This window comes from Paenibacillus psychroresistens (assembly GCF_009728935.1).
GTDB lineage: Bacteria > Bacillota > Bacilli > Paenibacillales > NBRC-103111 > Paenibacillus_AC > Paenibacillus_AC psychroresistens.
The window spans coordinates 5,281,971-5,397,313 of the sequence record NZ_CP034235.1 but is presented as its reverse complement, the minus strand read 5'-3'; the positions used below and the strand labels follow the sequence as shown (position 1 = coordinate 5,397,313).

Genomic DNA, 115,343 nt, shown 5'->3' with positions numbered 1-115,343 from the left:
AAAAATGTAGAGTATATCAACCTCAAAAGGTAAATAAAGAAGCACAGGCAATAAGATCCAGTCGAATCCGGTTATCCCTCTATTCTGGCGTAGCTTTAAGTAGATGGATATTACAAAAATAAAAGCGACGCTTATGAGAAACGGAAAAGTTTTTGCTAACAGATGATCATATAAATCAACGTGATCCTGGTTTCCTACAATTATAATAAAGAATAAATCAAACAGATAAATCGAGATTAAAGCAGCAGATTGAAAGGGGACTCTAATTTTAGATTCCTGCACAGCATCACCCAGTGTATAAAGCAGAATAACAGGGATAGCATTCCAGAGAAAGTGCCAATCATTTACTTCAACAAGCATGAAAGATTGAATGATAAAGCTTATGCTGAATAGCCATGTTACCAATGAATCCTTACGAATCCAGACATAGGAGCCTAGCCCAATAATCATAATAGCAAACGTCAGATAACTAAAATGATTGAATTCGACAACGCTGTACCACTCAGTAATGGAAACTATGATTAACGTCAAGAGAAATAGATAGCGACTTCGATATAAGTATGTTACAGCAGCACCCGCAATTCCCCAAACAATCCAAGACGAAACATCATAAGCCTGCAAATGAAACATTTGTGCGATTAGAATAATACCTGTGCCAAAGCTTATTAAACCTAACCCAATGCAAGCAATACCCAGCTTCTCTTGATTCTTTCTTAAAAGGGCCTCACCCGTAAAATAAAATCCGCATAATGCGATTAGGATGATAATTAGCCGGAAAAGCTCCGAGATTCCTTGCCAATTTGCAGCGATAAAGCTGATCAAACCAAGTCCAAGCAGAATGCTTCCTAACAGTGGAACCAATCCAATAGCATGGTCACGTTCTGTATAAAGCTTTAAAATTTGTTTATATTGAACGGGTGTAACAATACCTAATTCAACCCAACGTTGGCCTTCTGTTTCAATTAATTTTCGATTCATCACGATCACCTCTTTACAATTCATATCCTTAGTATAGATCGCTTTTTACGACTTAAATAGGATTATCTTTATCTAATACCCTATTTGGTATTGGAATAAACATGGCAAGACAGCATGAATAGTCCGCTTGAGTTTCTCCAAGCAGACTACCTAATAACATAATGTTATTTATTCACTATCGGTTACGAATTGGTGACCACAGCTTGGACAAAATTTCGCATTAAAGGTAATGGTTTTTCCGCAAACACAGGACTTTTCATTTCTGACTTCTTTAATCTTTAATTCAAGCAGTAGAATATCGTGCTGTAGAGTTACAATCTCTTGGCAAACCGTTGTTACTTGCCCCTCTGCGACAGACAAATCATTCTGTTGAAAAGCACTAAAAATTAATTCACCAATGCGGTTATGACTTTTCTCAATCTCTCTTTTTTTTGCTGAGATCTGTGTATTTAAGCGTGTGACTTCAACTGTTTCTTTAGCGAGATCCGCGGCTTTGCCTGCGCCTTCTTTCAGTTTGTTGAAAAATCCCATTGTTGTCCTCCTTCAAATAATAGGTATAAAGAGTTAATCAATGTAATATATGCAGCAGAAATGAGAATATGCATAATTAATTCAAGGGCTGCGGACGTAGGTCTAATCTCTCAATTTTTATTATTAAATAGATTTTTAGATCGATTTATGGTATTATTTATAAAAATATGTCGGCAATGTATTAATGATGAAGGAGGAAATGAATTATGTCAGGTAGTGTAGGCGGAATTCCAGTTCAAGGTGTTATTGTTTCCTCAATTCAAGCAGGTAAAGGTATTGCACAATCCGTAGTTCAAGGTTGGGTAGATGAAGGCAAGAACAACCCAGCTAAATTTCTTAAAGAGCTTCAACAGCCATCAGGACTATCAAGCTTTTTAGATATCAAGATCTAACAACAAGACATACATAGCTTAATCCAATTATATCTTACATTAAGCCGAGTTCCTTTTATTATAGGGATCTCGGCTTTTTATCTTTAGGAGGTCATCATGCAGGTTTCATCATTTCCATGGTTAGCTGATTCGCAAAGCAAGCAAATCATTCTTGGCTCGATGCCTGGAGTAGAATCACTTCGACAGCAGCAATATTATGCTCACCCCCGCAATCAATTTTGGCGTATTTTTTATACTTTGCATGGTTGTGATCCAGGTTTAAGTTATAAGGAAAGAACCGATTTTTTATTATCCAAGCAGACAGCATTATGGGATGTCGTAAGTCATTGTGAGCGAGCAGGCAGCTTGGATTCAGATATAGAAAATCCGGTCATGAATGATTTTGAGCGTTTGTTAACAGAGTTTCCTAATATTCGTACATTCTTCTTTAATGGTGGTAAAGCTTTTGAATTATTTACGAGGTATGTTGCACCAAATCTTACTATCAATGATCATACTTATCATAAATTACCATCTTCAAGCCCTGCATATACATTGTCCTTTGAGAATAAGCTTAAATTATGGGGAATTATCATTCTATAAGGAAATTTTAAGTGAATAAAATCACTAAATATCCAACTGCTATTTTAACGTAAATATGGTACAATTCAACTAGATTATTAAAGATAAATAGAGTAGGAGGGGTACTAATGCGTTATGATATTTGTCAATTAGTAAAAATAGTAGATATGAATGATGAACTAATTCATGAGGTTGAGTTTGATCATGGCGAGGTCGAAACCCCCATTCCCACAATTGGTGCTACCGTAGTCACGTATCCTTTGGGATTGAAGGAATTTACCGTCGTTTATGATAAAAGAACGAATGAAGGCAAGCGTTCAAAAATAGTAGATCTAGAAATTAATTTGTTGGGCGAACGAAGTGTAGTTAAGGTGCTGCTTGAAACGGTCACTTTAATAGTAGGTCAACACGATATAGGAGAATTCTAAGAATATGTTACGAACATTTCTTATGCTTGGAAGTATTAATACTTTTCTAGCAGTTGCACTAGGTGCTTTTGGTGCGCATATACTGAAGGAACGACTAACTTCAGACATGCTGGCTGTCTTTCAAACAGGAGTGCAGTACCAAATGTATCACGGTCTAGCTCTGATTCTAGTAGCTATTTTATCCAAACAATTAACTAATGATCCAACATTAAGACGGTCAGGCTGGTTATTCTTTATTGGCATCATCCTGTTCTCCGGTAGCTTGTATGCACTTAGCCTAAGTGGAGTGAAGATTCTAGGAGCAATTACACCATTAGGGGGATTAGCCTTTCTTATTGGCTGGTTTATGCTATTTTGGAGTGCTTTTAAAAAATCATAGATATTAACTAAACAAATAAGCTCAAAATCTGATGATGGAGCGGATATAGTGAAACCGAACACTCTACTAGGTTTATGGATTGTGGCTTTTTCACTTAAAGCAATTGGGGCTTCATGGGATGCGTCGTTTCACTTTAAATATCTAAGAGAAACGACACAGTCTTCCCATATTGTGAATTCCATCGGATTGGTTTTGGCTTGTTTGCTTTGGATATACATGGCGAGAAGAGCAGAGTATAAACTAACTAAGCCACTGAAAGTCAGTGGTCTTGGTTTTTTAGTGTTTTTTATAGGAATTCCGCTAGATGAAGCGTGGCATCGAATTTTTGGGATTGATTTGACCACTTGGAGTATAACGCATGCTATTCTGTACACAGGGACTGCTTTAATGATAGCAGGGACTATATTGCAAGTAGAAGCGGATTATGCAGAGCGGATTATTACGAAGGCAAAGCGCACGATGTATTTATTGTTTTTGATGGTATTTGTATTTGAATCCTTCTGGTTTCCCCAATTGCAGCAAGAGCAAGGTGTCCTGTCTTTATATTTGTTTGATCAAGGAACGCCGCTGGCTTCTAAAGATATTCTAGATTTACTAAGTAATCCAAAATCCCAAATTTATGGTGGAATTCCGGATTGGCTATATGGCGTTTATGCTTGTTTTGCTTGTATGGTTTTATTTCGGATAATTCGGTATTACAAGCTAGGATCTTTTTCTTGTACAATTGTAGTTTCGATTTATGTGGGTTTTAGAGTACTAACAAATCTAGTTTATGGTTTAGTGGAGTATCCACAATCGACTATTCCCTATTTTTTAATACTTTGTGCTGTAGTGGTTGATCTGTTATATGTATATACCTATAAATTAAAACCGCATCGAATGGGATGGGTGGTAATTACTCTAGGTATAGTATGTTGTATCTACTCGGTTACACTTATTAATCCAAGCTTTCCATTTCATCCGCCAATGCCTGTTATATCTGCATTCGCTGCGTTTTTCTCGACTTTATTTGGTTATGGGGTTGCTTCGTTTTTACTGCATCTGTATGAGAATTACAACTCTCCTAAAGAAATTATCAATCAAAAGCTGCTTACTTAATTTAACCAACAACCAAATCATCAATTTCATTTAAACTATATTGGTATACCTTTTTTTCATCCACATGATAGATGGTTACATATTTGGAAGTATCGTCATAATTAAGCACTCGACAAGGAACACTTAGTTTAACACCTTTTTCCTTTACGATGGATAAACGAATAAGTGTATTGTTCTTTTTGAATTCTTCAATTTGATTAATGATATGTCGGTATCCTGCGTCGTTGATTGGCTTGATTTCTTGCTTTTTGTTCTCGTCTGGCTTTACTTCAGTTGGTTTAGCGGTCTCTTTCTTCTTGGGTTTTTGTTCTTCGATTTGACCTGCTTCTGGTGTATCTGATTCCATTTGTACAAATTTCACTTTATCGGATCTTAATAAAGCTTGTAGAGCTTCCTGTGCCATGGCTTTGTTATAGCCTTCTAGGAGTACATCGACATGGAATAAATATACTTTCTTTTTCATGACCGATTTACTTTTTTCCATGATGTTCACGCCTCGCATGATTTATTTAGTATAAGACTTTATAACCACTTTCTACTTGTCCTATGATAACAAAATAAAATGCAGGTTACAATTCTGAAATTAACCAATTTCAAGTAATCGCATATATTATTGTAATAAAAAGTCGGAGGCGAGCCCAATATGGTAATAATGGTGCCGATTCGTTATGAAGGGGTAGAGGCTATTGGAGTTGAAGTCTCCTTGCCCAAAACTACGTTGATCTCTGTGTCTACTGAAAAAGGCTACATTATGTGCGGTGCTTTGGATGTTTCACTATTAAACGATAGGCTTAAAGATCGCAAGATTATCGCTGGAAGAGCTGTAGGTGTGAAGACAATCGAGCAGCTGATGGAAGCGCCATTGGAATCAGTAACTTTTGAAGCGGAGGCGCTGGGGATAATGCCTGGGATGACAGGTAGAGAAGCTTTAAAGTTAATGATGTAGACTTCCGCAGAGGGAGTCTTTTTTTTGATTAATATTGAATAAAGTTGAATCATTTAGTTAAAGAGTAGTAGGAACAAATTTTCAGTAGAAATGGATATATTATGATATAAGTTTTTAATGGGCAGAGAGGCCTTAGAGGCTTATGATATAAGGGTTTGGACCGTATTAAATAAAGGTTCCCTTGACAAAATATTTTAGAGGCGTACAATTCAATTAAGTCTGGTTTACAGTCCATTTCATATCTCGTTAATCTTGGAATTTTTTTTGAGGTAAATGTTTACCTAGTGCAACACTATTAACCTGATGCACGTAAATTGGAGAAATAAGGTATATACATCCTAAGAGGTGATTAACATGAACAAATCAAATTCAGCAGCAATAGACAATGAAGATGAAGGGTGGAGAAGTCCACAAAAGTCACCATCCTTACCTGAAGTATTCCGTTCCGTCCGTATTCCCCAAAAAGGATCTTGGTTGCGTAAATTCATTGCATTTGCTGGGCCTGGATATATGGTAGCAGTAGGTTACATGGATCCTGGTAATTGGGCTACGGATATTGCAGGGGGTTCAGCTTTCGGGTATACGTTATTATCAGTTATTCTGATTTCCAATTTAATGGCGATTTTACTGCAAGCCTTAGCTGGAAAGCTTGGGATCGTGACAGGGCGAGATTTGGCGCAAGCTTGTAGGGATCATTTTAGTAAACCAGTCGTTTTCTTCTTGTGGGTCATGTGTGAGCTTGCTATTGCGGCATGTGATCTGGCAGAGGTTATAGGTTCCGCTATAGCCTTACAGCTGCTTTTTGGGATCCCACTAGTATATGGAGTCATGATAACTGCTTTGGATGTATTGGTTATATTATTCTTACAGAATAAAGGCTTTCGTTATATTGAATCTTTTGTAATTGTATTGATTGTAACCATCGGTGGTTGCTTTGCGGCTGAAATGTTTTTATCCAAACCGGATATGGGCGGAATTATGAGTGGTTTCGTTCCTCAGGCTTCGATTTTGACTAATCCACTCATGCTCTATATTGCCATTGGTATTCTTGGAGCGACGGTTATGCCTCATAATTTATACCTGCATTCTTCTATAGTACAAACGCGAAATTTTGATCGGAATTCAGCTGGTAAACGTCAAGCTATTCATTTTGCAACATGGGATTCTACGATTGCTTTATTCTTTGCCTTATTCATCAATGCAGCGATACTGATTTTGTCAGCGGCGACATTTCATACGGCTGGTTTAACTGAAGTTAAGGATATCGGCGATGCGTACCATACCCTTACACCATTACTAGGTACAACACTAGGCAGTATCTTATTTGCAGTAGCATTGTTAGCTTCTGGGCAAAATTCAACTTTAACCGGAACTTTAGCTGGTCAGATCGTTATGGAGGGCTTTCTCAATCTCCGGCTGTCACCTGTCCTTAGACGATTAATTACAAGACTTATTGCCATAATCCCGGCGGTTATCGTCACTATTATTGCGGGTGAGAAGGGCACCATGTCACTCTTGATCTTAAGTCAGGTTATTCTATCCTTGCAGTTGTCGTTTGCTGTTGTTCCACTTATTATGTTTACCAGCGATAAAAAGAAAATGGGCGAGTTTAGAAATCCCATGTGGTTGAATATATTAGCTTGGTTTGTTGCAGGTGTTATAATCGTATTAAATGCCTATTTACTATTCCAAACATTCTTTGGTTGACATCAGTGAGTATTGACTTCACAATAAAGAAAAACAAATCCTTGGAGTTGATTCTATTGTACGGTGCACCATTAACCAAGTTTGCCAAAAAAATGATGCTGCTTGGTTCCGGAGAGCTTGGAAAAGAAGTCATAATTGAAGCGCAAAGATTAGGAGTCGAAACCATAGCAGTAGATCGTTATGCGAATGCGCCTGCCATGCAGGTTGCTCACAGATCCTATGTAATTAATATGTTGAACCCGCAAGAACTGCGGTCGTTAATTGAAGCAGAGAAACCGGATTGGATTGTACCCGAGATTGAAGCTATTGCGACATCTGAGCTTGTAATATTGGAGAAGGAAGGCTATAACATCATTCCTACAGCTTTAGCTTCTAAGCTGACCATGGATCGCGAAGGTATACGTAGATTAGCTGCAGAGAATCTAAAGATTCCTACAGCTGCATACGTTTTTGCTGATAGCTTGGAAGAATTAAAGCTTGCTGTGGCTGAAATGGGTACACCTTGTGTGATTAAACCAATTATGAGCTCGTCAGGTAAAGGACAAAGCGTTTGTAAAACACTTGATGATATTGAGGATTCATGGAATACGGCTATTGAAGGCGGTCGAGTAAAAAGTGCACGGGTTATTGTGGAACAGTTTATTTCTTTTGAATCTGAAATAACATTGCTGACCATACGCTCTGTTTCAGGAACGACTTTCTGTGCTCCAATTGGACATGTTCAAAAAGATGGCGATTATATTGAATCCTGGCAGCCGCATGAAATGTCAGCTAAACAGCTTGAAGAAGCCCAGCATATTGCTCGAACAGTAACGGATGCGCTTGGAGGGTATGGAATTTATGGTGTTGAGCTCTTCCTAGGCAAGGACAAGGTATATTTTAGTGAGGTATCTCCACGACCACACGATACGGGACTAGTAACTTTAGTGACCCAGGACTTATCCGAATTTGCTTTGCATGTTCGTGCTATTATGGGATATCCGATCCCTTCGATTCGTTTATTAACACCCGGTGCCACTTATACTTTAAAAGCAACCGAAGAAAGCACACAGTTTACCATTCAAGGAATGGAAGAAGCCTTGCAAGGCAAGCACACACAGCTGCGTATATTTGGTAAGCCTGAGACGAAGGTCGGCCGTAGAATGGCAGTCGCATTATCTTCGGCAGACGATGTGGAAACGGCTCGTAAACAAGCTAAACAAGCAGCAGATTGCTTGAAAATAAACTATTAATTTCTGATTATACAAAAACAGGTCATTCTAGAGGGAGTATCCTCTGAATGACCTGCTTTAATTTAATTTTAATTAAATAGCTTAGGTAAATTTTCTAGATAGGAGGGCCGAACAATGCCCTTTTCGGTAATGATTGCTGTTACATATTCATGTGGAGTAATATCGAATGCCGGATTATAAACCTTGATCCCTTGAGGCGCGGTGCGTTTGCCGAAGCCTTGTGTTATCTCATCCGCATGACGCTCTTCAATGGGAATCTGCTCCCCCGTAGGTGTGTTTAAATCAATTGTCGAGAGTGGACAAGCTACATAGAATGGAATGTTGTGTGCTTTCGCTAGAACGGCAACACTATAAGTCCCAATTTTATTAGCGACATCGCCATTCGCAGCGACACGGTCAGTTCCGACGATGACAGCCTGGATCCAGCCCTTGGCCATCACCATGCCGGCCATATTATCGCAAATTAGCGTCACATCCACTCCAGCCTGCTGCAATTCAAAAGCAGTCAAGCGTGCGCCTTGCAGAATGGGACGTGTTTCATCGGCGAACACCTTCAAATCGATGCCTTTTTCAAGTGCTAGATAAAAGGGAGCTAAAGCTGTGCCATATTTGGCCGTTGCTAGACCACCTGCATTACAATGCGTTAATACACCCATGCCACTTTCGAAGAGAGTAAGCGCATGCTCACCAATCATTCGATTGGTTTCTTCATCTTCAGACTGGATTTGCTGAGCTTCAACTAAAAGCCCAGCTGATAGTTCAGATGGATTTGTAGAACAAAGAGTCTCCGTCCTCCGCTTCATTCGGTCTAATGCCCAGAATAAATTCACTGCAGTGGGTCTGGAAGTCGCCAAGTATTCGGCTTGTTGCTTTACTTCTGCAATAACATCTTGGATAGAAGTAGATGGATTGCTTTCAATGAATCGCTGAGCTGCAAAATGCACCCCATAAGCTGCCGCAATTCCAATTGCTGGAGCTCCACGTACCTTAAGCTGACGAATCGCTTCCCAAACCTCTGCAACCTGAGTTAAGTTCAAATAAAGGATCTCTTCAGGTAAAAGTCTCTGATCTAATAATTCCAAATGATCGGCATTCCAACGCAAGGACACTAGTACTTTATCAATTAATGTGCTCATTCAGTTAACGCTCCTTTTGCAATATCGATTACTTCTTCTATAGAATGAGCGTGGCGATTTAAGAGAATCAAGCTTTCGCCAATACTCAAGGCAATTCTCTCGGACCGTGCTCTAGCTTCTAAATCCAATATGGATTGGATATCTGCTACATGGGCGAGGCCGATTATACGCCGAATCATTTTGCTGCCAGCAAAACCGATGCTATCTTGCAGCAATCGCAGCATATAATCCTCGCGATAGCCGGCAACCTTGGACAAACGATCAACGCCATCTTGAGTCCAATGAGCTTGGAATTGCTCAGCGAATAAAGTCCAAATGTCACGAATCGTTTCTAATAGGTATTCACGGAAGTCATGTCGAGCTTTCTCGTCTGCTATCCATGCCTCTTGTCCCGCATAATTTAATAATAAGTTAGCGATAACAGCACCAATATCAAAGCCCATAGGACCATAAAAGCCGAATTCGGGGTCGATAACTTTAGTGGAGCGTGCTGTAATAAAGACACTGCCTGTATGCAGATCTCCATGAAGCAGTGCTTGTGCATGTGTAAGAAACTTTTCACGTAAGACAGCCACCTCGAATTGCAATTTATCATTCTGCCAGATTTGTTCGACTTCTTTGCGAATAAGTGGATTATAATTATTCGTTTCGGCATTCCAATAGGGGTGATCAAAAATCAGATCTTCAGTTATTTTGCAAAGCTCGGGATTGATGAATTGTTGGACCTTAAGCTTCTTCTCCTGCTGGTTTAAACCTAAGTCGGATGTATAAAACAATGTCTTGGCAAGAAAGTGTGAAATGTGCGCAGCAAATAAAGGATATCGATTGCCTTCAATCAAACCTCGGCGCATGATCGTATGATCACTTAAATCCTCCATTACGGTTAATGCTAGAGCTGGATCATAAGTATAAACATGAGGAACTAACTCAGGGCATAATGAAGCTTCTAATAATAAGACTTCACTTTCAATCCGTGCCCGATCGAGAGTCAGAGGCCAGGATTCGCCTACAACCTTGGCGTATGGCAAAGCTTGTTTAAGGATTAAGCTTTTTCCACTTACTTTATCGGAAATATGGAAGACAAGATTTAAGTTGCCATCACCAATTTCTCGTGATACAAACTCAGCGCCTTCGGGGAAGAAATTAGGAATATTCCTTGCGTACTCAACTGCTTCTTGTTCGCTCAATGCATGATATTGTGACATAAGCTACCTCCAAATAAAAATGTTATCATTGTTAAATTATATATTAACTTATTTCTCTATACATTTACAAAAATAAAAAACAGAAGAATCGATTAATTCGATCCATCTGTTCTAATCCTAATTCTTTAATAAATTCTAAAAACGATTATGATGGCGGTGCTCAACCAAGTCAATGGCTCCAAGAAGAACGTGGGCTAATCCAAAACCCATGACTCCCCAGCCCACAACAGGATGCTTACCTCGTATTGTGGCTCCAGTTGCAGTTACTGCCGTTCCCAAAATAGCCGGTATGATTCCTTCGCGCATAGTGGATCTCCCTTCATTTCATAATAGGTGAGGCTCCTTTAGTATGGAGTTTGGGCAAGCTTTTTATGCTGTGGGGGGTTTGCATTGTTTTCCCTTAGTAAATATAATAAGACAGAGAATGAGTGCAACAGGGGGTCCTTAATTAATGAAGGTAGTCGATACAATTGCTTTGAAGGAATGGGCCGTAGCGATTGATGCACTGGAAGCGGGCGAGCAAATCGTTATTATGCGCAAAGGCGGTATTATTGAAGAAACGCGTGATTTTAAATTGGAAAGCAATGCGTTTTTTCTTTTTCCTACTTATGAGCATCAGAAGATTGAATTGCTGAAGGATGTTTATCAGCTGCGTTTGGAGTCCATAACACAAGCAACTGATGTTCAGAAAGTTACAGTCACACTAACTAGCTACGCGGAAGTGGTAGCCGATCTCGAGGTTAATTCGCAAGAGGAATTGAATCGATTATTCCCTTATCACATCTGGACCGAATATTTTGCCGAGGAACGGTTAAAATGGAAGCGAGCTAAACCACTTCATGTGCTAATCCTGCGCATCTTTAAATTAGAGAGACCGATTGAGCTGCCTATATTAGATGAATATAACGGCTGTAAGTCTTGGATTAGTCTGAAAATAGAGCTTCCAGAGGGCGTAGAAATGAGTCCAGTTCTGTCGGAGACGGAGTTTGAAGCTCAAAATAAGCTAATTTCGGAATTAATATCTCATGGGTAAACGGCTGCCCCACCTTTGAGAAGGAAGACCAAGGGTTAAAATAGCGCTACCAAACTTGTTTTCACAAAAGAGTCAAGTCTTTTTACATATTTTCTGAAAATGGACTTTATTCATCAATCAAGGTGCGCTATAATGAAGTTACAAATGATTATCAATGATTATCATTTAAGAATGATTATAATTAAACTATCGGAGGGTACAAACAAAATGGCAAATTCACCTAAATTTATTATAGACGGATTGAAAGCGTCTGTTGAAGGAAAGGAAATTCTCAAAGGTCTTAATTTAACGATTCAGGGTGGGGAAATCCACGCAATCATGGGGCCAAACGGTACAGGTAAAAGCACCTTGGCTTCTACTCTTATGGGACATCCTAAGTATGAGGTAACTGCAGGCAGTGTGACTTTAGATGGCGAAGATGTTCTTGAGATGGCAGTAGATGTAAGAGCACGGGCTGGACTTTTCTTGGCCATGCAGTACCCTAGTGAAATTTCTGGAGTAACGAATTCTGACTTTCTACGCAGTGCGATCAATGCTAAACGTGGCGAAGGCAATGAAATCTCGTTGATCAAGTTTATCCGTCAAATGGAAAAGAAAATGAAGGAATTGGATATGGCTGCTGAATTTGCTCATCGTTATTTAAACGAAGGCTTCTCAGGCGGAGAAAAGAAACGCAATGAAATCCTGCAAATGATGCTGCTTGAACCTCGAATCTGCATTTTGGATGAAATCGATTCTGGTTTGGATATAGATGCTCTGCGTATTGTAGCTGAAGGTGTTAATTCCTTGAAAAGCGAAGATAGAGGTTTCTTGATTATTACCCATTACCAACGTTTGTTGGATTACATTACACCGGATTTTGTTCATATCATGATGCAAGGGCGCATTGTGAAATCAGGTGGCGCCGAGCTTGCTGAGCAAGTTGAAAAAGATGGATATGACTGGATTAAAGATGAGCTTGGTATTGTTGACGAAACCGTTGGACTTGGCGTTTAAATAAAGGAGAGAATAAGATGAGTATTGAAACTATACTTCCCGTTGATCGCCAATCTGTTTCAGCACAATCCGAGAGCAAGCAAGAGCCGCAATGGATGTCTGAGCTTAGATTAAAGGGCTTGGAGCTAGCAGGAGCATTGGAATTACCTAAACTTGAGAAAACAAGATTAGACCGTTGGAGCTTAGATGGCTATGGCGGTTATAAACATACAGACTTGATAAAGACTTATAATGAGCTGCCGGAAGCGGCAAAAGAGCTTTTAAATGAAGAAAACAGCGCTAACCTATTGGTTCAAATCAATTCAAATGTTGCCTACAGCGACGTCAAGGCTGAATTGGCGGCTCAAGGTGTTTTATTCCTCGAATTAGCATCGGCCCTGCAACAGCATGGTGATTTGATTAAATCTTATTTTATGCAAGCTGTTAAACAAGATGAAAGCCGTATATCTGCTTTACATTCAGCAATTTGGAATGGCGGTATTTTTATTTACGTGCCTAAGAATGTGAAGGTTGAATTACCGCTGCAAGCTTTATTCTTATCGAATGACGCTCAAGCAACGTTTGCTCCGCATATCCTGATAGTAGCAGAAGCGAATAGCTCGGTTTCATTTGTGGATAACTGGATTTCAACTGAAGAAGGACAACGCGTAGCAAATGGAGTAATTGAAGTATTCGTTAAGCAAGGTGCTAAGGTAAGATATGCTTCCGTTCATAGTCTGAGTGAGCAAGTAACCGATCTAACTTATCGCCGTGCGGTTGTTGAGAATGATGGGCGTATGGAATGGATTGTTGGGGAATTAAACAGCGGTAATGTGTTGTCAGACACTACTTCAATTCTTAAAGGCGGCGGTTCTTCATCTGACGCTAAAGTGATATGTGTAGGAACAAATGATCAAAAAATGAATTTGACTACACGTGCTATCCACTTTGGACGCAGTACGAATAGCGATATGATTACTCGTGCAGTTATGCGTGATAAATCTACAGCTATCATTAACGGCGTGACGAAGATTGAAAAAGGCGCTACTGGCGCTAATGGTCAACAAACGGAAAAAGTACTTATGCTAAGTCCGCATGCACGTGGAGATGCTAATCCTATCCTGCTCATCGATGAAGATGATGTTAAATGCGGTCATGCTGCCAGCGTAGGTCAAGTTAATCCCGAGCAAATCCATTACTTAATGTCACGCGGTATTGCTAAATCAGAAGCACAACGTTTGATCATATATGGCTTTTTAGCCCCTGTTGTTGCAGAATTACCAATTGAGAAATTGGCAGCTAAGCTGCAAGAGCTTGTAGAGAGGAAACTCGGCCAATGATTACTTCGCAGATTCGTGAGTTGTTTCCAATTTTGCATCAGGACATTAATGGTCATCCTTTGGTTTATTTGGACAGCGCAGCGACTTCGCAAAAGCCGATTTCTGTAATTGAAGCCGTTAAGCGTTATTATGAATTGGACAATGCAAATGTGCATCGCGGGGTCCATACCTTGGGCTCACGGGCGACAGATGCTTATGAAGGTGCACGCGAGAAAGTAGCACGATTCATCAATGCCAAATCAACCGAAGAAATCATTTTCACTCGTGGTACTACTACAGCAATCAATATCGTTGCAAGCAGCTATGCACGTGCAGTTTGCAAAGAAGGCGACGAAATCGTGCTTACTGCTATGGAGCATCACAGTAATTTAATTCCTTGGCAGCAAGTAGCGAAGGCTACAGGAGCAACTTTAAAATATATTCCTATGCAATCCGATGGAAACGTCCTGATCGAGGATGTTGAGAAAACTATCACAGCTAATACCAAGATAGTAGCCATCACTTATGTCTCTAACGTATTGGGTGTTGTAAATCCAATTAAACAAATTGCAGAGATTGCTCACCGTAACGGCGCTAAGATCTTAGTCGATGGAGCCCAAAGTACCCCCCATATGAAAGTGGATATGCAGGATTTGGATTGTGATTTCTATGCATTCTCTGGGCATAAGATGTGCGGACCTACGGGGATTGGTGTCCTATATGGCAAGAAAGCACTGTTGAACAATATGGAGCCAATCGAATTTGGCGGCGAAATGATTGATCATGTGGATTTGGAGAACTCGACCTGGAAAGAGCTCCCTTGGAAGTTTGAAGGGGGGACCCCTATTATTGCTGGTGCTGTTGGGCTTGGCGCTGCAATTGATTTCCTTCTAGATGTGGGGCTTGATAACATCGAACAGCATGAAAAACAAATCGTATCCTATGCAATGAACAAATTAACGACTATCGAGGATTTATCGGTTTACGGTCCTACAAGCAACCGCTCAGGACTCATCACATTTAATTTAGGCGATGTTCATCCACATGATTTGGCAACAGTATTGGATGCAGAAGGGGTTGCTGTACGTGCAGGACATCATTGCTGCCAGCCTTTAATGCGCTGGCTGAATGTTTCTTCCACGGCTAGAGCGAGCTTCTATTTATACAATACAGAAGAAGATGTGGATCGTTTGGCATTGGCCTTATTAAAAACAAAGGAGTACTTTGGTTATGCAATTAGATGATTTATACCGTAGAGTCATAATGGATCATTATAAAACGCCGCGCAATAAGGGACAATTTGATTCTGATGATGCTGTATCCATTGAATTGAATAATCCGACCTGTGGTGACAAAATTACGCTTCAATTGCAAATTGTTGATGACATCGTACAGAATGCTAAATATACCGGTGACGGATGCTCCATCAGTTTATCATCTGCTTCGATGATGACCGACGCAGTGAAAGGCAAGTCCTTAGAAGAAGCTTTACAGATTGCTGAGGATTTCTCTGCTCTAATGAAAGGGCAGCCTGTGGAGTTTGAATATGAAGATATTGAGGCCTTATCTGGTGTTAATAAATTCCCAGCACGCATTAAATGTGCTACACTAGCATGGAACGCTTTACGTAAAGGCATCGAGAAATCGAAGCACGAACATGAGCAAGCTTAACTAGGATTGACCACATATGCATGAAGTGCTAGACCAAATTGAACCACAGGAGGAATAAAGCCATGGCTAAGAAAATGCCAGAAATGGAAGCATACCAATATGGTTTTCGTGATGAACATGAATCTATATTTAAATCAGGTAAGGGATTAACTAAAGAGCTTGTTATGGAAATTTCCAGAATGAAAAACGAGCCGGAATGGATGCTGGAGTTCCGTTTGAAATCATTAGAGTTATTCTTCAAAATGCCAATGCCTAAATGGGGTGGCAATATGGATGACTTGGATTTCCAAGAAATTCAATACTATGTAAAGCCTTCTGAAAAGCAAGGTAAAACATGGGAGGAAGTCCCTTCAGAAATCAAGGAAACCTTCGACAAACTAGGTATCCCTGAAGCTGAACAGAAATTCCTTGCCGGTGTATCGGCTCAGTACGAATCCGAAGTAGTTTATCATAGCATGCAAAAGGATCTTGAAGATCTGGGTGTTATCTTCACGGATACAGATTCTGCTTTGCGTGATCACCCGGAGCTTTTTCGCAAATATTTTGGTACAATCATCCCTCCAACTGACAACAAGTTCGCAGCTTTGAACAGTGCAGTTTGGTCAGGCGGAAGCTTTATCTATGTACCGAAAGGTGTTAAATGTGAAGTGCCATTACAGGCTTACTTCCGTATTAACTCAGAGAACATGGGACAATTTGAACGTACTTTAATTATTACGGACGAAGAAAGCCTTGTTCATTATGTGGAAGGCTGTACGGCTCCAATTTACAGCACAAACTCCTTGCATAGCGCGGTTGTTGAAATCGTTTGTTTGAAAAACTCACGTGCTCGTTACACAACAATTCAAAACTGGGCACCAAACATTTATAACCTGGTTACTAAACGTGCGGTTGCCGAAGAAGGCGCAACAATGGAATGGGTCGATGGCAACATTGGTTCCAAGCTTACAATGAAGTATCCTGCTGTCGTTCTTAAGGGCCGTGGAGCTAAAGGCATGGTACTTTCCATCGCTGTAGCTGGACGTGGACAGCATCAAGATGCTGGAGCTAAGATGACGCATCTTGCACCTGACACGACTTCAACGATTATCTCCAAATCGATCAGCAAGCATGGCGGTAAAGTAACCTACCGTGGTTTGGCTTCATTTGGCCGTAATTCACAAGGTTCTAAAGCGAACATCAAATGCGATACATTGATTATGGATAAAGAATCCACTTCAGATACTATTCCTTATAATGAAATCATGAATGACAATATCACACTAGAGCATGAAGCAACAGTGTCCAAGGTATCCGAGGATCAATTGTTCTACTTGATGAGTCGCGGAATGACGAATGATGAGGCAACTCAAATGATCGTTATGGGCTTTATCGAACCATTTACGAAGGAACTTCCTATGGAATATGCTGTGGAAATGAATCGTTTGATCAAGTTCGAAATGGAAGGCAGCATCGGGTAAGCTTGCTGTCTCTGAATAGTTACACTTGCGTGTCCGAGTTTTTCGGACACGTTTTTTTGTATATCTAATTACATATAGCCCATTTTTTATTGATATTGAACAATGTATAATAAATCTCCATAAAGTATATAGACAAATGACTATATAATTTGGAGGTTATTCAATGGATCGTCAATTTCCCGCTTTTGGCGGGTTCGGGTATCATCCGTTTTTCCGTCCTTTCTTTAATCCTTTTTTTCCAAGAAGGTACTTATTTCCTTATTTTTCGATTTCCCCGTTCGCTTTTCCATTTTATCGAGATGGCTCAGGCCCTAATGAACTGTGTTTTGCTCAGCATCAAGCTCATGAGGGAGAAACCTTAGAAAATGTGGCTCATGCTTATAATATTCCCCATACTATTCTGGAAGAGGCTAATCCTCACCTTGTAAATCCAAACCAATTAAGAGTAGATGAGGTTGTATATATTCCACGTATATCTAATTTGCATTGTCAAAAAACATATATGGAAAGGGATATGCCAGAAACAGGAATGACTAAACCTATGCACCACGGACAACAAACAATGCCTTACACAGGAAGTAACTATTAAGCTTACCCAGGGCAACATATGTAAAATGATAAAAGCCCTTCACATAGCAGAAGGGCTTATTTTTTATTACGGGAGTGATTAAATTAGGTTTTTAAGGTTCTTTCACCAATTTTAACGCTAACTTTTTGGTTTGTTTCTGGCAGCTTCAGATAAACATTAGGCTCAGCTGGTTCAGAACTGGTTTTTAGTGCGTGTGTTGCGTTATGGATTATATCTCCAACATCATGCAAGGAATCTAGCAGGGGATCAACCGCATCGATTTTATCCCTTACATCTTTAGTGATTTGATTGGCAGTATGGATGGTTTGCTTGGTTTCGATAGTGAGGCTACGAATTGATTTTCGCACTTCAGCTAGGGTTTTGTTGGTTTCATCCAATGTGTCCATACCTTTATGTAGAATACGATTAATGGAGAAAACCAGTGAAACAAACCCTCCTACAGCAACGACAGCTGCAACTTTTTTAATCATCCCTATAACCTCCTTTGGTTCACCCCTCATCTTATGTGGCTGTGCACGATTATATTCATTAGAACTTAATGCTGGATTAGCGATACGATGCTTTAACTTCGGGTAAACGAAATTGGGTAATTTTTTACGCCAAAGACGAACGTGCTTGGAATGGGCACAATGTTGATCGATGAAACAAGCTTTATTTCTCTAATATGACTCAGCAATGTCTGGAGAGAAATCTTTGCTTCAAGACGAGCAAGAGGTGCTCCTAAACAGAAGTGAATGCCATAACCAAAGGACATATGAGGGTTTGGCTTGCGCTCGATTTCAAAGTTATTGGGGTTTGCAAATTTAAGCGGATCCCGATTTGCTGCTCCTATCCAATTTGTAACTTGTTCGCCAGCTTTAATGGTCTGTAAGCCGATCTGAACGTCTTGCTTAGCAATACGTCCAACCGAAATAACGGGCGGGTAATAACGTAGTACTTCTTCCACAAAGCTAGGTATGGAGTCTAGACTCTTGTAAAGCTCAACCTGAATATCAGGTTCCTCCGTCAAAATTCGGATACTATTGGTAATTAGATTAGTTGTAGTCTCGTTTCCTGCTGCCAGTAGAAGAACGCAAAAAATAATAACCTCGTCCTCTGTGAGCTTCTTTCCGTCAATTTCAGCTTTCAACAGCGATGAAATTAAATCTTCCTGCGGATTTTTTCTGCGAATCTCAAGAATATTTTGAAAATAATTCTTTAATTCCAGCGTATTTTGATCTTTTTTTTGGTTGAGTTTCGCTAATGCAGCATCTGTAGAATCTTCTGCGCTTTCTACAAGCACGTCCGACCATCTCTTGAAAAGATGGCGATCCTCAGCAGGAACACCAAGCAGCTCTGCAATTACTATGATTGGCAATGGGGTGGCATAATCTCGAACTATATCCATATCGTCTCCGTGCAGCTGTTGGATCAATTCATCTGAGATCGCCTGAATACGCGGAGCAAGCTCCTGTATGGCTCTTGGTGTAAATACCTTGTTGACTAAATCACGCATTTGGCCATGCCTTGGAGGATCCATCAACAGAATACTTGTTCCAGCACCAGGACCTCTCGTAGATGAAAAAGTTGCTGGATCCTTAAGAACGCGATGAATATCTTCATAATTGAATAGATCCCAACAATCGCGAGAATTATCGTATCGGATAGGGGTAGACTGTCTTAATTCATTCAGCGCTTTAAAAGGGAGCAACCGTTTCTCTATGGAATCAAGCTCAGGCAGACCTACTTCATTGGCATATTTAACAATTTTCATCGATCAAGCATCCTCCTCAAATTATATGACAAATTGGTTATTCGTCCAATCCATTTATAGTCTACCCTCATATACTGCTAATGTAAGGATTTTTGTGGAGGGAGTTGAAGGAAATGGGATTAGAAGCTGGAATCGGTGGTTTCACAAGCGCAGGAGCGATCTTGGTTCTTTTTATACTATTGGTTATCATCAGTCGTGCGTTTGTTATCTAACATCTGATTCTCCCGCAACGAGCATGATGTTTCATATCACAGCCTTTTTCAGCCGCTCTCACCCTATTAAGGGTGGAGGGCTTTTTTATTTTGGGTAATAAATGGGTAGGGTAATATTATGCATATTTCCTTTCGGATGTTCACAACCTATGGACGAGCAAGATCATATCTCGACTATAAGGGGTGGCATAAAGAATGGGATCGAAGTTTATTATTCATCGAAAATGGCAGCAGAAAAGCTTGATTCTAGCTTTGTTTCTATGTCTCATTGTGCAAATGGGATGTACACAAAAAGGGAATGGTTCTGCAACCCAAACAACCAAAGCGAACAATAAGGGAATCGTTTCAAAAATCTTGGAAAAAAATAAGGATCAGATCAAATTGCCGCTTGTTACTCAGAATGGCGTAAAGTATGTCAATGCCAAAAAATTGGTCAATACACTTGGGTTCCAAAGTAAATGGGATGCGAAAAATGGCCGATTATTAATGGGAGATAAAGATCCAAATTTTGTTCTAAAGATGAATTCACGAGAAGCTCAAAAGGATGGAGGGAAAATTAAATTAGCAGCGGCACCTATTATTATTAACCAAAGTGCTTATATACCGCTTTCGGCAATCGGGGATTTATTCCGCCAGGACATGAAGTATGTGGTGAATGACAGTGATTTAATTGTACAAGCTAATCCAGAACATTCCAATATCTCGATTAAAAGCCTGAATGGGAGTCATCTTGATTTTGCAGATGATCCTAATGATCCGAATAAACCAATAAAACCAACATCAGCTACTTCAACAAATGATCGTTCTGTGACCAGAAAAGTAATCGATAAAGACAGTATCTCTGTACTAGCAAACATAAATATTCCGAGTTTGATTAGTAAAGCAAAACAATATATAGGAGTTAGATACGAGTTTGGTGCAGATCCTTATCCGCAATCTGGAACGTTTGATTGTTCTTCATTTACACAGTATATATTTGGACAACAAGGAATATCGCTAAATAGACTCGCTAGAGATCAAGCAGATCAAGGAATTACGATTGGGCGCCAAGATTTGAGAGTAGGGGATTTATTATTCTTCAATATCCCAGGCAGATTTAGATCATCTACCGTACCAACCCATGTCGGTATTTATCTCGGTAATCTAGAAATGATTAATGCAGATACACGTCCAAAACAAGGAGTACAAATTACGGATATCAATAAACAGCTTTGGAAGGATGCCTATCTTTTTGCAAAAAGAGTAGCCGATTAATGGCTACTCTTTGCTTTACATGTATATTTTGTTGATTTCAATTTCACGGTGGTGGGATAAGTCAATAAATTGTTTGCCAATTTGGACCAAGGGCCGGAAAAAATCGGTAGGATTCGTCATAATGATATTGCCTTCTTCTCCGTTGCTTAGTGTTACTTTTTTGCCGATAAAATGCGGAAGCATATTTTTAATAAATACGATACAAATATGAGGATCAATTTCACTAAAGCTGACACGGTGCAACTCTTTTAATACATGCAGCATATCTCGTTCTTTTTGATAGACACGTGAAGAAATCATCGCACTATAAATATCAGCAACCGCTACAATTTTGGAAAGCGCATGCATTTTATCTTCCTTAATAGCCAGTGGATAACCCGTGCCATCGAATCGTTCATGATGTTGAAGAGCAGCCATTGCCAGCTCAGGTTCCTTCATAGATTTACTAATAATTTGATAACCATAAACCGTATGTTTCTTCATTTCGGTATACTCATCTTCGGTTAGCTTCGCAGGTTTATTGAGAATGGCGATGCTGATCTGACTTTTACCAATATCATGAAGATAACCGGCTTTACCTGCTATTAAGGATTCTTCCTCGGATTGCCCCATCCATTTAGAAATATAATAGGAGAGAATCCCAACCTGCACACTATGCTGATATGTATAATCATCTTTAGTACTTAATGTAAGTAGTAGGGAAACAACATCTTTTTCTTGTTTAAAGTTATCGACTAGCGGATTAAAGCTGTTCATAACTTGATCGTCATCTATTTTGCCATCTGTAATCGCTTGCTTGAAAACATTCTTAATTCCATCAACAGCAACAACGTACTTCTTTTGAGTTTGTTCAGGATTACGTTTTGCAGCAGGCTTATGCTCAAGAGATTTATTTTCTCGGTAAGCAATTTCAACATAATCTATTCCATGATTCATCAGTTTCACTATATCTTCTCTATTGAGCAAAGTGCTTTCTGAGAGAATATGAAGTCCGTACGAGTTAAAGGCTGGTTCCATCAATAAATCGCCTTCAATTAGTTCCATTACATTAATTCTCATGTGTAAGCCTCCAAAAGCATGGTCGTACAGAACTTTATTAGGACTATCTTATCAACTAATTAGGCTATTTGCAATACTGTTTATGCACCAATATAGCGACTGTATAGGCTTTTAGCCTCAGTTATATCGGCAGTTCCTTGAATGATGACCCTACCATCGGCAAACAATACCAAAGTAAGTTTAGAATTTATAGTGAATTTCAATAGGAACGGCGATAATTCAATTTTGCCTAATGGATTCCATTTAACTGCCCATGCAGAAAGATCGTAATGCCGTGCTTCAATTGGATGTATCTGTACGGAATTTCTTCCGCATAAAGTTTGGATAGTTTCGCCTTCCAAATCAGCATCTAGATAGTCAAATTGCTTTTTCTGACAGGCAGGGCAATCACTTTTTTTGGCTTTCGTGACATTTATCGCTGAATGCTGATTAAACCACAAATCATAGTGGACCAGATTGAGGTTTAGGTATTTAGTTTCTGCCACTAACAGTTTTAAGGCTTCTGTTGCTTGATGTGAAGCGACTAAATCAACAATCGGTCCAATAACGCCAATAGTATCACAAGTTTCACCTGTGCCTTGCGAGGGAGCTTGACCGAACATGCAGCGAAAACATGGAGTTTGATGAGGCAGAATTGTCATAGTTACCCCTCTAGATCCAACAGCTCCTCCGTAAATCCAAGGGATATTATATTTAAGTGAAACATCATTAATTAAGAATCGGACGGAAAAATTGTCAGTCCCATCTAGTATTAAATCCACATCCCCGAGCAGATCTTGGGCATTGGTGGGGTTTAAATCCGTAACATGGGGCTCAATTTCCACCTCGGAATTGACCTGACGTAAACGATTCGCTGCAGCTAACGCTTTCGGCGCAAATTGCAGGGCATCTTCTTCGTCGTAAAGCATTTGACGTTGTAAATTGCTCCATTCTACAAAATCACGGTCAATAAGCCGAATAAAACCGACACCAGCTCGTACCATATGATTGGCAATTACCGTACCTAATGCACCCATTCCAACAATGGCAATCCGTGATTTGGTTAGTTTAAGCTGACCTTCTGGACCGATGGGCGAAAATAATCTTTGGCGGGAATATCGGGTATCATTTGCGGATATAAGCTCACTCATCTGCAGGACCTGCCTTAATAACGGGGTTAACCGTTGGATCCCAGGTTCCTTGCTGGTGGCCTTTCCATTCGGAGCCATCCTCCCAGATCTCTTTTTTCCATATCGGGACAATTTGTTTAAGTCTTTCGATAGCATAGCGACTGGCATCATAACAATCAGCACGATGGGGGGCTGATACTGCAATAACTACACTTATCTCAGCAATAGCGACTCTTCCCAGTCGATGTGTAATGGCGCATAAAGCTCCCGGCCATTGTGCAGTAATCTCCGTTCCGATTTGCTGCATGGCAGCAATCGCCATAGGTACATAGGCTTCATATTCGAGCAATATCGTTCTTTTGCCAAATGTAAATTCACGAGTTGTCCCAATAAAGGTCAGTGTAGCTCCTTGCAGCGGCGTTATGACGGTTTGGCTTACTTTTTCGACTGAGATTGGCTCATGAGTGATTTGAAACAAGGAATGGGGTACAACTGAATCAGCTTGAACAGATTCAGCTTCACCTCCAGAAACAGGTGGGATTAAGGCTATTTCATTTTCTTCTGATACCAAATCATCCGCCGATGCATAAGCCTGATTGATGGCAATAAAGGAAATAGCTATGGTTTGGGCCGCGTTCGGGTATTCTTGGATCAGCAATTCTTTTAATTGTGCAACAGTTATTTGAGTTTGCTTCACGGTTAAGGTAATGTGAGTATGACCGATGCTCTCGGCTAAGCCCGCAAACAAATGAATAGTAAGTTTCATCGTAGGCACTCCTTAATGGTTAGTGGTAGTTTACTTTAAGCATATCATAAAATATCTATTCCTACTAAAGATAAACTATAAATTTAAGCCGATTATCTTTATAATAAATGAGCAGGGCAAGCGAATAATTACTTAGGATGGGGGTATTTATAATGGAGATTCAATTCATCGAAAAAGAAATCATGCATAAGCTTTCTATAGTGGAATTGTTAGCGATGAGTCCGATAATAGTAAATATTAATGAACGTGTACCTGGGGTCGAAGGTAGAGCTATTGATTTGGTTTCATGGTATGACATCTGGGCAAAAGCACGGGGATTGACGGTAAGTGAATATCCAACACATTTAAGTGTGGAGGCTGCTGATGAGTTCTGTGCTACCATGGCCTGGGCTGAATTGGAACAAGCCGTTTTATTGTATGAGCAAGAGGGGCAGCCGTTGGTAAAAGATGCTCCGCTGCGTTTATATGTTCCAGACGGCAGCAGTGCCTGTTTAAATGTGAAAAGTGTAGTCAAGCTGATTTTTATTCATCAAGAGGACCTAGATTCGAAAGCGACGTATGGTTTTAAAAACAAAATCACACTAGACGATCTTAAGAAAAAATAGATATATACGGTTAACGGGCAACTAGTTGCCCGTTAACAGAACAAGACCGGGCTAGGCTGTTAAGGGGGAATCAAGGTGGCAGAAGCTTTGCGAAAGCTAGTTATTGCGCACACGAACGATATTCATAGTCATTTTGAACAAATGCCGCAGATTGCTACAGTTATCCAAGAAATAAAAAATAGACATGGTTTAGAGCATCTGATTACCGTGGACTGCGGAGATCATATGGATCGAATGCGTATGGAAACAGAAGGTACGAATGGACAGGCAAACATCGGTATTATGAATGCAACTGGCTACGATTTGGTTACTTTAGGCAATAATGAAGGATTAACATTAAGCATGGATGACTTAGCAGAAGCGTATGGCAAGCATGCTGAGTTTCTTGTACTTTGCAGTAATTTATTCGAGGATACAACGAAAAAACATCCCAGTTGGTTGAAGCCCTATCATATTATGGAGAAGGATGGGCTGCAAATCGGGTTTATTGCTGTGACTGCCCCTTATGATGAATTCTACATATTATTAGGCTGGGATGTCCGTGATCCATTTGAGACAACGTCTTATTGGGTCAATCACTTGCGAGAGCAAGTGGATGTATTGATTGTGCTTTCTCATCTTGGATTAACGAATGACCAACGTATGGCTAAGGAAATAGCAGGAATTGATTTGATACTAGGCGGCCATACCCATCATCTCTTAGAAGTCCCTTTGCTGGTAGAGCAAACTTATTTGTGTGCCACTGGTAAATTCGGTCAATATGTCGGTGAGGTTGAACTTACTTATGATCCTGAAAATAAACGTATACATGAAGTGAAGGGGCGTTGTATTCCGGTTAAGGATTATGAGCCGAGTTCGTTCATTACGCAAAAGAATCAATTTTATCAAGAGAAAAGTGCCATTGAATTGAATCAGGTAGTCGTTAAACTTGAGCAACCCGTAGTGATAAATTGGTATGAAGAATCCGATTTTGGCAACTTGCTTGCTGCAGGAATACGCAAATGGGTTAAGGCAGACATCGGCATTGTCAACGCTGGCCAGATTCTTCAAAGCTTGATGCCAGGCGAAGTTACGAAGGAACAACTCTTGCATTTATGCCCTTCACCGATTAATCCATGTCTAATGAGATTAGAAGGAAAGCATATTATAAAGGCGTTAGAGGAATCCTTGCAGATCGCATTTCAGGAAAAAGCGATTCTAGGCTATGGCTTCCGCGGTAAATTATTAGGCACACTTTGTACGGATGGGCTTGAGGTCGAATATGATCCTGAGGGTGCAGACTACAAGCGCATAACAAACATCTGGGTAAAAGGAGATCTTCTCCAATCCGAACAAACTTATCTGGTCGGAACGATAGATATGTTTACATTTGGGATTGGCTATATGTCGCTTAAAGAGGGGAAACAAATTGAGTTTAGCTTACCTGAATTCCTCCGCAATTTATTAGTATTTGAACTCGGAGACCCAACCTCATTGTTGAAAAGTCGGGATCGTCATTGGCATAAGCTATAATACATTGTGCTAATTAGACTATTTTAATAAGAATATAACTCAGGTATACTGTAAAAAAACTCTAGGAGGTCCTTATGCTCGATTTATGGAATGCCATTATTATTGGAATTATAGAAGGATTAACCGAGTTCTTGCCTGTTTCTTCTACGGGACATATGATTTTAACGGAGCATCTACTTGGAATTAGTAATGATAAAGCAGATACTTTTACTGTTGTCATTCAACTAGGGGCTATTCTAGCCATTGTTGTGCTTTACTGGAAACGTGTGCTGCGGCTTTTTGGAATTCGCGAAACTAATACGATTAGCACTAGCGGGCGTACGCTCAATTTGAAGCATATTATTATTGGGATTTTACCCGCTCTTGTGTTTGCATTCTTGTTGCGGGACTATATCAAGGATCTTTTTAATCCAGTAGTCGTAGTGATTGGCCTCGTAGTAGGCGGTATATTTATGATTATTGCCGAAAAGACGCAGAATAAAGTGGTAGCTCCAACTTTGGATGACATTACATACAAGCAAGCGTTTTTTATTGGTGTAACGCAATGCTTATCGCTCTGGCCTGGGTTTTCACGATCTGGAGCTACAATTGCTGCCGGGATGCTTGCAGGGACAAGCCGGTCTGCTGCGGCTGATTTTACTTTTTTAATGGCTGTGCCAATCATGTCAGCGGCAACAGGCTACGAAGTTCTTAAAAGCTATAAAACATTTACATCAGATGATATTGCTTTTTTTGCTATCGGATTTGTTGTTGCCTTTATTGTGGCACTATTGGCTGTAGCCACTTTCATTAAATGGGTTGGGAAGCTTAAATTAACCTATTTCTCCTATTATCGTTTTGCATTAGCCATCCTCGTTATTCTATACATGATGTTTGGCGGACTAGAATAAGAGCTCCAATGAGGAGAAGATTATCGTAATGAGGGAAACGGCAGAGAAAGGTTTTTTCTGGCAGTGGGGAAAAAGCATGTTTCGTTTACGGTGGATGATCGTATCCATTTGGATTGTTTTATTTATTTGTTTGGCTTTTTTTGCACAAAAGGCTCCAGCTCTTCTCAAGGATAATGGATTTACTCCAAAAGGCAGTGATTCCGATCTAGGCTTGATTCAATTGCAACAAAAGCTCGATTATCCGGCATCCACTTTCACCTTAATTTATCAAAGCGAAAATCTTAAATTAAGCGAGCCGGAAGCCTCAGCTCAAATTTTGGACTCACTTAATGATTTGCGTAAGCTGCCCTATGTCATGGATGTCGCATTAGTTCAAGCATCCCGTTTGCCAATAGAACATTTCGAGCACGTAAGCTCTAATCTCAAACAAGAAAATGTACAGGCCGTTAATGTTTTTGTGCAATTGAATGGGGATCAGGCACTGGATCATTACGCGGATATTAAAGCGCTGATTCATGCTCCAACGGGGATGCAAGTGAGCCTTACAGGTGGAACAGCGATTCTATTCGATATGCAGGATGCCAGCAAAAAGGATATTGTTAAATCCGAGGTGATAGGACTTCCTATTGCCGTTGTTGTGTTATTGATTATTTTTGGGACTGTATTAGGTGCTATTTTACCCTTAATTGTTGGTTTAATGAGTGTGACTGTGACATTAGGCATTACTTATTTTATTGCCCAAAGTGTGTCACTTTCCAACTTTTTACCGAATATTGTGACTATGCTGGGATTAGCTGTAGGGATTGACTATGCGCTTTTTTTAGTTAGCCGTTTCCGTGAAGAGCTCAAAACCCAAGCCACTATAGAGGATGCAGTTGCCATGACTAGCCAAACAGCTGGGAAATCAATTTTTTTCTCAGGTGTGGCTGTGTTGATCGGCTTGTTCGGCATGCTTTTTATTGATTTATCGATTTATCGCTCTTTATGCTTGGGTGGTGTAATTGTCGTTTCTGTGTCTGTACTAGTAGCGGAAACACTTCTTCTTGCTTTGTTGAGCTTATTTGGTACAAGAATCAACGCACTACGAGTCATTCCCTCCCGATTTCGCAGAAAAGAAGCTTCGCACTTTTGGGAAAAGATTGCCTACGGTGTGATGAAACGTCCGGTTACGATTATAGTTGTAATGGGGGCTATTTTGTTGTTCTTCACCTACCCTGTAGGTCAAATGAAGCTGGGAATGCCAGATTCAGGAGTACTGCCTCCGAGCTACGAGTCGCGTGCAGGAACGGATTTATTGAATCAAGCGTTTGATGCCCGCGAAATGAATCCGATTCAAATTTATGTTGAAAATGACCAATCAGTGTGGGATGAAGCCACAATTGAACGTATACAAGCTTATATCAATCAGCTCAACCAGTTGACAGGTGTTAAGGCAGTAAAGAGTTATTTAAGTGAATTTAAGGATCTGACATCAGCAGGAATGGCTGCTCAGTTTAAATCCAGTGGGCTTAAAGACCAGATAGTTTCAAGTAGGCTTGCCAAAGAAAACTCAGCTGTAATTATTGTGCAGCCCGAATATGATCCAGAGGACTCGCAAACGGATAGGCTGGTCAAAGATATTCGTGAATTGAATACGGGAGCTTTAAAAACAATGGTTACAGGAGGAACTGCTTACCGAGTAGATATGCTGCAGCGTATTCGGGATGGGATTCCCAAGGTGGTTGGTTTTGTAATGATCGTAACCTATTTGATTTTATTAATGGCTTTTAGGTCGATATTACTGCCTTTGAAAGCAGTTTTGATGAATTTACTAAGCTTAGGTGCCAGCATGGGTATTGTAGTGACGGTATTTCAGAAAGGTTTTCTCGCGGATCTGCTGCATATTACTTCCATTGGTTATGTGAGTGCGACACTGCCTGTCATTATCTTTTGCGTGGTATTTGGGATTTCAATGGATTATGAAGTGTTCTTGATTTCTAGAATTGCGGAAGAATATGAGAAGACTGGGGATAATGAAGTAAGCACGGCAGAAGGCCTTAAGAAAACAGGCAGCTTAATTACAAGTGCAGCTTTTATCTTAATTGTAGTAGTTGGTGCATTTATTTTTACAGATATTGAGATTATTAAGGCTTTAGGGCTTGGTTTAACATTGGCTGTTTTAATTGATGCTACATTAATTAGAATCCTGATTGTTCCCTCGTTAATGAAGCTTTTGGGACGAGCCAATTGGTGGGCTCCTCAGTGGATTAAAGGAAAATCCAAAGTGAAACAAGTGACCAAGTAAGGTACTTTTAGCTAAAAGGTTTATATTTGTTGCATTTTCAGGTAAAATGAACTTTATGGCTACAAACATAAAGCAAAATTATAAGTCAGGTGAGTTCATAAATGAAGGAAAAGCTATTGTTGCAGCCTCAGAAGCCACTTAGTCCGAACAACGATCCATGGGAGCCTATAACTTCTCTACAAAAATATGGAAAACATGTCCTGACTAGCGTGGAGATGACTATAACCAATCTTTGCAATATGCGTTGCGAGCATTGCGCGGTTGGGGATGCTCTAGTACTTACAGAAAAAGCGCCAATTCCATTAGCGGATATGATTCGCAAGCTGGAAGAGGTGGAGCATCTCGAAACAATCAGCATAACCGGAGGGGAGCCATCTTATCGAGAACAAACGGTAAAGGATTATATTATCCCTTTACTGAAATATGCGAAAGAACGTGGTGTGAAGTCACAGATCAACTCCAATGTAACGCTTCCGTTTTCTCGATATGAGCTAATGGCACCTTATCTGGATGTCATGCATATCTCGTTTAATTATTTGGACGAAGATGATTTCTGGCAAGTCGGATTTGCAAATGCAGGTCATCCAGTAGGGCGTGAAACTGCTGTCAAAATGTATGAACGTATGGTAGACAATATTAAAGCCTTAAGTAAAGGCGGTATGTTTGTTTCAGCAGAATCAATGATTAATTATCGGACACATACTAAGCTGCCTGAGATTCATCAGCTGATTAGTGAAATGGGCTGCAGCCGCCATGAGGTACATCCGATGTATCCCAGCGCTTTTGCTGCTAACCTACCTGTTTTATCTTTAGAAGAAATGCGCAGCTCGATCCATCAGCTTTTGGATAAGCGTAACCCCGAGCTTTGGATGTTGTTTGGGACTTTGCCTTTCTATAGCTGTAATGAGACAGCAGCTGATCAAGTGTTGATTAACAGATTACGTAATGAACCGAATGTTACCGTACGGAATGATCCAGATGGCAGAAACCGATTAAATGTTAATTTATTTACAGGAGAGATTTTTGTTACAGATTTTGCTGATTTTCCTGCTTTAGGCAATACAGCCCAAGATCGCTTGGATGATGTTTTTGCCAAATGGGTCCAGCACCCACTTAATCAATCTGTAAGTTGTTTTTGTCCACAAGCCAGCTGCTGTGGTCCAAACTTGCTCGTAGCCAACTCATATTATAAAACAGTCGATTTTACAAAGAGAAAAGCAATCATTTAACCTAAGGAGTAAAACTATTGGACGGATTCGATTTTTGGAGCACATTCTGGAACTTAATGCTTGTGCTCGTGCTTGTATTATTAAATGGATTTTTTGTTGCTGCTGAATTTGCGCTGGTTAAGGTTCGCCAAAGCCGTTTGCAGGAGCTGGTCAACGACGGCAATAAAAGAGCTAAGTACGCTTTAGCTGTAACTAAGAAATTAGATGCCTATTTATCGGCCACACAATTCGGTATCACGTTAGCTTCACTTGGTTTAGGCTGGGTAGGAGAAAAAACAATATCTCATATGGTCATGGAGCCGCTTTTAAAAGCGATTGGCTTTAATGTGACTGGTGCAAGTGAAACAATTTCAGTTATTATTGCTTTTGCAATTATTACTTTCATGCATATCGTGTTAGGGGAGTTAGCTCCTAAATCATTAGCCATTCAAAAATCAGATGCCACTGCATTATGGTTGTCTTTTCCACTTTTAATATTCTATAAAATATTCTATCCTTTGATTGCAATGCTGAATGGAGCTGCGAATGCATTATTGGGTATTTTTGGCGTACACCCTGCAAGCGAACATGAAGCTGCTCATACCGAAGAAGAAATTCGGATTCTGATGAATCAAAGCGTCAAAAGCGGTCATATTAATAAAGAAGAAATGGCATTATTCGATAATATCTTTGAATTCTCTGATCGTTTAGCACGAGAGGTAATGCTGCCCCGCATCGATATGGATTGCTTGTTCCTAAATGCGACTTATGCAGAGAATTTAAGCACCGTTTATAAAACAAAGCATACTCGTTATCCCGTTGCTTTAGAGGATAAAGATGAAATCGTAGGTTTTGTGCATATAACTGACTTGTTGACTGCAGACCCAGATGAAGAGCACGACCTCAAGAGTTTTTTACGGCCGATTCTAAATGTACCTGAATCCATGGAAATCAGTCATGTTCTGAAACTAATGCAGAAAAAACGTTCACAGCTGGCTATTGTCATAGATGAATATGGCGGTACAGCAGGATTACTTACTGCAGAAGAGATTCTTGAGGAAATAGTTGGTGAAATTCAAGATGAGTTTGATGACGATCTTCCTATGATTGAAATAAAAGAAAACTTAATTTCTGTCGATGGTCGAGTTTTAATTGAGGAATTGAGCGAAACGCTGCATCTGGATATTGAGGATGATGAAGTTGATTCCATTGGCGGTTGGCTGTTTAAGAATCTTGAAGGCATTCCTGCAGTAGGCAAGAAGATACAGGTCAATAGCAGAACCTTCGAGGTTGCTGAGGTGGATCGCTTGCGAATTGTGCGGATTCACATCTATAAAACAGAGGTTATTGTGGCGGAAGCTGAAGAAGTAAATAAAGATGAATAATTCGTGTACACTCGACTGCTGTCGGGTGTATTTTTTTAAATTCTAAGTAAGTATAAGTTTTTTTGCTTATACTGATCTTAGAATTCCGGGCAAATGCACAGCTTTTATTAAAAGAAGAGCGGGCGGAGTTGTTTATCCTTGCTAGCAAGTTGTCGAATTTTAGCATATGATAGAGGTAGAACTCAGATTATGCTTACGAAAACTCTTAGGAGGTGTCTACGATGATTTTTATTTTTACTGGGACAAGCGGTTCAGGACGGAAAACAGTAGCCAGAAAAGTTTGCGAGCAGCTGGGCATTAAGAAAATTGTTTCATATACAACCCGTGAGCCGCGTTCTAAAGAAGTAGAAGGCACAGATTATTATTTTATCAGTAGGGCTAAGTTTATAGCAGATGATTTAAAAGGAGAGTTCTTCCAAACAGCGGAAATCGATCATATTTTTTATGGGACAAAGAAAGTCAATGTACAGGCCATTGTAGACGAAAATGAAAGCGCTTATCTAATTGTAAATCGATCTGGAGCGAACCGTATCAAATTTGAGTTTAAAGAACAAGCTGTTCGATTATTCATATATGTACAAAAACAGACAGTTAGAGAACGTCTGGAAGCTAGAGGCGAATCTTTTGAAGTCATTGAACATTACATGCAGCATTATACAGAAGAAGTTACTTATCGCAAAGATTGTGAGCATGTTTATGAGAATATCGACTTAAGCCATACTTTAGAGCTTGTGAAACAAACAATGGAAGAGCATCTGCTTCCTCAGACAACAGAATAAGCAGCTTAAGCATAATTGAAACAGGACCTAGCGTAATTTACGCAAAGGTCCTGTTTTTGTGTACTTCGAGTGCTCGAGCCGAACGGGCTCGAAAGAGACTATAGCGCCATGAAGTGGCTTTATTAGTCTGAGATCGAACTCGGAAGAGGCTATAGCGCCATGAAGTGGCGTTACTCGTCTGGGATCGAGCTCGGAAGAGGGGATAGCGCCATGAAGTGGCGTTATTCGTCTGGGATGGAGCTCGGAAGAGGCTATAGCGCCATGAAGTGGCGTTATTCGCTCAAATGTCTCGGATTTACTTTAACTTTTTTTACTCAGCAATCATCAGCAAAGCTTTTTCTATCCGTGCGGTGCGGGTTTCTGCCTTTTTAGCGCTTATAATCCATTCAATATATTCTTTTTGATGGGAGTAGGCGAGCTCGGAGAAAATGGTTTTTATTTGCACACTCTTAGCAAGTGCAGCCTCTAGATCGAGGGGTATCTCATTTGTCCTCTTATCTTCATCGAACTGCATGGTAACCTCAACTTGATCTCCGTTTGAAGCACCGCAGCTTTCTCGCAAGTCTTTGTTAACGACCATATAATGGCGACCATCCCCATGCGGTAATAGTGAGCCTAAGTAAGGCACACCACTGATCGTACCTTTGACCGGAATCCGAGCCTTACTGGCAAAAACCTCATCCGCTTTAAATGGCACAGTAAGATAAGTCCATGCGCCTACAGTATCTGGTTTAACAAGATGGGCTTTAAATCGTTGTATTTCCATATAAAGCGCCTCAATCCTCTGCGTTTTTTTTCTATTTTAACATAAGAATTTAGAAAATCGGTACAAATGCCTATAACCAAAGGTAGGCACCTGTCATATGTTAAATCAAAGCCTAGGCGATTGCGTAGAATATTGGCATTCTGAATATTAAGGAGGAAATAATAATGAATAGTCCATCTAAGGTTTATGAGACTTTTGTAGGTCCTTTTGATCCTTGTCCACCTATCCGCTGTAAAAGCTATGTTACACCACCGCATTTATATATGAACTATCAGCCCATGTGTTTGCCGCAATTTACTCCTAAGGAAGCTTTGATGAAAGGCACTTTATGGCCTGCCTTATTCAGTTCTTATGAAAGAAGAAATTAGTAAAGGAGCTTAAATGATATGGACAAAGCCACTAATGATGAATATTACAAGCTATTATGTGAACTGCAAGCTCTGGACTTTGTGCTGGTAGAGTTAACGCTTTACCTAGATACACATCCCACGGATATGCCGGCGTTACAGCAATTTAATCAATTTGCCCAAAAAAGACAGCAAGTCGCTGCTGCATATGAGGTGAAATTTGGCCCGTTGCTGCAATTTGGCCACAGTTTTTCACGGTTTCCATGGCAATGGTCTCAGTCACCTTGGCCTTGGCAGGTTTAAGAAAACTCTAAGGAGGATCCCTAATGTGGATTTATGAAAAGAAACTGCAATACCCGGTAAGAGTCAGTAAATGTGATCCTATGATGGCTAAATATTTAGCGGAGCAATATGGGGGGGCAGACGGTGAGTTGGCAGCAGCTTTACGCTACATGAATCAAAGATATACGATACCTGATAAAATTATTGGCTTGCTAACAGATATTTCTACGGAGGAATTTTCTCATCTCGAAATGATCGCGACAATGATTTTCAAGCTGACGAAGGATGCTACAGTGGAGCAATTAAAGGCGGCTGGCTTAGGGGATCATTATGTGGCCCATGATCGAGCGCTTTTCTATAATAACGCGTCGGGTGTTCCCTTTACCGCTGCCTATATTCAGGCCAAGGGAGATCCAATCGCAGATCTCTACGAGGATATTGCGGCAGAAGAAAAAGCCCGCGCAACCTATCAATGGTTAATTGATATGACGGACGATGTTGATCTTCAAGACAGCTTGAAATTCCTGCGTGAGCGGGAAATCATTCATTCCTTGCGTTTCCGTGAAGCCGTTGAGATTCTAAAAGCAGATCAGACGGCTCAGAAGGTATTTTAACGAGGGTTCCGTTATTGCTACTGCTGTTGTTGACCCATTACTACTAGCCATTTCCCATATTTATACACTACTGGAATTGGAAGATTATCCCTTGGGTCTCCGTCTATTTTTGCTGAGAAAATAACCATATAGCTTGTAGCAGTTTGGGGTTCTAATGTCTTAATAGTGATGTCAGTTATCGATTGTTGGAATTTATTTTGTGTGTATGTATCTTTCTGCACCGATTTATCAGGAAAACGGAGATCATCTGAATACTGAACTAGGCTATCAATATCACCTGAATTAAGGGCATTTAAGTAGGCAAGAATGGTCTTTTTAATGGCTTGTTCCGGTGAATGGGCGGCATTGGCTTTTGAATCATGGATCAACGATAGAGCAAGCACAGCACCCATAGCAAGTATGGCAATTACAATTCCTAATTTTTGTTTCATCGAGAGTTCCCCTTTTTGTATGTTGGTCTAGCCTTGTTAACTTGCCTATTATAGCATCTGCTTATGTATCTTCCAAGTGGTATCGACCCAGATTGGTATACCCCCATTCTCCTCACGCAAAATATGTCGTATAATGTACCTAGTATTTTGCGGAAGGGAATGGGGATATATGAAAAAAATTGTACTAGGTATGTTAATTGGGATCGGATTGTCCCTGGGGTTTACTGCTTATGCAGATGATATAATTTCATTGATTGGCAAGAAAGTGGAAGGCAGTTTTCCGTTGCTAATTAACAACGTACGTGCGGATAAAGATGTGTTGGTTATTGATAGTACAAGCTATTTACCGGTCAGATCTGCGGCTGCTTTATTTGGTTATGATGTTAGCTTTAATGCGGATTTAATGGTGATATTAACAAAAAAAAATGATATGGTCATTAAGAACCCTAATGAGGTAGCTGTTGCAACACCTATACCTTCTAATACACCCTCACCATTAAATACACCTATACCTTCTAATACACCCTCACCATTAAATACACCTATTCCTACACCATCACAATCACCAGCTCCTACAACTACACCTACAACAACTCCTGCACCCGTTAGCAACGCTGAGCGTATAGATAAAATAAAAGTGAATATTATTGGAATGAATGCACAAATTGATGTCGTTTTGGGAGAAATTAAGAAAAATGAAACCTTATTAAAAAGCATTCAAAGTGATGTTAATCAAGCGGCTAAAATTCAGTCAACTAAAACAGAGATAACCAGACTCAAAGCTATTTATGCAGATTTCTTAAAGCAACTGGATAAATTAAACAAGTCACTAAATGAGATAAAATAACAAATTAAATAATAATAAGCCTTTTCTCAAGTTAGCTACTTAAGAGAAGGCTTATTTTGTGCCATCTTCATTCAGAATGGTTCTTTTCGTTTAGATATAAGGCATATTCCAATGGGCGACGAATCGCTGACTCGTAAGTATCGATTTCCTTAATCCGTGCAAACACCTCACGCGCTGGTTTAGGATTTACCTCCAATAACCAAACCTGACCCGTAGGTGATACGGCAATATCAAGCGCAAGCTCACATAAACGACCATAATGTTTCTCTAAATGCACCGCAACCAAGTGACTTAGCTGCTCCATTGATTTGCTGATTTCAGTTACTTTCTCGGCTGAATTAAAGCGACTTTGCAGCAGCTTGAGCATTGACATCGCTTTCCCACCGCCATGTAAGTTCGAGGTAACACTACGTAGAGGACCTATTCGTCCAGCACACCCTGTTACTTCCCAGTCACCTTTGCCATTCTTCTGGATTAATAAACGATAATCATGTACACGACCATCAGGCAGGGCTAGCGAAATCCCTTGCTGAATCAAATAATGATCTTTAAAACCCCAGCTTTGAAAGCTTGCAGCAATCTGATCTGCGCGCATTTTTCGTGGTGGAATAATTCGACGTGAAAGGTCTCTGCCTTGAATCAGAAAAAGCTGATTGCCCAGACGGCGAATGCAGAGGATCCCTCTGCCTCCGGTACCATCACTGGGCTTCAGATAAACAAGCGGATATTTTTGCAGAAAAGGGGATAGGTCGCTAGCTTTGTGATACTGAATAGTTTCTGGAAGATAAGCTCGAATACTGCGATCTTTATATAACGATTGATATACGTTCCACTTATGTGCAATGGGGCGATTTAAATAAGTTAGCTGTGGGTAACTGGCGCGAAACTTGCGTAATAATGGGAAACGATAGTTTTTTTGGTAGCGGCAGCGATCATAAATCAAATTAGGAATAGGCTTCCAGCTTCTGGTCCACTTTTTATTAAGCGGATCATATTGCAGGGCAGCAATAGCTTTTTTAGTGGGATGAAGGTCTTCTGGTGTAAACACAATTACATTTAGCTCGAGTTTTTTCCCTTGTATTGTTAGCTTGCGAAAATAATCGATTTCCTCGAGCCTTTTACCATTCAGATATAGCGCCATAATGCCAAGGGTTGGTTGAGGCAAACTATTCACCTACTTTTTCTTTCGGGTGTGAGTCAGATATTCACTAAATTGAATGATGCGTTCTAAAGATTTTTTGCGAATCTCAGGCTCATCGAATTTCATTGGCCGTGAATTAGCTTCGAAAAACCAGATTTGTCCGGTTGTATCGACGCCTAAGTCAAGCGACATCTCACCCATGGTATGCTTAGCTGCCTTCTCGATTTGTTTAGCGATAGCATAAGCGGACAGCTTCACACGATACATGATTCGTTTCCCCATTGCACGGCCAAATGTAATATTCAGCAGCTTTTGGGGTTCATCAATGGACCCGCCACGCGGAACGTGGGTGGTAATGCTGAAGTCGCCGGCAATTCTTGCTCCAACCCCAGTTATACTCCACAACCCTTTAGCATTCTTTTGAACGAGAACACGTAAATCGAACGCTCGATTGTTGTATTTAGCCAGCTGAATGCCTTGTTGAACGATATATTCTTCAGAGCCTATGCGTTGATTAAGCTTGGTACCAAGCTCTGTGATGGTGCGGTATGCCGAAATTCGGCTAGTTTGTTTAAACTGAATGTGCAGGCGGTAAGGCAGATCAGAATGAGTAAGTTCAATTTTCATAATGCCTCGACCGGCTTTGCCGCGAGCAGGTTTTAAATAGACAAGACCATAACGGTTAAGCATGGCTTCCAATTCATCGACTTGAGAAAGCATGCGTGTGGCTGGGATATATTTCTTCGTTTCCTTTGCCTTGCTCAACCATTCGAACAGAGTCCACTTGTTAAAGAAACTGGGATTAAACAAGCGGATTTTGGCATGCTTCATGCAGGCTTGTATCGTTTGCTGCACATCAGGCTGCAGCTCATCCATTCTTGATGGAATGCGATTGTAAATAATGGATGGAAGGGGTGTCATTTTCTGTACCCAGCTTTTGGTGTCGGCATTATAAATAAAGCTTTTAATTTTGGGTTTGCCGATCTTTATATCTCTAGCCGTAACAACACAAACCCTAGCGCCCAGCTCCTTACCTGTACGAATTAAATCTATAAAATTAAAGAGGTTGCCGCGAAACGGGCGATGTTCGTCATGCATGGTTAAGATGGCAATGGAAGTTGGTTTAGCACCATTACGGTAGTTGGAATCCAATTAGCCCTCCCTCCTCGGACGAAAACGGCTTAAATACTGGCAATGTTCAAACAGATTGACCAGAGACGTTCTTCCTTGAGCTTTTAGGGAAGGGAGCTTGAAGATAGATCGGCCTGGTTTAGCATTGGCTTCGAACATCCATACGCGCTCGTTTTGATCAATTCCTAAATCAAAGCCAAGCTCACCTAAGGTATGCGGGTAATTTCGTTCAATGGCTTCTGCAAGCCGAATAGCTACATTCTTGGCATTCTCCAGCACTTGATCACCTCTGCTGCCAAAGACACTTTTCAGCACTTGCTCAGGCATCATCAGCATTCCACCAGACCGTACGTGTGTAGTTACGCTGCCTTTTCCGGCTTTCTTAGCACCAATTCCAGAAGCCACCCATTGATTGCTGCCATTCTTGGTAAGGTGGAAGCGGAAATCAATGGGGCAATTCTCGAGCTCGATTAGACGCACACCTTGCTGTAAGACATAATATTGCAGCTTGAGATTGTGCCGTTGCAGCATTTTGAACAACCCGTCAAAACGCGGAAAGCGGATAAGCACATTAATGCCATTCCGACGAAAGCGAGCGAAATATCCACGATTAGGTGTATAGGTAAGGCGATATATTCCGATTCCCAAGCTGCCTGCATCAGGCTTCAAGTAAACGAAACGGTGTTTCTCCATCATGCGGCGAATTTCATCTGCTTTGGGATTATTGATCGATTCAGGTACATGCTTGGAAGCTTCCTGTTCACCATCCAGTAAACGATAGATGTCATATTTATCAAAAAAGCTCCAGTTGAACAGCGGGATTTTCCGATTGACAAACTTTGTTTTGAAAGCAGACATGGCTGCAGAGTTTTCTGCTCTGCGGCTTGGCAAACGATTATAGACAACATCAGGCAACGGAACCGTCCTGCGGATCCATTTCCCGTTTGCATCTAGGAAGTATCCAGTCACCACTTCACGATTCCAGTCGACATGATTGGCGGCAAAAGCAAAGTAATAGGCTTTATTCGCACCAGCCTGCATGAATTCGCGGATAAACCCTGTGCGTCCGCCAAAAGGCAATACAGCCGAATTACTAGCAGGTCCAGCTAATACTCCGATTAAAGGTCCAAGCTGGATCTCGCGCCCATTGCTGCTTTTGACCATACATTTACCTGAGGCAGGTAAATAGATCGAGGATGAGAGTACATGCGGGATGGACATTACATGGCCTTCTCGATTCCAAAGCTTCACATGTGCACTTACTGATTTATTGCCAAGCTTTAGAATGATGGGGCGAGCCGTATTAATTTGCAAGGCTTTGCTTAAGGAGCGACTGATTGTAATCACTTTTTCTGATTGTTGCGTAATGATGATGGAGCAGGTGGTCAAACTCATCAGGCTACCCTCCCAAGATTGTTCCTAAATTAACAGTTATTGCAGTAAAAAACGTGCGTATTGCAGTGGGTTGCTCATGGCTTCATATCTAGCAGCGGGTTGAGTAAACCATCGAGCAGCCGCTCTGCCGGGCTTAGAATTAACTTCAATAACCCAGATTGACCCAGATTGATCAATACCTATATCCAATCCAAGCTCAGCCAGTCGGCCAAAATGGTGCTCGAGATGAGTGGGGATTAATGACGATAGTTGATTGATGGTATCGATGATTTGGTTAGCACGAACAGAATCAAATTGCTTGACTAGCAAGGGTAGCACCTGAGCACCTTTGCCACCGCCATGTAGATTGGAGGTAATGCTTGTTGGCTGGCCCACTCGAGCAGCCATACCCGTCTGTGCCCACTGGCCGTCTCTACCCTTTTGCATCAAAACGCGAATATCGAATGCATTTCCATCATCTGTTTGAAGTGATAAATACTGCTGAATCAGATAACTTCTTGATCCAATAAAGGCAAGCAGCCATTGCAGCAAAGCAAATGAATTCGTAAAAGATTTAGCAATAGGTCGATTCTGCATGCTTCTCCCACGCAAGCTGTATGAAGCAGTATCAGATTTAGTAATAATCAAGACACCTCTTCCTTGTGAACCAGCCTCCGGTTTTAATACGACGGAAGAATATTCCTTAAGCCATCGGAAAAGAAGCGAAGGCTGCCTAAATAGTTTTGTCAGCGGAATATGTGGTGTTAACTTCGGGTGCTTAAGCAGTACCTTATGCACTCCCCATTTTCCCTGAAGGACACGACCCAGATAAGGGGTTTTTTTAAGTCGCTGTAAGGCACTGACTGCTGATTGATGCCGTAAATAATGAGGATAGCTGGTAAAAAAGGCCCGGTCATAAATGAGATCTGGCAGGGGGAAGGACGCTTTAATCCAACCAGAAGCCTGATATTTATACCCTTGAACTGTCGCTGTTTTATCATCCACGTGGGTTGGGGAGAATACGAAAACGAGAATGCCCCATTTAGTCCCAAGCTCACAAAGGTGGGCAAAAAGGGATTGGCCTGTAAAAGGTGGGCCGATTTGAGATGGGCTTATCATAATCCCGACTATTTTTTGATAAGATTTAGTAAGCATAGATCACCTCAGTCGGACCTTATGAAAACTTGGCTAGAAATTGAGCATAACGCACGACCTTGATGACAGAGGGTCTAATCTTATTTTCAACTAGCGGTGTATTATCTTCTTTAGATGGTTTTGAATTTACCTCAATCAGCCATACTTTTCCATGAGAATCCGCAGCTAAATCAATCCCTAGCTCAGCAAAATGTCCAGGCACCTGAGCTTCAATACCTTTAGCAATCTTCAATGCAGCTATGCCTAGCTTATTATTCAACGTGGATTTATTGGCAGGGTTGAGGTTGGATTTACCGACAATATCTTTGACTTTGCTTAAACTGCCGCCTCGCGCCAAATTGGAAACGAAATTATGCTGGCCAGCCGTTCTAGCTACTATGGAAGTCAAGGACCATTCACCCAACTCATTCCTTTGCACCAACACGCGAAAATCGATAGGTCTTCCGCCAATTTCTATGAGCTTTAATCCCTGTTGAATTTGAAAGCTTTGGTGCTTAAGAACGCCGGAAATGCTGCTATACAAAGAAGTAAGGTTTGAAAAATTTTTAGTCCGCATTCCACTCAACGTATTATTGAACGAGTATTGATAGCTTTTATCTGAGAGTCTAGAAATACGAATGATTCCTTTGCCTAAGCTGCCTGTAATGGGTTTGAGGAAAATCGTTGAATGTCTGGCCATCATCGACTTGAGCATTGCGAAGCTTTTAAAATGATAGGATTCTGGTAAAAGCCCGAGTAATCCTGGCTCTTTTTTCAAGGCTTCGAAAACTTCAGTCTTATTCAAATATTTCTCATTAAAAACCACAGAGCCATAACGGGATTTAGCATCATTCATCAGCTTCTGTACGATCGGTTGATTCTCCAGCTTTCGTGTGGTTAAGCGATTGTAAATGACATTAGGAATAGGGAAAGTTTTTTTATTCCAATGGTTGGAAAAGCTCCAGCCGTTTAAGGTTTGCGAATTTGGAGTGATACCCTTTGGCGTATAGAAATAAATGAATGCACCATATTTGGCACAGGCATCCGTTAATTCCTTGCAGAACGCTGTGTTAGCTCCAAATGGCTTTTCACTGTCTTTAGTGGACACTCGGCTCATCATCACGCCAATTAAAGGACCGATGTAAAGCGTACGTGTGCTCTTTCTGTAGCGAATGCTTAGATTTGCGCCATCATGCAAGCCCAGAAGATTGGCTAATGTTCCTTGTAGACGTAATCCGACCAACCGAGCAATCGAGATAACCTTGACATCTTTTTTATGAGATCCATAAACCAAAGTAACGCTTTGATTCGCCGTTAGCTTCCATTTCTTGAAAAAGGTTTCTCCGAGCATAATGGTCTGATCATCCAAGATAGCACTGTCGCTTTGCACATGGATCGCGATTTTTGTTGTTGCCATAGATGGCCCTCCTTCCAGCACTTCTTCATCATATGAGGGCGTATTTTCCTTGGTGCTTATTTAGCGCCTATCTTCCGCAAAACAGTATCATATCGGTTAGAAGAATTTCATATACTGATTAGACCAGAAGGGAGTGATTATAGATGAAGGGGTTACAAAATTATATTTATTTGATTGTTGCAGCCGGAATGTTGATTGTTGCGGTTCCACAACTGCGATTGGGACAAGGTTTTAGCATGGAGACGATTTTTGCCGTTACCTGGCTTGCATTGGCACTTACTGTTATTGCTGCTCATTCCTATTTTTTATTAAAAGTAGACCAGGAAGTTAGCGTTGAAACAAAAGCTTTGAAGCAAGTGCAGCGCTCAGATAGATAAGTTTTTTCGACAGCATTAAATCAGATGCAGGCAGCTATAACTAGTCGAATAATGGAAAAATCCCTTGAATTATGCTGGGTTAGGGTTTACTATTATATGTTATAGAACAGCAAATGAGTGAATGGATGTCATACAATGAAAAGTTTTTTCTTGCCTAGTGTTAGTTTGATGAATCGACTTAGTTATTTGCAGAAGTTTTCGCTAATTGGACTTTTCTTTCTGTTGCCTATTGGCCTTACCTTATATTTGCTTATTTCCGATCTAAATGCTCAGATCAACGTGATCAAGTTAGAGAAAAAGGGAGTCGCCTATAACGCGGCTATCCGTTATTTTATTGAAGATGTTCAACAGCATCGCGGACGAGAAAATATCCTCTTAAATGGAGATGCTGAATTTAAGGATGCTTTGGTTCAAAAAAACATAAAAATACTTGCAGATATTGAGGTAATCCATAGTGCTGAAGCCACGTTTGATAGTAAATGGCAGGCAAGCAGCACCTGGTTCCAAATTGAGAAACAATGGGATTCCTTGCAAAAGCAACAAAACAAGCTTGCTCCTGTGGAAAGCTTCTCCTTACATACTAAAATAATCAAAGATAGCCTAGTCTTAATAAACCAGATAAGCAGTTATTCGAAGCTGAAGCTGGATTCGGATAATCATACATACATTGAAAGCTTGCTAATTAAGCTTCCAGAAACGCTAGAAACAATTGGACAAGCTAGAGGGTTAAGTGCAGGTGTGGTTGCCAAAAGGTATTTATCAGAATCCGAAGCATATAGACTTATTACCTTATCAGGAACAATTAATCCTCAATTTGATGACATCAAAAAAGGATTGCTTAATTTTAACAATAGTTTGAAGTTTAAGAGCAAGCTGCCGGAGGACATAGATAATTTCGGAGTGAAATATGTTACTTTTCGGTTTGCTGTGGATAAATTAGTGGGTGCTAACCCTGATTTCACAGAAATGAAACCCAACCAATTATTTGATTTGGGAACCGAAGCATTGGATGCGGGATTTAAGCTGTACGACGATGGCTTGCCGCTATTAAATCAGTTATTAAATAAAAAGTCGGATGAACTGCAGCAGAAAAAATACTTTGTAGCCGGATTTACAGGTGCGATTTGGTTAATTTTGGTCTATTTATTCGTTGGGTTTTACCTTTCTGTTCTACGAGCAGTCTATAAATTAATGCGGGCTGCGGCAAGAATGTCTAACGGCGATCTCAGTGAACGCATTTATTTGGATACTAAGGACGAGCTTCAATCTGTGGGAAATGCATATAATAAGATGGCGATATCGCTTGATAATATTCTCAAAGAAAGAGACAGCCAGGAGGAAAAAATTAAATTCCTTGCCTACCATGACGCCTTAACAAGATTACCGAATCGAGTCTTGTTCCAAGATCGTTTGGGACAAGCATTAGCGCTCGCAGCACGCTCCAAAGAGCTTGTTGGTGTGATGTTCTTGGATTTGGACCGCTTTAAGTCGATAAATGATACTTTTGGACATAGTGTAGGAGATATATTGTTGCAAACGGTAGCGGAACGTTTGAAAAGCTGTTTGCGTGCATCGGATACAGTCACACGGATGGGCGGGGATGAGTTTCTGCTAATTCTGACCGGTTTATCAGAAATGGATCAAATCACCATTCTGGCGGAGAAGCTGCTGCTCGTTTTAGCTAAGCCTTTAAAGCTCGAGTCCATCGAACTTACTATTTCAGGTAGTTTAGGCATTAGCGTGTACCCTCAAGATGGGAACGATCAAGAAACCTTGATTCGCAATGCAGACGCTGCTATGTACAATGCCAAATCACAAGGGCGCAACAATTATCAGTTATATGATATTCGGATGAATCTTTTGGCGAAGGAACAGCTTCAAATGGAGGAAGCTTTACGCAAAGCTTTAGTCAGAGATGAGTTTGTACTGCATTACCAACCCAGGCAGCATGTAGCCAGTGGTCAGATTACGGCTGTAGAAGCATTGATTCGTTGGCAGCATCCCAAATTAGGCTTATTATATCCATCCGAATTTATTAGTATGGCTGAAGAAACAGGATTAATCGTTGAAATTGGTGAATGGGTGTTACGAACAGCTTGTTTACAGAATAAAGCTTGGCAGAAAATGGGGATTAACCCTAAGCGAGTATCCGTTAACATCTCAAGTATTCAATTTCAGCGTGATGACTTTTATCAGACTGTACTTAAGGTTATTGAAGAAACGGGGCTTGAGCCTTTTTGGTTAGAGCTGGAATTAACGGAGAGCATGGTTATGCGAAATGCAACTATGACTATCGCGAAGCTGAATCAATTACGCGAACTAGGTGTGAAAATTTCACTTGATGATTTTGGAACAGGATTTTCGTCCTTAAGCTATTTAAAGCTTTTTCCAATCGATATTATCAAGATAGATAGCTCCTTCATTCAGGATGTTTCAGCTGACTCCAAGGATGCAGCGATTACCAAAACGATTATAGCTTTATCACGTCGCCTAAAGCTTAGTGTTGTCGCAGAGGGAGTAGAAACCTACGAGCAGCTTTCGTTCTTGCGTTCGAGAAAATGCAATGAAATTCAAGGCTTTATTATTAGCAAGCCACTTGCGGAAGAGGAAATAACTTTGTTCTTACAAGCCAGATAAGCTTTGAACGAGAATGGAGGCGAGAGCAGAATGGATACGGAAGAAGTTAAACAAACGATTACAAAGCATGAACAAATCATTAGACATATTGAAGCCTTAAAGGTCGGCAGTAAAATATCCGTTCGCCAGATTGCAAAGGCCATGGAGGTTAGTGAAGGCACAGCTTATCGAGCCATTAAAGAAGCGGAAAACCAAGGCTTGGTTAGTACTAAAGAACGAATTGGCACAGTTAGGGTTGAGAAAAAACAACGAGCTAATATCGACAAGCTTACATATGGCGAAGTCGCTAATATTGTCGATGGTGAAGTACTAGGCGGGACAGATGGACTGCCTAAAACCTTGAATAAATTCGTCATTGGTGCCATGCAGCAGGAAGCGATGCTGCGTTATATTGATGCTGGCAACCTATTAATTGTCGGCAATCGGGAGAAAGCGCATATTTGTGCATTGGAGCAAGGAGCAGCTGTGCTGATTACTGGTGGGTTCGTTGCAAGTGAAGAGGTTATCAAGCTAGCTAATACTTTAAGTTTGCCAATCATCTCTAGCAGCTACGATACTTTTACAGTGGCTTCGATGATTAATCGCGCCATTTATGACCGTTTAATTAAGAAAAAAGTCATGTTAGTCGAGGATATTTTGTCTGAAAAAACAGAGGTTTTTGCCTTGAAAAGCCATCATACAGTCAAGGATTGGCAGCTCTTGATTGAAAAAACTGGACATAGCCGGTTTCCGGTAATCGACGAGTGGAACCGTGTAATCGGGATGATTACTTCCAAGGATATGGTTAATACGGATCCCAATCAAACCTTAGATAAACAGATGACACGCAATCCGCTAACCGTGCATTTAAGGACCTCAATTGCTTCGGCAGCGCATTTAATGGTTTGGGAAGGGATTGAATTATTGCCTGTAGTCGATACCAATCGCAAAATGATTGGCGTGATCAGCCGCAAGGATGTTATGAAGGTGATGCAATATATCCAACGGCAGCCGCAAATTGGGGAAACCTTTGAGGATTTAATCTGGTCAGGTTTTGATGCAGTTCGGGACGAGCAAGGGCAGCTTGCTTTTCGTGGTGTGGTTTCTCCACAGATGTCGAATAACTTTGGTTCAGGCTCTGCAGGTATTCTAACTACTTTAATGACACAAGCCGCTTATCAAGTGGTGCATGAGCATAAAAAAGGCGATTTAGTCATTGATAACATGTCGATTTATTTTATTAAACCGGTCCAAATGGATAGCATTATTGATATTCGCCCCAAAATTATCGAAATCAGCCGTAAATTCGGTAAGATCGATGTAGAGATATATCACGATGGCCAGCTTATTTCTAAGGCGCTGCTCACTGCACAAGTATTTGATCATTAAAGATTATTGCTTGCGTGAGCGATAGTGCATGAGGTTGCGCGCACCTGAGAAGAAATTGAATAATCCTAATAAAAGGAAGATGATTCCTAAAACAGTACGCATGTTATTAGCTTCAAACAGAAAAATCTGCAGCAACGCCATAGATACGAGCATGAATCCCATGGAAATATTCATTTTGGAGGATAAAACACCTTTTTTAAAGGCGTCTGTTTGTAAACGAGAACGGTAGCTATAGAAAACTGTCGCCAGCAACGAAAGCAAAATGACCGTAGTAAGGAAAAACGAAAAGTAAGATAACATGGGAAAACTCCTTCAGCCGCGTTTTTCTCCACTCTACTGATAATTCACCATAAAATCAACTTTTAACTATAATAGGAGGCAAATATGAGCATTAGACCTGAAACTGACGAATACCCAGCATTAGCAGAGCAATATGTCCGTTTAGTGCCAGAGGGTAGCTTGAAAATTATTTTGCAGAATCAGCATGATATAACGCGATTATTATTGGGAGGACTAACCGAAGAGCAAGCCGCTTTCAAGTATGCAGAAGGTAAATGGAGTCTCAAAACAGTAGTCGGGCATATTGTTGATGTGGAGCGGCTATGGAATTATCGTATACTGAGAATTGCACGCGGGGATGTACGAGAGTTACCCGGATATGATCGTGATATTTTTGCATTGGAAGCTCCATTTGAAGATTTACCGTTTATCGAGGTGCTTAAGGATTATTCAGCTGTTCGACAATCGTCAATTACGCTTATTAATCATTTATCAGAGTCCATTATGCTTCGTCGTGGAGAATTTCAGAATCATCCATTGTCTGCACGCGCAGCTGCTTTCATCATAGCTGGGCATGAAACACACCATATGAATGTGATTAAAGCTAGATATTTACTGCCTTAATCATATTTGGCATCTTCGATCCTCGTTTTATGCTCAAGGATAAGCTCTGCCTCTGTTTCGAAGTTCAAATATAAGGGTGCTGGAAGTAAGTCCAGAATATGCTCAATCATCGGCAATGTAAGAAATTCGTCTATTGTTTGCGGGTATTGTTCCAAACTATTAAACCATTCACGTACTGCATCAATAAAAATATAAAAGGAAGCTTCGAATTCATTTGCAGAAGATTCTGCTTCCTCAGAATCACTCTTCGACATCGCTTGCCAGTTGCTTAAAGTGACCTCTAATGCTTGTTTAACTTTTGGATGCATGATTTATTACCCCATATTCTTCGTGAGTTATAGGATAGAGTATACCACTTTTCAGCTTATTTTCGAACCACTGCTGCACTTAGCGTAATCGTTAATTCATCGTCAATAATGATAAGGCTCCGCACATAAATGGTATAATCTCGTTCTTGAATGGCGTGATAGGTTTTGCCTTCCAGCAGATTACGATAGAGCAAGGGGTCATCTCTGATTTTACGAATCTCTGAACCGTATAAGAATTGGAGGTCTTGTGTAATCTCTTCACGCAATTTATTTTCACTAACCTCGTCCATTTTATTAGCTTCGGGTTTTCGTTCAAAGGTAACTTTGATGCTATGAATAAGAGCATGCGAGGATTTTTTTTGTTTAAGGCCATTTAGCCGGATATCGTCTTTTAAACTTTTCAATTCAGAGCGCAGCTGTTGATTTTGAATCGATAAAATGCTGAAATTATTCTGATAAATACTCATGAAAAGCGCACAGCCAACAATCAATCCAACGAGAAAAATTCCAGCTCCAGCAAGTGCCTTTTCATAACGCTCAAATGGGGGAACTCTCATGATTTACCTGGGCTTTTGCAAATCCATTGGATTAAGAGGAATCCGAGATGAGCCCCGATAAAAGCACTAATAAAGAATAGAATTTGTTTAATTGCTGGAGATAAGTAACCTTCAAGAAAATTACTCTCTATGACTCTCAAGGGATCGATTGTACCCCCGACTGCGGCTACCATAGCCCATATTTTAATATTCCCTGCAATACGTTCCATCGTAAACGAGGGTGACTCCAGAAAAATGACTGCGCTAATTCCACCCAATAGGCTGCCGCCAAGCACAATCCCAAAAGCGATAAAAAAATCGGATGCCAGCTTTGTAATGAAATGAGCCATTTGTGAAGCTCCCCTTTCGGTCTTGCTTAATGCAGAGGATTGTCCTCTTTTATTTGTATGAATCTTTGTATGAAATAAGTATGGGAATAGAGGTTCGCTTTTTAGGCGTGCTATGGTAAAATAGAAGGAACGCGCAACAGAGAGGGAACGACGACCTATGGATAATTTTGTCCATCTTCATGTACATAGTGAATATAGCTTATTGGATGGTGCTGCACGAATTGATAGCTTAACAGCAAAAGCAGCGGAATTAGGTATGTCTTCGTTAGCTTTAACGGATCATGGTGTCATGTACGGGGCAATCCCTTTTTATAAAGCTTGTTTGAAGCATGGAATTAAACCGATTATTGGCTGTGAAATGTATTTTACAAGTGGTTCTCTACATACTAAAGCAAGCAGGCAAGACCAGCCGATCTATCACCTGCTGTTATTGGCGAAGAATCATATCGGCTACCAGAATTTAATGAAGCTTTGTTCCATTGCTCATTTAGAAGGCTTTCACTATAAACCAAGAATAGACTTGAAGCATCTTGCCTTACATTCCGAAGGAATCATTTGTTTAAGCTCGTGCCTAGGAAGTGAGATTTCGCAGCATCTGCTGCATGATCGTTATGAGGAAGCTAAGCTGGCGGCTGAGAAATATCAGCTTATTTTTGAGGATGATTTCTATTTGGAGCTGCAGGATCACGGAATCTATGAGCAAAAGAAAGTGAATTTGTCGATGATCCGCCTAAGCCAAGAAACGGGGATCCCGCTAGTTGTGACCAATGATGTGCATTATGTATTATCTGAGGATCATGCGATGCAAGACATTCTTCTCTGTATTGGCACAGGGAAAACCGTTGATGATCAGGACAGGATGAAATTCGCTTCGACGCAGCTTTATCTGAAAAGTGGAGCGGAAATGGCTGGATTGTTCGCACATGCACCGGGGGCCATGACGAATACGGCCGAGATTGCTGCAAAATGTGAGCTTAAGCTGGAGTTTGGCCAATCGATTCTGCCTAGATTCGAACCCATTCCCGAGGGATTATCAGCGGGTGAATATTTAAAACAGCTGTGTTTAACAGGGCTGGAACAACGTTATGGCGAAAGCGAAGATTGGTTAAATATAGAACCGCGTGAAGTACTGGATCAACGTCTCAGCTATGAATTAAGTGTCATTCAAACTATGGGGTTTTCCGATTATTTCCTAATCGTTTGGGATTTTATTCGTTATGCACATGAACAGAATATTGCTGTAGGACCAGGACGTGGTTCATCTGCGGGTAGTTTAGTCGCTTACGTTCTGAAGATTACTGACGTCGATCCCATTCGTTATCAATTATTGTTTGAGCGCTTCCTTAATCCAGAACGAATTAGCATGCCGGATATCGATATTGATTTCAGCGATGAGCGGCGAGATGAAGTCATCGATTATGTCGTGGATAAATATGGGGCAGAGCGTGTAGCCCAGATTATTACATTCGGTACCATGGCAGCCAAGGGGGCTATTCGTGATGTCGGCAGGGTATTGAATATGCCTTACCATGAGGTAGATCGCGTAGCTAAGATGATCCCCTTTCAGCTAGGCATTACTCTTGAAGAGGCAATCGCAGGCAGTCCGGAATTGCAAGCTTTAAGCCATAGCCATGCTAAGACAGCCGAGCTCCTGCAAATTGCCATGAAGGTAGAAGGTATGCCGCGTCACGCTTCCACACATGCAGCAGGCGTCGTGATATCGAATGAACCTTTAACTCAATATGTCCCTTTGCAGGAAGGCACGGTGAAGACACCGTTGACTCAATATGCTATGGAGCATCTAGAGAGCATTGGTCTATTAAAAATGGATTTCTTGGGCTTGCGCACGCTTTCGATTATTGAACGAACGCAGGCATCGATTAAAAGCTCGTTTGGCGAGCCCTTGAACTTCAAGAAGATACCGGACAATGATCCCTTAACCTATGAAATGTTAAGTCGTGGTGACGCAACAGGCGTTTTTCAAATGGAGTCTCAAGGTGTTAGACGTGTGCTTAAGGACTTAAAGCCAACGGAATTCGAGGATATTATTTCAGTGTTAGCACTTTATCGTCCTGGGCCAATGGAATTCATTCCTAAATATATTCAAGGCAAGCATAAAGAGATTGAAGTGGATTATCCACATGAATCTCTCATTCCCATTCTGCAGACAACCTATGGGATCATTGTTTATCAGGAACAAATCATGCAAATCGCTTCTAAGATGGCAGGTTTCTCTCTGGGAGAGTCAGATGTGCTTCGCCGTGCGGTCAGCAAGAAAAAGCGTGAGGTGCTGGATCAACAACGGGCGCATTTTGTCGCCGGCAGCTTGCAAGAGGGCTATTCAGATGAGGATGCGCATAAAGTATACGATATGATTGTCCGCTTCGCTGATTATGGCTTTCCGCGAGCTCATGCGACGGCTTATGGCGTGATTGCTTTTCAAACCGCTTATTTACGGGCACATTATCCAGCTCATTTCATGAGCTCCATGCTGACAGCCGTTATGGGGAGCCATCGTAAGGTTGCTGAGTATGTCGATGATTGCCGTCGTTTGCAGATCAAGGTATTGCCACCGGATGTCAACGAAAGCGGGATGATTTTTACGCCGGTGAAGGTGGATGCTGAAGGAACAATGGTCATCCGATTTGGTCTAGCTGCAATTAAGAATGTAGGTACTCAAGCGATTGATTCCATTATGAAGGAACGATTAGAACGGCCATACGATAGCTTGCTTGATTTATGCCGCCGTGTGGATTTGAGAGTTTGCAATAAACGGGTTTTAGAATCCTTGCTGCAAGCAGGTGCCTTTGATTCCTTGGAGGGCCATCGCGCCCAGCTGTTAGCTATCTTGGATGCAACCTTGGAAGCGGCGATCAAGTGGAAAAAGGAGCGGGATGAGCTGCAGCTGTTTTTGTTTGGTTTTGATGAGGAAATCAATTGGACGATTGAATATCCGGAAATTCGCCCATTTACGATCATGCAGCAATTGGAGCTAGAACGAGAATTGCTCGGTATTTTTCTCTCAGGCCATCCATTGGATGCCTATGAAACACTGCTGCAAACCAGCGGTGTTTCCGCAATGATTCATTTGCCAGAGCTCCCAGACCTCAGTGAAGTTATTGTCGCAGGAATGGTCATATCAGTGAAAACTATAGTCACCAAAAAGGGCATGCAAATGGCTTTTATTGAGCTTGAGGATCGAGTGGAGAAAGTCGAAGTGGTCTTATTCCCTGAAACCTGGAAGAGATTTAATAGCTTTATCCAAAAGGGTGAATTAATCTTAGTCAAGGCAAAGCTGCAGCTGCAGGACGAGGACATCAAATTATTGGCAGATCAAGTTGTGGCAATGAATAATCCGGATCAGCAGGATCAGCTGCTTTTGCAGTTTCAACGCACAACTTACTCCAAACAACAATCACGTAATGTGGAACCGAAACCGAGGTCGACTCCCCCAGTGGAAAAGCCCAAGCCTGCAAGCAGTAAGCAGCAGCGTGTTTTTGTGAAAATTAGTGAAGCCTATGAGAATCAAACTATTCTTGCAAGGCTAAAAGCAGCTCTTCAGGATCATAGCGGTTCCTTGCAGGTTGTACTTTTCTACGAGAGGGAACAGAAGATGGTCGCACTCAATAACCAATATAACGTTAAGCCATCTGAGGATTTTATTCGCTCCCTTGAAGCATTGATGGGAAGCGGAGCTATTAAAGTGCAGTAGCCTATCTATCTGGTAATCATTCCATTATCTTTCCATTGTTGCGATAAAAAGTGTTTTTGTGTTATCATTAGTGGTTGTATGGACCTAAGTAGCTTAATTCAGGGGGTAATAATATATGTGGACGGTCATTTATATTGCTCCAACGTCAAAAATAGCCGAGCGCATTAAGTTGAAATTGACAGAAGAAGGTTTTCTTGTAAAGATCCGTGCCATTAATTTAACCAAGAATCAGTTCGAAATATTAGTTCCTGCAGGTGAGCTGGAAGAAGTACAAGAAGTACTTAATTCCATTTTACATAGATAATCGATAGTTTCTTGAAAATAACGCCTGGTGAGGTGTCAAAGTGTCATCATTTATGGATTTATTCCAGAAAAAACGCAAATATGCAACGATCCCTTCGGAAAGCACGAAAAGAGAGATTCCAGAAGGCCTAATGAACAAATGTCCCAAGTGCAGTACAATTCAATTCAGTATGGAACTTGAAAAAACGATGAAGGTTTGCTCATCCTGCGGTTATCATTTCGTGTTAAACGGAGCTGAGCGGATTCAAATGACCTTGGATGAAGGTCAATTAATTGAATATGACGCAGATATGATCTCAGTGAATCCGTTGAATTTTCCAGGCTATGAAGACAAAATCGCTCAAGCGATGGAAAAGACAGGCTTCAATGATGGTGTCATAACTGGGGAAGGTACGATTGGTGGGTTTCCAGTCGTGTTTGGTGCGATGAGCTTTGAGTTTTTTACAGGTACTTTAGGCAGCGTAGTTGGTGAAAAAATAACTCGTGCTATTGAAGCAGCCATGGAAAAGAAGCTGCCATTGATTCTATTCTCTACTTCTGCTGGAGCAAGAATGCAGGAGAGCATATTGTCCCTGATGCAAATGGCCAAAACAAGTGCAGCTTTAGCCAAGTTCCAAGAGCAAGGCGGGCTTTATATCTCGGTGATGACAGATCCAACCTTAGGTGGAGTTAGTGCAAGCTTTGCGATGCTGGGAGATATCATCCTAGCTGAACCTGGTGCAACCATTGGTTTTGCCGGCAGACGTGTTGTTGAACAAACGATTCGCCAGAAGCTGCCTGATAATTTTCAAACAGCTGAATTTAATTTAAAGCATGGACAGCTTGATAAAGTGGTCCATCGCAAGGATATGCGTGCAACTCTGATTAATATTTTGGATATTCATACTGTAAAGGAGGTTAACTCTAATGGCAGCTGAATTGCCTTTTGAACAGCCTCTAGCTGAGCTGCGTGGCAAGATTGAAGAGCTACGTAAATTTGGTACAGATAAGAAGATTGATTTTGCCGATGAGATTAGCCGATTGGAAGAAAGATTCATTAAATTAGAGGATGAGCTTTATGCGAATCTGACTGTAGCTCACAAGATCCAGATAGCGAAATTCCCACAGCGTCCAACTACGTTGGATTATATTCAAGAGATTTTTACGGATTATGTTGAATTTCATGGTGATCGGCTTTATGGCGATGATTTAGCTATAGTTGGCGGCATAGCCAAATTTAATGGTATACCCGTAACGGTTGTTGGGCACCAAAAAGGGAAAGATACCAAGGATAATATTGCCCGTAATTTCGGCATGCCACATCCGGAGGGGTTTCGCAAAGCTTTGCGCTTAATGCAGCAGGCTAATAAATTTAAACGTCCTATTATTACTTTCATAGATGTTAAAGGCGCCTATCCAGGTGCAGCTGCTGAGGAAAGAGGACAAGCGGAAGCCATAGCAAGAAATTTACATGAGATGTCTTCATTCGGGGTCCCTATTATATGTATTGTCATCGGTGAAGGTGGCAGCGGCGGTGCATTAGCACTTGGTGTTGGCAATCGCGTTTTAATGCTGGAGCATTCGATTTATGCGGTTATCTCCCCTGAGGGAGCAGCATCGATTCTTTACAAGGATGCTTCTAAATCACTTTTAGCAGCTGAGAATATGAAAATTACCGCCCAAGATATTTTTGAGCTGGGTGTGATCGATGATATTGTACCTGAGCCTCGTGGTGGTGCACACCGAGATTTAACTCAACAAGCACAGCTAATTCAGCAAGCAATTGGTAAGCATTTAACAGAATTGCAGCAATTAAACGAGTTGGAACTGCGGGAACACCGCTTTCATAAATTTAGAACGATAGGGAAAACAGCCCTATTAGGAGGATGAATCATGCGTAAAGCCAAAATTGTATGTACCATTGGACCAGCAAGCGAATCGTTAGACATGTTGAAAAAAATGATTAATGCCGGAATGAACGTGGCAAGGCTTAATTTTTCTCACGGTGATTTTGAAGAGCATGGCAATCGAATTATTAACATTCGTCAAGCCTGCAAAGAGCTCGGAAAAACAGTTGCCATACTCTTGGATACCAAAGGTCCAGAAATACGCACAGGTAAGCTAAAAGAAGAGCCAATTGATTTGGTTCAGGATGAGCATATTGTTCTAACTACGGAAGAAATATTAGGCGATAAGCATCGTATTTCAATTACGTATCAGGATCTGCCGAATGATGTTCATATCGGTTCAACTATATTAATTGATGATGGCTTGATCGGACTTAGAGTAGTCGGAGTTCAAGGTACAGAAATAGATTGCGTTATCGTTAATGGCGGGCAAATCAAAAGCAAAAAAGGTGTTAATGTACCAGGGGTGAAAATTTCATTACCGGGAATTACTGAAAAAGATGCCAATGATATCGTGTTTGGAATTCAACAAGGCGTTGATTTCATTGCTGCTTCTTTTGTAAGAAAAGCAAGTGATGTCTTGGAAATTCGCCAATTGCTTGAGAAACACAATGCCTCGCATATCCAGATCATTTCGAAAATCGAGAATCAAGAAGGCGTCGATAATTTAAACGAAATCCTTGAAGTTTCCGATGGCTTAATGGTTGCTCGTGGAGATCTTGGGGTTGAAATTCCAGCTGAGGAAGTTCCATTGGTACAGAAATCAATGATTCGCAAATGTAATCACGTTGGTAAACCGGTTATTACAGCAACTCAAATGCTGGATTCCATGCAACGTAATCCTCGTCCAACACGTGCGGAAGCGAGTGACGTAGCAAATGCTATCTTTGATGGCACAGATGCTATTATGCTCTCAGGAGAAACGGCTGCTGGCAAATACCCAATTGAATCCTTACAAACTATGTCGCGCATTGCAGAGCGTGCAGAATCAGCGCTCGATTATCGCGAAATTCTTAATAGACAAAGCCAAGCTCAACAAATTTCCGTTACCGAATCAATCAGTCAATCTGTAGCTAATTGTGCTTTGGATCTTCAAGCAAAGGCGATTATCACTTCTACCGAAAGCGGCTATACAGCACGTATGGTTTCTAAATATCGCCCTAAAGCACCGATCTTCGCTGTAACTCCGAACGAAGGCTCGATGCGTCGACTTGCTCTGATTTGGGGAGTAATTCCTATTTTAGGTGAAAAAGCACGCACCACAGATGAAATGTTCGAGCTTGCTGTAGACAGTGTTATGCAAGCTGGTTATATACGTTTAGGTGATATTGTTGTGATTACAGCAGGCGTTCCAGTAGGTCGTTCAGGAACAACAAACTTAATCAAGGTCCATCATGTAGGCGAAATGCTAGCTAAAGGCCAAGGAATTGGCACAACAACGGCTAATGGACAAGTTGTTACAGCTCGTTCTCCAGAAGAAGCTATCCGCAAAATGACAGATGGAGCCATATTAGTTACGATCTCTACAGATAAAGAGTACATCCCTGCCTTCCAACGTGCTTCGGCCGTAATTACAGAAACAGGCGGAATTACTTCTCATGCTGCTGTAGTTGGTTTAAGCCTAGGTATCCCTGTTATTGTTGGTGTAGACAATGTTTTTGACCTTCTTACCGATGGTTTGGAAGTTTCGATCTATCCAGAGGTTGGCGTTATCTACTCAGGTAAATCAAAAGTAATGTAATTCTCAATAAGACTTAGTTTCATAATATATCTTAACGAAGCGGAGCAGATCGCAAGTCTGCTTCGCTTTTTTGAACTAAACTGTTAACGGGCAACAATTAAGGATTCCATTCCCGTTAACACTATAAAAGGAGTGAACTGAATGCCTCAGAATTGGTCAAGCCACCCATTACGGGTGAGATATCAAGAAACCGATCAAATGGGTGTAGTTTATCATGCAAACTATTTGAATTGGTTTGAAATCGGTCGAACGGAATGGATACGCACTAGAGGAATGACTTATGAAGACTTGGAAAAGCGAGGATTGTTACTGCCGCTAACGGACGCAGAGATTAAGTTCAGGCTGCCAGCTCGCTATGATGATCAAATAACGATCTATACTAAAATGATTGAATATTCCAATATACGTGTAAGATTTTCTAGTGAGATTCGCCGGAATTCAAATAAAGAAACAGGCGCCTCACCGCTAGAAGCGGACCAGAGCCTGTTCATTGAGCCTACGGGAGAGTTATTGGTTAGCGGTGAAACTAGACACGTTTGGGTTAATCGGGACTGGAAAGCGGCCCGTATTGATAAACAAGCGCCTGATTTGTTTAAGCTTCTTATAGGAGACCAAGCAGGATCGAGTGATTAAATTCTCCTATTGTTCAATAATTGGCGATTTGCCTTTCACGTAATCCCTAATATCTTTGAACACATTCGCATTATGAAAAGCAGTAAGAACAATCAAGGACACAGGTCCAATGATAAGTCCTAGAACACCAAAGAGTTTAAGTCCAATAAACATGGAAACTAATGTAGCTAATGCATTAAGTCCGACACTGGTCGCCAGTACTTTAGGTTCAATGATTTGACGGACCACCAATACGATTCCATAAATTACACTGACTCCGATACCGTAATAAATATTTCCTTGAATGAATAGGAAAATGATCCAAGGTACCATAAATGCACCTACACCCAGATAAGGCATTAAATCGCAAAGGCCAATTAGTAAGCTGATGGTGATGGCATATTTAACATCGAGGATGACTAAACCGATAAGGACAAAGGTAGCGGTCGTTGTGATTAGGATCAATTGTGCCCGCACGTAGCCGAACAATGCTCTTTGCAAATCGCCCCAAATGGCATGGGAGGATTCACGTATTTTATCAGGGAAATATCCTCCGAAGCGTTTAATTAACTTATACCAGTCCTTGCTTATGAAGAAAGCGGCAAGTAAGCCGATGATCGCAAAGGTTGCATAACTCGGTAGTGAGGTAATAAAGTTCACAATGAAATTAAAAACAAGATTGACGATGGATGAGCTCAGACCAGCAATGATTTTAGTCGAATTGGTTAGAGCGTTGTTAATGGGATCTTGAAGCTGCTCATTATCTTGATAAAATACATTGATTTGTGTAACAATATTCTGAATATAGTCTGAGTTGATATAAACGATTATTTCATCTTTCCAGGTATTGATGTTATTCTGAATAGTGTCAGCCAAGGAACTAATCTCAATGACTATATTGATGGTTAAGGCTGTTAGAATCCCCAATGTGACTGCACAGAATATCAGTAAAGAAATAAGGGTAGCAAGCATTCGCGGTAATTTTACTTTAGTATGTAGTAGATTAACCAACGGGTTGAGAATTAGGGCTACGACCCAGCCAAATAGAAACGGATAAACCAACGGAAGAACGTAATAGAAGGCCAAAACAATCGCTAACAAAATTATGAGTACATATAGGCCACGGAAAATTTGTTTCTGAAGTAGTTTATCCAAGCTTTTCATCCTTCCAAAATTAAACTTTATAAAAGCATTGTATCATGAGATGAGTAAGACTGAAATATCATGTGATAATGTACGAGTAAAAATTAAATTTACAATACCTTTACAAAACAGTAACACTCTAAAAACATTGTCGATTCATACTAAGATGAGTCATTCTAATGGAGGCGCGCTATGAGCACATCGAATTATTTAAACCGAGATTTAAGCTGGATTGAATTTAATTGGCGTGTTCTCGAGGAAGCTCAGGATACTGCGACACCATTGTTAGAGAGGGTTAAATTTCTTTCGATTGTTTCTACAAACCTGGATGAGTTTATGAGCGTAAGATTTGCTGGAATCATGGATCAATTAAAAGCAGGCTATTTGAAGAAAGATTTTACAGGCTACATACCTTCAGGTTTAATCAAAAGAATCACAAAACGGACGACACGCATGGTAACAGAGCAATACAAAACCTTTCGTGATATCAGCAGACAGCTTGCTAAAGAAGGGATTATTTTTGCATCTTACGATGAATTATCAGTCAATCAACAAAAGTTAATGGATACTTATTTTCATGACATTATATTCCCAGTTTTAACACCAATGGCAGTTGATCAAAGCCGTCCTTTCCCGCTTGTGCATAACCAGAGTTTATATCTTGCGACCTTGCTATTGAAAGAAGGGGATGACCCTGAAGATGAGCCTTATATTGCTATTGTGCAGGTTCCCTCTAATCTCTCCCGGTTAGTACGTGTTCCAATAAGGACGAATAGCAAGAAGCAAGAGTTTATCCTGCTGGAGGATTTGATCCAACGTCACATTAAAACGCTGTTCAGCGGTTATATTCCACTCTCCGTGCATGGCTTTCGTGTAACGCGTAATGCAGATCTAACCCTTAACGAAGAAGGGGCAGAGGATCTGCTTGAAGAGATCGAAAAAGAGCTGCGCCGTCGACGTTGGGGTTCACCTATCCGCTTGGAAGTGCAGAAAGGAATGCATCCTTACGCGCTTGCGTTGTTGAAGGAAGAGTTTGAGATCGAAGAAAATGTGATGGAGATCGATGGTCCGATTGATATCAGTTACTTAATGAAGCTTTCGAATGTAGTCCTTGGCCATGACAATTTGCGTTTTGCGGATATCGAGCCGGCTTATCCAAAAGAATTTGATGTGATCGATGATTTTTTCCAGGTGCTACGTCAAAAGGACGTTTTAATATATCATCCTTATGAAACGTTTGAAGTCGTTAGTGATTTTATTGCTCAGGCTGCTGAGGATCCTCAAGTCCTAGCAATCAAAATGACATTATATCGGGTAAGTGGTCAATCTAATCTCATACAATCCCTAGCGAGAGCCGCTGAATCTGGGAAACAGGTTACCGTTCTTGTCGAACTAAAAGCACGTTTTGATGAGGAACGCAATATTGCATGGGCACGTAAGCTGGAAAAATCAGGATGCCATGTTGTCTATGGATTAGTAGGGTTGAAAACCCATGCTAAGATTACCTTGGTCGTTCGCCAAGAGCATGACGTTTTACGCAGATATGTACATGTAGGTACTGGAAATTATAATGACATTACATCCCGTTATTACACCGATATTGGACTATTCACAAGCCATCCGACGATTGGTGAAGATGCATCTGCTTTGTTCAATGAAATCACAGGATACTCGGCTCCTCAGCATTTGCAGGCTTTTGGGGTAGCTCCAACGGATATGAAGCAGAAGCTATTCGAGATTATTCGGAACGAAGCTAAGAATGCAACGGAAGGCAAGCCAGCGCATATCATTGCTAAGATGAATTCACTTTCCAATCAAGAAATGATTGATGAGCTTTATTCAGCTTCACAAGCAGGTGTAAAGATTGATTTAATCGTCCGTGGGGTATGCTGCTTGAGACCAGGTGTTGTCGGCTTAAGTGAGAATATAACGGTGAGAAGCATTGTGGATCGATTCTTGGAGCATTCGCGGATATTTTATTTTGAGAATGATGGAGATCCCTCGATTTGGTTATCTAGTGCAGATTGGATGACACGTAATTTAACGAGGCGAATTGAATTAATGTGCCCTGTTTTTGATAAAGAGATAAAAAACAACCTCATTCGTATCCTGCAAATTACCTTAAGCGATAATGTTAAGGCAAGACATTTGCAAACGAATGGGCTGTATGTAACGGTTCCAAATCCAGAAAATCCAAGACGCAGTCAGTTTGAAGCGATGAATATTAAAGCGTGGAAGTCAATATAAGCTGCAGTCCCCACGTCTTTTTGAATTCTTTTTGGAGATTTTGAATTTCACGCAGTTCAATAATGGGTGGATGGCTGCAATTCAAATGTAATCCAAGCTCTTTTTTATTAACGAATACAGACAAAGCTTGGATAGGTTGAGTCTCGCTTCGGTCTAGTGCGATAGCTAGCTGCAAGAGCATGCCTAATTTCTCAATGTAATTAAAATCGGATTCTGTCAAAATGTCTTTGTACTCTAAGCACATTTTCTTAGTCCGATTTTTATTTTTGTAAGAGGCAATAAATGCACAAATCAAGATTTCACGATGACTTAAACCATCGATCCGCGAATGGGCCATTAAGTAAAAGGTATGCTTGGCGTATTCATAATAGAGCACAGTTACTCCAATTCGGTAAAGTAAGGAAGCCGTGTCCAAATAATCACGGCTCCGTACACCAAGTTCATGCGAAATATTCATTTCATCGAACAGCTTTAAGGCTAGCTGATTGATATGCTCGACATGTACGACAGGTACAGAAGGATGTAAAGCAAGTAAATTACGCACACTATATTTTAAAACAGATGTGATCTTAGGCTGCTCCGGAAACACGGTCTCATAGTATAAACCGTCCCTTAAGCCAGATCCGCTAATTTTGTAATAGCTGGAGCCAATATAGCGGAAGATCGTTTGCAGGATAATTAAACCAGGCACAATAATATCAGCACGATCCTTGGACATGCCTTCTACCTTTTTGCGGTTTTCCACAGTAAGTATAGAAAGGTCTTGGACTAAATGATCCATGGATTGGCTATCCATATCATAATTGTGTGTAAGAGGAAGTGAATATCTTTTCTGGCGCTGGTCCAGCTTGCAGATGCTGCGAATGGTGCCGCCTAAGCCGACTAGAGGAAGGCCTTTACGATTAAGCAACCAGGATTTTTGTTTATCTAATGCAGATATAACCATAGACTGAATGCGTCCAATATCATCTGCGTTCATATCACCATTCCGACTATAGCGCTTAGTGGTATTGACAGATCCGAATGGAAATGAGACGCTTCTTATAAGGCTGCGGTTTAGAAAAAGACTGATTTCAGTACTGCCGCCACCAATGTCTACAAGAAAACCATCTTCAAGATCTATTGCATTGATCATGCCTAGGAAACCTAGACGGGCTTCTTCCTCGCCACTCAAGAGCTCTATAGTTAAACCAGTTTCTTGTTCAATGTAGCTAAGTATAGCTGCTGAATTGGTTGCATTTCGAATGGCTGCTGTTGCCACGGCGCGAATTACAGCTGTGCGGTTGGCTTCACACATTTTTCTGAAATAATTAAGAATTTGTGCAATAACTTTCTGGTCTTCCTGCTTGAGGATCCCATCATTGCCAATACGCTCACTAAGTCGAGCAGAATCCTTGCTTTCATCAATTACATGATGTGCCCCGTGTTCGGTTTCTTCAGTAATTACTAAACGTATGGAATTGGATCCGATATCGATAATACCTACTCTTTTGAAGTTAATCATGTAAGCCTCCTGTTGCAAGGTGATAATGCAGTAAGTTAGAATTCATTTTACCATTATTCCTGTAATGTACAAAACACTGCTTAACAAAATTAGTTTATGATTGTGATAATGAAGTTTTATGTCGTGATTTATTCCCATCGTTCCCAAAATAGATTATTATTAGAAGTAGGAAGTTGATAAACTTTACTTATTGAGTGTTGCCATTTGCATTCATATAGAAATTTACAAAACAAAGGAGAGATTCAAAATGACGACAACCAAAGGTTTAGAAGGCATTGTCGCTACGACATCTTCAATCAGCTCGATCATCGACGGAATTCTTACATACCGCGGAATTGACATCGATGAACTTGCAGAGAAGGCAACGTTTGAAGAAGTTGCTTATTTGTTATGGTATGGCAAATTGCCCAATCAATCCGAATTGGACCAGCTGCTGTCAGACTTGAGTGCTAATTCAGCAATTCCGACTGCTGTAATTGATCAGATGAGACTTTATCCTAAAGATACCAACTCCATGGCGGCTTTACGTACAGCCGTTTCAAGCTTGTCTCTATATGATTTAAGTGCTAATGACATGAGCAGAGATGCCAATGTGTTGAAAGCAATCAAGCTTCAAGCTCAGATTCCTACAGTCATTGCTGCTTTTGCACGTATTCGTGAAGGCAAAGAAGTGATTAGCCCTAAGTCAGGCGTTTCGATAGCAGAGAATTTCTTATATATGCTAACAGGCGATAAACCAGATAAGGTTGCCATCGAAGCCTTAGATAAAGCTTTGGTTTTACATGCAGATCATGAGTTGAATGCATCTACTTTTGCAGCTCGCGTAACGGTTGCTACATTATCTGATATCTATTCAGGCGTAACCTCTGCGATTGGTGCCTTAAAAGGACCTTTGCATGGTGGTGCTAATGAAGCGGTAATGGCTATGTTAGACGAAATCGGTTCTTTGGACAATGTAGAATCTTATGTAAACAAGAAGTTGGAAAACAAAGAAAAGCTTATGGGCTTTGGACACCGTGTTTATAAAAATGGAGATCCACGTGCGAAGCATTTAGAAAAAATGTCACGCGCATTGGGCGAAATTACCGGTAATATGAAGTGGTATGACATGTCGATTAAAATCGAAGAAATCGTAACTGGGAAAAAAGGACTTAGACCAAACGTGGATTTCTACTCCGCATCGTGTTATACCTATTTAAAGATCCCACGCGATTTGTTCACACCGATCTTTGCTATAAGCCGGGCTTCTGGGTGGACAGCTCATATCTTAGAGCAATATGACAACAATCGTTTAATCCGTCCACGTGCTGAATATACAGGACCTGTTAATCAATCATATGTACCAATAGATCAACGCTCATAAAATAAAACACATACTCTAGGAGGAAATTATTCATGGCAGCTTTTGAAAATTACGCATTACCAACAGAAGGACAAAAAATCACAATCGATAACGGGACTTTGGTAGTTCCTAATAATCCAATTATTCCTTTCATCGAGGGAGATGGCACGGGTGCTGATATCTGGGCAGCTGCACAACGCGTATTGGACGCAGCAGTAGAAAAAGCTTACAACGGTGAGAAGAAAATTGCTTGGTACGAAGTTTATGCTGGAGAGAAAGCATTTAACAAATATAACAGCTGGTTGCCTGCAGACACTTTAACAGCAATTCGTGAATATATCGTTGCGATTAAAGGACCTTTGACTACGCCAATCGGCGGGGGAATTCGTTCACTTAACGTAGCTTTGCGCCAAGAGCTTGACCTGTATGTATGTCTTCGTCCTGTTCGTTATTTTGCAGGTGTTCCTTCACCCGTGAAACGTCCAGAGCTTGTTGACATGGTCATTTTCCGTGAGAATACAGAAGACATTTATGCTGGGATTGAGTATCAAGAAGGTACGGATGCAGTTAAGAAGGTTATTGATTTCTTACAGAATGAAATGGGCGTTAAAAACATTCGTTTCCCATTAACATCCGGTATTGGTATCAAGCCAGTTTCGAAAGATGGTTCCGAGCGTTTGGTTCGTGCAGCTATTCTTTATGCAATTGAGCATGGCCGTAAGAGTGTTACCTTGGTACACAAAGGCAACATCATGAAGTTCACTGAAGGAGCCTTCAAAAACTGGGGCTACGAGCTTGCTGAAAGAGAATTTGGCGATCAAGTATTCACTTGGGAGCAATTTGACCGCATTAAAGCCGATAAAGGCGCAGATGCAGCAAACCAAGCTCAAAAAGAAGCAGAAGCAGCTGGCAAAATCATCATAAAAGATGCGATTGCAGATATTGCTTTACAACAAGTTTTAACTCGTCCTACAGATTTTGATGTAATTGCTACTTTAAACTTGAACGGAGATTATCTGTCCGATGCATTAGCAGCACAAGTTGGAGGCATTGGTATTGCACCTGGAGCTAACATCAACTATTTAACAGGTCATGCAATCTTTGAAGCTACACATGGTACTGCACCTAAGTATGCTGGTCTTGATGTAGTAAACCCAGGTTCCGTAATTCTATCCGGTGTTATGATGCTTGAGCATTTGGGCTGGTTGGAAGCAGTGGAATTGATCTATAAAGGTATGGAAACTTCGATTAACAATAAAACGGTAACTTATGATTTCGCTCGTTTGATGGAAGGCGCAACAGAAGTTAAATGCTCCGAATTCGCAAACCAAATTATTAAAAATATGTAGGAGGCGAACGATTCCATGGCAATTCAACGGAAAAAAATCACTGTTGTCGGCGCAGGCTTCACCGGTGCAACTACGGCTTACATGCTAGCGCAGAAAGAATTAGCAGATGTTGTTTTATTGGATATTCCGCAATTGGAGAATCCAACTAAGGGTAAGGCGTTGGACATGCTAGAAGCTAGTCCAGTGCAAGGCTTTGACAGCAACATTGTGGGTACTTCTAACTATGAAGATGCAGCAGGTTCGGACATTGTCATTATTACTGCTGGTATCGCTCGCAAGCCAGGGATGAGTCGGGATGATTTAGTTAATACGAATGCGGGAATTATGAAAACTGTTTGTGAGAATATCAAACAACATTGTCCGGATTCAATCGTAATTATTCTAAGTAATCCAGTAGATGCAATGACTTATGTGGCATACCAAACTCTTGGTTTTCCTAAGAATCGTGTAATCGGCCAATCCGGTGTGTTGGATACAGCACGTTATTGCACATTTATTGCACAAGAGCTTAATGTTTCCGTTGAAGATGTTCGTGGTTTTGTACTTGGTGGACATGGCGATGACATGGTTCCATTGGTTCGCTACTCTAATGTTGGCGGTATTCCAATCGAGAAGCTAATTGCATCCGATCGCATTGAAGCCATTGTACAACGTACACGTACAGGTGGAGGCGAGATCGTTAACTTGCTTGGTAATGGCAGCGCGTATTACGCTCCAGCAGCTTCTTTGGTGCAAATGTCCGAAGCTATTATTAAAGATAAGAAACGCATTATTCCTTGTATTGCTTTGCTAGAAGGCGAATATGGCTATGATAACCTGTTCATGGGTGTTCCAACCATTCTTGGCGGCGACGGAATTGAAAAGATTTTTGAACTGGATTTAACTTCTGATGAAAAAGCAGCATTAGATAAATCAGCTCAATCTGTACGTAATGTAATCCAAATTATAAATATCTAAATATTTGACACAAAAAGAGCCTGTTCCTAGGCTCTTTTGTTGTATAATAAAGCTTGTGGAATTCAATAATACCAAGGAAAGGAAGAGTGAATGATGGAATTTATCGTATTTTTGCATGTTCTAGGAGCAGTAGGAATGGGTTTTTACTTGGTATTTCCGGTATTGGCTACTCGAATCAGTTCTTTAAACAAACAAGCACAAGAGGGATATGTACAAGCATTAGTTACAGCCAATCGCTTCGGTCAATTTTTGTTGATTGTTCAATTTTTGACAGGCGGTTATTTGGTTGGTAAAGAGAAGGATTCATTAACCACAGCCTGGATGATCACAGCAATTGTTTTACTAGTGCTTGCAGGCGCTTTCTCCGGCATGCTAGGTGGACCTTTGAAACGCATTGCAAAAGGCACACAAACTGGAGCGGGTACGGATAAAGATGTAACTAAAATTAAAATGTTTAGTAGTTTATTAACTGTAGTATTGATTGTTATTGTTGTATTGATGGTTTATAGGGATATAATTTAAGCTGTAATGATCGCAAACTAGGCACTGTTACATTGGATATTCATTATCCTAAAGTAACAGTGCCTTTTTGAATTCTTCTTAACGCCAGAATACAAATAAATCTGATAGTTTCAAATGAAGGATTTTATAAAAAAAGGAAGAATTAATTTATTATGAGGGTTGAACCTGCGCATACATTTTTATGAACAGGAAAAATAAATAATCGAGGTGAAAATCGTGCAAATATTATTAATTCGCCATGGCGAATCTGAAGAAGATTCGATAAACGTACAAGAACCTTTAACGAGTAAAGGTGTAGAGCAAGGTGAAAAAATGTCTTTGCGTGTATCTAATGAGTTTCCTCCAGAATTTATATGGTCAAGCACATTACAGCGTGCAAGTAAAACAGCTGAAATCTTAGGGAATATTATAGGTTGTCCAGTGAAATACCTGGATGAGCTGCGAGAGCAAAACGATGATGAAAATAACTTAGAATTTAGGATGAGAGCTGAACATATTTTGACTTTCATAAAAGAGAACAGTAAACAATACAAGAGAATCGCCATTATTACTCATGGAGGAGTGATCACAAGGCTCATTGAAAGCTTCCTTGAATTACCTACAGATAAGAATGTATGGTTCCATTCGGATAATACAGGTATTCATTTCTTGGAGTATCATCCTAAGGCTCATATTGTGAGATTTACAAACTGTACATCTCACTTGGAGTAAATAATAGTTAAGATACTTACCGCAGCAGAGGTCGCAATACGGTAGCTCAACAAACTAAACCCAGTCTAACACTTGATTTTCGTGTATGGACTGGGTTTTTGTTATTTTCCCTGGACACATGAATCCATTACTTAACTACCTTTATCGTAATATCCCCAGATCTCGTGCTGCCCTCTACTTTAAAACCATTGCTTCCAAGGACACCGCTTTGCTGTTTTTCACTATCTGGTGAATCTTTAAACAATAAATTAGGCAGCTTTTGCTCGATTTCACCGCTCTTTGTTGTTAAATTTGTTTCTATGGCCAGAGGTGCCTGTAACAAGTTAAGTTTAAAAGTACCGCTGCCTGTCTTAAAACTAAGATCCTGCTCTAATTTATTGAGATCCACTCGGATATCGCCACTTCCAGTTACTAGCTTCAATTGACCTGTAATGTTTTGGGTTTTAATGTTGCCTGAGCTATTTTCTAATTGAATTACTTCACTTTGAATATCACTTATTGTGATATCTCCGCTTGAAGATTTAATGCTGATCCGTTTGAAAAGCTTTTTAGGAACAGAAATCTCTAAGTGGATATTGGAAATGGCAACTCCAAATTGGAGCTTCCAATTCTCAGGTAGAGTAAATTTTAATGTATCCCGGTCTGTTGTTAACTTATACTCGAACTCGGAAGTCTTGGGGGAATGGCTGACTTTACCAAGGATCCGGAAATGAAATTGATCATCAAGGCTTGGCTTGACAATCATATTATCAATGGAAGAATTAACCTCAAGATTCTGGATTGTTCCAGCTTCTGCAGTATAGGATTGATCGACAACTGTGAGATTAAAGGGAGAAATACCTTGCAGATAAAGCACGCCATTACCAAGTATACCTATGATAAGACCTATAAGTGCAAGATTTTTGATTCGTCTTATTGTTGCTGAGCTCATCGGTTATTCCTCCTGACTACTTGCAAATTAAATTGCAAATAACGAATGAAGAGCTTATATAACCATTTAATTAGATAAAATAATCCAATACTCAACAAAACTCCAATGCTGATACTCATTAGAATTAAAAAGCTATTTTGGAGCAATTCCTTAGAGAAACCCAAGCTGTAGATCATTCCAATCGGGGCTGCAATAATCAAAACAAGAGCCACTACAACCAAAGCCACTAATACCGCGATGAAGCCAATTAAAGGTCCTAATACAATCACCAGATTGAGAAACCCTAGACTAATAATGGCGAAGGTCGCATTAGCTACATTCACTAAAGAAAAACGCTTATTAATACGCTGCATATTGAAATCAGCTATGATTTCTTTGGCAATAGTCTTAGGGTTTCCCAAAGCTTCAATTATTTCTGATTCTTGTTTGCCTGCTTCTAAAGCAGAGGTGAAGTGCTCACTATAATCAGCTAGTAATTCATTACGATCTTGCAGAGGAATTGCTTTAAGCAGCTGGCCTAATTCTTTTAAATATTCATTTTTTGACATGGTTTAAACCCTCCTCAATAATCTGATTCACACCTTCTGAAAAAGTGCTCCAGTCGCTTACTAATTGATCCATATAGGCTTGCCCTTGCTGAGATAGCTTGTAATATTTACGTGGCGGTCCTTCTGTAGACTCCACTAGATAAGTAGTGAAATAACCTTCTAACGTAAGCCTGCGCAGCAATGGATAGACGGTACCTTCAGCAATTGCAAATTTCTCAGAGATGCTCTGAACTAGCTCATATCCGTAGCGGTCCTTGCTGGCAGTTAACACTAAGACACATAATTCCAGCACGCCTTTTTTAAACTGCACATTCATCTGCTCACCCTTTTCTAGTACTATACATTACAAGGTACTGGTTTATGACATGTATATGACTATAGCACATAGGAGATTATTTGTATATATATGGTTAATGGTTTTTTTGGAGTGAAATGTAGGTTAGTCTCCGTTTGTTTTAAGGGTTGGTCTCGGTATCTTTTTAAGGTATAATTTATTAAGGTGTTGAAGGTTTTTTAGAGGTAGTGGATGAATTCTTACGAGGTAAATAGGTCCAAATCCTTGTAAGTACAATAGCTATCAGTCCAAATACTCCTCCCAAATAGAAGCCACTTACTAAGCCAAACGACTCATTCAGCCAGCCAGCTAAGAATGGACCCGCGAACATACCGATGGAGTAGACGGACTGATAAAAGCCCATCGCAGTAGCACGTTTGGAGATCTCAATGCTTTGGATAGATAAGCCGAGCAGCAGGGGTAAGTGCATCCCTTGAGCAAACCCATTAAAAATCTGGGAGAATGCAAGCCAACCAAATGATGGCGCTAAGGCAAGCGCTACTGTACAAATAGAGCTGACCGCAAAGCCGATAAGAACGGAATTCCATGCGCCAATTTTAGGGACAATCCAACGGCTGGTTACGAATGCTGCAGCAGCATGTGGGATCATAAAAGCAAAGACGAGTAGGCTCAGCTCAGTTTTGGACGCTCCAAGACTTACTGCTAGAGACGGCGTAAAGCCAAACATCGTGATAAACAAAATACAATGAGCTAGAATCGATAATGTAGATACCTTGAGCAAGGTTGGCATACGCATGACTTTAACTAAGTCTTTAACTTCGATGGGGATACGAGAGACACCCTCTTCAGGCTCTTTAATAGCAAACGTAACAATAAGCCCAACTAAGCCAATCACAGCACCAGTCCAGAACGCAGAGTTCCAGCCCCAATGATCCGCCAGTAAACCGCTTAAGCCCATCCCTATAAGCTGTCCGCAAACAGTTAATGTACTAATGCGTCCCATGGCTAGGGTGGCGTCATTTTTATGATAGTAGCTCGCATATAGGACTGTAAAAGCTACCCAGCATGATGCAGATACACCAGAAACGGCTCTTGCGGCCAATGTCCAGCCCCATTGATCACTAATGGCAAATAATAAGCAGCTCAGCGCTCCTGTAGCGAGACCAATTGCGAGAAATGGACGGCGTACCCGCAGCTTGTCGGAGATTATACCCAGAGGTAAACGAACAAAGATCTGGACGAAACCATAGCTGCCAAGGATGACTCCTACTAGTAAGTAGCTTAAGCCGCGACTTTCCAGATAGGGAGATAGAATAGGAACGTAAATGTATAGAGTAGTCCAATAGATTAAGGTAACGATGATAAAAATGATATGATGAATTCGGCTAATAGTAATAGGAGCACCAACTTTAATTTTTTAGGAGATGAATGTATGGACAGCTATAATTTCCCGGCTTTTCTTTACCGAATGAAGAATATTTACAGATGGTCGCTGATGCGTAATACGGACCATGAATCCGTTGCGCTGCATTCTTATTATGTATCGATTTGGACGCATCTGTTATGCTCGGTGGCGAATGAAATCTACAAAAAGGATGTGCCAACCGATAAAATTGTTTCTATGGCGTTATTCCACGATGCAACTGAAGTTTTTGTAGGTGATATAGCGCAGCCGGTTAAACATAGCAGCCCAGAAATTCTCGAGCATTTTCGCGAAATCGAACGTTCAGCTGCCGTAACATTAATGAATATGCTGCCAGCTGAGCTTCAATCGGTGTATCGGCCGTTAATTCTGGAGCATGATCCTGAGCTGTATAAGTTTGTGAAAGGCGGAGATTTACTAGATGCCTATCTAAAATGTGTTTCAGAGCTAAATGCAGGAAACTCAGAGTTTTCTTATGCCAAGAAACAAATCCTTGAATCATTGCGTAAGCTGGAAATGCCCGAAGTGAATTACTTTCTTACCCATATGGCGCCTGCTTTTGAGATGACTATTGATGAGCTGACGTGATCATTATTTAATGGGGATAATGCTTCGCAGAATTGATTTCTCTAGTATTGCTGGTGTGATATCTGGACTTCCGGCGTTAATCCGCGGTATACGAAGATGATCGGCTTGACGAGTTGTCATTTTGGTCAGGATCGTAAAAGCGTACTTAATGCCTGCTTCTTGAATGTCGTCAACGGCTTCGTGGTTATAAATGCCGTAAGGATATGCCAATGTATCGACTGGTGCTGGGTTTAGCGGATTTAGCTTTGATATGCAAGATTGTGTATCGCTAACGATTCGATGTTTATATTGCTCGTCCGTTTCAGGCTTGCCGTCTGCGGAAAGATGCCCGACAAGCATTGCTTTTCCTAATGGGTTTTTAAAGTGCAAAGAATCCGTATGGCATTGGACCTCAATTAATGAGGAATCACTTAACATAGCTTTGATTTGCTCACGTGACATTTTCTTCGGGATATCCTGTTGGGGATGCTCTAGTGATCCAGTTATGATAAAATTAACAGCAGGAATCGACATTTCTTTGAGAATGGGATAGGCATTATTATAAAAGCTTTCATAGCCGTCATCGAAGGTGACCAGCACAGCTTTTTTAGGAATTGGCGCACCATCCAGGAACTCTTTCATTTGCTGTAAAGATATAAATTGGTAGCCTTTATTTTTAAGTAAAGTAAGCTGATCGCGAAAGAGCTTGGTTGTAATCGTGCTGGAGCTGATGTCTTGATCATAGATATGATGGTACATGAGAACAGCGATCTGGTCCTTATACACAATATTAGTCTTGAAGAGATTTAATGAAAAAAGCAAAAGGGATATGCCAATGATTACAATCATCCCCGTTTTTATCAATGTTTGCATGGTATAGATTCTCCTTAAGGTTTGCCCAAAGATTATATTTTTTCGTGCTTTACTGTGCGGTTAAGTTAATCTTATAATCTAATGTAACATAGTTTGAATTACGAGAGGAGTTTTAAGTGGTATGCAGCAATTTCAAGAAAGCATTTATCAGCTTATTGTCGAAACTTCGACAAACCTGCCTGGAGATGTAAGAAAGGTGATTAATCAAGCGCGTGTGTTAGAGGATCAAGGCACTCGTGCAGCACTTTCTTTATCGACCATAGCAGATAACATAATTATGGCAGAGCATAATGTCTCTCCAATTTGTCAGGATACCGGCATGCTAACCTTCATTATACATGTACCTGTTGGAGCTAACCAAATTATCATGAAGAAACAGATTATCGAAGCCGTTAAACAAGCAACCAAAGAAGGCAAGCTGCGTGAAAATTCCGTAGATTCCTTAACTGGTGCAAACAGCGGCGACAATGTGGGGCCAGGCACGCCTGTCATCCATTTTGAGCAGTGGGAGAAGGACACTATTGATGCTCGACTTATTCTGAAAGGCGGCGGCTGTGAGAATAAGAACATTCAATACAGTCTTCCAGCAGAGCTTGAAGGAGTAGGTAAAGCAGGGCGTGATTTGGATGGCATCCGCAAATGTATCATGCATGCTGTCTATCAAGCACAAGGTCAAGGCTGCGGCGCAGGGTTTATTGGCGTAGGAGTCGGTGGAGATCGGACAACGGGCTATGAGTTAGCTAAGCATCAATTGTTCCGTCATGTCGAGGACATTAATCCGAATGTTGAACTAAGCAATCTAGAAGATTATATCATGGAGAATGCTAATAAATTAGGAATTGGCACAATGGGCTTTGGCGGCCAAGTGACACTACTAGGCTGCAAAATTGGCGTGATTAATCGCTTGCCTGCCAGCTATTTTGTTTCTGTTGCATACAACTGCTGGGCTTACCGTCGCCAAGGCGTTGTATTAGATGCCGAGAGTGGAAGTATTCAGGAGTGGATCTATCAAGGCGGTTCAGAGGTTTCAATGGAAGAGGCAGGAGCTTCAGGAGTAGAAGCGATTGTTGCAGAAGCAGCACCTGTTACAGGGCGCGAGGTAATCCTGCAAACACCTATTACAGAAGCGCAGATTCGTGAGTTGCGCGTTGGGGATGTTGTTGTGATTAATGGCATGATGCACACCGGACGTGATGCCTTTCATAAATATATGATGGATCATGATTGCCCTGTTGATTTGAATGGTTCCGTTATTTATCACTGTGGTCCCGTCATGATGAAGGATGATCAGGGAGAATGGCATGTCAAGGCAGCAGGTCCAACGACTAGTATTCGTGAAGAGCCTTACCAAGGCGAGATAATGAAAAAGTTCGGAATCCGTGCAGTTATCGGAAAAGGCGGTATGGGTGCAAAAACCTTAGCAGCGCTTCAGGAGCATGGTGGCGTATATCTGAATGCGATTGGCGGGGCAGCCCAATATTATGCCAAATGTCTGAAAAAAGTGGAAGGCGTAGACTTTATGGAATGGGGAATTCCCGAAGCTATGTGGCATTTGCAAACGGAAGGTTTTGCAGCTATTGTAACTATGGATTCACATGGGAACAGCTTGCATGCTGAGGTAGAGAAAAGCTCGCTTGAAAAGCTAAAAGGCTTTAAAGAGCCTGTATTTAAATAAATAATAGTACCAGCAGCCATTTATCGTTCATTAAGGAAGTGCTCCGAGTCAGATGAAAGCAACATTAAATAAAAGCTGGGGCTTGCGATTTGGAGCAAAGCTTGATCAATATCTGTTCATTCTAATCCTAGTATCATTGGTACTTGGATTTGTTTTTTCTTGGTTGCTTTATCGCTTTAACGGGGCGATTCCGTATCTGTTCGCCTATGTTACTTTTATTATGGCGCTTGGCTGCAGCTGGACACAAATTAAACAAGCGCTGCAAATGCGTTATGCAATGCTGCTGGTACTGATCGCTTCTCATGTGGTAGCCCCATTAATTGCCTATGGTATGGGCATATTAATATTCGGTGCAGAGTCTCCCTATCTTATTGGACTTGTGTTATTTGCAATAATACCTTTAGGTGTTTCCTCAGTCCTCTGGGTAGGACTATCCAATGGCAATGTAACGTTCGCTCTTGCTGTGATTATTCTGGATTCTGCGCTTAGTCCATTTGTAGTTCCAGGTGAGATCTCGTTGTTTTTTGGTGCCCATATCCAGTTTGACCACCTAAAAATGATGCTAGATCTGGTAATCATAATTGTGATACCTACACTTGTCGGGATTGGAATTAATGTGATGAGTCGAGCTAAAGCGAAGCCTTGGTCTGAGCCGATTTCAGCTCCAACTTCCAAGCTAGCTTTTCTTGGTGTCATTCTGCTCAACGCAGCAACTATTCGACCGATTGCGATGCAGGTGAAGCAGGATATGCTATATATTTTTCCGGCGGTGCTTGTGTTAGTTGGGGTATGCTATGGATTAGGAATGCTGATAGCGAGGCTGCAGTCGAATAATTCGCTGCCCATTACAATGGTATATACAACAGGGATGCGTAATAATTCATTGGGTATTGTATTGGCACTGAGTTTTTTTGAAGCACGGGCAGCTGTTCCAGTCCTGCTCTCAATTCTGATACAACAGCCCTTCGCGTCCTTAGTACAGTGGATTATTAAGAAAAAGTAAATATAGATTTTCACAGCGGGGCGGGTTACTATAGGGGCATTGGACTGACTATGAATTTACTAATGCAGTAATAAGGACTTACAAGATAAGGAGTGGCAAATTGGCTAAAGAATATGATTTCATAGCAGCGGGACATCCCAATATATATACAGGCGAATCTCGAGAATTTAAAATTTATTTTTCAGAGCCCGAAGCTGGGGTAAATGAGAACACGGGCATGTTGCTCTTAATTGCTGGATATGGTGGACATGCTGAATCAAAGGTTTATAAAAAAATGCGGAGAAAGTTTGCGGATGAATACAATCTAGTTTGTGTTCAATGTGATTATTTTGGATTTGAATTTATGCAGCTTGAAGTTTTAGGGGAGACTACTCAGAATTTTAACGATATGTCGGTTATGCAAGCTTTAGATAATCTTACAGCTTTACTAATGGTAGCAGCTATATTAAAAGATAATAATCTGAGCTTTAATACTAAAAAAATAATTGCTTACGGAAATTCACATGGGGCATATCTCGGCCACCTTTGCAATGTTTATGCGCCTGAACTATTTAGCCTTTTAATTGATAATGCAGGCTATCTATACCCCGTATACTTAGAGGATACACATACAAGGTATTTGAATGTTATTAACAAGGATGGAAAGCAAGAGAAAATAGATTTTAATTATATTGTTAAAAGGAAATCACTTAGAATGAAGAGAGAGCTTATTGATCTTAATATGCTCTATGAAAATTATGAAAACAAATGCTCAATAGTTACATTTCAATGGGTAAAGGATCACATAGTAGATGCTGCAGAGAAAAAGAAGTTTTGTAATTCTATTAAGAAATGTTTACATGTGAGAATAGAGAGTGCAGATGGAATAATATTCAAATCTGATTTACATGGGGATGCTGACTATTTACAGCTTTTTGACTATACTATGCATGAACGAAAATTTGGTTTAGATCATTCAATGGCATTACCACAGGTGAACATTGGGAAATTTAGCATTGACTATAGCAATGAAATACCCGTTTTCAAAAAATAGATGGGGGACCTATGAGTAAATTTCGTGTGCGATTAACACTTATTTTCATAATCTTGTTAGGTTTATCGATGCTTGTTGCAGGTATATTTACAGCTAAGCTGTCGGAAAATAAGTACATTGTTTTCTTAGAGGATAGTACGCTACATGAAATTGCCGTTATCCAAGCGGTGACGGATCTTCATAAAGTGGGCTCGGAGCAGGAGCTGACTGCTTACTATGATGAGCAAGCAAAAAAATTAAAATCAACACTTCAAGCCCGAATTACCTTTATTAGCAAAGCTGGCAAAGTGTTGGGTGATTCAGATCATGAACCGAGCTCGATGGATAATCATCTAAACCGTGCTGAGATAGCAGAAGCGGTGAAAAGCGGCAGCGGTTCAGAGATGAGATTGAGTGATACTCTAAATGAGCAAATGCTCTATGTAGCAGTTGCGGTTAAAGATGATAACTCGCAAATAGGGTTTATTCGCATGGCAATGACATTGGAAACAGTCGATCATTCCGTTCGTCAGCTGTGGGTGCTGCTTCTACTCGGTTTGTCAGTGTTGTTCATTATCGCGGCATTAATTAGCTACAGAATTGCACATAATTTAACCAGGCCATTGGAAAAAATAACACGAGTGGCGCATCAAATAACACATATGAACTATCGCTCACGGGTTACGATTCGCAAAAAAGATGAAATTGGACTACTTGGAGAAGCTATTAACACAATGGCAGATAGCCTGCAGCTGCAAATGAATCGGATCCAAGAGGATGAAAGCCGACTCAAAAGCGTGCTTGAAAATATGATGAGCGGCGTAGTCATGATTGACCGTGATGGGCGGATAGTCTTGATGAACCGATCTGCTGAGGATTTCCTTGGTTTTACCGCTGAAGAGCTACTAGGTAAAAAATATGATGAAGCTAAGCAGCAATTCGAATTGACGAAACTAATTCGCGAATGTATTGAGTCTTGTGAGCATATCCGAGACGAAATGATATTTTATTTCCCAGAGGAACGGATCCTTGAGGTTAATGTTACCCCAATGTCACAATCAGATGAAGAATGGGCTGGAGTTTTGATTGTACTTCATAACATTACGGCAGTTCGTAGATTAGAGCGGATGCGCAGCGAATTTGTTGCTAATGTATCTCATGAATTGAAAACACCAATTACAGCCGTAAAAGGCTTTGCTGAAACATTATTGGCGGGAGCATTGGACGATAAAGAAATTGCTAAATCCTTTCTGCAGATCATTTTTGATGAGAGTGAGCGCTTAAATCGATTGATTGGTGATATTCTCGAGCTTTCGAAGATTGAATCGAAACGAATTCCATTGCAGTTTTCACCTGTGGAAATGCGTTCCTTGGTGGAGCGTACCCTGCACATGATGAGGCCAGAAGCGGAAAAGAAGCATATCTCACTTGAAATGCATGTAGAAGAAGACATCTATATTGAAGCGGATGAGGATCGTCTGGGACAAATCCTAATTAATTTACTCTCCAATGGCATAAGTTATACTCCAGACGGCGGTAAGGTAAAGGTGAAAATAGAGGCATTGCATAGCCCAACCGATCGTGATAATGAGTATGAACGTATACGTTTGACGATTTCGGATAGCGGGATAGGGATCCCAAAAAAGGATTTACCGCGCATCTTTGAACGTTTTTATAGGGTAGATAAAGCTAGATCCCGTATCTCCGGTGGGACTGGATTGGGATTATCCATTGTTAAGCATCTCGTGGAATTGCACAAAGGGACGATACAGGTTGAAAGTGAAGTTGGTATTGGCACTAAATTTTTAATTGATTTACCTGTAATTTATTAATTCCTTTACAAAACATTAACATTGCGTTTACAATTCCATGATATGATTGGATCAAAGACTTTATTAGATATCGAGGTAGCTTATGTCGCAGAAAATTTTAATTGTCGAAGACGAACCAACGCTAGCTCGTCTATTGTCCTATAATTTAACGCAAGAAGGTTATGAAATCAAAGTGATTGATCACGGCTGGGATGGATATCAGGCTGCTGCTCAAGCAACTTTTGATTTAATTATTCTAGATATTATGCTGCCTGGAATGAATGGATTTGAAATCCTCTCTAAGCTACGACAAAAAGGCCTTAAGACGCCTATTATTATACTTACAGCTCGAAATGCAGAAGAAGAAGTTGTGCAAGGCCTGAAATATGGTGCCGATGATTATATTACTAAGCCATTTGGAGTTGCAGAGCTGCTTGCCCGTGTAGCTGCTGTTTTGCGGCGTACCCAAGCCGATGAATCGTTGTTCGATAAGAATGCCAGTGGTGAAAAAGTTATTGCAGCCGGTGATCTGAAGATTTATCCAGAGAAGTACGAGGTCGTGCTTAATGAAGAATCGATCTCGCTGCGTCCGAAGGAATTTGAGGTGCTGCTGTATCTAGTTCAACGACCAGGCGTTGTAGTCACCCGTGATGATCTAATGAATATTGTTTGGGGCTTCGATTACATCGGCGGGCAAAGGACAGTAGATGTACATGTCAGCTCGCTGCGTAAGAAGCTAGAGATGAATCAGCAATCCGTGCAAATTGATTCGATTCGTGGAGTTGGCTATAAGCTGGTTACGACGAGTAATAAACCTAAATAAATAAACAAAACCCGCTCTTTGTGTATGAGCGGGTTTTGTTTATCCTTATCCTTGCTGATAAATCGCCATCGAATCTTGGTAAGGGACTGTAGTAGTGGTTTCTTCCTTATTAAGCGGAAACCACTTGTTGGTTTTCAATTCGAAACGGAAATTTAGATTGGTATTTTCAAAGCTTTGAGCGGAGAGGCTTTGTCCGAATGCTTTCAGGTAACCAAGGTTATCAGGTAGAAGAATTTGCTGCGGTGCAGTACCAGGCTTCCAATAATAAAGCTTGCGCTTGTTGGCCTCATCATGACCTTCTTTACCGTACGCAGGCTCATCTAGTAAATATACTCCTTGCGCACTTACCCCAACTATTCTTCCCTTCGCTTGATCCTTCACTCCATTGTTACCTATATATTCAGTCGAGATGCTGCCTTTATTGACCTTTGTCCAGTAAAAACCGTTTTTTACAGGTTGCATGGATAGGCTCAATATTTGATATTTATACTCTTCTATGCTTTCAGATTTGTAGGGCTCTTCTGCAATCAGCTTGACATGATCAGCTGCGATATCATAAAGACTGTGAGTTAATTGGGCTAGGCCAAGTTCTCCATTCTCATCAAATTTAATCCACATCACATGCAGCTTTTTCTGAAAAGGATCGTAGGTAAAATTATTAATATACCCCTTTTGAGGGTCTGGCATAAGAATTAGTTCTGTTTTTAGCTTACTCGTCACATTATATAATTGAATTTTACCGTTGGAGTTATAGATTAAACGATGATTATCCAACCAATATACTTGTAATTTGGGAGGGAAACCCGCGATATGATTAGCAGTTTCAAGAATAACAGCAGGTTTTTTGCGATGTTCCAGTACGAGTCCGTAATATCCACCACCTTCATCACCAAAAGCACCCTCTAGATAAGTATTAGCAACATAGCTGGATTTATCAGGTGAATAAATAAAATTGTCGTAAAAACGGAATCTAGGACCTTCTACAATTTCTTTGTTAGTGCCGCCATTAAACCAAGACCTTTCCTTGAAAAAGCGAATATTTAAGTAGCTGTCCACCTCCTTCAATCTGTTGCCTCTCTGTGATTTTAAATTGAAAATTATGCGTGGAGAATCAGTAAATGAATCACGACTTAGCTTTATTGTATAATGGCTATCATCTGTCCATTCACCTATGTTAGGTAGAACAGAATTGAATGCTGGATCAATGGGTTCTGAGAAAACGAATGTTATGGTTTGATTATCAGAGGCTAGCAAATTTAATCCCATAGGTAATCCAGTGAAAAACAAATTAGGTGTATCTGAACTAGCGTCTGCAAGACTTATTTGAATCGGTTTTGCTTTAAAAATGAAAATCTCCGGTGTATTGCCAAATTGCATGGTCATGGTTTGATCGAACTCTCCAATATCCATTTTATACCGTACTTCATTTCTCGCATTTGTATCGGTTGGATTTATTTCGAATTGTACTCCAGAGCTAACTTTAATTTGCTTTAATAAAGCATCTAGAACTTCCGAAGAACTCTTTTTAAAAGAGAAGAACAAATATAATTTGTAATCATGAAAGGCTAAATGCAGCGGCTGGGTATGCAAACCAGTATGATCATTATTATAAGGTGCTTCCCCAATGGAGCCAGAGCCATCCTTTCTTTCTTGCCCTACAAACAGCTCAACTAAATTTTCGGTCATTAATGGTTCTGAGAATGGTGTTGCAGCAATACTTGGAAGCGGTGTAGAAGCATGAGTAATAAGTGGTGTAGCAGTAGAAACAATACTTTCCTTCGTTTCAGTAGGTAAGGAAATAGCTGAAGAATCACAGCTTACAAGGAATACCAAACCCAATACAAACAACACAAATATAAACATTCTTTTCAAAACGCCACTTCCCTTTTTTACCATTTAAGTAATAGACGCAATATTCAAGAAGAAGTTGTTAGTTATTAGTTAATTGGAATCGAAATTTGAAAAGTAATGGTATGATTTTCAGTTTCTACAGTGATTTCTCCTTTATAGTTGTTAAGCAGACTTTGAGTAATGGCTAAACCTAAACCAGAGTGCATTCCCACTTTAGTGGTGAATCCGCTATTGAAAATTTGAGCTTGCTCAGTTGACGTTAGCGATCGGTTAATAGGGTTTGTTATCAGGAAATAGAATCGATTCCCATCTATCCAACCTTTACAAGATACCCAATGTTCTTCAGGCTCCAAAGTGTGAACTTCTTCAAATGCATTATCGATTAGATTACCGAACATTCGCACCAAGTCAGCTGTTTTAGAGCTTGTCATAATATGGCCAAGAGAAGGGAAGTCATGTGTGAACTGAATTTTTCGCTGAATAGCTGTTACTAGTTTGGCTTGAATAAGCGCTGCTATTTCGGGCTGATCAATTTGGATAATATCATTAACAGACTCAATTTCCCCAATTAGATTATGGGTATAGCTTTGCAATTGATCAAACTTCTTCATTTTTACCAATCCATAGATAACATTGACTTGATTAAGGAAATCATGCCTTTGTCCGCGAATATTAAGGAACATTTGATTAACTTCTTCGGTATAAATTTCTGAGGTTTGTTGAATGACTTTATCCTTTGAACGGTTTAATCTGCGAATAACGAAGAACAAGAGAATAAAACAGCCTATGGATACAATGATAACGATACTCAATAGTGTGAAAAATTGCTTCTGCAGCTTACTTTCAATCAGTTTATAATCCGTAACAATACATAAGATGTAGGTATCCTGAAATCGATCATTTCCATCATTCGGATCAAGCCCGATGGCATCTGACATTCGATCTGTGGAAATGGGTATGAATGTTTTTTCGATATGCTTATCTTTGATATCTGCTCTATAAACAGTTGTCTTTTTAGTTTTCACGGCTTCATTAACATAAGCGATATCTTGATCTTCGTTGTTATAGGTGTAGGTTCCAAAAAAATAAGGGCGATAAACCAATTCAATATGCTTATCTTTAGGAGCGGCTTTTATCGTTTTTTCAAAGGTTGCAGGGTTGATGCCCGTTATCTCATTTAATGTAGGATAAGCGCTCAAAACGTTATTAATAATCGCATCAATGCCAGTTGTTTGTTGATAGACTCTGAATTTCTCGTCATTAACATAAGGGGAAATAATATAGTCTGTTTTGCCATCATAATAATAACCCCATTTGTATATGGTTTTTTTATCATTGCTGGCAACTTCATAAGGGCCTGACCAGAAATTGGGTAAAGATTGGCCCCATCCTTTTGTTACATTATGATTATCGAATAATTGATTAAAAGCTTTATACCAGAGTCCCCATGTTTTGGCTTCCAGATTAATCTCTTTGGGGTCGGTTGCCTTTTGGATGATTATATTATCAGTCGTTCGCTTCATTAAAGAAATATGATCCACCAGTAAGAGATCTCTAAGGCTTTCCAATTGACTATTGGAAACATCAATAATTCTTGACGGCAGTGCAGACTCAGCAGCAATTGCAGCTGAACGTAGTTTCTCTCCAATCATATCTTCATAGAGAGTAGCGCCTATCCGGGATTGTTCAATGCTTTCTTTAATTTGAGTTGCAATGGAAGCGACTTCCCTTTGATGATTGCTTTCCAAGGAGTTCTTGAGGATAACATAAAAAAACACATTATTAATAGAAATAATCAGTGCAGCAACAATCGTGTAAATAAAAACCTTCGAACCTCTTTCCACAATAAACCCCATCTCATGTTGGATTGTACATAACTTTGTTCTCGACATTATTTTCAGAATTCTATGTAATGTAGCACTTTTTACCTGTAAACGATATTATAAGTTACTTCAATTTTAAATGCTATTTATTGTTTTTGAGGTTCATCCTTTATTATCCAATTGAGTGATATGGGTTGCACAGACTTCTTATATGTGTTTAAATCTTATAGGTAATCATAGGATGAAATTACATCTAGATGGGAGAGATCGGTATGAGAAAAGGCTTTTTATTTGGTTTAATACTTGTTTTGTTATTAACTTTTCCGATTGCAAATGTATTTGCTGCAGATCAAACGAAACCAATTGATGTATTCTTAGATGGTAAGATAATCAGTTTTAGTGTCAACCCATTGCTTGACAACGGTTCAACACTTGCTCAGTTTAAACCTGTATTTGAGACACTTGGTTTAACGATTAATTGGAATGCTGCAACAAAAACAGTAAAAGGTACTTCAAAGGATCTAAACATTGAACTTTCGATAGGCAATAAAACAGTCATAGTTAATGGTGTGAAAAAGCAGCTAACCGTTGCTCCCAAGATTATTAATGGTGTTACCATGGTTCCAATACGTTTTCTTGGTGAAGCTTCGGGGCGTGATGTTAGCTGGGACGGCAGAAAAAGGACAGTGTATGTAGCTACAACAGCGGAGCAAGTCATTTATACAACAGCACTTAATAACGCTTATATAAATGCTGAGGATGTTGAAGGAGCATTATCTACCTATGATCCAATAGTGATAGATTTAGAGCAAACAAAAGTTAATTTTGAATCAAATAATACGACCTATGATCTCAACTATGAATTGGAAAATGTAGAGATAATCACGCTGGAAAAAGCAACTGCCTCTGTTAAGGTAACTCTGAAAACGACAAAAATAGCGGGACCCACATTTGAAGATAATCGTACCTACATGCTTATGAATTTAAATAAAGTTAATGGAGAATGGAAAATTGCTGATTCCAAGGATTTAAAAATAGATTATTTAAAAGAAGACTTTAAAAAGGAAGAAGCAGTGACTACCTCCTCTGACAATCAAAAGCTGATTCTAGCTGTGATTGAGAAGAATAGAGACATGTCTGTAAAATGGGACGTAGCTGGATTAAAATCTACCTATGATGCCAGCTTTCCTAATTTAGATCAGGCGATGATCGATTTTCAACAGGGTGCACCAGCAAATGAATTCGAGGTCAACTACAGCAATATTAAAATAATTAAAGGCTCAGACGGGGAAGCGAAAGTTTATTATATGGCTCACATTCACAAAAAAAACGGCTTAGATTTCCCAGATATGAACGCAGATAGTGTGGTTACATTGAAGAAGAGTAACGAGGGTGAATGGAAAATCACGAATGAAGACAATTTAACGATAGAATATCTGTAATTAATGAAATTAAAAAGCTCACTGGGAAGATTAACTTCTACCAGTGAGCTTTTATTATTTGGAGATTATATGCGTTCTTTTCCTCTAGCACCCCAAATAAACAAAATAGCAACTGAGAGAACAACAACCAATTCTGGTGCAATCATGATTAGAAAGTGTTCCATGTTCATCATCCTTTCTTGGGTTTTGTACCTTCAACATAAGAAGCATTAAATAAGAATAAACGCATAATCAAGTAAATCGAAGGAATAAGCAGGAGCAGTCCTGCAAGAAAAGCGCCGATAAGATATAGAGCCATAGTCCGATTAGTAAAATTATCATATAGGTGAATATAGGGATAAATAATGCTTGGTAAATGGGAGACACCATACCCGAAAAAGGCGAGCGCAAATTGGATCATAACTAAGAGAAAGGCCCAACCGTAGCTGCGCTCCCGCCAAATCAAGTAAAAAGCCCCGATAAAACAAAGCAGTGAGAGCACAAACATCCAAGAGTAGTCGAGCATGCTTTGGAAATGCTCAGGATTATGCTTCTGAATAGCGAAGAATACAAGCAAACTAGCAAAGATTGTTGGCATACTCCAAGCCAAGGCATATTTACGTAAAACGGTTAGGGCTGATAAATCCTTGGCTTTTGCAGCATAATAGGTTAAGAAGGTTGCGGAAATATACAAAACACTTACAAGTGCTAGAAGCACAACAGCCCAAGAATACGGGCTTGTAAATAATGTGCCATATAACAGCTTAACTTTTCCACCAGTGACTTCAATAAAGCCACCTTCAGAGATGGTTAACACAGTAGATAAGGATGCTGGAATTAACAAACCACTCGCACCATAGAGGAACAAATAAAATTTATTATCCTTGCTGCCATAATTACTAAAAGCGTAATAAGAACCGCGGATTGCTAATAATACTATTGCGAAGCTGCCGGGAAGTAGAAGTGAAGTGCCTAAGTAATAGGCTGAATCAGGGAAGAAACCAACAATCCCGACCATAAAGAAGACAAGAAAAACATTAGTGACCTCCCATACAGGCGAGAGATATCGTTCGATGACCCCATGAATGAGACTCTTTTTACCGGTAAGGGTACTATAGTAGCTAAAGAAACCAGCACCAAAATCAATCGATGCTACGATCATATAACCAAATAAGAAAATCCAAAGCACTGTAATTCCTAGCAGCTGATAGGTCATAAACGCACCTCTTTTCCAGCGTTTGCTTCAAGATGGGCGAGTTCCTCTTCAGCAGGATGATTACGAAATAGCTTTCGCAGTATTTTAACAGAGGTGAAGCCTAGTACTACATACAAGGAAGCAAATACAATCAAGATTAAACCAACATGATCAGAGGTTGTTGCACCTTGGGATGTCTTCATATAACCACGTAAAATCCAAGGCTGACGGCCGATTTCTGCATAAATCCAACCACATTCAATGGCAAGCATTGCCAACGGTCCTCCCCAGAGAATACCGCGCAGCAATAAACGATTGTAAGGACTCCATTTACGCCAGATAAAAGCAAGATTATAAAGCACAGCGATAATGATCAAGAAAACACCAATGGAAACCATCCCATCAAATAAGTAATGGACAAATAATGGAGGGCGTTCATCCACTGGATAATCATTTAGTCCTTTGACGACACCACTTGGCTTATCATGCGCTAGAATACTTAAAGCGTAGGGGATTTTCAGCCCGAACCTAATCTCGTTATTCTTATCAAGAAAGCCGCCGATCACAAGTGGTGCATAAGCCTTTGTTTCAAAATGCCATTCAGCGGCAGCCAGCTTCTCTGGCTGATATTTGGCTAAGAATTTACCTGAAAGATCGCCTACAGCAGCAGTGGCAAAGGAAAATACTAACGCTGCAACCATAGTTAGCTTTAAAGCTTTCTTATAATAGACATGATCTTTTCTGCGCAGTAATGAGAAAGCAGCTATCGCAGCAAGAATGTAAGCTGAAGTCATGTAAGATGATGTTAATACATGGGACACTTCGGTTGGTGTGGCAGGGTTAAACATGGCTTTCAGCGGATTAATATCCGTGATTCGATTGTCTTTTAATGTGAAGCCCTGTGGTGTATTCATGAAAGCATTAACGGTTGTGATGAAAAATGCTGATGCTGATGAACCGATAACCACCGGAATTACTAATAAGAAATGAGTCGTTTGTTTTTTGAATCGATCCCAAGTGTACAGGTAAATTCCCAGAAAAATGGCTTCGAAGAAGAACGCAAAGGTTTCCATGAATAACGGTAAAGCAATTGCCTGCCCTGCGATCTGCATAAAGCTTGGCCAAAGTAAGCTTAACATGAAACCAATAGCCGTACCTGTGACGACTCCGACCGCAACGGTGATGACGAAGCCTCTCGCCCAACGCCTAGCCAACAGAATGTAATGACTGTCTTTGCGTCGAATACCCATCCACTCAGCAAGAGCAATCATTAATGGAACGCCTACACCAACGGTTGCATAAATAATATGGAATCCTAAGGTTAGCCCTGTGAGGATACGACTTAATGTTTCTGGATCGTTTGGAAAATGCACATCAATCAACTCCTTATTGCTACTATAATTCTATACCCAACGTAATTGTATTCCTAACTTTAGTATATCGATAAAGTATGTAATAAAATTCACAAGTTGTGAGGACTTATTGTCGAAATCTTTACAACTTATTGACTGAGTGAAATAAATGTGATCAGGGAAAATAAAGATCTTTACTGGCAAATAAAGTTGTTTACTGGTAAATAAAGATCTTTACTGAAAAATAGAGTTGTTTAATCGCACATGGTACGACGATTTGAACAAGAATTCACGGAGTTCTTCAGAGGATAAGAAAAACAGCTGCCTTCGATTAGGCAGCTGTTTTACTATTATTGCGGCTCGTCGGTATAATACCAGCCTATCATTCGAGCGGCTTTGAAACTCCGCCCAAATTCAATTGCGACATCGTGAGGTATAGTTTGACAAACTGGATAAAGGAAGTTAAGTTTATGATGTCGCTTCCAAGCTTTCCGTTGTGACTAGGGGTATGAGCTTCATTTGTCGCAATATTTGAAATCCCGGGGACATGGAGGGGAGCACTTTTGAACATCATGGCGTGGTTTAAAAACCAGTTGATTCGAAATAAAATTTTTATGGTATACATTCCTTTGATCATTGTTCCGCTGTTCATTGTAGGGTATTTATCCAACCGTGTTTTTACTGAAGTAATCATTGATAAAACCATTATGAATACAATTGATGAATCCCACCTTATTATTACACGTATGAATAATCTAATAAACAACTCTGAAAGTTGTTCAAATATCGTTTTGAGAGAGTTGAATAATGTTTATGAAGCAAACGAAAAGTTATTCCAGAATCCAAAAGACGATCTACAATTTGAATCTAAAAAAAACGAGTTTAGAGGTCAAATTCGTAGCCGGTTAGACTTTGCATTAATGGTGTTTCCAGAGGTCGAATCTATCGCATTTCTCGATACAAACTCTTATATTTATAGTACAAACGACAATCTGGAGAGAGAGCTTGAGCAAGCGCTTATCAGTCCCCTATTAAGGAGCATCGATAAGACTAGCGGTACGAGTATTTGGTTTCCAGTCCAGATTAGAGACTATCTGGTTTCAAATACGAAACAGCCAGTTATCACTCTTGGTAAAAAGATTATCAATATTTCGACACAAGAAATGTTGGGCTATCTGATTTTAAACGTGAAAGAAAGCACCCTCTCTTCTATATTTGATAAGACTGTGCAAGGCAAGCAAACCGGGTACTACATTGTTGATAACAGTGGCATTATTGTGTCGCCTCAGAGCAAGATGAATTTTCTACAGCGAGAACCGAATGAAACTTTAAGAGAATGGATTTATTTGGGTAAAACGGATACTTTGCGATTGAAAATAGCAGGTAATAATAAGCTGGTTACCAGCACGGTTTTTCGGAAGATGGGCTGGCGGCTGGTCAACGAAATTCCATTGAAGGAGTTAACTGCAGATACTAAAAAGCTTACGATCATTGTAATTGTGATCGGTATCGTTTGTCTTGTTTTTGCACTTCTTGCCGCAGGTATTTTATCGCGATATATTGCTAAGCCCTTGGTCAATCTAACCCGAAGTGTAAATACGATCCGCCAGGGAAACCTGGATATCCAATATGAGAATGATTCTAGCGATGAGGTGGGACTTCTGGCTGCTAGAATCAAGTACATGGTAAGCAGAATAAAGGATTTAATCGATAATTTGAAGGACGAGCAGAAGAAAAAGAGGGAGTACGAGCTTGCTCTCATGCAGGCTCAGGTCAAACCTCACTTTTTGTATAACTGCCTAGATTTGATCTATGTGTTAAGCGACATGGGAGAAAGCAGAGAAGCCAGGGATGCAACGAAAGCATTGGCCGATTTTTACCGAGTATCCCTAAGCAGAGGGCATGACATTATTACGATTGATCGAGAAATCGAGAACGTCAAAAATTATTTGTATATTCAAAAAGTCAGATATTCGAATGTTTTTGACTTTGAGATTGAAGTGGAAGAAGCGATTGTGGGGCAAAAAATTCCGAAGCTAACGATTCAACCTCTTGTCGAAAACGCAATCTATCACGGAATTAAGCCGAAAAGGAGCTTTGGCAAACTGATCATTAGAGCATTTCGGGATCAAGATAAGATCATTTTGAAAGTTATCGATGACGGTGTAGGGATGACGGAGGACACAATCAAGAGGATATTAGCCTATAAACAGCAGGAAGAAAACCGGACGACATTCGGATTGACGAACGTTGATGAGCGAATCAAGCTATATTTTGGAGAGAGTTACGGTATGACCATCAAAAGCGAAGTTGGAAAAGGTACGGATATAACGGTTGTCATTCCTGCAAATGTTGTGGAGGCATAAACGCATGCATAAGATTTTGATTGTAGATGACGAGATGATATTTCGAAAATATTTGCAAAAAATGTACCCATGGGAGTCTTATGGGTTTGAGCTGTGCGGTGAAGCGAGTGACGGAATCGAGGCGTTGGAGCGGATTGAACAAATAGTTCCGGATATCGCTTTAATCGATATCAATATGCCTGTTATTGACGGACTTCAGCTCTCACAAACAATAAAGGAAAGATATCCTGGAATCGCAATTGTCCTGATTACCGGCCACAGCGAATTCGAATATGCAAAAAGAGCAGTCAAAATTGGAGTGGAAGACTACATCTTAAAACCTTTTGATAAAAACGAGCTGTTAACGGTTCTCATTCGGATCAAGGAGAGGTTCGACAGGCTGAAGGCTGAGAAAAGCAGCGAAAAGGATTATAACCAATTTATGAAAGAACGGCTACTGAATCTGATTATTAGCAATGAGACTACGGGCAATGACGAAACAACAAAACAATCTTTGGAAAATTTCGGTATTCGAGTGAATTCGCTCACTTTTTGTGTGGCTGTGATCGAGATCGACAATATGTATCAAAAGTGGACAACTGCAAACGAAATCATCCTCTGGAAATATGCCGTTTGCAATATAGCAGCTGAAATTTTGGAATCTGAAGAAAATCCAATTCTATTTTACGGTCCTGAGGGTCGGATTATCGTGCTTTTTGAGTTCAAACGCAGGCACGAAGACAAACAATCGGGATTTGATTGCTTTACCAGGCTTTGCACTCAAGTAAAGAATTATTTAAAATTCTCCGTAACGGTCGGTATTGGAAATCCAATATATGGAATTTCCGCGATTAGAGATTCTTACATGGAGTCCCTCGAAGCTCTGCAAAGCAAGGTAATTGCCGGTGTCGGCAGGGTAATCCGTTATGCGGAGATAGAATTGGAGTACAAGAATATTGGCTTTTATTCGAGCGCCATCCATGAAAAGTTGGGAATAAACCTGCGCTTAAGGGACTGGGAAGAGATAAAGAAAGGGCTGGAAGAGGTATTTCAGTTTATTCGGGATAAACAATTGTCTGTCGATTACACGAATGCCGTAATAATGGGTCTCATTTCCATCTGTTTGTCCTATTTGTCCGAACATGGGTATGAAATTGAAGATGTTCTGGGTTCAGACTTTTCTCCAGGCAAACAATTGAGAAACAAAGAATCCTTGGACGAAGCGTTTTCCAACGTCGAAGAGCTTTACCTTAAAGTGATGGGATTTTCAAATAAAAATAAGTTTACGAAATCAAGAAAATTAATCGATTCCGCAAGAGAATATATTGAGATCAATTATAACGACAACAACTTGAGAGTGGAGCAAATCGCGCAGAAATTGTTTGTAACCTCTAGTTATTTACGCAAAGTGTTTAAAAAAGACCTTAATTTAACAGTGGGTGATTATATAACAGACATTCGCATGCAAAAGGCAAAAGAGTTATTGGGTAAGGGCAACATTAGGGTGGCTGCCATTTCGGAAATGGTGGGATTTTGCGACGCAACTCACTTCAGCAAAAGCTTCAAAAAGCGTTTTGGCCTCCCGCCTAGCGAATACGAGAATTCTTTAAAATAAAACTCGAAAAACACAAAGAAGTAGCGAAATACACCTTTGGGTGTGTTTTTTTTTGGCATATAATAAAAATATTCTACTTTCAGGAGGTTTAGGATGAAAAAAATGTATATGTTGTTGTTTGGTTTTATCGCTTTATGCGTACTGACATTCGCAAGTGGCAAACAGGTAAGCAATGCTTCAGGATTAGCGGTGACGGCTGCTGCTTTTGGTGATGTTTACAATTACAACAGCATTCATGGCGACAACAGGATTACCGCTCTCCCAGGGCCTAGTCAGGGAGACACATGGTATAGTGCATGGGGATCTAACAATACATACTATATGACCCATGACGATGGTCAAGGTTTCAATTATGGAACCTATAGCAATACGGGCATTGCACAATTGAGTGGGGACCCTAATGCCGATCCTTTGAGCATTGAAGGCTCGAATTTGAACCCCGGAAGTATAGGAACCAATCTGCCTCAAACTTATCATAGCAGTATATACGAGGTAGACGGCGTACTCTATGAAGTTCAGCACTATAATCATGCGATGAATGATGATTATAGCCAGATAGTCTTTGTCAATGCCAGCATCATTAAATCTACGGATGGCGGTGTGAACTGGTACAATCATCTGGGGCAACTCAATACTGCGCCCCCGGATAATCAGGCCAACAGTATGTTCCCGAACGACAAATGGGGGCATCCGAATTTTGTACAGTATGGCAAAGGCGGACAAACTCCAAATGTTGACAATGCGGACCAATATGTCTACTTGACGACATCGGATGCGTCTGCTATTGGTGACAGCAATGCGCTTAAAGGACTATTTGGGGATTACGTATACTTGGCTCGCATTCCCCGCAATAAGCTTGCTGATCTCAACAAAAACGACATTCAGTATTATGTGAGCGGCGATGGCGCGCTGACTGCCAATTGGTCCAATAATATCAACAACAGCGGCCCTATTCTATCAGCGCCAAGCGATTGCGACGAAGGGCAAGTTGTATATAATTTTGGTTTGGAGAAATACGTCATGTCGCTCAATTCGGTATTCATGCCGAACAACTCCCCTCCCAACAGGCAATATAGGCTGCAAATTTTCACAGCGGATCACCCTTGGGGACCGTGGACCAAACAATTGGATCATGGCGAACCGGGTACTCTTATGGGCTTTTTGTCCAATAACAAATGGACCACTTCAGACGGAAAGAAAATGTGGTGGATGTCTACGGGTTCCAGTACGCCCACGATTTACCCTTATGGTCTCATGTACCATGCGGTATACTTTTCCGAAGGTGTCGTTGATACATATGAAGCGGAAAATGCGCAGTTGTTGGGAGGGGCTGTTTCTGCCAACAGTTATTCTTCCTATCAAGGAACCGGGTATGCGACAGGATTTTCCAATACAGGTTCAAGCGTCAAATTCACAGTCAACAACATCAACGGAACAGGTTGGCACATTGTCAAGTTTCGCTATGCATCAACCAATTCCAGTGGTAATCCGATGAGCGTCTATGTCAACGGTGGGAAAGTCAAACAGATCAACAAGCTTTCTTGGAATGATGCGAGCTATAAAACATGGAGAAATTGGACAGAATATAGCGCGATTTATTATTTGAACAATGGCACGAATACGTTTGAAATTAAACGTGACGCGGGAGATGACGGAATTGGGCTGATGATTGACAAGCTTTACGTATCCAGAGAAACCACGTATGACGAAGGAGCCCCTTCGAAGCTGAATGGAGTCGCGACAGTTTCAAGTGTATGGAATAACGATAGCACTTTCAATGCTGCCAAAGCGAACGACGGATCGACCAGCACCCGGTGGAACGCGGCAGATGCTTCCGGAATTGGCCAATGGCTGCAAATCGATTTCGGAGCGAACGTAACGGTCAATAAAGTGATAACCAAGCAGGTTCTCAACCGTATAACAGGCTATAAGATCCAGTATTGGAACGGCAGCAGTTGGGCAGATGCATACACCGGTGGATTAATGGGAACTTCCCCAAAATCGGATACGTTCACGTCTGTTACAACTTCCAAGATTCGTCTCTATGTAACGTCTGTTCAGACTGATGCCAATAATACTTGCCCGTCAATAGCGGAGTTTGAGGTGTATGCGGCACCAAATAATTTGGCGCCGAATGGGGTCGCGACAGCATCAAGCGTATGGAATAATGATAGCACTTTAAATGCTGCGAAAGCGAACGACGAATCGATCAGCACCCGATGGAACGCAGCGGATGCTACCGGAGTTGGCCAATGGGTGCAAATCGATTTCGGGGCGAGCACAATGTTCAATAAAGTAATAACCAAGCAGGTTCTCAACCGTATTACGGGCTATAAGATCCAGTATTGGAACGGCAGCAGTTGGGTCGATGCATATACCGGCAATTTAATGGGAACTTCCCCTAAAACGGCTACATTCTCGTCGGTTTCATCTTCCAAGATTCGTCTTTATATAACGTCTGTTCAGACGGATCTCAATAATACTTGCCCGTCAATAGCGGAGTTTGAAGTATACAATAATTAATAATCGTGTCAGAAAACACTAATAAGTGTCGAATAACACATTCTAATGAATTGTCAAGACGATTACAATAAAGTTGTTACTTCAATGAAGTAACTGAATGGATATTATGAGAAAAAGGGGAGTTACGCAATGGTATTCAAAGTATCAAAATTGTTGAGTTTAGCGTTTTTATCAGTCATGATGGTTTTTCTGGCAGCGTGTGGATCCGGCAACAAAAGCTCATCCGAGAGTGCATCGGCAACCGTTTCGCCAAATGCCAGTGAAGCCGTAGTTGAGCAATCTGACGCACCCAAAGTAACATTGAAATTATATGGCCAGCAGAATTCGCAAGAGCTTAAGGAAGTTTACAACATGGCAACGGAAGCCATGAAGAAGAAAATGCCGAATGTAGAAATTGAATTTGATGCTCAGCCGGCCAATGATGATGGAACGAAGCTTAAAACCTATGCCGCATCTGGTCAGCTTCCCGATATTTTCGTTGCAACCTCAGCAGATATTGAAGTATTAAAGAAATCAAACAATATTCTGACTCTGGACTCTTATATCAAAGATTTGAAAGTGGAAGATCAACTTAATGATACCGGCAAATTACTGGTCTGGGATAAGGACGGTCACAGCTACTCCATGCCGAATGAAGGACCATGGCTTGCGACGTTCTACATCAATAAAAAAGTTTTCGCGGACGCAGGCGTTGCTATTCCGACTAACTTCGACGAGTTTCTCGAAGCTGTTAAAACTTTCAAATCCAAAGACATTATTCCACTTGCTCTATTTGGTTCTCAGCCATGGCCTGGCCAACAATTATTTGATGCGCTAGTGGTAAAATCAGGGGAATCCAGAGGCTTGCTCAAAGTAAACGATGGCGAAGCAGATTTCTCTCCACAGGCTTATCAAATGGCGGCAGCCAAAATGTTTCAACTGGTCAATGCCGGCCTGCTTTCCAAAGACGCATTCAGTACAGATTATAATATGGCAGAATCTTTGCTTCAGAACGGCAAGGCGGCTATGATGCTTAGCGGAGGCTTCACCATGTCAGATTTCGCCAAAACAATGCCAGGGAACTATGACATTATCTGGCTTCCTCTGGAAGACAAGGCCCAAACAGGCCTTTATAAAGACAATGCAAGCGGCGGTGGTTTTAACCAAGGCTTCTCAGTGTCTGCGAATTCCAAATATAAGGATATCGCCGCCCAATACGCAGTTCAGTACGCATTGGAGTACAGTAGAGCAAAAACCTATTTGAATGGCGCGCCAAATGGTATTTTGAAGGATACGCCTCAGCCTCAAAATCCGTGGGATGAAGTCCAGCAGAAGTATGTAGCAGAGTTTGGGGAATTCAAGACGGTGACCTCATTTCCTTGGGGTTTGACTGATGCCAAATTCTCAATCGCCTATGGGAACAACACGCAAAAAATGCTGGCAAAAGGATACAAATCGTCCGACGATTATATCGCGGAGATGAATAAAGCGATTGCCGACATAAGAAAATAAATATCATTTTGGATAATTAAATCAACAGGTTATCCATTAGTAATATGGATAACCTGTTTTCAAAGAGGAGAGAGCCATGCTTAGAAAAGCGAGAGCGAGATTGGATTTATTGGTTTTCATCCTTCCAACCATACTGATTTTTACAGTGGTTGTTATTTACTCGACCATTCAGACGTTTTATAGCAGCTTTTTTGATTGGGATGGGCTAAGCACAGCCAAATTCATCTTTTTGGACAATTACAAGAGAATTTTTGAGGACCCGTTGTTTTATATTTCTAATAAAAACCAAGTGATTTTCGCAATCGGACTTGGCATCTATCAAATAGGTGTAGGCGGTTTATTAGCTTTCCTGCTGTCATCCAAGAAAATCTTTGGCCGGAAACTGTTCAAATCCTTCTTTTTTATCCCTGTTACGCTATCCATTGTCGTTGTCAGCCAGCTGTGGGTATCGATCTACAGCTATGACTTTGGATTGATCAATAAAGCCCTCGAATGGTTGGGAATCAATTATAGGCAAAGCTGGTTAAGCGATTCAAATACATCTATTTACGCAATTGTCTTTGCCAATGCATGGCAATATATGGGGATCAATATGTTGTTGATATACGCAGGAATTAAAGCGATTCCTGAGCAATATTTTGAAGCTGCCACTATCGATGGAGCAAATACATTTCAAACACATCTTAAAATAACCATTCCACTGCTTCAAGAGACACTGAAGCTTTGTCTCATCATTTCGTTAACTGGGGGGTTTACGGCATTCACCAACATGTATTTGATGACTAATGGCGGACCTGGCAATGTCGACTACACTTTAACCTTTATGATGTACAGTTCTGCCTTCAAGGCGAATGAATATGGTTATGGTTCTACGGCTGCCACTCTTCTCATATTGCAATGCATCGCTCTGACAGTTGTAATCAATCGTTTTGTTGCTAGAGAAAAAATTACTTACTAGGGAGAAAATATGAGGAGAAAGCATCCAATTCAAAATAGCATAAATGTCGCCATTTTTCTTTTTCTAAGCTTGCTTTCCATATTTAATCTTTATCCTCTTTTATATTTGCTATTTTCGTCATTCAAAAACAATACTGAAATTTTTTACTCGAATCCCTTCGGATTTCCACATTTGTTGCGAGTAGAAAATTATATAAATGCATATAAAGCTTTTAATATGCCTTTGTATTTTTTTAACAGTGCTTTGGTGACAGCAGTTACGGTTGTTGCCACTATTTTTCTTGCACTCATGTTTTCATATGCAACTGCTCGTATGAAATGGAGATTTGCTCACGTCTCCCGTATCTATTTGCTAGTTGGCATGTTTATCCCGGCACAGATTGTGCTGCTACCGATCATGATCATGGAGCGCAATCTTCACATCCAGAGCAGCTACTTGGCCGTTATTATCCCCTATGTGGGATTTCAGCTATCTTTTGCGACCTTGGTTTTTTACGGGTTCATGAGATCAATCCCATATGAATTGGAGGAATCGGCCAGCATAGATGGAGCCAATACGTATTTAACTTTTTTTAGAATCATTGTGCCAATCACCATGCCGGCGATCGCTACGGTTGCGATTTTTATTTTCTTGTTCGCTTGGAACGAATTTCTAATAGCTCTCGTTATGATTTCGAAAAGCTCGCTGCAAACAATTCCACTTGGACTTTTAAATTTCAGCGGACAATTTACGACGGATTGGGGTGGAAAGGGAGCGGCCATGGTAATCGCCACCTTGCCGACCATACTTGTGTATTTCTTTTTTAGCGAGAAGGTCGAACAGGCCATGACTGTTGGGGCAGCGGTAAAAGGATAGCAAGAATATGCCTAGCAAACAAAAAAACACGCACAAGGCACAAATCAATATCATTATGTTTTGTGCCTTGAGCGAACCGAAAGGAATGAGTTTAACAATGGATCAAATGTATCGGAAACAGCAAGGTGTGAGCACGAGATGGGTCAGCTTCGAAAACCCGATGGGCTTGAAGGGGCAAGCTGCGATTGAAAATAAAGGTGCGAAAGGCCGGGCTTATGAGACAATCAAGCCGGGAGAAACAAAAGTGCTTTGTAATATGGAAGGCTGCGGTGTAATCAACCGGATTTGGATGACGCTTGGAGTACTGGATTCGAATTTGCCCGATGGCATGCTGTTGCCATCAGGCAATGTTACACCGCAAATTTTGCGTTCCTTGCGTATTGAAATGATTTGGGACGGTGCCGCGACACCTGCTGTTTCCGCGCCAGTAGGCGATTTCTTCGGCACCGGTCTCAGTTATCGCGTTCCCTTCGAAAGTGCGTTGTTCTCTGATCCAGAGGGGAGGTCCTTTAACTGTTACGCGAAAATGCCATTCCGCAAGAGAGCCTATATAACGATTACCAATGACGGCGATTTCCCGGCAACGGTTGTTTTATATTATAAAATCAGTTTTTCTATGGTTAAATCGCATGGAGAAGACATGATGTATTTTCATGCTTATTGGAACCGTGAGCGGCGGGGGGAACTTGGGAGAGACTACACTGTTTTACCTACGGTATGCGGTGAAGGCCGTTATCTTGGTGCCAACTTTGGCGTAATTTTCGATTCTGCATACGGATCGACTTGGTGGGGTGAAGGCGAAATTAAACTTTACTTGGACGGTGATGACGAATACCCAACCTTGGCGGGTACAGGAACAGAGGATTATCCCGGTAGTGGTTATGGTCTTGGCGTGTTTAATCATCAGGTTCAAGGCTGCACCTATAATGATGAAGGGCACAATGCTTTTTATCGCTATCATATGACGGATCCGGTTTACTTTGACGAGGATTGCAAGGTAACGATGCAGCAGATTGGCAGTGCAAGCAAAGCCGATATCATGGCTATGAAGGAAAAAGGAGTGGCTTTGCAAGTCGCTGCTGGCATACAAGCGAAAGACAATACAATCTTCCATCTGCTAGATGACAATTGTTCGGTCACCTTCGACGATGAAATTTTTGCACAAGGCGATTACGGCTGCTTTTATCGTATAGATGACTGGTCCTCAACCGCTTATTTCTACCTGAATAAGTCAGAAAACGGCTTGCCCAAGCTGGCTTCACTCCCGGAACGTGTCGCGAATATTCCGAATAAACGGGTGTACTAATAGGCAAATAGCTTGAAGAAGAAGGAGTCGTTTAGAAGTGGAAGTTTCTATTATCTTTGATGAAACCACAATCGCATGGAAAGCATACTGGGGTGATACAAGTTGGATAGTAGGTATTGAGGATAGACAATTAATAGCAAAACATTTCGGTCATACAGGGACGGAGCGAGCGGATAAACACTTTGCACAATTTACCCAGGCTGCGGTCCTTAATCGGGGGGAATGTAAAGTTCATATCGGTGAAGATAACAAACTCGTAGACTGGACCTTGCATGGGTGGAGAGCAGATGTTAATAGATTAATCATTGAATTAGAATCGGAGATATTAATTGCTATCCTTGAATATAAATTTTTTCCGGATATTGATCTGATTGAACGGAGCACGCAGATTGAGAACACTGGGCAGGGAAAAGTGTCTCTTCGCAGTGCATCAAGTTTTGCAGTTGCACTGCCAGCAGGAACGAAGTATCAATTAATCCATTTAGATGGGCAATGGGGTCATGAATGTCAAGTTGTAAAGACTCCAGTCGGTCAATTTGAAACCCTGCTGCAGTCTCAGGAAGGAAAGACTGGTTTTGAACATTCTCCTTGGTTTGCAGTTGAGGAATTGAATGGGACAGGGGTCTGTTTCGGTGCTTTGCTTTGGTCAGGTAATTGGCAATTACGGGTTCGACAGCTTTATGAAAATCCAGTAGGAATAACAGGAGGTATACATCCATCAGGGTTTCAGCAAGTATTGTGGCCTAACGCTGCATTCCATCTTCCTTCCGCTGTTTTTGGATATGTACATGGAGTACTAAATAATGCCATTCATCGACTACATGATTATCAGCGTATGAATCGTCCGGACAGGGACAAGCCGATCGACGTTCAATTTAATTCTTGGTACCCGTACCAAGGTGAGCCAGATGAAAAAAAAGTGCTTGAACTAATCAATCATGCAGAGAGGTTGGGTTGTGAGGTTTTTGTTCTTGATGCAGGATGGTATACGACAGAAGTGGAAAATCCGGAAGAATCTTGGATTGTGCGTACTGGCGATTGGTTGATCAATAGAAAGTTGTTTCCTAACGGGTTCAAGCAAATCAAACAAAAGTGTAGGGAGAAGCATTTGCGCTTTGGCATTTGGCTTGAACCGGAAGCTGCAGGTCCCTCCTCTTGGGTTGCCCTGCATAAACAAGAGTGGTGCCACACTGCAACAGAGGGAACAAGAAAAACAATTAATTTGGGGATTGCAGAAGCCCGCGTATGGGTTAGAGAGCAAATTAGTCGAATCATAATGGAAAGCGAAGCGGATTGGTTAAAATGGGATTTCAATATTGCCATTGAATCGAATGGGAAGCCATTAAAAGATGGATCAAACCCAATTGTCGCACATACTCATGGTTTATATCTATTAATGGCTGAAATTCGTGAAAAATTCCCTGAATTGTGTTTGGAAATGTGCGCTGGTGGTGGCGGGCGCTTTGATACAATGATCATTTCGAATAGTCATACTAACTGGATGACAGATCAGGTTAATGCAATGACTAACTTGTCTATTCATTTTGGAAGTCAATTGGCTCATTGTGCGGTACATTGCAATGATTGGTTGATCCAATGGCCACAGTATCACGATTATGGAGATCATTATAATTCTGGATCTTATGGTGACTTGGAATTTAGAACTCGTGTGGCGATGCTTGGGAGTTTTGGAATAAGTTCGGCCACTCATTTATGGGAGGATGAGGACTTTGAGATCGTAGCAAAGCATGTGGAAATCTATAAAAAGGAAATTCGCCGAGTCCTTCATCACGGTGATCAATATCTTTTAACTAAACAACCATCAGTTGATGGAATCGGACACTGGGCAGTAGCCTGGTATCTTAGTAAAGATGGTCGGGAAGGTGTTTTGTATTGTTTCCGTTTGTCACAAGGAGCAGAGAATGAGATTGTTATAATACCTGGACTACAAGATGAAGCACTCTATGAAATTATACCTATGAATGACTTTAGTGTGGAAAAAAGGAAATGTAATGGTAAGGAACTTGCTAGTGGCATCAAGGTCTATTGTCCTGGACTTTTTACATCTGCATTATTGCTTATTAAAAAAATAAAGGGGTAATTCAGCAAATATTTCTACGAGTAAGCGAAAAAAACGCTGGTACTCGCGAAAATGCAAGTAGAAGAGCACATAATAGCTAAGCCTTGATTGCCGAAGGTGTTCATCTTATTAATATTTATATGATTGAAAGTAACCGAGGTGCGCATTGAGATGGTTCTTTTGATTTGGATATGACTAACATGAACGAGAAAAGCATTTCTTAATTAAACATGGAGGAAAGCGCATATGAAAATAACTGGAATTTTAAATCATAGCATATCAGAAGTTATTGCAAGTATGGGGCATTATCAGGAAATTGTGATTTGTGATGCAGGTTTCCCTATTCCTCCTGGAGTGAAACGAATCGACTTATCCCTCACACCTGGTATGCCTGCTTTTCTGGTTGTTCTAAAAACAGTCTTATTGGAGCTCTGTGTTGAGGAAGTCGTTATTGCCGAAGAGACGGGAATTCATTCACCTGCAAGACTGCTGGACATTCGGAATATATTCTCTGAACTTACGCCAACTGTGATCCCACACACTGAATTTAAACAACGCTCCAAAACAGCTATTGCCTGCATTCGCAGCGGTGAATGTACTCCATATTCTAATATCATATTGGTTTCTGGGGTTACTTATTAGATATTAATATTGAGGATGGCAGAAGTTACTTCTGTTGTCCTTTTTGCTGTCTTTTATATGACATAATTGAAAATAAATTTGAAAATAAGAAGAATTATTGGATCGGAATTGCTTACTGAACGATTATGATGACGGTTTTTTATGTCCTGGAAAAATGTTTAGTCAAGCCTGTTTCAATACCTCTTTCTAGGTGTTGGGTGGTCATTCTTGACGGGAATGAATACATCATTCATTGCGGGGAGTATTTTGATCTTTCTTTTGCTAAGAAGAACGTGAGTTGCCGATTGGAGCGAAATTTAAATTGGTACGTCTTTATATATCGAGTTCGTTTTATATTACATCCGAAAGATATTTACATAATTAGGAAATAAAATTACAATGAGAAGCAAGGATAATTAGCTTTGCTTCTCTTGTTAAATGGACAGATCCACCAATATAATACGGACAAAATTCATTGTCAATTTTCGAAAATTATGCTACATCAGCAACACCATACCCATATTAAAAATACAATTACACCAATTCCATTGAGAAGATACATTTACATCCCTCGATTTCTGTGTAATTTAGAATTAGATGTTCATTGATTGTATTTACTTACGCTGGTACGTTTTACCATAAATTCGAAGAATAAGTGTGCTTTTTAATTTTTAACATCGATCGTTAACCATTAAAGAACCCTATTTTCCAATGAGATTGGGTATGGGAATAATAATTGTGCATCATTAGAACTTAATTAAAATATGTGTATTTTTTAAAAGTGATAAAACCCCGCTAAAACAACAATCCCATTAAAGAACTCTATTTTCCTCGATCATATATTGATCAGGGAAAATAATGTTCTTTAATGGAAAATAGAGTTGTTTAACGGAAAATAAAGTTCTTTAATGGAAAATAGAGTTCTTTCATGTAGTTTTGAGGTAATTGTTTGTTTAATCGATGAAATACTATAATTTGGTTGACATGATATTAACACGAACAAACCCCTTTGATGATAATGATCTCAGCGGTTTGTTTTATTTATTTTTTGATTTGGAAAAATTGTACAAGATCAGTTCTCTATGTTTCAAGATTCAAAAATAAATTTTCAGTGACGTTGAAGAATTGATTTTTTACTACTTAAATATTTCACCAAAGGAAACTAACTTACTTTAATACTATCGTTTATTAGACTTATATAATCGTAATGAAAAAGAGGAAATTATTAAATTAATATAGAGGATGGGAATAAGAGATTGTGTAATGGAAAACTGACTTAGTAAGATCAATTCAAATAAAATTAAAATAAACCTCGCAGATCAATTTAATAGATCTTAGAGGTTTATTTTATTCTTTATTAAAGGGATTATAAGATTTTACTTCATTCCTTGATATAACTTCGAGAAAAATTAAGGAGAGCTTTCTATTTAGCCCCCTAGGAGACTTGGACAGTACACCCCTTAATCAAATATAATTATATTAGACGGAGGGGAACGTTATGAAGCGAGTACAGTATGATCTTAATTTTAAGATGGATATCATTCGAAAAGGGAAAGAGATTGGGAACTTTACAGCAGTAGCCAGACAGCACGAACTGGATCCCAAGATGGTCATGCGATGGGCAAAAGAATTAAATCGTAAGGATGTGGATAAGTTAGATGGTGCTAGCAAAAGACAAGCCCAGTTTATACCTACCCCTGATGATTATAAACAGTTAGAGCATGAGAATGAAAAGCTGAAGAAGCTACTAGCGGAACAAGCTCTGGAAAGAGAAATTCTCAAAGACCTACTAAAAAAAACGAACCCAAACTTGCGGATAAAATAGAGATTGCCCACAAATATATTGTCCAAGGGCATTGTATTACCTTAGTGCTCCGTGTGGTGGAAGTCGAACGCTCGACGTATTATGCACATGTGAATAAAGCGGAATTAAAACCTATCCACAGGGTCGGTCGCCCCGCACCTGGTTTATCTTATACAGCAGATGGCAAGCCCGTAAGTGATGAAGAGATCACAGAATGGCTGATGGAATTCATAGCGGGTGAGGGAGCAGCCTACGGCTACCGCAAGCTCACTGTGCTTCTTAGAAGACGCCACAAACTTGTGATTAACAAGAAGAAAGTCTATAGGCTATGTAAGTCTATGAACGTCCTACGTCCACAGCGTAAGTTAAAGAATAAGCATCCAAGAAGACTTGCTAACAACCGTTTAATCACCGGCTCCAATCAATTGTGGGAGACCGATATTAAGTACGGATGGATTGCTGGCGAGTACCGTTTCTTCTTCATAATGAGCATTATAGACGTGTTTGATCGTGCCATTATTTCGTATCATCTTGGCTTAACCTGTGAGGCTAAACATCTGGTTCAGATCACTCAGGAGGCCCTTATGAAGCGTCAATTATTCGGGAAACCACAGGAAGAGAAACCTTTTATACGCTCCGATAATGGTCCACAATTCATCAGCCACCTGTTTGAAGATGCATGCGAGAACTTTCAAATGATTCATGAGCGGATTCCGCCTAGAACGCCAAATAAAAATGCTCACATTGAATCATTTCATTCTATTTTGGAAGCGGAATGCTACCAACGCCATGAATTTGAAACGTATCCACAGGTCTATGAGATCGTTTCTCAATTCATAAAAGATTACAATCAACAACGGATCCATGGGAGTATTTATGACCTATCACCCTATGAATATATCGAAGCATTGAAGAAAAATCTCGTACAGCCTAAACATATTAAGGTGTAAACCGTGAAAAATGGAGCAAACAAGAGCAATATCTAGCAATTCTATGAGATCATTTCGTTAAGAGGTGTAGCGTCCAGCATAAGGGTGTTCAGCCGCTTTATAGTTGCAATAACTCCCTGACATAACTAGGGCTTGATCACTACTTGATTGCTTTCATTTAACCTGACTTAACTAATAAGTTATTTTCACTTGCGATAATTCGGGAGTCCAGATGTTGGCGTCATTTAAAATTTCTACCTTCAAGTAATTGGTGCCTGATGGTATTCCTCCAGACGGTCTAAGTAATGTGCGGTACCATCCAGAGCTTGTAGGAACCGCTATGTCCTTGGAAGTAGATATTGCCGTCCATGTTGTACCATTAGGTGAGGTGTATATATTCAATTTTCCCGATATTGAAGTATAGTAGTATACTCTTATCGAAAAGTCTGTCATATTTGTTTTATTGTAGATTACATTTTCTGCTGTATCTGTTGTCCTTACAGTTCTTGAAGAATCGGTCTCGAAATATAAGGCTGAAGAAGTATCGAAAGCCCAGTTTGCAGTATGTGAGTAAGCGTTTGACCAGTTATTCAAGTCATCTGTAAAGTTATTCGGTGTGTATGATAATGAAATTTCCGATAGCTGAGGTGTGAATATATTCGCATCATTTGATAATTCCACCTTAAAGAAATTTGTTCCAGCTGGAATTGAGCCAGAAGGTTTAAAATAGGTGCGGTACCAACCGCTGCTCGTCGAAACAGGTGTATCATTTGTAGTTGAAAGTAGTGTCCAAGTGGAGTTATCGGGTGAAGCATAGAATTTCACTTTTCCTGATACCGTTCCGGTATAATATATGCGTGCAAGAAAATCCGAAATATTTAACTTGTTATATATTATATTTTCTGTTGTGTTTGAAGTTCTTTTTGCCCGGGATGCGTCGTATTCGAAATAACTACTAGCTGAAACTGTATCCATAACCCAATTAGCCGAATGAGAATACGATTTCGCCCAATCATTTAAGTCATCTGTAATAATAGACTTACCAGTAAATATGCCTTTCAAATAGTCATATATTTCTGTTTTTGTAGTATTAGGTCGTACTAGCCAGAATCCACGTGTATCAGAATTAGTAGGTCGTCCCGTAAAGGTGGTTTTGGGTTCATTGTCATACAATTGCCAAAAGACGGCAAAATTGACTCCCCAATTAAGTGAAGTTTCAATAATGGATTGTGCGTTTTGTTTGTGAAAAACAGTTAGATAATCATTTTCTGGTAATCCGAACTCACCCAAATATAAATTGTTAGCTCCAAAGGCGCTGCTATCAGGAGCTTTTAATTTTAAATAATCCAAATTTGAAATGATTGTTGATGTATTTGCCGGAAAACCTGCATCATACATGGAATATGAATATAAATCCATATGGGTGGAAGGAATTACTCGATTGGTCGCATTTCCTTTGGTCATATCAGAAGGATAGAGTCGAGCATCTGTTACTTTGTTTACCTCCGCTGCCCCATATACATGAACACCTGTAGTAGTAGACAATTCTGTTCTAGCTTGTGTAATACCGTCTTGCCGAGCGTTTAACCAATCGATCATACCTTGAATTGCAGTGGATCCTGGATTGCAAGTGCCAGCAGGATAACAAATTGCATTATCTCCTTCCCATTGTTGCAAGATAAATGTTTTTCCTGTCCCTTGGTATGTTTGCATTAGGTATTTTGTTAGTTGATAGAATTCGTCCTTTACGTTAGCAACCTCTGTGGCTGTCATTCCATCAGTGAAATCATTCGATGTGAATTCATAGGCTTCCAAGATAAAAGTGTTGAATGATTTGTTAAACACAGTTGAGAAATAAGTCGATTGGGCTAATGCTTTCATATTGGTATAGGTACCCCAGGATGAATTAAAAGGATAATCTGTAGCATAAGTGGGAGTGAAAAAAAGCTTTATCACTTTGGTACCCATCGAAAGCAGTTCATCTGCACCTTCATTTAGAAAATCTTTATTTGAAGCGAAATTATAGAGCCCTTTTACATGTGTAACACCAACTGTATCAGCGGTGACTGCTGTAGCATGAGCACTATGAGATGGACCGATAAATAATGCAGAAATCAAGAGCATTGTGAAAGCAATGGAAATCACGAGAGTTTTGTTCATATATTTGTTAAGTTTCAAAATAAACACTCCTTCTTTAAAGCAATTTTTGAGAATGATCGAGCTTAGTAAAAAGTGAATTAGTAAATAAATCATCTTTAAATCATTCATACACCCCCACTAATAATCAAATTGTCATTATTTGAAAAAGATAAAATAGTGCGCATAAAAATGAAAGCGCTCTATTTATGAAATTATTATAGTTTGTGCTAATATATCTGTCAATACAATAAGTAGAAACATGTTTAAATAAATATATTTATTGTTGATATTTAATGGAGAATTATGATAAATATTTTTAGATGTTTCATTATTTGTTTTGAGTAATAAAAACAATGAAAGAAATAAGGATAAGGCACTTAATTGATTTGGAGTTAATAAGTTTATGGAATATTCAATGAAACTTGTTGAAATTTCATTATAAATTCGGTAGAATTATATTAAGATACGATAAGGAGCCAATAATATGAATAAAATAACCATGCAGGCTATCGCTAATGAAATGAAATTGTCGAAGTCGCTAGTATCCAAAGCCTTGTCCAATCAAGCGGGTGTCAATGAAGAAACAAAAGAAAGAATAAGGTTGACTGCCATTCGCTTGGGGTACCGAATTAACTCATCCATCATGTCTGTTTCCTCCTCGCGGACCGGTAATATTGCTATATTGATTCCCAAGGAAGATATGGAAGATTTTGAATATTGGGGAAAGGTCATCCGTGGCATTGAAAAGGGGTTGAGTGAGAAATCCTTCAGTATGATATTGTCAGCAATAGATACTTCACTAACTCCAAGCGATGGTATGCCTAGTTGTATTCAAGATAGGAAAGTAGACGGGGCTATTGTGCTTGGTTTTGTTCCTCAGTCTTACATCCAGGTGGTGCAGCAAATGGGACTTCCCGTTGTAATGGTCGATTCCTCCAGTACTCAACTCAAATTTGATCATGTTTTGGTGGAGAATTACCTGGGATCCTATGAAGCGACTCGTTATTTACTTGACCGTAATCACACTGCGATTGGGTTTGTCGGGGACATTGATTACGCTGCGAGTTTTGCGGAACGCTACCGAGGATTTGCGAAATGTATAAGCGATTTTAACTTTGAGAAACATAAAAAAATAAAAGAGTATGCGTATACTCAATCACGAGGAAGTCGATCTATTCCTTTCAATCTGCTTCAGCTGCAATCCGCATTATCTGGACCTGACAAACCATCTGCGCTCGTTTGTGCCAATGATCCTGTCGCATTCGAGGTTATGCAGTTGCTGACGAGACTAGGACTACGCTGTCCTGAAGATATTTCCCTCATTGGATTTGATAACTTGCAGAAATGCGAATGGACAACACCCGCATTGACTTCAGTAGATGGTGGCAAGGACACAATGGGATCGAGAGCTGTGTTGCTCATGTTCCGAAGAATGAATGAATCCATGACGAGGTCAGAACACATTATGATCACTACAGAAATTGTTGAGCGTCAATCGGTAAGAGTTATTCCCGATGAACATTGAAATTCCGATGAAAACAAGTTTATATAAAATTCAGAAACGAATTTTAGTCTTATGTTGACATATGACAGTGGATTATTATATATTGAATTTAATAAACGATGTAAGCGCTATAATACACTAAATTACATCGTTTTAATTACACAAGTTGAATTATGGAGGGGTTTAAAGTGAAAAAAAGATCTTGGGCAATGGGATTGGTTTTACTAATGGTCGCAGTATTGGTTTTATCAGCATGTGGTAAGAGTGGCGTGAAAGGTGCAGATTCGACTGCGAGTGCCCAGCCTACTGCAGATTCAACAGCAACAGCTGAACCGCAAAAAGATGTAGATCTGCGCGTTATTAATTTCAGGGTTGAAGACCAAGCTTACTATGATGAAGTGAACAAGAAGTTTGAAGAAAAATATCCATATATTCATGTGAAATATGATGCAGCGCCTACGAAAGATTGGGGAAATCTCAAGACTTCCAGAATCGCAACAAACGACGTTGATGTTGTTGGTGGTCAAACTCCAGATGCGAAAGATCCGAATGCAGCAAGCCTATGGCTTGACCTTAAAGGCCAGCCATTCTTGGATGGTTACATCGAAGGGGCGTTGAAAGGTGGGCAATCTAATGATGGCACACAATATTTGCTTCCTTCCAATTCCGTATCTGTTGTAACTTTCTACAACAAGAAAATTTTCGCAGATCTTGGTTTGGCAATACCGAAAACTTGGGATGAATTCATTGCGGCATGTGATAAAATCAAAGCAGCTGGTATTGATCCAATCATGTTCGGTGGCAAGGATCAATGGCCTGTAGTTATGCAGGTTATGGGTATCGAAATGGGAGCTAACCGCAGCAGTAACCCAGATTTCTTTGCACAGTTAAAGGATGGAAAGACGAAATTTACAGATCCTGCAATGTTGGATGTGTTTACGAAGTATGAAAAGATGACGAATTACTTTCAAAAGAATGCAGCCGGTTTGGATTACGGACAAGCGCCTGCACTGTTTGCTCAAGGAAAAGCGGCTATGATGGTTGACGGTTCATGGAGTACTTCACAAATTGTTGATGCAAAGCCAGCTTTTGAAGTAGGTGCATTCCTTACACCAGGTGGTAACACTGCTGAAGCAAACGCAATTGCTCCAACTAAAATAGGCAGTGGATTTCTAATCTACAAGAAAAGTCCAAATCAAGATGCTGCTTTGAAATATTTAGCGTTTTTATCCGAAAAGGATATTTACCAACAATATATCAACGCTGCGAAAATGTGGCCTGTAAAGTCAGATACAACATTAGCGGATCCGTTATCTAATGAAATTGCTCAATTGCTTGGCAAACAGCTTCCAATGTGGGATTCAATTCAACCCACTGGCGCTAACTACAATTTCGTTGAGGATGCAATGAAGCTTCTTTTCAAAAAGACAACACCTGCAGAAGCGGTTGCGGACATGCAGAAGAAATTCCTTGATTCTAAACCAGATTGGAAATAAATAATTCTTGATAAATTTATGCAGAGCCTCTTACTCTCGCGAGAGGGAGGCTCTTTTTTATTAGAAAGGAGTTGCAAGCATGGCTTTTAAAGGCGGATACACCAAATTTTTTGCTATCCTCATGGTAGTCCCGGCACTTGTATTGTACAGTTTGTTTGTATTAATCCCATCGATCGGAAATGTATTATTATCCTTTACGGATTTCACTGGGAACCCGAATCTACCTATGAAATGGCTTGGGCTTTATAATTATAAAAGAGCATTTAACATTGACATGGAAAAAATAGGTAATTCCATTAAGGTGACTATTATTTTTGCCTTAAGCGTAACCATTATCCAGAATATTCTCGCAGTCCTGCTGGCTGTGCTTGTGAATATAAAATTACGTTTCAGCACATTTTATCGATCTGTCATATTCCTGCCCAATGTACTTGGGGTTGTCGTCATTGGATTGATATGGACCTTGGTTCTAGATCCTTATTCAGGTCCGGTCAATAGTTTGCTTCATCGATTTAATTTGGATTCCGCACTGTTGGGTGACCCCATGCTAGCACTTGGTCTTGTCATTTTTATTACTATTTGGGCGAATGTTGGTTATGCAATGTTAATCTATTTAGCCGGACTGCAGTCAATTCCGAGCGATCTGTATGAGGCTTCTCGAATTGATGGGGCCAATACCGTTCAGACATTCTTGCGAATTACACTACCGCTTCTGCGTTCTTCGATCACCATCAACGTCTTGATCAGCCTTATCGGCACCCTGGGTTCCTATGATTTAATCTATGTATTAACCAGTGGAGGACCAGATGGATCTACAATGACTATGGGTATGTTTATTATTAAGAATCTGTTAGGTGGTGGAGGCAAACAAGGGTATGTGTCTGCCTTATCGATCATTCAATTTCTGATTGTATTTATTGTCATTATGATTTCGCAGTACTTCCTGCGGAGAAAGGAGGAGGAACTGTGATTCAATCCTCCCGAATAAGTAGAGGCTTGGCTAATCTTGTATTGTCTCTTGTAATGGTCGTGCTGATCGCACCGATGCTGCTGATCATTAATGTTTCGTTAAAGAATAAGGAAGAGTTTCTGAACTTTCCTGTCACAATTGTAAAATCGATACATTGGCGGAACTTTCATGACGCATGGGTTATGGCGGATATGGGAGTATATTTCAAGAATAGTATTCTGCTAACCGTCCTGTCTGCAGGTGGAACATGTTTGATAGCGACATTGGCGGCTTACCCGATTGCTAGGAAACATTTTGTGGGTGCAAATGCCATTTACTTACTATTTCTATCAGCACTTTTTCTGCCAGTTGGACTTGTGCCGTTGCTGTTCGTGATGAAATCGCTTGGTTTTATCAACACCTATTATGGATTCATCTTCCTCAAGATTGGAGGCAGTTTGTCCATTGCTACATTTATTCTGGTTGGTTTTATCAAAGGCGTTCCGAAGGAATTAGATGAAGCCGCAGCGATAGATGGCTGTGGATATCTACGCTTTATTATGACGATTATGTTTCCTTTGATTCTGCCTGCTGCTTCCACTGTACTCATGCTTGTCGGCATGGGGGTTTGGAACGACTTTATTGGTCCGCTGATCTTTTTGACAGATAAAAGTATGCGTCCATTAACAGCTGGTTTGTACATATTTTTCGGGCAATATTCGACCAATTGGACTATTCTGGCGGCTGCTGTCATTATGGTATCTTTACCGCTTATTGTGGCTTATGTATTTCTACAGAGATTTATCGTTTCAGGAGTAACGAGTGGAGCAATTAAAGGATAGATAGAGCATGATAGGGAGGATACGAACTTGGAAATCTTACTGAATGAGTTGAATTGGGAATTAAAAGGCTATTACCCGTGGGTTCCCTATCTGCAGAAGAGTGTAGAAACAGGATTGGAGTTAAATGGTGTGACACACTGGATTCCAGCAACGGTTCCTGGAGGTGTACATTATGATCTATATCGGGCAGGATTGATTCCTCACCCTCATCAAGATATGAACAGCTTGCTTTGTGAATGGGTGGAAAACCGCTGGTGGCTTTACAGAGCTCAGTTAACCATACCAGAGTTCAGCAAACATAAGCTGGAACTTGTTTTTAAAGGATTGGATTACCGGGCGACGATATATATTAATAACGTTGAATTGGGTAAACATGAGGGGATGTATCATCCTGCTGTTTTTGATATCACGGATAAAGTTAGCCAAGGTGAATCGATTACATTGGAAGTTCTGTTTGAACATGCCCCAGATGAAGTCTCGCAAATTGGTAAAACATCGATGACAACCACACAGAAGAGCCGATTCAACTACAAATGGGATTTCTCAACACGGCTTGTCAACTTAGGTATTTGGGATGATATCCTGTTAAAGATTACGGATAAGGTAGCCATCGGAGATCTCTATTTGACTACAGATGTAACGGATGGCGGTCAAGGGGATATCCAGTTATCAGTTGAGTTTGATACAGCCGACGACACTCTTTTTAATGAATATTCGCTAGAATTGCAATGCTGGACTCCGCAGGGGACTCTAATTTCTTCTGTTACTAGTAAAATAGATTCTGAATGGAAATTATTAATGAATCTTAAAGTCGATAAACCACAATTGTGGTATCCCAATGGTTTCGGGGAACAAGCGCTTTACAAGGTACTGATTAAGCTGAAACTGCAGGATATCGTCATTGAAGAAAGACAGATGGAAACAGGGATTCGCAAACTTCGCTATAAGCAGAATATAGGCAGTCCAAAGGATTCTCTACCCTATACAGTGGAAATAAATGGAATTAATATATATATTAAGGGTGTCAATATGACTCCACTCGATTTATTATATGGGAATGTTACGAAGGAACACTATGCATGGATTATTCGACTCATGAAGCGGGCGCATATCAATCTTGTCCGTGTTTGGGGCGGGGGAATCATTGAGAAAGAATGGTTTTATGATTTATGCGATCGGAATGGAATTATGGTCTGGCAGGAATTTATCCAATCCAGCTCGGGTCTTGAAAATATTCCTTCCAAGCACATAGGCTTTCTTGATCTTCTTCAAAAATCAGCTAATCACGCGATTAAGCTCAAGCGAAATCACGTTTCCTTGACCGTTTGGAGCGGGGGTAACGAGCTAATGAGCGAGCCGAACAAGCCCTCAACTTATGAAGACGAAAACTTGGCCATGCTAAAAAAAATAGTCAATCGCCTCGATCCTAGTCGGCTTTTTCTTCCGACGTCCGCTTCAGGTCCGGTTCAGTATATTACGAAAGAAAAAGGCGTTTCCCATGACGTGCACGGTGATTGGAAGTATAACGGAATGAGCAATCATTATGAGCTATATGGGGAAGCAGATCATTTGTTTCATAGCGAATTTGGAGTTGACGGTGCCAGCTCTCTAAAAAGCCTGCAGAAATTTCTTTCTCCGGCCCACTTGAAGCCTTCCTCAGTAAGGGACGAACTGGTGTGGCGACATCACGGGGAGTGGTGGGATACATTTGATCGGGATGGTGAGTTTTTCGGCCCAGTTACCGACTTAAATCAGTATGTCCAACGCAGCCAATGGATTCAGGCTGAAGGGCTGCGCTTTATTCTGGAGACGAACCGCCGCAGGAAATTCAATAACAGCGGCAGCGTTATTTGGCAGTTGAATGAACCTTGGCCAAATGTGTCATGCACAAGCTTGGTGGAGTATTATGGGGATAGTAAAATGGCCTACTATTGGACGCGGAAGGCTTTTGCGCCAATACATGTATCAATAGATTATCGGAGGTTACAGTTTAAGGTCGGGGAAGCGATGGAGGCATCTGTTATTCTGCATGCAGACCAAATATGTGGAAAAGTAACGGTCTTGGCTTCCGTGTTGGATGAGAAAGGTACAGAACTATACGAGCAGTCGTTTGAAGGAACTCCTACACTGCAGACGGCGTTAGTTTTGGGTCAATTCAGCTATCTGATTAGTGAGGGTACGCCAGAATTATTCTTTCTTCGCCTGCAATGGTCAGTCGATGGACGGAGCACAGGCAAGAATCTTTATACTTTCTCCACCAGTCTTATCCAACCTTATCATGCTTCACTCGGTTTTAAGGGAGGTCAACTGCTTATCGACGAAAAGGAAACAGATTGGAAGACATCGCATAACGAAAGTGAATCAATTATACTCAGCAAACAATATACAATTGCGAATATAGGGACGGAAGTAGCCTTACATATCTGTCCAATCGAAGAGTCTGATTTATTCTGGATGGAAGCGGAAGGCGCATTCGAATCTCTGTTTCCCGGTGAGTCGCAAATAGTTACCGTATATTGTATGTATAAGCAAGGCGGTGCTTGGTTGAAGGAATCCAATTATGAAAAAGATGAACTCATAGGAACCCTTCCTATTATTAGGTTCCAAGCATTTGGGCATGAATCTATTAAGAAAATAGAAGTCATTCATGAGAGTTTTGTTTCACCTTTACATTGAACATAGATGCCCTATTCCAAGTAATACAATATATGTTTTATTCCCGAAAGGAACCCGAAATTGATGAAAAGATCAGAAAGTTTTTTTGGCATCCATTTTGATTTTCACGCTACGGTAGAAAGCATTTCTATTGGTGCTTCTACCACAAAAGAAATGGTTCTAGACGTCATTAATCGCGTTAAACCGGATTATGTACAATGTGACTGCAAGGGACATCCAGGCGTAAGCAGTTATCCAACTAAAGTTGGGAATGCCGCCCCGCAAATTGCTGGAGATCCACTATTAATTTGGCGAGAAGCAACGCGTGAGAATGGGGTTGCCTTGTACATGCATTACTCAGGTGTATGGGATTCGGAGGCACTTAAGCATCATCCGGAATGGGCGCGAATGGATGAGCATGGCAAGCTAAGCCCGGATATTACATCAACATTAGGTCCTTACGTAGATGAACTGCTACTTCCGCAGTTAAAGGAATTATGTGATGTTTATCATGTTGATGGGGTATGGGTCGATGGGGAATGCTGGGCTACTCAACGCGATTATTCACCACAGGTGCTTCAATTATTTCACGAGGAAACAGGAATAACTACAGTACCACGGCAACAATCGGATGCTCATTATGCTGAGTTTTCAGCGTTCAGTAGAGAGTTGTTTCTACGCTATTTACGTCGTTATGTAGATGCTATCCATCTTCATCAAGCGGGTTTTGAAGTAGCCAGCAATTGGGCTTTTAGCTCGTTCATGCCCGAGCCTGTAAGTGTGGATGTAGATTTTCTCTCAGGTGATTTCACCTTGCAGAGCAGTATCAATTCAGCAAGGATAGAGGCAAGGTGCTTAGTTCATCAAGGCAAACCATGGGATTTGATGGCATGGGGATTCTCAGGTGATTTTAATAACCGTGATTTTACAACGAAGCCTGCAGTGCAATTGCAACAGGAGGCGGCCATAGTTCTGGCGCTTGGCGGTGGGTTTCAAAGCTATTATATTCAAAAACCAGACGGCTCTATTAACGCATGGGAAATCGAAATAATGGAGCAAGTGGCTGCATTTTGTCGAGAACGTCAGCATTGGTGTCACCGCAGCAAGCCTGTTCCGCAGATTGCTTTATTTTACTCCGGCCAGGGAATGTATCGGACAGCGGAAAGTTTATTTCATCCTGGTCAATCACTTGATGGCATGAAAGGCATTCTGCAATGCTTACTAGAAACACAGCAGGTAGTAGATATTGTCATGGAACATCAACTGACTGGACGGATGGATGAATATCCATTGATTATTATTCCAGAATGGGCTTACATTGATCCTCACATTCATCAGGAATTATTAAAGTATGCCGAGAATGGCTGCAATCTGCTTATTATGGGTACAAAAACGGTGGCGCTCTTTGCCAACGAAATAGGCATTGAACTTTTAGATGCGCCATGCAAAGCTAAGCACTATTTGGCCTTTGATTCTATGTTTGGTGTACTGAATACGCATTTTCAGAAGGTGAAATTATCTGAACGTGCAATTGAGTTTGCTTCCTTATATGCTTCTAATGATAACACCAGCCCTGTCCAACCAGCTGCTTCTATTTCAATTTATGGAAAAGGCAGAATTGGTGCCGTTTATTGTGATCTTGGTGAGAAGTATTTAAGTGCAAATCTTGCCACTATGCGCCACTTCATGCAGGGAATCGTCCAGGAGCTTTTCCCGAATCCTCTTGTTCAAGTAACGGGCAGTCCATATGTGGATGTTACATTGGCTACAAATCACGAGCACTTAATCGTACATTTGGTTAATACTAGTGGACCGCACGCCGATAAGCATATTTACACTTTCGATGAAATTACAGCAATAGGACCGCTTCATGTCAAGATTCAGGCTAAACACGCTCCCCAATGTATTCAATATGAACCCTCTGGAGAACAACTGGCTTTTGAATTTAAGGACTGTCAAATCAGTCTGTCGATTCCTCGTCTTGAAATTCATGGAGCTTTAATTATTAGTGGTGTTTAATCTATCTCAAAACAGTTTGATCAATTGAAATTTGGAGGAGAATATACAATGTCTAATTTTCAGATTGATATTACTCGAGTCAGCGATGCAACAACAAAACGAATTTCTAGTTGGGACAAGACAGGCTTTAATAGAGACTGGATTGTAATCAAGCCAGGTGAATCAGGGGTTCTTGCAGAAATCAAGGAATTTGGAAAAATTACGCATATATGGATGGCTGCAGGGCCTGCGGAGGTGCCGGAACCCTATCTGCTAAGAAAAGGCGTCTTGAAGATGTACTGGGATGATGAAGAATCACCTAGTGTACTAACACCTATTGGTGATTTTTTCTGCCTCGGACATGCCATCAGAAACTCATTCCAGAGCGTTTTTATAACAACTTCCTCTGCCGGAGTAAAGAATACTTTTGGCAATACTGTTTCATTGAATTCTTATTTTCCAATGCCTTTTAACAAGTCTGCAAGAATCGAGATTCTAAATGAGAATGATTTCAATATTTGCATCTGGTATTACGTGGATTATGAAGTTTATGATAAATCACATGACGACAAAGTTGCCTACTTTCATGCAAACTTTAGAAGAGAGAATCCGACCCCCGGTTGGGGACATGAACTTTCTATTGATAACTGGGATATTGAAGTTCCTAACCTATCAGAGGAGAACAATTATAAGATCCTTGAAGCTGAGGGAAGAGGACATCTCATAGGGTACAACCTTTCGGTTACCAATCTTCAAACTTCTGAACTCAATCATCATCAAAGAACCTGGTGGGGTGAAGGTGATGATATGATATTCATTGATGGTGAATCCTGGCCTCCGAGTATTCATGGTACGGGCAGCGAAGATGCCTTTAACCATGCTTGGGGAATGCAAGATAATGCATATCTGTATAACGGTTCATCCATATATGAGCATAATACGAAAGGGTATCAAACCTCTTATGTTTTTTATGCTACCAACCCCGTACATTTCAAGAAAAGCATTAGATTGTCTATGGAACATGGGCATGCCAATCACCTTTCCAATGATTTCTCATCTGTTGCTTATTGGTATCAGATAGAACCACATGTTAAATTTGACATCATTCCTGTGGAGCAAAGATTACCACTTGTGCAGACTTTTGCAATGCCGGAACATAGCAAGGTAGGAAACAGAACCATAGAATTAACCGAACAGATGATAGAAGTAAAGCAACAATGGAAAGAAAAGTATGAGAGCAAAAAGAACAAAGATTGATAGTCTTGTAGTGGAGCTATTTACTTAACATGTTCGTAGGTAGTGAAATGAGTATAGGCCTTGATAAGTTATTTTTGTTAGATAAATCGCGGACTCGATCGATTTCGGCTGAGAATCCTACTGGTGAAAAGGGGAAAGGCGGCATGGCTTTGCCGACGGAGGATACAGAATATCCAAACTCCTCTGCTGCGCTTGAATTGGGGCAAGGTTGGAAGGCGAGGCCTTTTTTAAAACCGAAAGCAGGCGAAACACTGACGATTATGGATATTGACGGTCCTGGAGTTATTCAACATATTTGGATGACCTCCGATATGAGCTTCAAGAAGGCTGGCAGAAGCTGTGTTCTCCGATTTTACTGGGACAATGAAGAAACGCCATCTGTTGAGGTTCCCATGTCGGATTTTTTTGCTGTCGGACATGATGAATTCGCTCCGATGAATTCAGCGGTCGTTATCGTTAATCCCCTGACAGCGCTGAATTGCTACTGGCAGATGCCTTTTCGCAAACATGCCAGGATAACCTTTACCAACGAATTAAATACAGATCTGGAACTACTGGCTTTTCAAATTACTTATGCCGAAACAGAGGTACCCGAGGATGCCGCTTATTCTCACGCTCAATGGCGACGCGGGGTGACGGAGAAATCACATCCAGAGTTTACAATTCTGGATGGTGTGCAAGGAAAGGGCAAATATGTAGGCACATTTTTGGCTTGGACGCAGCTTTCCGCAGGATGGTTTGGCGAAGGTGAAATCAAGTTCTTCATGGATGGCGATAAACAGTTTCCGACGATTTGCGGTACTGGAGTGGAGGATTATTTTTGCGGAAGCTGGGGATTTCCAGAAACCTACAGTACGCTTTATGCAGGCAATACTTTGCGATTAAAGGGTCTGGATGATCCGCAGAAATTTTCACCGCCTCAATG

106 protein-coding genes (2 of these 106 cut by a window edge) are annotated in these 115,343 nt (G+C 40.5%); 71 read left to right on the top strand and 35 right to left on the bottom strand.

Annotation, left to right across the window (positions count from 1 at the left end; translation table 11 throughout):
- Both EHS13_RS24765 and EHS13_RS24760 read right to left on the bottom strand, forming a co-directional pair.
- Positions 1 to 978, bottom strand: partial view of a DUF2157 domain-containing protein gene (locus EHS13_RS24765; RefSeq protein WP_162463243.1) — the 5' portion only. The gene continues 252 nt to the left of window position 1, outside the view; only the first 978 of its 1,230 coding nucleotides appear in the window; it begins with the start codon at positions 976 to 978; its stop codon lies off the left edge, out of view.
- A 168-nt stretch (positions 979 to 1,146) separates the two neighbouring features.
- Positions 1,147 to 1,509, bottom strand: coding sequence for a hypothetical protein (locus EHS13_RS24760; RefSeq protein WP_155702955.1), 363 nt, complete (start codon positions 1,507 to 1,509; stop codon positions 1,147 to 1,149).
- A gap of 206 nt (positions 1,510 to 1,715) precedes the next feature.
- On the opposite strand from EHS13_RS24760, the gene EHS13_RS24755 reads away from it, so the two are divergent.
- The 5 genes from EHS13_RS24755 (at position 1,716) to EHS13_RS24735 (ending at position 4,367) form a co-directional block, all read left to right on the top strand.
- Positions 1,716 to 1,901, top strand: a complete 186-nt coding sequence (locus tag EHS13_RS24755) for a hypothetical protein (protein ID WP_155702954.1) — start codon at positions 1,716 to 1,718, stop codon at positions 1,899 to 1,901.
- A gap of 96 nt (positions 1,902 to 1,997) precedes the next feature.
- Entirely contained in the window at positions 1,998 to 2,483 is a 486-nt protein-coding gene (locus tag EHS13_RS24750; RefSeq protein WP_155702953.1) for a DNA-deoxyinosine glycosylase, read from the top strand.
- Positions 2,484 to 2,590: 107 nt separating this feature from the next.
- Positions 2,591 to 2,890, top strand: a complete 300-nt coding sequence (locus EHS13_RS24745; protein WP_155702952.1) for a hypothetical protein — start codon at positions 2,591 to 2,593, stop codon at positions 2,888 to 2,890.
- Between the two features lie 4 nt (positions 2,891 to 2,894).
- Positions 2,895 to 3,269 (top strand): DUF423 domain-containing protein, encoded by a 375-nt coding sequence (locus EHS13_RS24740; RefSeq protein WP_155702951.1) that lies wholly within the window; start codon positions 2,895 to 2,897, stop codon positions 3,267 to 3,269.
- Between the two features lie 48 nt (positions 3,270 to 3,317).
- Positions 3,318 to 4,367, top strand: coding sequence for a hypothetical protein (locus EHS13_RS24735; protein ID WP_155702950.1), 1,050 nt, complete (start codon positions 3,318 to 3,320; stop codon positions 4,365 to 4,367).
- A gap of 1 nt (position 4,368) precedes the next feature.
- Here EHS13_RS24735 and EHS13_RS24730 read toward each other — a convergent pair whose 3' ends face one another.
- Complete coding sequence (locus EHS13_RS24730) at positions 4,369 to 4,851, bottom strand: hypothetical protein (RefSeq protein ID WP_155702949.1); 483 nt, start codon at positions 4,849 to 4,851, stop codon at positions 4,369 to 4,371.
- Between the two features lie 159 nt (positions 4,852 to 5,010).
- Between EHS13_RS24730 and EHS13_RS24725 the strand changes: the two genes are divergently transcribed.
- The 3 genes from EHS13_RS24725 (at position 5,011) to purT (ending at position 8,252) form a co-directional block, all read left to right on the top strand.
- A complete protein-coding gene (locus tag EHS13_RS24725) occupies positions 5,011 to 5,313 on the top strand; it encodes a YunC family protein (protein WP_155702948.1) in 303 nt (100 codons plus the stop codon).
- A gap of 354 nt (positions 5,314 to 5,667) precedes the next feature.
- On the top strand, positions 5,668 to 7,020 hold the full coding sequence (locus EHS13_RS24720) for an Nramp family divalent metal transporter (RefSeq protein ID WP_155702947.1): 1,353 nt from the start codon (positions 5,668 to 5,670) through the stop codon (positions 7,018 to 7,020).
- A 56-nt stretch (positions 7,021 to 7,076) separates the two neighbouring features.
- The gene (purT, locus tag EHS13_RS24715; protein WP_155702946.1) at positions 7,077 to 8,252 is read left to right on the top strand and encodes a formate-dependent phosphoribosylglycinamide formyltransferase; all 1,176 of its coding nucleotides are present in this window, start codon (positions 7,077 to 7,079) and stop codon (positions 8,250 to 8,252) included.
- Positions 8,253 to 8,320: 68 nt separating this feature from the next.
- On the opposite strand, the gene mtnA is transcribed toward purT, so the two are convergent.
- From mtnA to EHS13_RS24700, 3 genes are all read right to left on the bottom strand, one after another.
- Entirely contained in the window at positions 8,321 to 9,388 is a 1,068-nt protein-coding gene (gene mtnA / locus EHS13_RS24710; RefSeq protein WP_155702945.1) for an S-methyl-5-thioribose-1-phosphate isomerase, read from the bottom strand.
- Positions 9,385 to 10,593 (bottom strand): S-methyl-5-thioribose kinase, encoded by a 1,209-nt coding sequence (gene mtnK / locus EHS13_RS24705; protein WP_155702944.1) that lies wholly within the window; start codon positions 10,591 to 10,593, stop codon positions 9,385 to 9,387. The genes mtnA and mtnK overlap by 4 nt, the downstream gene beginning before the upstream one ends.
- Before the next feature lie 135 nt (positions 10,594 to 10,728).
- Entirely contained in the window at positions 10,729 to 10,899 is a 171-nt protein-coding gene (locus tag EHS13_RS24700) for an asparagine synthase (RefSeq protein ID WP_155702943.1), read from the bottom strand.
- Between the two features lie 145 nt (positions 10,900 to 11,044).
- Here EHS13_RS24700 and EHS13_RS24695 point away from each other — a divergent pair, with 145 nt between their 5' ends.
- The 7 genes from EHS13_RS24695 to EHS13_RS24665 all read left to right on the top strand — a co-directional run bounded on the left by EHS13_RS24695 (position 11,045) and on the right by EHS13_RS24665 (position 17,640).
- Positions 11,045 to 11,626 carry a DUF1802 family protein gene (locus EHS13_RS24695; protein ID WP_155702942.1) on the top strand — a complete coding sequence of 194 codons (582 nt, stop codon included), beginning with the start codon at positions 11,045 to 11,047 and terminating at the stop codon, positions 11,624 to 11,626.
- Between the two features lie 207 nt (positions 11,627 to 11,833).
- Positions 11,834 to 12,622, top strand: a complete 789-nt coding sequence (sufC, locus tag EHS13_RS24690) for a Fe-S cluster assembly ATPase SufC (RefSeq protein WP_155705501.1) — start codon at positions 11,834 to 11,836, stop codon at positions 12,620 to 12,622.
- A gap of 17 nt (positions 12,623 to 12,639) precedes the next feature.
- A complete protein-coding gene (gene sufD / locus EHS13_RS24685; protein ID WP_155702941.1) occupies positions 12,640 to 13,941 on the top strand; it encodes a Fe-S cluster assembly protein SufD in 1,302 nt (433 codons plus the stop codon).
- On the top strand, positions 13,938 to 15,164 hold the full coding sequence (locus EHS13_RS24680) for a cysteine desulfurase (protein WP_155702940.1): 1,227 nt from the start codon (positions 13,938 to 13,940) through the stop codon (positions 15,162 to 15,164). The genes sufD and EHS13_RS24680 overlap by 4 nt, the downstream gene beginning before the upstream one ends.
- Positions 15,151 to 15,591, top strand: coding sequence for a Fe-S cluster assembly sulfur transfer protein SufU (gene sufU / locus EHS13_RS24675; RefSeq protein ID WP_155702939.1), 441 nt, complete (start codon positions 15,151 to 15,153; stop codon positions 15,589 to 15,591). The genes EHS13_RS24680 and sufU overlap by 14 nt, the downstream gene beginning before the upstream one ends.
- A 62-nt stretch (positions 15,592 to 15,653) precedes the next feature.
- Positions 15,654 to 17,051, top strand: coding sequence for a Fe-S cluster assembly protein SufB (gene sufB, locus EHS13_RS24670; RefSeq protein ID WP_155702938.1), 1,398 nt, complete (start codon positions 15,654 to 15,656; stop codon positions 17,049 to 17,051).
- A 163-nt stretch (positions 17,052 to 17,214) separates the two neighbouring features.
- Positions 17,215 to 17,640: a LysM peptidoglycan-binding domain-containing protein gene (locus tag EHS13_RS24665; RefSeq protein ID WP_155702937.1), complete on the top strand. Its 426-nt coding sequence runs from the start codon at positions 17,215 to 17,217 to the stop codon at positions 17,638 to 17,640.
- An 83-nt stretch (positions 17,641 to 17,723) separates the two neighbouring features.
- Here EHS13_RS24665 and EHS13_RS24660 read toward each other — a convergent pair whose 3' ends face one another.
- Together EHS13_RS24660 and EHS13_RS24655 are read right to left on the bottom strand one after the other, a co-directional pair.
- Positions 17,724 to 18,110, bottom strand: a complete 387-nt coding sequence (locus EHS13_RS24660; protein ID WP_162463242.1) for a DUF948 domain-containing protein — start codon at positions 18,108 to 18,110, stop codon at positions 17,724 to 17,726.
- A gap of 92 nt (positions 18,111 to 18,202) precedes the next feature.
- Positions 18,203 to 19,393, bottom strand: coding sequence for a cytochrome P450 (locus EHS13_RS24655; RefSeq protein WP_155702935.1), 1,191 nt, complete (start codon positions 19,391 to 19,393; stop codon positions 18,203 to 18,205).
- 113 nt (positions 19,394 to 19,506) lie between these two features.
- Between EHS13_RS24655 and EHS13_RS36910 the strand changes: the two genes are divergently transcribed.
- Positions 19,507 to 19,605 (top strand): YjcZ family sporulation protein, encoded by a 99-nt coding sequence (locus EHS13_RS36910; protein ID WP_227013515.1) that lies wholly within the window; start codon positions 19,507 to 19,509, stop codon positions 19,603 to 19,605.
- Between the two features lie 195 nt (positions 19,606 to 19,800).
- Positions 19,801 to 20,859 carry a C40 family peptidase gene (locus tag EHS13_RS24650; RefSeq protein WP_155702934.1) on the top strand — a complete coding sequence of 353 codons (1,059 nt, stop codon included), beginning with the start codon at positions 19,801 to 19,803 and terminating at the stop codon, positions 20,857 to 20,859.
- Between the two features lie 15 nt (positions 20,860 to 20,874).
- On the opposite strand, the gene EHS13_RS24645 is transcribed toward EHS13_RS24650, so the two are convergent.
- The 3 genes from EHS13_RS24645 to EHS13_RS24635 form a co-directional block, all read right to left on the bottom strand.
- On the bottom strand, positions 20,875 to 21,918 hold the full coding sequence (locus EHS13_RS24645; RefSeq protein ID WP_155702933.1) for an HD-GYP domain-containing protein: 1,044 nt from the start codon (positions 21,916 to 21,918) through the stop codon (positions 20,875 to 20,877).
- A gap of 80 nt (positions 21,919 to 21,998) precedes the next feature.
- Positions 21,999 to 23,048: a ThiF family adenylyltransferase gene (locus tag EHS13_RS24640; RefSeq protein ID WP_155702932.1), complete on the bottom strand. Its 1,050-nt coding sequence runs from the start codon at positions 23,046 to 23,048 to the stop codon at positions 21,999 to 22,001.
- Positions 23,041 to 23,793 carry a molybdenum cofactor biosynthesis protein gene (locus EHS13_RS24635; protein WP_155702931.1) on the bottom strand — a complete coding sequence of 251 codons (753 nt, stop codon included), beginning with the start codon at positions 23,791 to 23,793 and terminating at the stop codon, positions 23,041 to 23,043. Before EHS13_RS24635 ends, EHS13_RS24640 begins: the two co-directional genes overlap by 8 nt.
- Positions 23,794 to 23,945: 152 nt before the next feature.
- Between EHS13_RS24635 and EHS13_RS24630 the strand changes: the two genes are divergently transcribed.
- The 7 genes from EHS13_RS24630 to EHS13_RS24600 all read left to right on the top strand — a co-directional run bounded on the left by EHS13_RS24630 (position 23,946) and on the right by EHS13_RS24600 (position 32,456).
- Positions 23,946 to 24,398, top strand: coding sequence for a molybdopterin-binding protein (locus EHS13_RS24630; protein ID WP_155702930.1), 453 nt, complete (start codon positions 23,946 to 23,948; stop codon positions 24,396 to 24,398).
- A 75-nt stretch (positions 24,399 to 24,473) separates the two neighbouring features.
- The gene (locus EHS13_RS24625) at positions 24,474 to 25,910 is read left to right on the top strand and encodes a bifunctional metallophosphatase/5'-nucleotidase (protein WP_155702929.1); all 1,437 of its coding nucleotides are present in this window, start codon (positions 24,474 to 24,476) and stop codon (positions 25,908 to 25,910) included.
- Between the two features lie 74 nt (positions 25,911 to 25,984).
- Positions 25,985 to 26,800: an undecaprenyl-diphosphate phosphatase gene (locus EHS13_RS24620; protein WP_155702928.1), complete on the top strand. Its 816-nt coding sequence runs from the start codon at positions 25,985 to 25,987 to the stop codon at positions 26,798 to 26,800.
- 28 nt (positions 26,801 to 26,828) lie between these two features.
- On the top strand, positions 26,829 to 29,084 hold the full coding sequence (locus EHS13_RS24615) for an MMPL family transporter (protein WP_193571441.1): 2,256 nt from the start codon (positions 26,829 to 26,831) through the stop codon (positions 29,082 to 29,084).
- Positions 29,085 to 29,185: 101 nt separating this feature from the next.
- Positions 29,186 to 30,313 (top strand): radical SAM/CxCxxxxC motif protein YfkAB, encoded by a 1,128-nt coding sequence (yfkAB, locus tag EHS13_RS24610; RefSeq protein ID WP_155702926.1) that lies wholly within the window; start codon positions 29,186 to 29,188, stop codon positions 30,311 to 30,313.
- A gap of 56 nt (positions 30,314 to 30,369) precedes the next feature.
- Complete coding sequence (locus tag EHS13_RS24605; protein WP_155705500.1) at positions 30,370 to 31,677, top strand: hemolysin family protein; 1,308 nt, start codon at positions 30,370 to 30,372, stop codon at positions 31,675 to 31,677.
- Positions 31,678 to 31,898: 221 nt separating this feature from the next.
- Positions 31,899 to 32,456: a guanylate kinase gene (locus EHS13_RS24600; RefSeq protein ID WP_155702925.1), complete on the top strand. Its 558-nt coding sequence runs from the start codon at positions 31,899 to 31,901 to the stop codon at positions 32,454 to 32,456.
- 310 nt (positions 32,457 to 32,766) lie between these two features.
- On the opposite strand, the gene EHS13_RS24595 is transcribed toward EHS13_RS24600, so the two are convergent.
- Positions 32,767 to 33,222, bottom strand: a complete 456-nt coding sequence (locus tag EHS13_RS24595) for a YdeI/OmpD-associated family protein (protein ID WP_155702924.1) — start codon at positions 33,220 to 33,222, stop codon at positions 32,767 to 32,769.
- Between the two features lie 164 nt (positions 33,223 to 33,386).
- Here EHS13_RS24595 and EHS13_RS24590 point away from each other — a divergent pair, with 164 nt between their 5' ends.
- From EHS13_RS24590 to EHS13_RS24580, 3 genes are read left to right on the top strand one after another with little or no spacing between them, the layout of a single operon-like run.
- Entirely contained in the window at positions 33,387 to 33,590 is a 204-nt protein-coding gene (locus EHS13_RS24590) for a spore coat associated protein CotJA (protein WP_155702923.1), read from the top strand.
- A gap of 18 nt (positions 33,591 to 33,608) precedes the next feature.
- On the top strand, positions 33,609 to 33,872 hold the full coding sequence (locus EHS13_RS24585) for a spore coat protein CotJB (RefSeq protein WP_155702922.1): 264 nt from the start codon (positions 33,609 to 33,611) through the stop codon (positions 33,870 to 33,872).
- 23 nt (positions 33,873 to 33,895) lie between these two features.
- The gene (locus tag EHS13_RS24580) at positions 33,896 to 34,465 is read left to right on the top strand and encodes a manganese catalase family protein (RefSeq protein ID WP_155702921.1); all 570 of its coding nucleotides are present in this window, start codon (positions 33,896 to 33,898) and stop codon (positions 34,463 to 34,465) included.
- A 17-nt stretch (positions 34,466 to 34,482) separates the two neighbouring features.
- Here the strand turns inward: EHS13_RS24580 and EHS13_RS24575 are convergent, their stop codons facing one another.
- Positions 34,483 to 34,896, bottom strand: a complete 414-nt coding sequence (locus EHS13_RS24575) for a Cif family virulence factor (protein ID WP_155702920.1) — start codon at positions 34,894 to 34,896, stop codon at positions 34,483 to 34,485.
- A gap of 169 nt (positions 34,897 to 35,065) precedes the next feature.
- Here EHS13_RS24575 and EHS13_RS24570 point away from each other — a divergent pair, with 169 nt between their 5' ends.
- On the top strand, positions 35,066 to 35,743 hold the full coding sequence (locus EHS13_RS24570) for a hypothetical protein (protein ID WP_155702919.1): 678 nt from the start codon (positions 35,066 to 35,068) through the stop codon (positions 35,741 to 35,743).
- A 67-nt stretch (positions 35,744 to 35,810) separates the two neighbouring features.
- Here the strand turns inward: EHS13_RS24570 and EHS13_RS24565 are convergent, their stop codons facing one another.
- Genes EHS13_RS24565 through EHS13_RS24545 form a run of 5 tightly spaced genes read right to left on the bottom strand, consistent with a single transcriptional unit; the run spans position 35,811 to position 41,940 of the window.
- A complete protein-coding gene (locus EHS13_RS24565) occupies positions 35,811 to 36,908 on the bottom strand; it encodes a YheC/YheD family endospore coat-associated protein (protein ID WP_155702918.1) in 1,098 nt (365 codons plus the stop codon).
- Positions 36,909 to 36,917: 9 nt separating this feature from the next.
- A complete protein-coding gene (locus EHS13_RS24560; protein WP_227013513.1) occupies positions 36,918 to 38,036 on the bottom strand; it encodes a YheC/YheD family endospore coat-associated protein in 1,119 nt (372 codons plus the stop codon).
- On the bottom strand, positions 38,037 to 39,410 hold the full coding sequence (locus EHS13_RS24555) for a YheC/YheD family endospore coat-associated protein (RefSeq protein ID WP_155702917.1): 1,374 nt from the start codon (positions 39,408 to 39,410) through the stop codon (positions 38,037 to 38,039).
- A 36-nt stretch (positions 39,411 to 39,446) separates the two neighbouring features.
- Positions 39,447 to 40,544: a YheC/YheD family endospore coat-associated protein gene (locus tag EHS13_RS24550; RefSeq protein ID WP_155702916.1), complete on the bottom strand. Its 1,098-nt coding sequence runs from the start codon at positions 40,542 to 40,544 to the stop codon at positions 39,447 to 39,449.
- Between the two features lie 19 nt (positions 40,545 to 40,563).
- The gene (locus EHS13_RS24545) at positions 40,564 to 41,940 is read right to left on the bottom strand and encodes a YheC/YheD family endospore coat-associated protein (RefSeq protein WP_155702915.1); all 1,377 of its coding nucleotides are present in this window, start codon (positions 41,938 to 41,940) and stop codon (positions 40,564 to 40,566) included.
- Between the two features lie 143 nt (positions 41,941 to 42,083).
- On the opposite strand from EHS13_RS24545, the gene EHS13_RS24540 reads away from it, so the two are divergent.
- From EHS13_RS24540 to EHS13_RS24530, 3 genes are all read left to right on the top strand, one after another.
- Positions 42,084 to 42,317 (top strand): hypothetical protein, encoded by a 234-nt coding sequence (locus EHS13_RS24540; protein ID WP_155702914.1) that lies wholly within the window; start codon positions 42,084 to 42,086, stop codon positions 42,315 to 42,317.
- 135 nt (positions 42,318 to 42,452) lie between these two features.
- Positions 42,453 to 44,954, top strand: a complete 2,502-nt coding sequence (locus tag EHS13_RS24535) for a bifunctional diguanylate cyclase/phosphodiesterase (RefSeq protein ID WP_155702913.1) — start codon at positions 42,453 to 42,455, stop codon at positions 44,952 to 44,954.
- Positions 44,955 to 44,984: 30 nt separating this feature from the next.
- Complete coding sequence (locus EHS13_RS24530) at positions 44,985 to 46,322, top strand: DRTGG domain-containing protein (protein ID WP_155702912.1); 1,338 nt, start codon at positions 44,985 to 44,987, stop codon at positions 46,320 to 46,322.
- Between the two features lie 3 nt (positions 46,323 to 46,325).
- Here EHS13_RS24530 and EHS13_RS24525 read toward each other — a convergent pair whose 3' ends face one another.
- Complete coding sequence (locus EHS13_RS24525; protein ID WP_155702911.1) at positions 46,326 to 46,622, bottom strand: YtpI family protein; 297 nt, start codon at positions 46,620 to 46,622, stop codon at positions 46,326 to 46,328.
- Between the two features lie 84 nt (positions 46,623 to 46,706).
- On the opposite strand from EHS13_RS24525, the gene EHS13_RS24520 reads away from it, so the two are divergent.
- Entirely contained in the window at positions 46,707 to 47,225 is a 519-nt protein-coding gene (locus EHS13_RS24520; RefSeq protein WP_155702910.1) for a DinB family protein, read from the top strand.
- Here the strand turns inward: EHS13_RS24520 and EHS13_RS24515 are convergent.
- From EHS13_RS24515 to EHS13_RS24505, 3 genes are read right to left on the bottom strand one after another with little or no spacing between them, the layout of a single operon-like run.
- Complete coding sequence (locus tag EHS13_RS24515; protein WP_155702909.1) at positions 47,222 to 47,533, bottom strand: hypothetical protein; 312 nt, start codon at positions 47,531 to 47,533, stop codon at positions 47,222 to 47,224. The genes EHS13_RS24520 and EHS13_RS24515 overlap by 4 nt on opposite strands.
- Positions 47,534 to 47,589: 56 nt before the next feature.
- Positions 47,590 to 48,090, bottom strand: a complete 501-nt coding sequence (locus tag EHS13_RS24510) for a sporulation membrane protein YtrI (protein ID WP_155702908.1) — start codon at positions 48,088 to 48,090, stop codon at positions 47,590 to 47,592.
- Complete coding sequence (locus tag EHS13_RS24505; RefSeq protein WP_155702907.1) at positions 48,087 to 48,419, bottom strand: YtrH family sporulation protein; 333 nt, start codon at positions 48,417 to 48,419, stop codon at positions 48,087 to 48,089. Before EHS13_RS24505 ends, EHS13_RS24510 begins: the two co-directional genes overlap by 4 nt.
- Before the next feature lie 157 nt (positions 48,420 to 48,576).
- Between EHS13_RS24505 and EHS13_RS24500 the strand changes: the two genes are divergently transcribed.
- The 6 genes from EHS13_RS24500 to EHS13_RS24475 all read left to right on the top strand — a co-directional run bounded on the left by EHS13_RS24500 (position 48,577) and on the right by EHS13_RS24475 (position 56,694).
- Complete coding sequence (locus EHS13_RS24500) at positions 48,577 to 52,131, top strand: DNA polymerase III subunit alpha (RefSeq protein ID WP_155702906.1); 3,555 nt, start codon at positions 48,577 to 48,579, stop codon at positions 52,129 to 52,131.
- Between the two features lie 115 nt (positions 52,132 to 52,246).
- Positions 52,247 to 52,435 (top strand): glutamate decarboxylase, encoded by a 189-nt coding sequence (locus EHS13_RS24495; RefSeq protein WP_155702905.1) that lies wholly within the window; start codon positions 52,247 to 52,249, stop codon positions 52,433 to 52,435.
- Between the two features lie 52 nt (positions 52,436 to 52,487).
- Positions 52,488 to 53,351: an acetyl-CoA carboxylase, carboxyltransferase subunit beta gene (gene accD, locus EHS13_RS24490; RefSeq protein WP_155705498.1), complete on the top strand. Its 864-nt coding sequence runs from the start codon at positions 52,488 to 52,490 to the stop codon at positions 53,349 to 53,351.
- Positions 53,341 to 54,303 carry an acetyl-CoA carboxylase carboxyl transferase subunit alpha gene (accA, locus tag EHS13_RS24485; protein WP_155702904.1) on the top strand — a complete coding sequence of 321 codons (963 nt, stop codon included), beginning with the start codon at positions 53,341 to 53,343 and terminating at the stop codon, positions 54,301 to 54,303. Before accD ends, accA begins: the two co-directional genes overlap by 11 nt.
- Before the next feature lie 3 nt (positions 54,304 to 54,306).
- Positions 54,307 to 56,061 carry a pyruvate kinase gene (gene pyk, locus EHS13_RS24480; RefSeq protein WP_155702903.1) on the top strand — a complete coding sequence of 585 codons (1,755 nt, stop codon included), beginning with the start codon at positions 54,307 to 54,309 and terminating at the stop codon, positions 56,059 to 56,061.
- 141 nt (positions 56,062 to 56,202) lie between these two features.
- Entirely contained in the window at positions 56,203 to 56,694 is a 492-nt protein-coding gene (locus EHS13_RS24475) for an acyl-CoA thioesterase (protein WP_155702902.1), read from the top strand.
- A 6-nt stretch (positions 56,695 to 56,700) separates the two neighbouring features.
- Here the strand turns inward: EHS13_RS24475 and ytvI are convergent, their stop codons facing one another.
- Positions 56,701 to 57,837 (bottom strand): sporulation integral membrane protein YtvI, encoded by a 1,137-nt coding sequence (gene ytvI / locus EHS13_RS24470; RefSeq protein WP_155702901.1) that lies wholly within the window; start codon positions 57,835 to 57,837, stop codon positions 56,701 to 56,703.
- Positions 57,838 to 58,008: 171 nt separating this feature from the next.
- Here ytvI and ppk1 point away from each other — a divergent pair, with 171 nt between their 5' ends.
- Complete coding sequence (ppk1, locus tag EHS13_RS24465; RefSeq protein ID WP_155702900.1) at positions 58,009 to 60,063, top strand: polyphosphate kinase 1; 2,055 nt, start codon at positions 58,009 to 58,011, stop codon at positions 60,061 to 60,063.
- Here the strand turns inward: ppk1 and EHS13_RS24460 are convergent.
- Positions 60,041 to 61,567: a Ppx/GppA phosphatase family protein gene (locus tag EHS13_RS24460; protein ID WP_155702899.1), complete on the bottom strand. Its 1,527-nt coding sequence runs from the start codon at positions 61,565 to 61,567 to the stop codon at positions 60,041 to 60,043. The two genes, ppk1 and EHS13_RS24460, sit on opposite strands and share 23 nt — an antisense overlap.
- Before the next feature lie 247 nt (positions 61,568 to 61,814).
- Here EHS13_RS24460 and citZ point away from each other — a divergent pair, with 247 nt between their 5' ends.
- The 5 genes from citZ (at position 61,815) to EHS13_RS24435 (ending at position 66,448) form a co-directional block, all read left to right on the top strand.
- Positions 61,815 to 62,930, top strand: a complete 1,116-nt coding sequence (gene citZ, locus EHS13_RS24455; RefSeq protein ID WP_155702898.1) for a citrate synthase — start codon at positions 61,815 to 61,817, stop codon at positions 62,928 to 62,930.
- Between the two features lie 32 nt (positions 62,931 to 62,962).
- Positions 62,963 to 64,258, top strand: a complete 1,296-nt coding sequence (gene icd, locus EHS13_RS24450; RefSeq protein WP_155702897.1) for an NADP-dependent isocitrate dehydrogenase — start codon at positions 62,963 to 62,965, stop codon at positions 64,256 to 64,258.
- Between the two features lie 15 nt (positions 64,259 to 64,273).
- On the top strand, positions 64,274 to 65,215 hold the full coding sequence (mdh, locus tag EHS13_RS24445; protein ID WP_155702896.1) for a malate dehydrogenase: 942 nt from the start codon (positions 64,274 to 64,276) through the stop codon (positions 65,213 to 65,215).
- 90 nt (positions 65,216 to 65,305) lie between these two features.
- Positions 65,306 to 65,737: a DUF2269 family protein gene (locus EHS13_RS24440; RefSeq protein WP_155702895.1), complete on the top strand. Its 432-nt coding sequence runs from the start codon at positions 65,306 to 65,308 to the stop codon at positions 65,735 to 65,737.
- 216 nt (positions 65,738 to 65,953) lie between these two features.
- A complete protein-coding gene (locus EHS13_RS24435) occupies positions 65,954 to 66,448 on the top strand; it encodes a histidine phosphatase family protein (protein WP_155702894.1) in 495 nt (164 codons plus the stop codon).
- Positions 66,449 to 66,575: 127 nt separating this feature from the next.
- Here EHS13_RS24435 and EHS13_RS24430 read toward each other — a convergent pair whose 3' ends face one another.
- The 4 genes from EHS13_RS24430 to EHS13_RS24415 all read right to left on the bottom strand — a co-directional run bounded on the left by EHS13_RS24430 (position 66,576) and on the right by EHS13_RS24415 (position 69,582).
- On the bottom strand, positions 66,576 to 67,379 hold the full coding sequence (locus tag EHS13_RS24430; protein WP_155702893.1) for a DUF4097 family beta strand repeat-containing protein: 804 nt from the start codon (positions 67,377 to 67,379) through the stop codon (positions 66,576 to 66,578).
- On the bottom strand, positions 67,376 to 67,927 hold the full coding sequence (locus EHS13_RS24425; protein WP_155702892.1) for an HAAS signaling domain-containing protein: 552 nt from the start codon (positions 67,925 to 67,927) through the stop codon (positions 67,376 to 67,378). The genes EHS13_RS24430 and EHS13_RS24425 overlap by 4 nt, the downstream gene beginning before the upstream one ends.
- The gene (locus EHS13_RS24420) at positions 67,914 to 68,243 is read right to left on the bottom strand and encodes a PadR family transcriptional regulator (RefSeq protein ID WP_155702891.1); all 330 of its coding nucleotides are present in this window, start codon (positions 68,241 to 68,243) and stop codon (positions 67,914 to 67,916) included. The genes EHS13_RS24425 and EHS13_RS24420 overlap by 14 nt, the downstream gene beginning before the upstream one ends.
- 178 nt (positions 68,244 to 68,421) lie before the next feature.
- Positions 68,422 to 69,582, bottom strand: a complete 1,161-nt coding sequence (locus EHS13_RS24415) for an MFS transporter (RefSeq protein WP_405083594.1) — start codon at positions 69,580 to 69,582, stop codon at positions 68,422 to 68,424.
- A 72-nt stretch (positions 69,583 to 69,654) separates the two neighbouring features.
- On the opposite strand from EHS13_RS24415, the gene yfbR reads away from it, so the two are divergent.
- Positions 69,655 to 70,233 carry a 5'-deoxynucleotidase gene (yfbR, locus tag EHS13_RS24410; RefSeq protein ID WP_155702889.1) on the top strand — a complete coding sequence of 193 codons (579 nt, stop codon included), beginning with the start codon at positions 69,655 to 69,657 and terminating at the stop codon, positions 70,231 to 70,233.
- Positions 70,234 to 70,236: 3 nt separating this feature from the next.
- On the opposite strand, the gene EHS13_RS24405 is transcribed toward yfbR, so the two are convergent.
- A complete protein-coding gene (locus EHS13_RS24405; RefSeq protein ID WP_227013512.1) occupies positions 70,237 to 71,085 on the bottom strand; it encodes a polysaccharide deacetylase family protein in 849 nt (282 codons plus the stop codon).
- 121 nt (positions 71,086 to 71,206) lie between these two features.
- Here EHS13_RS24405 and EHS13_RS24400 point away from each other — a divergent pair, with 121 nt between their 5' ends.
- The 5 genes from EHS13_RS24400 to EHS13_RS24380 all read left to right on the top strand — a co-directional run bounded on the left by EHS13_RS24400 (position 71,207) and on the right by EHS13_RS24380 (position 77,409).
- Positions 71,207 to 72,760, top strand: coding sequence for a fumarate hydratase (locus EHS13_RS24400; protein ID WP_155702888.1), 1,554 nt, complete (start codon positions 71,207 to 71,209; stop codon positions 72,758 to 72,760).
- Positions 72,761 to 72,812: 52 nt separating this feature from the next.
- Positions 72,813 to 73,763, top strand: a complete 951-nt coding sequence (locus EHS13_RS24395; RefSeq protein ID WP_155702887.1) for a bile acid:sodium symporter family protein — start codon at positions 72,813 to 72,815, stop codon at positions 73,761 to 73,763.
- 100 nt (positions 73,764 to 73,863) lie between these two features.
- Positions 73,864 to 74,796, top strand: coding sequence for a DUF2920 family protein (locus tag EHS13_RS24390; RefSeq protein WP_155702886.1), 933 nt, complete (start codon positions 73,864 to 73,866; stop codon positions 74,794 to 74,796).
- Positions 74,797 to 74,807: 11 nt separating this feature from the next.
- A complete protein-coding gene (pnpS, locus tag EHS13_RS24385; protein WP_155702885.1) occupies positions 74,808 to 76,607 on the top strand; it encodes a two-component system histidine kinase PnpS in 1,800 nt (599 codons plus the stop codon).
- A gap of 82 nt (positions 76,608 to 76,689) precedes the next feature.
- The gene (locus EHS13_RS24380) at positions 76,690 to 77,409 is read left to right on the top strand and encodes a response regulator transcription factor (protein ID WP_155702884.1); all 720 of its coding nucleotides are present in this window, start codon (positions 76,690 to 76,692) and stop codon (positions 77,407 to 77,409) included.
- A 45-nt stretch (positions 77,410 to 77,454) separates the two neighbouring features.
- Here the strand turns inward: EHS13_RS24380 and EHS13_RS24375 are convergent, their stop codons facing one another.
- Positions 77,455 to 79,281, bottom strand: a complete 1,827-nt coding sequence (locus EHS13_RS24375) for a hypothetical protein (protein WP_155702883.1) — start codon at positions 79,279 to 79,281, stop codon at positions 77,455 to 77,457.
- Positions 79,282 to 79,346: 65 nt separating this feature from the next.
- Entirely contained in the window at positions 79,347 to 81,152 is a 1,806-nt protein-coding gene (locus EHS13_RS24370) for a sensor histidine kinase (RefSeq protein WP_155702882.1), read from the bottom strand.
- Between the two features lie 203 nt (positions 81,153 to 81,355).
- Here EHS13_RS24370 and EHS13_RS24365 point away from each other — a divergent pair, with 203 nt between their 5' ends.
- A complete protein-coding gene (locus EHS13_RS24365) occupies positions 81,356 to 82,525 on the top strand; it encodes a copper amine oxidase N-terminal domain-containing protein (protein ID WP_162463240.1) in 1,170 nt (389 codons plus the stop codon).
- Positions 82,526 to 82,590: 65 nt separating this feature from the next.
- Here EHS13_RS24365 and cydS read toward each other — a convergent pair whose 3' ends face one another.
- Genes cydS through EHS13_RS24355 form a run of 3 tightly spaced genes read right to left on the bottom strand, consistent with a single transcriptional unit; the run spans position 82,591 to position 85,072 of the window.
- Positions 82,591 to 82,689, bottom strand: coding sequence for a cytochrome bd oxidase small subunit CydS family protein (cydS, locus tag EHS13_RS37615; RefSeq protein WP_405083518.1), 99 nt, complete (start codon positions 82,687 to 82,689; stop codon positions 82,591 to 82,593).
- 5 nt (positions 82,690 to 82,694) lie between these two features.
- Positions 82,695 to 83,720 carry a cytochrome d ubiquinol oxidase subunit II gene (locus tag EHS13_RS24360; protein WP_155702880.1) on the bottom strand — a complete coding sequence of 342 codons (1,026 nt, stop codon included), beginning with the start codon at positions 83,718 to 83,720 and terminating at the stop codon, positions 82,695 to 82,697.
- Positions 83,717 to 85,072: a cytochrome ubiquinol oxidase subunit I gene (locus EHS13_RS24355; protein WP_155702879.1), complete on the bottom strand. Its 1,356-nt coding sequence runs from the start codon at positions 85,070 to 85,072 to the stop codon at positions 83,717 to 83,719. The genes EHS13_RS24360 and EHS13_RS24355 overlap by 4 nt, the downstream gene beginning before the upstream one ends.
- A 551-nt stretch (positions 85,073 to 85,623) precedes the next feature.
- On the opposite strand from EHS13_RS24355, the gene EHS13_RS24350 reads away from it, so the two are divergent.
- From EHS13_RS24350 to EHS13_RS24300, 12 genes are all read left to right on the top strand, one after another.
- Positions 85,624 to 87,417, top strand: a complete 1,794-nt coding sequence (locus EHS13_RS24350) for a sensor histidine kinase (RefSeq protein WP_227013511.1) — start codon at positions 85,624 to 85,626, stop codon at positions 87,415 to 87,417.
- Between the two features lie 4 nt (positions 87,418 to 87,421).
- On the top strand, positions 87,422 to 89,011 hold the full coding sequence (locus EHS13_RS24345) for a response regulator (protein WP_162463239.1): 1,590 nt from the start codon (positions 87,422 to 87,424) through the stop codon (positions 89,009 to 89,011).
- Positions 89,012 to 89,104: 93 nt separating this feature from the next.
- Entirely contained in the window at positions 89,105 to 91,534 is a 2,430-nt protein-coding gene (locus EHS13_RS24340; RefSeq protein ID WP_155702876.1) for a discoidin domain-containing protein, read from the top strand.
- 153 nt (positions 91,535 to 91,687) lie between these two features.
- On the top strand, positions 91,688 to 93,025 hold the full coding sequence (locus EHS13_RS24335) for an ABC transporter substrate-binding protein (protein WP_162463238.1): 1,338 nt from the start codon (positions 91,688 to 91,690) through the stop codon (positions 93,023 to 93,025).
- A 76-nt stretch (positions 93,026 to 93,101) separates the two neighbouring features.
- Positions 93,102 to 93,983 carry a carbohydrate ABC transporter permease gene (locus EHS13_RS24330; RefSeq protein WP_155702874.1) on the top strand — a complete coding sequence of 294 codons (882 nt, stop codon included), beginning with the start codon at positions 93,102 to 93,104 and terminating at the stop codon, positions 93,981 to 93,983.
- Positions 93,984 to 94,199: 216 nt separating this feature from the next.
- Positions 94,200 to 94,838, top strand: coding sequence for a carbohydrate ABC transporter permease (locus tag EHS13_RS24325; RefSeq protein ID WP_227013510.1), 639 nt, complete (start codon positions 94,200 to 94,202; stop codon positions 94,836 to 94,838).
- Positions 94,839 to 94,905: 67 nt separating this feature from the next.
- On the top strand, positions 94,906 to 96,144 hold the full coding sequence (locus EHS13_RS24320; RefSeq protein ID WP_227013509.1) for a glycoside hydrolase family 172 protein: 1,239 nt from the start codon (positions 94,906 to 94,908) through the stop codon (positions 96,142 to 96,144).
- A 37-nt stretch (positions 96,145 to 96,181) separates the two neighbouring features.
- A complete protein-coding gene (locus EHS13_RS24315) occupies positions 96,182 to 98,245 on the top strand; it encodes an alpha-galactosidase (protein ID WP_155702871.1) in 2,064 nt (687 codons plus the stop codon).
- Between the two features lie 225 nt (positions 98,246 to 98,470).
- On the top strand, positions 98,471 to 98,866 hold the full coding sequence (gene rbsD, locus EHS13_RS24310) for a D-ribose pyranase (protein WP_155702870.1): 396 nt from the start codon (positions 98,471 to 98,473) through the stop codon (positions 98,864 to 98,866).
- A 125-nt stretch (positions 98,867 to 98,991) separates the two neighbouring features.
- A complete protein-coding gene (locus EHS13_RS37610; protein WP_405083517.1) occupies positions 98,992 to 99,237 on the top strand; it encodes a DUF5348 domain-containing protein in 246 nt (81 codons plus the stop codon).
- Between the two features lie 1,106 nt (positions 99,238 to 100,343).
- On the top strand, positions 100,344 to 100,670 hold the full coding sequence (locus tag EHS13_RS24305) for a transposase (protein WP_155700896.1): 327 nt from the start codon (positions 100,344 to 100,346) through the stop codon (positions 100,668 to 100,670).
- On the top strand, positions 100,667 to 101,599 hold the full coding sequence (locus EHS13_RS24300) for an IS3 family transposase (protein ID WP_155702869.1): 933 nt from the start codon (positions 100,667 to 100,669) through the stop codon (positions 101,597 to 101,599). The genes EHS13_RS24305 and EHS13_RS24300 overlap by 4 nt, the downstream gene beginning before the upstream one ends.
- 171 nt (positions 101,600 to 101,770) lie before the next feature.
- Here the strand turns inward: EHS13_RS24300 and EHS13_RS24295 are convergent, their stop codons facing one another.
- The gene (locus EHS13_RS24295) at positions 101,771 to 103,756 is read right to left on the bottom strand and encodes a hypothetical protein (protein WP_155702868.1); all 1,986 of its coding nucleotides are present in this window, start codon (positions 103,754 to 103,756) and stop codon (positions 101,771 to 101,773) included.
- A 445-nt stretch (positions 103,757 to 104,201) separates the two neighbouring features.
- Here EHS13_RS24295 and EHS13_RS24290 point away from each other — a divergent pair, with 445 nt between their 5' ends.
- From EHS13_RS24290 to EHS13_RS24255, 8 genes are all read left to right on the top strand, one after another.
- Positions 104,202 to 105,242, top strand: coding sequence for a LacI family DNA-binding transcriptional regulator (locus tag EHS13_RS24290; protein ID WP_155702867.1), 1,041 nt, complete (start codon positions 104,202 to 104,204; stop codon positions 105,240 to 105,242).
- A gap of 167 nt (positions 105,243 to 105,409) precedes the next feature.
- On the top strand, positions 105,410 to 106,717 hold the full coding sequence (locus EHS13_RS24285; RefSeq protein WP_162463236.1) for an ABC transporter substrate-binding protein: 1,308 nt from the start codon (positions 105,410 to 105,412) through the stop codon (positions 106,715 to 106,717).
- Positions 106,718 to 106,796: 79 nt separating this feature from the next.
- Positions 106,797 to 107,687, top strand: coding sequence for a carbohydrate ABC transporter permease (locus tag EHS13_RS24280; protein WP_155702865.1), 891 nt, complete (start codon positions 106,797 to 106,799; stop codon positions 107,685 to 107,687).
- On the top strand, positions 107,684 to 108,508 hold the full coding sequence (locus EHS13_RS24275; protein ID WP_155702864.1) for a carbohydrate ABC transporter permease: 825 nt from the start codon (positions 107,684 to 107,686) through the stop codon (positions 108,506 to 108,508). The genes EHS13_RS24280 and EHS13_RS24275 overlap by 4 nt, the downstream gene beginning before the upstream one ends.
- Positions 108,509 to 108,535: 27 nt before the next feature.
- Positions 108,536 to 111,184: a glycoside hydrolase family 2 protein gene (locus EHS13_RS24270; RefSeq protein WP_155702863.1), complete on the top strand. Its 2,649-nt coding sequence runs from the start codon at positions 108,536 to 108,538 to the stop codon at positions 111,182 to 111,184.
- A 63-nt stretch (positions 111,185 to 111,247) separates the two neighbouring features.
- On the top strand, positions 111,248 to 113,182 hold the full coding sequence (locus tag EHS13_RS24265; protein WP_155702862.1) for an alpha-L-fucosidase: 1,935 nt from the start codon (positions 111,248 to 111,250) through the stop codon (positions 113,180 to 113,182).
- A gap of 48 nt (positions 113,183 to 113,230) precedes the next feature.
- Positions 113,231 to 114,418: a glycoside hydrolase family 172 protein gene (locus EHS13_RS24260; RefSeq protein WP_155702861.1), complete on the top strand. Its 1,188-nt coding sequence runs from the start codon at positions 113,231 to 113,233 to the stop codon at positions 114,416 to 114,418.
- Between the two features lie 47 nt (positions 114,419 to 114,465).
- Positions 114,466 to 115,343, top strand: the 5' portion of a protein-coding gene (locus tag EHS13_RS24255) for a glycoside hydrolase family 172 protein (RefSeq protein WP_227013508.1). It continues 202 nt past the right edge of the window; only the first 878 of its 1,080 coding nucleotides appear in the window; it begins with the start codon at positions 114,466 to 114,468; its stop codon lies off the right edge, out of view.

Excerpts from the sequence above, each read along its gene's own strand:
- accD (WP_155705498.1), top strand. The coding sequence starts at position 52,488 with ATGGATTTATTCCAGAAAAAACGCAAATATGCAACGATCCCTTCGGAA.
- ytvI (WP_155702901.1), bottom strand. The coding sequence starts at position 57,837 with ATGAAAAGCTTGGATAAACTACTTCAGAAACAAATTTTCCGTGGCCTA.
- EHS13_RS24280 (WP_155702865.1), top strand. The coding sequence starts at position 106,797 with ATGGCTTTTAAAGGCGGATACACCAAATTTTTTGCTATCCTCATGGTA.
- EHS13_RS37610 (WP_405083517.1), top strand. The coding sequence starts at position 98,992 with ATGATGACGGTTTTTTATGTCCTGGAAAAATGTTTAGTCAAGCCTGTT.
- EHS13_RS24405 (WP_227013512.1), bottom strand. The coding sequence starts at position 71,085 with ATGCAAACATTGATAAAAACGGGGATGATTGTAATCATTGGCATATCC.
- EHS13_RS24650 (WP_155702934.1), top strand. The coding sequence starts at position 19,801 with ATGGGATCGAAGTTTATTATTCATCGAAAATGGCAGCAGAAAAGCTTG.
- EHS13_RS24330 (WP_155702874.1), top strand. The coding sequence starts at position 93,102 with ATGCTTAGAAAAGCGAGAGCGAGATTGGATTTATTGGTTTTCATCCTT.
- sufB (WP_155702938.1), top strand. The coding sequence starts at position 15,654 with ATGGCTAAGAAAATGCCAGAAATGGAAGCATACCAATATGGTTTTCGT.
- pyk (WP_155702903.1), top strand. The coding sequence starts at position 54,307 with ATGCGTAAAGCCAAAATTGTATGTACCATTGGACCAGCAAGCGAATCG.
- EHS13_RS24540 (WP_155702914.1), top strand. The coding sequence starts at position 42,084 with ATGAAGGGGTTACAAAATTATATTTATTTGATTGTTGCAGCCGGAATG.
- EHS13_RS24585 (WP_155702922.1), top strand. The coding sequence starts at position 33,609 with ATGGACAAAGCCACTAATGATGAATATTACAAGCTATTATGTGAACTG.
- yfbR (WP_155702889.1), top strand. The coding sequence starts at position 69,655 with ATGGACAGCTATAATTTCCCGGCTTTTCTTTACCGAATGAAGAATATT.
- EHS13_RS24730 (WP_155702949.1), bottom strand. The coding sequence starts at position 4,851 with ATGGAAAAAAGTAAATCGGTCATGAAAAAGAAAGTATATTTATTCCAT.
- EHS13_RS24425 (WP_155702892.1), bottom strand. The coding sequence starts at position 67,927 with ATGTCAAAAAATGAATATTTAAAAGAATTAGGCCAGCTGCTTAAAGCA.
- EHS13_RS24720 (WP_155702947.1), top strand. The coding sequence starts at position 5,668 with ATGAACAAATCAAATTCAGCAGCAATAGACAATGAAGATGAAGGGTGG.
- EHS13_RS24260 (WP_155702861.1), top strand. The coding sequence starts at position 113,231 with ATGTCTAATTTTCAGATTGATATTACTCGAGTCAGCGATGCAACAACA.
- EHS13_RS24695 (WP_155702942.1), top strand. The coding sequence starts at position 11,045 with ATGAAGGTAGTCGATACAATTGCTTTGAAGGAATGGGCCGTAGCGATT.
- EHS13_RS24550 (WP_155702916.1), bottom strand. The coding sequence starts at position 40,544 with ATGCTTACTAAATCTTATCAAAAAATAGTCGGGATTATGATAAGCCCA.
- EHS13_RS24605 (WP_155705500.1), top strand. The coding sequence starts at position 30,370 with ATGCTTGTGCTCGTGCTTGTATTATTAAATGGATTTTTTGTTGCTGCT.
- EHS13_RS24645 (WP_155702933.1), bottom strand. The coding sequence starts at position 21,918 with ATGAGAATTAATGTAATGGAACTAATTGAAGGCGATTTATTGATGGAA.
- EHS13_RS24665 (WP_155702937.1), top strand. The coding sequence starts at position 17,215 with ATGGATCGTCAATTTCCCGCTTTTGGCGGGTTCGGGTATCATCCGTTT.
- EHS13_RS24745 (WP_155702952.1), top strand. The coding sequence starts at position 2,591 with ATGCGTTATGATATTTGTCAATTAGTAAAAATAGTAGATATGAATGAT.
- mtnK (WP_155702944.1), bottom strand. The coding sequence starts at position 10,593 with ATGTCACAATATCATGCATTGAGCGAACAAGAAGCAGTTGAGTACGCA.
- EHS13_RS24545 (WP_155702915.1), bottom strand. The coding sequence starts at position 41,940 with ATGGCAACAACAAAAATCGCGATCCATGTGCAAAGCGACAGTGCTATC.
- EHS13_RS24555 (WP_155702917.1), bottom strand. The coding sequence starts at position 39,410 with ATGAGTTTGACCACCTGCTCCATCATCATTACGCAACAATCAGAAAAA.
- EHS13_RS24580 (WP_155702921.1), top strand. The coding sequence starts at position 33,896 with ATGTGGATTTATGAAAAGAAACTGCAATACCCGGTAAGAGTCAGTAAA.
- EHS13_RS24575 (WP_155702920.1), bottom strand. The coding sequence starts at position 34,896 with ATGAAACAAAAATTAGGAATTGTAATTGCCATACTTGCTATGGGTGCT.
- EHS13_RS24395 (WP_155702887.1), top strand. The coding sequence starts at position 72,813 with ATGAAAGCAACATTAAATAAAAGCTGGGGCTTGCGATTTGGAGCAAAG.
- EHS13_RS24740 (WP_155702951.1), top strand. The coding sequence starts at position 2,895 with ATGTTACGAACATTTCTTATGCTTGGAAGTATTAATACTTTTCTAGCA.
- EHS13_RS24370 (WP_155702882.1), bottom strand. The coding sequence starts at position 81,152 with ATGTCGAGAACAAAGTTATGTACAATCCAACATGAGATGGGGTTTATT.
- EHS13_RS24505 (WP_155702907.1), bottom strand. The coding sequence starts at position 48,419 with ATGGCTCATTTCATTACAAAGCTGGCATCCGATTTTTTTATCGCTTTT.
- EHS13_RS24515 (WP_155702909.1), bottom strand. The coding sequence starts at position 47,533 with ATGCATCCAAAAGTTAAACAAGCATTAGAGGTCACTTTAAGCAACTGG.
- EHS13_RS24420 (WP_155702891.1), bottom strand. The coding sequence starts at position 68,243 with ATGAATGTGCAGTTTAAAAAAGGCGTGCTGGAATTATGTGTCTTAGTG.
- EHS13_RS24755 (WP_155702954.1), top strand. The coding sequence starts at position 1,716 with ATGTCAGGTAGTGTAGGCGGAATTCCAGTTCAAGGTGTTATTGTTTCC.
- EHS13_RS24760 (WP_155702955.1), bottom strand. The coding sequence starts at position 1,509 with ATGGGATTTTTCAACAAACTGAAAGAAGGCGCAGGCAAAGCCGCGGAT.
- EHS13_RS24660 (WP_162463242.1), bottom strand. The coding sequence starts at position 18,110 with ATGATTAAAAAAGTTGCAGCTGTCGTTGCTGTAGGAGGGTTTGTTTCA.
- EHS13_RS24440 (WP_155702895.1), top strand. The coding sequence starts at position 65,306 with ATGATGGAATTTATCGTATTTTTGCATGTTCTAGGAGCAGTAGGAATG.
- EHS13_RS24640 (WP_155702932.1), bottom strand. The coding sequence starts at position 23,048 with ATGAGTGAGCTTATATCCGCAAATGATACCCGATATTCCCGCCAAAGA.
- EHS13_RS24400 (WP_155702888.1), top strand. The coding sequence starts at position 71,207 with ATGCAGCAATTTCAAGAAAGCATTTATCAGCTTATTGTCGAAACTTCG.
- EHS13_RS24305 (WP_155700896.1), top strand. The coding sequence starts at position 100,344 with ATGAAGCGAGTACAGTATGATCTTAATTTTAAGATGGATATCATTCGA.
- EHS13_RS24510 (WP_155702908.1), bottom strand. The coding sequence starts at position 48,090 with ATGAGAGTTCCCCCATTTGAGCGTTATGAAAAGGCACTTGCTGGAGCT.
- EHS13_RS24360 (WP_155702880.1), bottom strand. The coding sequence starts at position 83,720 with ATGACCTATCAGCTGCTAGGAATTACAGTGCTTTGGATTTTCTTATTT.
- EHS13_RS24365 (WP_162463240.1), top strand. The coding sequence starts at position 81,356 with ATGAGAAAAGGCTTTTTATTTGGTTTAATACTTGTTTTGTTATTAACT.
- EHS13_RS24430 (WP_155702893.1), bottom strand. The coding sequence starts at position 67,379 with ATGAGCTCAGCAACAATAAGACGAATCAAAAATCTTGCACTTATAGGT.
- EHS13_RS36910 (WP_227013515.1), top strand. The coding sequence starts at position 19,507 with ATGGGATTAGAAGCTGGAATCGGTGGTTTCACAAGCGCAGGAGCGATC.
- EHS13_RS24595 (WP_155702924.1), bottom strand. The coding sequence starts at position 33,222 with ATGGAAATACAACGATTTAAAGCCCATCTTGTTAAACCAGATACTGTA.
- cydS (WP_405083518.1), bottom strand. The coding sequence starts at position 82,689 with ATGGAACACTTTCTAATCATGATTGCACCAGAATTGGTTGTTGTTCTC.
- sufD (WP_155702941.1), top strand. The coding sequence starts at position 12,640 with ATGAGTATTGAAACTATACTTCCCGTTGATCGCCAATCTGTTTCAGCA.
- sufU (WP_155702939.1), top strand. The coding sequence starts at position 15,151 with ATGCAATTAGATGATTTATACCGTAGAGTCATAATGGATCATTATAAA.
- pnpS (WP_155702885.1), top strand. The coding sequence starts at position 74,808 with ATGAGTAAATTTCGTGTGCGATTAACACTTATTTTCATAATCTTGTTA.
- EHS13_RS24750 (WP_155702953.1), top strand. The coding sequence starts at position 1,998 with ATGCAGGTTTCATCATTTCCATGGTTAGCTGATTCGCAAAGCAAGCAA.
- mdh (WP_155702896.1), top strand. The coding sequence starts at position 64,274 with ATGGCAATTCAACGGAAAAAAATCACTGTTGTCGGCGCAGGCTTCACC.
- EHS13_RS24535 (WP_155702913.1), top strand. The coding sequence starts at position 42,453 with ATGAAAAGTTTTTTCTTGCCTAGTGTTAGTTTGATGAATCGACTTAGT.
- EHS13_RS24680 (WP_155702940.1), top strand. The coding sequence starts at position 13,938 with ATGATTACTTCGCAGATTCGTGAGTTGTTTCCAATTTTGCATCAGGAC.
- EHS13_RS24325 (WP_227013510.1), top strand. The coding sequence starts at position 94,200 with ATGCCTTTGTATTTTTTTAACAGTGCTTTGGTGACAGCAGTTACGGTT.
- EHS13_RS24500 (WP_155702906.1), top strand. The coding sequence starts at position 48,577 with ATGGATAATTTTGTCCATCTTCATGTACATAGTGAATATAGCTTATTG.
- EHS13_RS24570 (WP_155702919.1), top strand. The coding sequence starts at position 35,066 with ATGAAAAAAATTGTACTAGGTATGTTAATTGGGATCGGATTGTCCCTG.
- EHS13_RS24590 (WP_155702923.1), top strand. The coding sequence starts at position 33,387 with ATGAATAGTCCATCTAAGGTTTATGAGACTTTTGTAGGTCCTTTTGAT.
- EHS13_RS24290 (WP_155702867.1), top strand. The coding sequence starts at position 104,202 with ATGAATAAAATAACCATGCAGGCTATCGCTAATGAAATGAAATTGTCG.
- ppk1 (WP_155702900.1), top strand. The coding sequence starts at position 58,009 with ATGAGCACATCGAATTATTTAAACCGAGATTTAAGCTGGATTGAATTT.
- EHS13_RS24520 (WP_155702910.1), top strand. The coding sequence starts at position 46,707 with ATGAGCATTAGACCTGAAACTGACGAATACCCAGCATTAGCAGAGCAA.
- EHS13_RS24630 (WP_155702930.1), top strand. The coding sequence starts at position 23,946 with ATGGAGATTCAATTCATCGAAAAAGAAATCATGCATAAGCTTTCTATA.
- mtnA (WP_155702945.1), bottom strand. The coding sequence starts at position 9,388 with ATGAGCACATTAATTGATAAAGTACTAGTGTCCTTGCGTTGGAATGCC.
- EHS13_RS24495 (WP_155702905.1), top strand. The coding sequence starts at position 52,247 with ATGTGGACGGTCATTTATATTGCTCCAACGTCAAAAATAGCCGAGCGC.
- EHS13_RS24635 (WP_155702931.1), bottom strand. The coding sequence starts at position 23,793 with ATGAAACTTACTATTCATTTGTTTGCGGGCTTAGCCGAGAGCATCGGT.
- yfkAB (WP_155702926.1), top strand. The coding sequence starts at position 29,186 with ATGAAGGAAAAGCTATTGTTGCAGCCTCAGAAGCCACTTAGTCCGAAC.
- EHS13_RS24460 (WP_155702899.1), bottom strand. The coding sequence starts at position 61,567 with ATGATTAACTTCAAAAGAGTAGGTATTATCGATATCGGATCCAATTCC.
- EHS13_RS24345 (WP_162463239.1), top strand. The coding sequence starts at position 87,422 with ATGCATAAGATTTTGATTGTAGATGACGAGATGATATTTCGAAAATAT.
- accA (WP_155702904.1), top strand. The coding sequence starts at position 53,341 with ATGGCAGCTGAATTGCCTTTTGAACAGCCTCTAGCTGAGCTGCGTGGC.
- EHS13_RS24340 (WP_155702876.1), top strand. The coding sequence starts at position 89,105 with ATGAAAAAAATGTATATGTTGTTGTTTGGTTTTATCGCTTTATGCGTA.
- EHS13_RS24620 (WP_155702928.1), top strand. The coding sequence starts at position 25,985 with ATGCTCGATTTATGGAATGCCATTATTATTGGAATTATAGAAGGATTA.
- EHS13_RS24615 (WP_193571441.1), top strand. The coding sequence starts at position 26,829 with ATGAGGGAAACGGCAGAGAAAGGTTTTTTCTGGCAGTGGGGAAAAAGC.
- EHS13_RS24600 (WP_155702925.1), top strand. The coding sequence starts at position 31,899 with ATGATTTTTATTTTTACTGGGACAAGCGGTTCAGGACGGAAAACAGTA.
- EHS13_RS24530 (WP_155702912.1), top strand. The coding sequence starts at position 44,985 with ATGGATACGGAAGAAGTTAAACAAACGATTACAAAGCATGAACAAATC.
- EHS13_RS24525 (WP_155702911.1), bottom strand. The coding sequence starts at position 46,622 with ATGTTATCTTACTTTTCGTTTTTCCTTACTACGGTCATTTTGCTTTCG.
- EHS13_RS24475 (WP_155702902.1), top strand. The coding sequence starts at position 56,203 with ATGCCTCAGAATTGGTCAAGCCACCCATTACGGGTGAGATATCAAGAA.
- EHS13_RS24265 (WP_155702862.1), top strand. The coding sequence starts at position 111,248 with ATGAAAAGATCAGAAAGTTTTTTTGGCATCCATTTTGATTTTCACGCT.
- citZ (WP_155702898.1), top strand. The coding sequence starts at position 61,815 with ATGACGACAACCAAAGGTTTAGAAGGCATTGTCGCTACGACATCTTCA.
- icd (WP_155702897.1), top strand. The coding sequence starts at position 62,963 with ATGGCAGCTTTTGAAAATTACGCATTACCAACAGAAGGACAAAAAATC.
- EHS13_RS24655 (WP_155702935.1), bottom strand. The coding sequence starts at position 19,393 with ATGAAAATTGTTAAATATGCCAATGAAGTAGGTCTGCCTGAGCTTGAT.
- rbsD (WP_155702870.1), top strand. The coding sequence starts at position 98,471 with ATGAAAATAACTGGAATTTTAAATCATAGCATATCAGAAGTTATTGCA.
- EHS13_RS24350 (WP_227013511.1), top strand. The coding sequence starts at position 85,624 with ATGGCGTGGTTTAAAAACCAGTTGATTCGAAATAAAATTTTTATGGTA.
- EHS13_RS24700 (WP_155702943.1), bottom strand. The coding sequence starts at position 10,899 with ATGCGCGAAGGAATCATACCGGCTATTTTGGGAACGGCAGTAACTGCA.
- EHS13_RS24725 (WP_155702948.1), top strand. The coding sequence starts at position 5,011 with ATGGTAATAATGGTGCCGATTCGTTATGAAGGGGTAGAGGCTATTGGA.
- EHS13_RS24380 (WP_155702884.1), top strand. The coding sequence starts at position 76,690 with ATGTCGCAGAAAATTTTAATTGTCGAAGACGAACCAACGCTAGCTCGT.
- sufC (WP_155705501.1), top strand. The coding sequence starts at position 11,834 with ATGGCAAATTCACCTAAATTTATTATAGACGGATTGAAAGCGTCTGTT.